The following is a 103,604-nucleotide window of genomic DNA, read 5'->3' on the forward strand; positions in this document are numbered from 1 at the left end:
CAGTCTACATCTGTCCATGTATAGCGATCGCTATTTTGGTTGAGCAGTTCTCGTTGAGACAATCCCCTTAATACTAATTCTTCCCCTTGCCAACGAGCTTCAATCAAACCAGTATCAGCAAATTGCCGCCAACGCGGATCAGCAGTAATCACATCAGCTAGGGTGATTGTGATTACTGTTCCCAACTCTGTCAGTTCCCCTTCGTAGTTAGTCTCTGGCGCTGCTGGTTGTAAAAACGTATCGCCGATCGGCAGTTCTACTAAAGTGTCAGCCGCCGGGGAATGTACATGGTAGCGGTTTTGCAACTCCTCTAAGCTAGTCAAGTCTGCCAAGTAAGCAGGCGAACCGTGGACAAAAATGACGTGCTGGGGACGCAAATTATGAATAAGCTGCGTAGTACCAGGTCCATCACTATGTTGAGCTAAGAGATAGCTTTCAACAGTAGTGGGTGCTAAATATTCTTTGTTAACTTTTATATCAATTTTTTCTGGTAGGAGAATCAGCCAAGGTCCAGTGTCTAATTGGCAATGTTCACCTAAATCAGATGTCGAGTCAGTGAGGACAATACAAGGTGACTTACCCACTGTGGGACGATGTTCTGATTGTAAACGACGCACGCGGGGACGCACCCGTTCATCCCAAAATAAGGGTTGATGGCGGGCGAAGTTCTGCACGGATGGAGGGAGATGGGGTAACAGTTCTAGATATGCATCACAGCCAGTGGCGACAGCACCATCTACCCAGATATCTAAATCTCGTCCGGTGAAGTGGTGATGCGATCGCAAAAGCATTAATAATTCTTGACCCAATCCTAAAGCCGGGGTGGGAAGGATTACAGAACAATGATCAGCGATGGCGCGATTAATTCGCTCGGCTAGTTGATTTTCTTGGTTGCGGCGGTGAGGATGACGGGATGTGCCATAACTACCTTCAATAATTAGCACATCCAAGTCTAAGCCCCGCAGTTCCTCTAAACGCAAACCTTCTACTAGCCGGGAGTTGGATAGAAAAAAGTCACCTGTATACAGTAGCTTGTAAGTACGCTGCTGGGTGGTGTAGGTAAGCAGAATTGCTACTGCCCCTGGTAGATGCCCTGCGGGAAATAATTCTGCCACTAGACCATCTTGCAATTCCACAGGCGATCGCAATGGCAAGGCATGGCAAAATTTAGAAATCTCCTCAGCGTCTTCGTCTAGCCAATTCAGAGGCAGTAACTTGCTAGTTACTTCACTACCATAAATAGGTAACTTGGGAAAAGCTTTATGCAGTGCCAGTAAACCTCTGGCGTGATCTGGGTGGGCGTGACTAATCAAAACTAAATCTGCTGGTAGCGACTTAGTAAGCCCCTTAGCCAGCGATGAAATATCCTCCAAACCACAATCTAACAGAATGCGGTGTGGTCCCATCTTCACCAATAAACACATGCCCTCATTGTCATGCTGGACACTATAGGGCAAACATTCTAATTCACTACTCGCTTCCGCAGCATCTACGCGAGAAGATGCCGACAGATTATTCCTCATGCTCTCCTCCCCTCAAACCTGATCATCATGGACATATCCCAAAAGCCAAAAGTTACAAAAATTTTGGTTTTGTGACTTAGGGGTAAGTTTTATCGTGCGCCCCTACACCCTGAGAATACAGATTTTTGACTGGGGAGGACGCCTCCACCGAACCCGCACTGGTTCGGAAAGGTGGGCTAATGAGAAGCAATCAAGCTAGGAGCCAAACTCCTTTAGCTCTTGTTTATTTTCCCTATGCAAGTTCTGAGCTATCTTAGCCAACTCACCCTACGGGAAGTCGCCCAAGTATCTACAGACTTATATCAATGTGCGGAACCATTACCGTGATAGTTATCTGAATCATAGAATCCATTTTTCGTGCCAAAAAATAAGCACGAAAGCGTAAAGATAACTGTTAATCCAGCTAGAATCAGCTTTACATCCATTTCTTTGCTGCCCTTACTTAAAGACTTTCTTATATTAATTTAGTGATTCTGCAATTAAGCGCAATCACTAGAAAATCTTTACTATGCTTATATGGATTGGGCAATAGGTAAATTTACCGCAATCAGTCAAATTGTAGAACCTTTCGGTTCACCTGTCCATATATCTAGACGAGGGAGGTGACTGATATGAGGGGGAAAGTTTTACCCACTTGACAAGATTCTATTTTTCTTAACTTGATACCAATGGTATCTTGCCCAACCTGATAAGGGACTGACAAGAAATAAATTATCCATTTTGTGGGGTGGACAACATGAGCGCTCTAAATCTGGGACAGGTGGGGACACCCATCCCACAAAAAATTTGGGATGTTTTTTTATTTGTCAGTCCCTAATGCAAGTTGTATACGTAACAGCTGAAATATGTAGCGGAAGTTTGTCTATCTTTAACAAGGGGCTTAAGCCCCTTGTCTAGTATCGCTTCAGATTAATTAGTGCGTGGCTGTGATGGAACAATCGGCTGCGTTGGCACAACCGGTTGCGTTGGAAATGGGGTAGTCTCGATACTTGGACTTGATCCCGCAGGAATTATAGTCGGCGGTGTAGAGGAAGATGAAGCACCGATTACGCTGTCACTAGCATCAATACAAGTATCCAAAACCTGGGTAGGAGGAAGGTCGATTTGACTACGCAAGCCAACCACACACTGACCAAAGCGCACAGGCAACAAACTACGACCACAATAATCTAAAGCTGCCGGATTAACTGCTTCCTTAGTACTTGAGCTAACGCCGACTACACAGGTGGCTAATTCTTCAGGGCGGCGGGCCTTGCCACAAGAAGAAAGCGCATCTGTGGCGGCAATTTGGGTCTGCTTCTCAATTTTAACCACGCAAGCAGCCAAATCTCTTGGATGCAGTGCCTTTGCACAACCTTGTGATGCCGCTTCTGCTGTGACACCCGCCTTCACAAGGCTACCCGCACAGACACTATAATCATTACTGTAGGACGCAGCAACTGCCACATTCGGGAAGATTGTTGTCAACCATCCAGCTACAGCCAAAATTGGTACTGTTAAAATCCTGGATGTCGAACTGCCTTGTTTGTTCTTACCTTTATTAACCACTTTTTTGCTCATTGACATTGCCATTCTCCAAACACCCAAAGTTATGCTAACTCAAATCTCTTAAAAATCCTCTGTAATCAAAGAATTTCGGCGGTAGTAAAGTGTAGATATAATTAGTTATGTCGAAAATTGTGTTAATATAACTGTTTGAAAGATAAGTAGGCAACGTAAAAAGTATTTCAGAGTAAGAATACTGCGTAAACCAATCTGATGATTGAGTAGCCTACGAAACTAAATAAACACAAAAAACTTATTGGCAGGAGTACGGCGGGGCACGTCGGAATTCAAGCTTGGAAGCCAGTGCGTCGGCTCTACCGACTTAAAACAACTGGCGCAGAAGTTGATGCCTCTACATTGGTATGATACGTCATACCAAGGTAAGCAGCCTCACAAAACCAAGAATCCTCTGATTGATCATCAGGTGAATGTCAAAATGGAATGTCTGTGTAAAGTTTAAACAGGATTAGATTAAGGAAACTCATGTCCCGATATAGAGGACCACGCCTCAGAATTGTCCGTCGCTTGGGCGACTTACCAGGATTGACTCGTAAAAGCGCTAGACGCGCTTACCCGCCTGGTATGCATGGTCAGAACCGCAAGAAGCGCTCTGAGTATGCTATCCGTCTAGAAGAAAAGCAAAAGCTCCGCTTCAACTACGGTTTGACTGAAAAGCAATTGCTCCGCTATGTGCGGAAAGCCAGACGTGTTACTGGTTCTACCGGACAAGTGCTGCTGCAATTGCTAGAAATGCGCTTGGATAATACGGTTTTCCGCTTGGGTATAGCCCCAACTATTCCATCCGCTCGTCAACTGGTAAATCACGGTCACGTAACTGTTAACGGTCGTGTGGTAAACATTGCCAGCTATCAATGCCGTCCTGGTGAAGTAATTGCGGTCAGAGATCGGGCACAATCCCGGAAGTTGGTGGAAGCTAACTTGCAATATCCCGGTTTGGCAAACCTCCCCAGTCATCTGGAGTTTGACAAAAATAAGTTGGTTGGCAAAGTCAACAGCGTTATTGAACGCGAATGGGTGGCACTACAAGTTAATGAACTGCTTGTGGTGGAATACTACTCACGACAAGCGTAATAGTCATTTGTCCTTAGTCATTTGTCCCTAGTTATTTGCCAAGGACAAATGACCAATGATTATCCGCCAATTTGCGACATGGTGCGGGTATATGCACCTGAAATCCCAGAATCGCGCCCTTTAAAGTTAATTTCTGGTTTGATTCCGAGTAAATGTCTGACCTGTTCTTGTAATTGAGCGGTGCTGACACCAGAACGTAGGGCAGTTTTTAAATCTATTTGACCAGTTTCATTCAATAAACAGGGACGCAGCCAGCCATCAGCACTCAGGCGCATCCGGTTACAACGATCGCAAAAACATTCCGACATTTGACTAATAAATCCTAGTGTCCCCTTCGCACCGGGAATTTGAAAAACATCAGCAGGACCAGCACCACAAACTTGAGATTCTGTCAAGCCCCAGCGATCGCGAATTTGTTGCCGTAAATCGGCTGAAGATACCCAACCGCGATCGCCAAACAAATGCACATTACCAATAGGCATAAATTCAATAAATCTAACGTGCCATTGTTTGTCAATTGTGAGGGCGGCTAAATCGAGAATTTCGTGGTCATTAACGCCAGGAATCACCACCACATTCAGCTTCAGAGGGTTGAATCCGACGTGATAGGCAGCTTGTATGCCATGCCAAACTTGTTGCCAACGAGAACGCCCTTGATTACCAATAATTTGATCAAAAATGTCAGGATCAAGAGAGTCCAGACTAATATTAATTCGTCGCAGCCCAGCATTGTAGAGGTTTTGTGCCATCGGAGCCAGCAAAAAACCGTTCGTGGTCATTGAGATATCTTGAGTTTGGGGGAGAGTTGCGATCGCGCCTACCAAATCTACTACATGGGGACGCAATAAGGGTTCACCCCCAGTCAAGCGAAATCGGGTAAAGCCGACTGGAATAAATACTTCTCGAATTAAAGTGAGTAGTTCCTGATCACTCAACAACATTTGCTTGAGAATATAGTCCAGTTCTACTCCCTCTGGCATACAGTACTGACAACGAAAATTGCAGCGATCGATTAAGCTAATGCGGAGGTAGTCTACCTGGTTCATCGTTTTATTTTTATTCTCTCTGATTAATTAAAGACTTTACAAAGGTGGTTTACCCCTCCCTACTATATTTGTTGTAACTCAAAATACCGTACTCCCCCTTAAGTGGGAGTCCACAGATTGTGGCATAATAAGCCGATCGCATCCACTCGTTAGTCATCAATCGTGCAAGACACCGACTCCATCAACGACCTTGCTGCTGCTCTACTACAGCCAGCAGATATCAGCTTTGAACTGCCCGATCCAGAAGATGAACAGATTCTAGAGTCAGATTTTCAACAGCAGCTAGAAATAGCTTGGCAGGTATGCGATCGCTTTGATTTGCAAACTGAAATCTGGCGGGGGCGAATCTTACGCGCTATCCGCGACAGAGAGAAAGTCGGTGGTGACGGACGTGGTACTGGCTTTTTGCGATGGCTAAAAGAGCGGGAAATCAGCAAAAGTCAAGCATACTCCTGGATTCAACTGGCCAATAGTGCCGATAGTCTGATTGAAGACGGTAAACTTGACCCCGGATCTGTGAACAACTTCAGCAAACGGGCATTTGTCGAAACCTCCAAAGCTTCTCCAGAAGTGCAACAGATGGTGAGTGAAGCCGCCCAAAAAGGCGATCGCATCACCAGGCGCGAAGTCCGTCAACTCAGTGATGAATGGACAGCCATGTCCTCAGATTTATTACCCGAAGCAGTTAAAGAAAAAGCCGCAGATAACACCCTTCCCCCACGCTACATCGCCCCATTGGTGAAGGAAATGGAAAAACTGCCAGAATCGCATCAAAAGTTTATCCAAAAGGAAATAGCTGCCAATCCTGATGTGGATACATTGAAACAGGTAACTACCGAAGCGCGTAACTTGGCGAAATATCTCAAAGGGGCGGCTCAAGTTCAGGCGCTAACGCAGGAAGATGTTGATATTGAAACAGCCTTAGAAGAAGCGCAAAGAGTCGGCTGTTTGAGCATTGCGGCTGATTTGGTCAATCAAGCATCGCAAATCGAACAAACCATCGCTAAATTGTACATGACTTGGAAACGGATCGGTAATTTAGCAGATCGATTATATGTGGATACTGGCGCAAGTACACCCAACTTGCGATCGCTCCTCACTTGCTTGGAACCTCTGGGTGGTGAAATTATGGAATTGAAACTTAGTGGTGCAACTGAACACACTATTCGTTTGCAAATTCAGGAGACGAGTTAGGAGGTGGGGAGTTTGGAGAGACGCGATTAATCGCGTCTGTTAGTCTACACAGGCAAAACCTATCTTTGTGGGTTTCAAACCTCAATTTTTCATGATTTCCGTGGAGGCGGACTTTGCTTGTGTAGCCGCGAATGGAATTCGCTGCTCAAATTCTAATGAGCAGCGCAAGATGTAGCGGTGAGCGAGGAGTTATGGGGCGAAGCAGTGGGTACTTGAGCAACCAGAACTACATTCCCATTGGCATCTATAACCCACCCTTGGGCTTCTACAATTTGAGTAGGTTCATTGACAGAATTAACTTTCTGTGATTTTTCTTCTGTGTTTCGCTGTGCCTGAGCAAGCGCTCTTTTCTGAATACCGCCAGCACGATTCTGACTCTCTGGAGAGAGTGTGATCCAATCTGCCAGCACCGCATCTTCAGCTATCAATGGCTGCGTGGGATCTGCTACTAGTCCTCCACGCCCAGTGGTAATAAATGAACTTCTTGCTATTTTTCCACCAGAACTACAACTAGCAACAATTTGCTGCGAAGCGTCAACCACATTTGCGGGCAATGCCACTAATCCTTTACTAGGGTCAGCATCTGGTGAGTTGATTCGTACAGTGCCATTTAATGAAGGGTTTTGCTGAGAAAATGCCGTGATGTCACTTGTTGGCAGGTTATTCGGATTGATTTCGCCTGTTAGATCAAGCTTTTCTACATCTGCACGAGTGCGAGGCACAAACCCAAAAATGTTCTTAGCGGTAATTGTGATTTTACCACCAGAGCCAAAGTTGGCGTTGGCAGTAATATCGTTATTTTCGAGGGGAGTGGCAACAAGGAAGCCATTAGGTGCATTGATGGTAATATTACCGCCAGTATTATCACCACCGGCATTAGTAGATACTTGACTGTTGTGGCGCATCATTAATAAGTCCCGCACCTGTAGCGTAATATCCCCGCCTTCACCTGACTGACTATTAGATGTGAGTGTTCCTTTGTCTAGAAGTATAGAGCCAGTGCTTATATTCAGTTCACCTGCTTTCCCTAAATTGGGTACACCCCCTTGATACTTGACATCCTTTTGAACTTCACTACTCACACTTATTGCAGCTCCATCTCGGACAATCAATTGCCCCGTTGTGATCTCCAAATTTCCAGCAGAACCAGAACCAGTAGTTAAAGCAGACAAGCTACTAAGGGTATTACCGTCTGGTGAAGTTCCAGTTAATTCTATGGACTTGGAGGCGTTCACAGTCAAATTCCCTCCTTGTCCCGTAGCGGGTTTAAATAGGTTCTCAACCATAAGTCCAGCAGACTGTGTTGATACCTGTGCCCCTTGCTGGATACTTAACCTCTGAGTATTAATCGTGATGTTACCAGCATTTCCCACATCATAAGTTGCGCTAAACAATCCGCTACTTATAAAACCACCATTGGGGAAAAAAGTGGAGACTGGAAAGGATAAACCACCGATTAGTTCCACAGAATCAGAGGCGTTCACGGTCAATTGTGCCAGCGAATCGGAGAGAGAGGTATCAAGCAATACTTGTGCCCCATTACTGACAATCAACTTGCTAGTGTTGATAGTTAAGTTTCCAGCACCTCCTTGACGATCAATCCCAACCCTCAAAGGAGTACCACCGATTAGTTCTACAGTATCTGAGGCAGTAACCGTCAAATTTGCTGCTAGTTCCGCGCTTAGGCTATTAGCAAAAAGCTGTGAATAACCAGTTAACAACACGCGCCTGCCTTCCACCAGAATATTAGCTCCACCCCCGCCACTGACATCTACATAAGAAGGGATTTCATCTCGCGAAATTATTTGGATATCCTGGAAATTTTTTACACTTTCGTATCCCAAGTCCCAACCTTGGTCTATTTGCTTCATGTTAACCAGACTATTCAGAGCAACACTTCCTAACTCTATTCGTCCTCCCTCTGCTGTTAAATTTCCTCCCTCCAGCACCAGATCGCCGCCTACAAGTGCTAAGGTTTTATCTGGCTTCACTTGTAAACCAACAGGCGCTTGCAAGGCATTGATTGCGCCAACTGGACTTGCTTGGGATTGATTGCGGATGGTTCCTGGTGTAGCTCCAAATTGTAAGCCAACGGGAACACTGACTGTCAGAAGGGGTGTGGTTTGGGGATCTGTGGCACTAAATTTAGTACCGTCGGCAAAGTTCAGACTACTCGCCGTACTTGCCACAAATGAACCGCCGATGTTTAAAGAAGCATTGGGACCAAAAACAATCCCGTTGGAATTAATTAGAAAGAGGTTGGCTGCATAGTTGGCTCGAAGTATGCCATTAATATTAGAAATAGACTTGCCCGTTACGCGGGCGACGATGTTATCAATATTTCCCCCATTGTTAAAGTAGGCTGTATTGCCAGCGAGAACAGAAAACTGTTCAAAACTGTGAAATAAGTTTCTACCATAAATTGCCCCACCATCAATTTGGTCAGTAGGTTGACCATTAATCAGCTTGCGTGTAACGATTGAACTGTTACTTCCGAGAGTGACATCCTCTTTAATCTCTTTAGTCTGTGCAAAGGCACAATACTCAGATAAGACCAATGTTCCAGTAATTGCTAAAGAACTCATTAGACTTAATTGCCAGCACCAAACTCTGCTGTTTTGAGACATAATAAAATTTGCACCTGAGAAAGAATGATTTAGTAGTGAAATACTGTTGATTAATTATAAGACTAGCCCTTTCAAGGTGACAAACGAAGATACGTTGTTTTAGTGTGATCATCATGAGTTATCCGCTCAGATTTTGGGCTTTTTGAAGATTGAAATAACCAATCTTGGTTCCAAATTTCACCACCTTGAAAGGGCTAATTATAAGACTTAGGCATTGACAGAAAATACGAAATATGTGCGGTGTAAAAGACCCTATCTGCGTTGTAGGGGTTTAGCAATGCTAAACCCCTACAACGCAGATATATTTACTATCAAAGTAATGATGAATCAAAGCCGGAAACGATCTACTTTGATCAAAGCAAACCATCATTAATTTGTCTAGTGCGTAAATCTAAATTATTAAAACCAATGATCGGGCAACGTGATCTCTATAGCCTAGCTAATAAGTGAATAATTAGCATTTTCTTACTCACTAGAGAAGCTCTGCTAGGAGGATGAGTGATACAAGTATTGAAGATAGTGAGGTAGCAGACAAGGGGTTCACTGTCACAATTTCACTAGCATTGTTGACTGTTGCAAAATTGTTTATGAAAATTATCTGCCTTGCTTACCCTCACCAGCATCACTAGATGGGAGTTAGTTATATCTAATTTACCCAGCAGCCACCAGGATGGCCAGGTACTGGGCAAGGGTTACAAAAAACACTTGCTGAAACTGTTATAAAGGTTGTTTTTTCTTCTTGAATTGCTTGCGAAAAATTATTGGCTTGCTGATTATCATCAGCATCACTAACTTGGATTTGAGTTGAATCGAGCAAGCACTGAACTTTTAAAATATTTTGTCCTGATATGCCGTGTTTTTTGAGTAGTTCGCCGAAATTAGAGTTATTGAGAATGTTAGTTAATTCGTTCTTAATTTCGTCTTCTAACTGTTGTAATGTTTGAGCATCTATAACTGTTGGCTGTAGTGTTTGAGATTCCATGAATTTTGCTCTCCTTGTAGACTGGTAAATGTGTGAACTTATCTTGTGATGTACTAATTTAAGCTAACTTCCATTAGTACAGTTTGGTAACTAAGGAATCAAGGATACAGAGTTGAGAGTGGCACGACAGCATTAGGTTTCTAAAGCTCTTGCGAACTCCCATAATTATGACTTCAGCTTGGCTAGTTATAATTACGCATTGTGTAACAAAACTTCATATATTTATGCTGGATTTGCTGAAAGCATTCATGAATCTAGCTTACTGATCGGTTCATACTCTGCTTACGGTTTGGATAAGCCAACAGGTTAAAACCTTACAGCAGATTGCGCTCTAATCGAATACACGTAGAGACGTAGCACTGCTACGTCTCTACAAGGTTTTGGGTTTTAGATATGTACTTGATTTATCTGAAATCTGCTGTAATATTACCTAGTTCATGTTTCTCATGCAGACAGAAAATCAAATCTGTCGTTATGACACAATTTGTTGTCGTTAATTCCTCGTACTTGATCAAAATCTCAAATTCGGACAGCTTCTCCACTAATTCTTAATTCCCGTCGCAGCAATACCCTGAATAAACTGACGCTGACCGATGAGAAATAATACCATCACTGGAACTGTTGTTATAGTCACCGCCGCCATCATCAAAGGCCAATTATTCGTAAATTGCTCTTGAAACTCAGCCAACGCCAGTTGTACTGTCCTTAATTCCGGTCGGGTGGTAAACACCAAAGGCTTAAACAAATCATTCCACTCGCCGATGAAGGTGAATAAAAACAGCGTCACCAACGCCGGACGGGCTAAAGGTAACATCACCCGCCACAAAATTTGCAGTCGGTTCGCCCCATCTATCGCTGCGGCTTCCTCTAACTCTACGGGAATTGTCTGGAAATACTGACGTAACAAGAAAATCCCAAATCCGTTAACCGCAGTGGGTAAAATGAGCGCCCAGTATGTATTTATCAGGTGTCCCCACTTCAAAACCAAAAAGATGGGAATCACCAATAACTGAAAGGGAATCACTAAGGTTGCTAAAACGACTAATAGCAGTGCTTGGCGTCCGCGAAACTTCAGCCGTGCGAGGGCGTAACCCGCCAAAGCCGAAGTGACAACCTGAAACGCCGTCACAGCGATCGCTACCAAGGTAGAATTAGCAAACGCTAGCAAAAACCTTCCCTGTTGCCATGCAACGCGGTAATTAGCTAAAGACCAGTTATTTTTGAACAAACTTTCTGGGCTGGCGGCGGTTGGTGCAAAGGAGGTAAGAAACACCACAAACAAGGGTAGTAGAACGATAAATGCCCCTAGCAGTAAGACTACTAGGCTCAAAAAATCGCCAGATTTCAGATTCGGGTTTGGTTTAGACATAACTTAAGCTGCAAAGCATTTGTTTCGCTAGGACTAGAGCATCGCCCCCACCAACAGTTAATCTATAAATATAATTACTTGTTAAGTTAAATTAAACCACAGTGATTGTTACCCTCAGTTCATAGGGTAAATTGAATCCTAGTGTCAAATAATTCCGGTTTAGAGGAGTAAACATACCATGCAGCAGCTTACAGACGAAGTTAAAGAATTAGATTTCCAGAGCGAAACGTACAAAGATGCTTATAGCCGGATTAATGCCATCGTGATTGAAGGGGAACAAGAAGCCTATGAGAATTACATCACACTAGGCCAACTGCTGCCAGAATCTCATGATGAATTAATTCGCCTCTCCAAGATGGAAAGCCGCCACAAGAAAGGATTTGAAGCTTGTGGGCGCAATCTGAAAGTCACCCCAGATTTGGAATTTGCCAAAGAGTTTTTCTCTGGACTACACCAAAATTTCCAAACAGCCGCCGCAGAAGGCAAGGTAGTTACTTGTCTGTTGATTCAGTCTTTGATTATTGAATGTTTTGCGATCGCAGCATATAACATTTACATCCCCGTCGCCGACGATTTCGCCCGCAAAATTACCGAAGGAGTAGTAAAAGAAGAATATAGCCACCTCAGCTTTGGAGAAGTGTGGTTGAAAGAACACTTTACAGAATCGAAAGCTGAACTTGAACTTGCAAACCGCCAGAACCTACCCATAGTCTGGAAAATGCTCAACAAAGTAGAGGGTGATGCCCACACAATGGCAATGGAAAAAGATGCTTTGGTAGAAGACTTTATGATTCAGTACGGTGAAGCATTGAGTAACATTGGTTTTACAACTCGCGATATTATGCGCTTATCAGCCTACGGACTCATAGCCGCTTAAAACAGTTAGGAGTGAGAAATTATGAGCCTTACTCTTAACTCCTAACTCCTAACTCCCAACTCCTAACTCTACAAAATTTCCACGCGCTCAAGACAGCATAAGCCTAATAATCACTACATGTTTGGTCTAATTGGACATCTGACTAGTTTAGAACACGCTCAAGCGGTAGCTCAAGAATTGGGATACCCAGAATATGCCGCTCAAGGGCTAGACTTTTGGTGCAGCGCCCCGCCGCTAATTGTTGAGACTTTTATGGTCACCAGTGTAACTGGGCAAAAAATTGAAGGACGGTATGTAGAATCTTGCTTTTTGCCAGAGATGTTGGCTACTAGGCGCATCAAAGCCGCAACACGCAAAGTCCTTAATGCCATGGCCGTTGCACAAAAGCAAGGTATTAACATCACAGCTTTAGGCGGATTTTCCTCAATTATTTTTGAAAACTTTAAGTTAGAGCAGTTTAGCCAAGTCCGCAACATTAAACTAGAGTTTGAGCGCTTCACCACCGGAAACACACATACTGCCTACATTATTTGTAAGCAGGTGGAAGAAGCATCAAAACAACTGGGAATTGAAATGTCAAAGGCGACTGTTGCTATATGTGGGGCAACTGGAGATATTGGTAGTGCAGTTACACGCTGGCTAGATGCGAAAACAGATGTCAAAGAACTACTGCTGATCGCCCGTAATCAAGAACGTCTGAAAGAATTGCAAGACGAAATAGGACGGGGAAAAATCATGGGTTTGACAGAAGCACTGCCCCAAGCTGATATTGTAGTTTGGGTTGCCAGTATGCCCAAAGGCGTGGAAATCGACCCTACCACTTTGAAACAACCCTGTTTGTTGATTGATGGTGGCTATCCGAAAAACTTAGCGACAAAAGTTCAGCATCCTGGTGTATACGTGTTAAATGGTGGGATTGTAGAGCATTCCCTGGATATTGACTGGAAAATTATGAAAATCGTCAATATGGACGTACCAGGCCGCCAGTTGTTTGCTTGTTTTGCCGAATCAATGCTGCTGGAATTTGAGAAGTTATACACGAACTTTTCGTGGGGACGGAATCAGATTACCGTAGACAAAATGGAGCAGATTGGTCGAGTATCAGTAAAACATGGATTTAGACCACTGCTGGTTTAAGAGTTAAGAGTTAAGAGTTAGGAGTTAAAAGTTAAGAGTTAAGAGTTAATAACTTTTATAAGTCCACCCCTCCTCACTCCTAACTCCTAACTCCTCACTCCTAACTCTCAAAAACCTATAACTCGTAACTTATAACCCCTACGATGGCAACTACTGAGCGTAAACCGCTACTGTTAGATTTTGAAAAACCCCTAGCAGAACTCGCAACCCGAATTGATCAAATTCGGCAACTTGCAGAAGAAAATGGCGTCGATGTTTCTGGTCAAATTCGTCAACTAGAAGCACGCGCTATGCAACTACGTGAGGAAATTTTCACTAGTCTATCCCCGTCTCAGCGATTGCAAGTCGCTCGTCATCCACGTCGCCCCAGTACTCTCGATTACATTCAGGCTATTAGTGATGAATGGATGGAATTGCATGGCGATCGCTGTGGCGGTGACGATCCGGCTTTAGTTGGTGGTGTTGGTCGTCTGAGTGGGCAACCTGTGGTGATGTTGGGTCATCAAAAAGGCCGCGATACTAAAGACAATATTGCCCGTAACTTTGGAATGCCTTACCCTGGTGGCTACCGCAAAGCAATGCGGTTAATGGAACACGCCAACAAGTTTAGTATGCCCATACTAACTTTTATCGACACACCAGGAGCTTGGTCTGGGGTAGAAGCAGAACACCAAGGTCAAGGAGAAGCGATCGCTTACAACTTGCGGGAAATGTTCTGTTTAGATGTGCCAATTATCTGCACAGTCATTGGTGAAGGTGGTTCCGGTGGCGCACTCGGTATTGGCGTGGGCGATCGCCTACTCATGTTTGAACACTCCGTTTATACTGTCGCCACTCCCGAAGCCTGTGCCGCCATTTTATGGAAAGATGCTGGTAAAGCTCCTCAAGCCGCCGTTGCTCTGAAAATTATTTCCCACGACCTGAAAAAATTGGGAATTATCGACCAAATACTGCCTGAACCCACTGGTGGCGCTCATTCCGACCCTTTAAAAGCCGCCACCACACTCAAGCAAGTGCTGCTAGAAAATTTGGACGAACTCAATCGTTTAACCGCTCCAGAACGCCGCCAACTGCGCTATGAAAAATTCCGCAAAATTGGTGTTTTTACAGAAGTTGCCCACTAACAGCACTTCAGAATGATTGATTAGCAAAGCAGCAATGCTATAATTGCCTATGTGCTTAAAGATTTTTAACAATCTAGCCATAGGCATTTGCGTATTTGGTAAATCTACTCAATTTGATTGAGTTGGTTTTGTATTTTCGAGTAATCCAACTTGAGGTAAGGCGTGGTTTTCCAGGCGATGATTTGTTGTCTTCACTGGCAAAACCCACAATATACCTAATATTGCATTGCATCATAGCATTTGCTTAATGAAAATCATCAGATTTTTAGATTCCTTTAATATATCGAAACCGAGAAGTGTGAATAATTAGATGCTAATAGGCTTTAGGAACTGCCAAAAAATTGGGAAACACCATGAGTGTTGAGCAAAAACGACGCGCCCTGATTACTGGGGCAAGTAGTGGAATTGGAAAAGCAACGGCTTTAGCTTTTGCAAAGGCGGGAATAGATGTCGCCTTAGTCAGCCGTTCTTTGGATAAATTGGAGGCCGTTGCAGAAGCTCTACAGCATACTGGGGTGGAAGCAAAAGCTTACGCTGTAGATTTAGCGCGGCTGTGTGAAGTCAAAGAAAAGATCCAAGCGATCGCTCTTGACTTTGGGGATATAGACATTCTGGTAAACAATGCTGGCATCGCCTATACAGCCACTTTGAGCGAAACTCCCCTAGAAGGCTGGCAGCAGGTAATTGATTTGAATCTTACCAGCGTGTTTCAGTGCATTGTGGGGATTTTACCTTCAATGCGCGATCGGGGCACAGGCACAATTATCAACGTCGCCTCAATTGCCGCCAAGCAACCCTTTCCTGGTTGGGGAGCATACAGCGTCAGCAAAGCTGGTTTGATAGCCCTCTCTCAAACCCTGGCACAAGAAGAACGCACCCACGGCATTCGTGTCACAGCTATCTGTCCCGGCGCAGTTAACACCGAACTTTGGGATACAGAAACAGTTCATGTCAACTTAGACCGTTCCAAAATGTTAACCCCGGAAATTGTGGCTCAGTCAATTCTTTACACAGTTCTGTTACCACAACAGGCAGTTATTGATGAATTGACCTTGATGCCTAGCGCTGGCGCACTCTAATTGCGAAGTTAGAAGTTAAGAGTTACGAGTTAGGAATTATAATTTTTAACTCCTAACTCTTAACTCATAACTCATAACTAAATTAAAACCATAACCAAGACTGAATCATGACTATTGCTAGTTCCAACGGTTCCAATAGCTCTCAATCGCCTCTGATTCCCGACTTAGCAGAAGCCATAATTCCTAGACCAGATCGCAATACTCATAACGGGCGACAAGCGGATGTGTTACCGCCAACAGAGGAACAGATGGAGGAAATGAAGGAGGCCGTGCGGACACTAATATTGGGCATTGGTGAAGATCCCGAACGCGAAGGACTCCTCAAAACACCCAAGCGAGTGGCCGAGTCCATGCGGTTTCTTACCAGTGGCTACAACCAATCCCTTGAAGAACTGGTTAACGATGCCATCTTTGATGAAGGGCATAACGAGATGGTACTAGTTAGAGATATTAATTTCTTTAGTATGTGCGAACACCATATACTGCCATTTATGGGTAGGGCACACGTTGCTTATATCCCCAACCAAAAAGTTGTAGGACTGAGTAAGCTAGCCCGCATTGTTGAGATGTATTCCCGACGTTTGCAAGTACAGGAGAGGTTAACCCGCCAAATTGCCGAAGCAATTCAGACCATTTTGGAACCTCAAGGTGTCGCCGTAGTTATGGAAGCTAGCCACATGTGTATGGTGATGCGGGGCGTGCAGAAACCAGGTTCTTGGACTGTCACTAGCGCAATGGTTGGTGCGTTCCAAGAAGATCACAAAACCCGCGAAGAATTTTTTAACTTGATTCGCCATCAAGGGGCGTTCTTTTAAGAAGTGGGGCGTGGGGCATTGGGCACTTGTACTGAGTTTCGACACTTCGGCTACGCTCAGTGCATCGCTACGCTCAACTACCGCGTTCGCGTAGCGTCTCGTAGAGAAGTCGTTGGCGCAGCTTCTCCAAGAGTTGTATTGGGCATTGGGCATTGTTTGTTATTCTTCTCCTGCTCCCCCTGCCCCCCTGCTCCTCCTGCCTCCCCTACTCCCTACTGCCTAATTTCTCAAACAACTTAGCTACTTTATCTAAATCCTTATCTCCAGGTGAGCGTTCTACGCCACTAGATAAATCAATGCCGCTAGGATTAACCTGATTCAGGGCTTCTACAATATTGTCTGCTGTTAATCCCCCAGCTAAAAACCAAGGGCAACTAGGGCTAAATTGTTCTAGCATCGTCCAATCTAAGGTTTTGCCTGTACCACCCAACTGTTGCGGATGGTAAGCGTCAAGTAGTAAAGTATCTACGTATTTTGTGTAATCATCTGCTGTGGCAAGATACTCAAGACTGCGAATTCTTAATGCTCTAATAATTTCGACATTGGGTAAAGCTTGACGTAATTGGTAGCAAAAATCTGGTGATTCATCTCCGTGTAACTGGACGCCAGTCAACCCAGAATCAGCAACTATCTGGCAGATTTCAGGGATGCTGGCGTTGGCAAAAACACCAATTGTGTCAATATTTGCCGGGAGTTCTGCCACCGCAGCGCGAATTTGCAATGCGGTAATGTAGCGATTTGAGTTTGGTACACAAATAAATCCTAGTGCCGTTGCGCCTAGAGAGGCGATCGCTATAGACTGCTGTGGTTGGGTGATGCCGCAAATCTTAACGCGCATAAATATTTAACAAATTTAAAATAATCATCAAAAAACTCTAAACTATCTAAAAAACTTTTGGGCCTAGTAATTTTATAATCTTGTAGGTCTACATTAACTTTTCCATTTAGGAGACAAAAGCTTGATTTCCTCTATTTTACTAGCAGCAGCTGCATCTGTTCCTGCAACCCCTGTATGGAATCCCACCGTAGCGATCATCATCAGCGTCAGCAGCTTAGTAGTGGTTTTACTAAGTACTAGGATCGAAAAACCCCTAGTTGGCCCCAAGTTACCTATTCTGCCGATTAGTATTCCAACATTCGTTGCGGCAATGGCTTTTGGTCATATTATCGGCATTGGCATCGTTTTAGGACTGACTAACATCGGTCGTTTGTAATTTTGTGATGACAGAGGTGTTAATGGTAACGCTGCTATCAATACAAAATTCCTAAAACCGATTTTGGGCAGGGGGAGTAGGGAAGAAATAACTTATGCCCCATGCCCAATTCTCAATGTCCAATACAACTCTTGGAGAGGCTGCGCCAACGACTTCTCTACGAGACGCTACGCGAACGCGGTAGTTGAGCGTAGCGATGCACTGAGCGTAGCCGAAGTGTCGAAACTCAGTACAAGTGCCCAATTCCCAATTCCAAAGTTTTGCTCACAGCCATTAATTGTCTATTGTAGAGATAAGAGCATTTCGTCACTCGACACTACCGAATTGATGCTCAATATAAATGTGTATAGGACTACGTGTAGTATCTCAATATAAAAACTACTGACGATATCTAGTTTTAGGACAATGTAATGCAAACAAATTGGAGAATTGGGTCATTATTTGGAATTCCCCTGTTTTTAGACCCGTTATGGTTTGTGATTTTAGGGTTGGCAACTCTTAATTTTGGGGTAGCTTATCAGGAATGGGGCACTGTTATAGCTTGGAGTGCTGGAATAGTTATGGCACTATTGCTATTTGCTTCGGTGTTGCTACATGAGTTAGGTCATAGCTTGGTAGCCCGATCGCAAGGCATTAAAGTTAATTCAATTACCCTATTTATGTTTGGCGGAGTTGCTGCCATTGAAGAAGAATCTAAAACTCCTTTCAAAGCTTTTCAAGTAGCGATCGCTGGCCCTTTGGTGAGTATTATATTATTTTTCCTCCTCAGTCTGGCAACTATTGTGATACCTGACACCAGTCCACTCAGTGTTATGGTTGGGGATTTAGCGAGAATTAACCTGGTGGTGGCTATATTTAACCTGATTCCTGGCTTACCTCTAGATGGAGGGCAAGTGTTAAAAGCAGCACTATGGCAAATTACAGGTAATCGTTTTCAAGCCGTACACTGGGCTGCAAAGGCGGGGCAAATATTGGGTTATGCTGCGATCGCCTTAGGATTTGTTGTAGATTTTGTTACCAGAGAGTTAGTAACTGGTTTGTGGATTGCGCTGTTAGGTTGGTTTGCTGTCCGCAATGCCAGTAACTATGACAATATCACTACATTGCAAGAAAGCTTACTCAAGGTGACAGCAACCGATGCCATGACTCGTGATTTTCGCGTCATTGATGCCGATCAGACATTGCGTTCCTTTGCCGATTTATACCTCTTGGAAACCTCTCCCTCACAGGTTTATTTTGCCGCCTCTGATGGACGTTACCGGGGTTTAGTTTCTATTGAGGATTTCCGTTTAACCCAAAGGGGTGAATGGGAAACCCAAACTTTACACAGCATTGTGCATCCGTTGACAGAAATACCTACCGTTACTGAAACAACAACCATCGCTGAGGTAATTAACAAGCTAGAAAATGAGCAGTTACCTAGAATTACCGTACTTTCTCCGGCGGGCGCTGTCGCTGGGGTAATTGATCGGGGAGATATTGTGCGATCGCTAGCACAAAAGTTAAATTTGCAGATCACCGATGCTGAAATTAAGCGGATCAAGGAAGAAGGTAGCTATCCACCTGGGTTGCAACTGGGAGTAATAGCGAAATCAACTACAAATTAAACGTCACACCCTCGTCATAGGTTTGCAATAGATCCGTCAAAAGCCTGTGCGATATTGAATTTGGTATTTGGTTACAAAATGCTTTTTTTGGGTAAAAGGTAGGACTTCCTACCTTTTTTATTTTTCAAAGTATGGCATCACTGAATAAATGGGCATTGGGCACTTGTACTGAGTTTCGACACTTCGGCTACGCTCAGTGCATCGCTATGCTCAACTACCGCGTTCGCGTAGCGTCTCGTAGAGAAGTCGTTGGCGCAGCCTCTCGAAGAGTTGTATTGGGCATTGGGCACTTGTACTGAGCGTAGCCGAAGTATTGGGCATTGAAACCCAAACAAATCTTACTCATCTTTTCTTTCCTAGTCCCCAGTCCCCAGTCGCCAATCCCCAGTCCCCAATCCCCAATCCCCAAAAATTAAATTAAAACTTCCAGTTTAAAGTGAGTAAAATGTAAGGACGTGATATACTACACCTCTCACTTACCCTGGTTTTATGGCACTGCCAATTGTTGCAATTATCGGACGCCCAAATGTGGGCAAATCCACCCTGGTTAATCGACTCGCCGGGGAACAAACGGCGATTGTCCATGATGAACCGGGAGTGACACGCGATCGCACTTATCTACCAGCTTTTTGGAATGGGCGCGAATTTTTAGTGGTAGACACTGGTGGGTTAGTTTTTAATGATGATACCGAATTTTTACCACTGATTCGCCAACAGGCAATGACAGCCCTTGCAGAAGCCTGTGGCGCTATTTTTGTCGTCGATGGTCAAACAGGCCCCACATCGGCAGATTTAGAAATCGCCGAATGGATGCGCCAACAACGCGTACCTGTGCTACTAGCTGTAAATAAATGTGAATCTCCAGAACAAGGCTTAATGCAAGCTGCCGAATTTTGGGAATTGGGATTGGGCGAACCTTACGCCATCTCCGCGATTCATGGGAGTGGCACAGGTGAGTTGCTCGACGACTTGATGAATCACATCCCTGCTGTTGAAGACATCCCAGACACGAATGAAATCAAAGTAGCAATTGTGGGGCGTCCGAATGTGGGCAAATCCAGCTTACTCAATTCTTTTGTCGGGGAAGAGAGGGCAATTGTCAGCCCCATTTCCGGCACCACCCGCGATGCTATTGATACCGTCATTGAACGCGAAGGACAAACCTATCGCTTGATTGACACCGCCGGCATTCGCAAAAAGAAACACATCGAATACGGCACGGAATTCTTTAGTATTAACCGCGCTTTTAAAGCGATTCGCCGCGCTGATGTGGTTTTATTAGTAATCGATGCCGTAGATGGAGTTACTGAGCAAGATCAAAAATTAGCTGGGCGAATTATTGAGGAAGGCAGAGCTTGTATCATCGTCGTTAATAAGTGGGATGCCGTCGAAAAAGACTCTTACACAATCTACGACTACGAAAAAACTCTGCAATCACGGTTACATTTTACCGAATGGGCAGAAACAATCTTTGTCAGTGCCTTATCAGGGCAACGGGTAGAAAAGATTCTCGAATTGGTGAAAACGGCAGCAGAATCACACAAACGTCGTGTCAGCACATCAGTAATTAACGAAGTCTTAACAGATGCCGTTAGTTGGCATTCACCGCCAGCATCTCGTGGTGGGCGTCAGGGCAAGATTTATTATGGTACACAAGTCAGTAGCCAACCACCAACGATCGCCCTATTTGTCAATGATTCCAAACGCTTCAACGACAACTACCGCCGCTACATTGAACGACAATTCCGGCAACAGCTAGGATTTCAAGGCACGCCAATAATTTTGCTGTGGCGGAGCAAAAAAGTCCGTGATGCTGAAAGTGGTAATGTGAATAGAGCAACTCGCGTCAAAATCAGTTAGGAGAGACGCGATTAATCGCGTCTGTACAGGAGTTATGAGTTAAAACCAAAATTGCTAATTAAAGAACCCTATCACCTTAAGTTTGATGGGGGTACAAGGTAAAAGTTATGAGTTAAAGTCAAAACTCCTAACTCCTCATTCCTCACTCCTAACTCTAAAATGGATTTATTGCGATCGCTACCACTTGGACTTTATTTAGAAGAACCCCAAACTTGGCTACATAAAATTGATCCGCGCGTCAAGTTCGCCTGGTTAATGAGCTTTTTAACAAGCTATGTTTTGGCGAACAACCTTTGGCGTATATTACTGGTAGTAGCATTGATTATTGCCACCTTAATTGCTAGAATACCCCGACGAGTATGGCAGCAGCAAATGGGTTGGCTATTAATGTTAGCGTTTTTTGTCTTAGCGATCGCAGCCATCAGTCCTGATGGATTGGGTATAGATAATCAGCCACGACTGCCAGCAAACGAACAAATATTAACTCAGCAAGCATTCTCCAAAAATCCTGCTCCAGTGCCAGCAGTTGAGAAAAAACAATACAGCTACGTGCTATTTCACCAAGGCCCAATCAAAGTGACTCGCTACTCCTTGAGTTTGGCAGTACGCCTGAGTACACTGATATTCACCGTGATTTATAGCACCAATCTCTATCTGTTGACAACCGCACCAGAAGAAATCACATCTGGTATAGAAAGCCTAATGCAACCCTTGCGACGCTTCAAATTGCCTGTCACAGAAATTGCTTTAACTTTAACCTTGTCCTTACGCTTTATTCCCCTGGTTTTAGAAGAAGTCCAAAACTTATTTCGCTCCGTGATGACAAGGGCAATTAATTGGAAAAAGCTGGGATTAAAAGGAGCATTCAAGCTTTGGATGACAGTCGCAGAGAGACTTTTGGAAAATCTCCTCTTACGAGCCGATCAAATGGCAAATGCAATGATGGTGCGAGGTTTTACCAGTCCCAACGAGCATCGAGTCCAGTGGCACGACTTACGATTAAAAGGGCATGACTGGCTTGCTATTGCAACTTTAATCTTATTTTGGGGAATACGACTAGCTATCGGAACTGAGGTTTAACAATTCAAAATTCAAAAGCTTTTAGAGATGATCTCGTTCTCTCGTTCCCAGTCAGAGACTGGGAATGCATTATGAGAGGGCTGCCGCCTCAAGAAAGAGCGGCAGAGCCGCAATGAGGTGCATTTCCAGCCAGAGGCTGGAAACGAGGTTTTAAAAGGGTTTTATCTGAAATTGACACCAATGAGCAATGCGCTTCAATATTGCGTAGGTTTTGAATATTTCTAGGTTGGGTTGAGGAACGAAACCCAACCTACACATTTTTCTTTCCTATCCCCAGTCCCCAATCCCCACTTAGAATTTCGTGCCATTGGGCGACATTTGTGGCAGTATGGAAAGAAGTTAAAAAATTCGCTGTTGCCGTTGGAAACTTCAAAGGGTGTGTTTCCTTGCCACGTCGAACTTTCAACAACAGGATCAGGATTATTTGGTGCCTTATTCCCACAGATTCGTAAATTGAAGTCACCAAAGCAGATGGTGATATCTGTCCAGCCTCTACTCTTTGAATCTACGCTTCGCGGCTTCTGTTGTACCATTGCGCTTCACTACCACTAGCTTCATCTGCCCATTAGGAACTAGATCAAGGTCTTCGTAACCGCAGTTTCGCATTTTAACCAAATATTCATGGCGAATCTTGGTATTATCGTCTGAATGTTTGGAATTCACTGCGAAAAGATATATATACTTCCACCTTGACTACACCTTGACTCTTAAATGAATTCAGAAAACCCAGAAACTTACATAAACCATCCAACTTGGGGTTTACTCTACAAAATCTGTATGGTTGATGATAACCAGGATTTGTTCACCACACTTTATGCCCAACGCTTATTTTTTTTGGTGGCAAATGACGTTAAAGGTGTTAAATTCCAGTCTCTAGGACGTACTGAGGCGAGAATGATGCTGGAAAATCGCTTACGTACCCTGCGGCGCAGTGGACAATCTCAGGAGTACGATCAGCTTCAGAGTGTTTTCCAACGCACCTTCCAATGAACAGTTCGATTTCCGAACGTATTGTTTCCATTCGTTCCTCACTACCAACTTCAGTCCGATTGATTGCTGTTAGTAAGCAAGTTTCTGCCCAGGCCATTCGGTCTGCATACAACGCCGGAATTCGTGATTTTGGGGAGAGTCGTATCCAAGAAGCCGCCAGCAAACAAGCCGAGTTGCAAGACTTACCGGATATTACCTGGCACTTTATTGGACATTTGCAAGGCAATAAAGCCAAAAAAGCCATCGAGCAATTCCCTTGGATTCACTCCGTGGATAATTTGAAGCTGGCACAGCGCTTAGATGAATTGGCGCAACAGCTAGGGGTGAGTCCCCAGGTTTGCCTGCAAGTGAAAATTCTCCCCGATCCTAACAAGTATGGTTGGAGTGTATCAGAACTTTTGGCTGATTTACCCACACTCAACCAATACAAAAGTTTACAAATTCAAGGTTTGATGACAATTCCGCCTTCAGGATTAAATGATTCGGAAATTTTAAGTGTGTTTAATCTCAATCGGGAGCTAGCAAAAGAAATCCAGGAGCAAAACTGGTCGCAGATTAAAATGCAGCACTTATCGATGGGGATGTCAGGCGACTACGAACTGGCAGTGCAAGCAGGGGCGACAATGGTACGATTAGGAACAATATTGTTTGGCGATCGCTCTTAGCCGATTAATCATCAACCTTACTCTTGGGTATTAATAGAAGCTAAGGATTTGTTGACAAGAATTTTGTCAGAGACTGGTGCAATCCGAAACAAAGGATATAGTATTGACAAGAGCAATCGTCAAGGGAAAATGGGGTATAAAGAAGTTTCCTTCGGATAAACCTTAGGATATAATTTTAACTCCTTATTATGTTTAGGCGATGCACAGACCTTTCCAATAAGTGTCAGTTCATCGCCAAAACTCGTAGTATGGGCTACAAATAGCAATACACTTGCTGAAGTATCGACCAATGTAGCGATTGCTCATAGCTCAATCAATCCTAAGTCAAGTCAATACAGACTATTCGCACCAGGAGAGTACACACACAATGAACAACATATTTTCCAAGCTCAGAGACTTTGTGGGTCTAAATGAGCAAGTGGAATACGAATATTACGAAGAAGAACCAGAAACAGATAAGAATTACCAAAATCTGTATCAGCAAGAAAATCCCCAACCAGTACCACAAGAGACCGTAGCAGCTCAAAATCGACGTTGGCGGGAACCAATGCCTACAATGGGAGATGAGATAACAGCAGGTCAAAAGCCAATGGGGAATGTGATTGGTATGCCAGGAGCAATTAACGGAATTTCGGAAGTTTTAGTACTCGAACCACGCACCTTTGAAGAAATGCCCCAGGCAATTCAAGCGTTGCGAGAACGCAAGTCAGTGGTATTAAATCTGACAATCATGGACCCAGATCAAGCTCAACGAGCAGTAGATTTTGTCGCAGGTGGTACTTACGCCCTAGATGGACATCAAGAGCGCATCGGTGAGAGCATCTTTTTGTTTACACCAAGCTGTGTGCAAGTTAGTACCCAAGGTGGCGTTCTTCATGAAGTACCACAACCCCCAGTACGCCCCTCTCGTCCTACAGGTTCTTCAAATCAAACCTGGGGCAACGAAACTAACCGCATGGCACAACAATAAAGTTAAATTAGTTGTTAGTCCTTTGTCCGGTGTCATCTGTCCTTTGTTGGTTTAATGACTAATGACCAATACTTCGACTACGCTCAGTACAAGTGACTAATGACTAATGACCAATGACTAATGACTAATGACTATAAAATTTGGCTTAATTGGTGGTGGGGTAATGGGAGAAGCGCTCTTATCCCGCCTTATCGCGTTGGGAATTTATCAATCATCAGAAGTCATCGTTAGCGAACCGCAATCTTCTCGGCTAGATTTATTAAAACAGCAATACGATGTTGCCGTGACGACAGATAATAGCCAGGTTTTCACCGAAGCAAAAGAAGTTGTCCTTTTGGCAGTAAAGCCACAGGTATTTAGCGCGATCGCTCAAGAATTAGCAGATATTGATATTCTTAATAGAGAACATTCACCCCTGATCATTTCCATCTTGGCGGGTGTGCCTTTAAGTCAGCTAGAAGCGGCATTTGTGCAAGTGCCAGTGATTAGAGCAATGCCCAACACCCCAGCAACGGTGGGAGCGGGAGTTACCGCCATTTGTGCAGGTGCATATACCAGCCCCAAGCACCACCAAATAGCACAGCAAGTTTTTTCTGCCGTGGGTGAAGTGGTGGAAGTGCCAGAAGCGCTGATGGATGCAGTCACAGGGCTATCTGGTAGCGGTCCCGCTTACGTGGCGCTCTTAGTAGAAGCACTTGCAGATGGCGGAGTAGCCGCAGGTTTACCTAGAGCCATTGCCAATCAACTAGCCTTGCAAACCGTACTGGGAACAGCGAAATTGTTGCAGGAAACCAAAATGCACCCCGCAGAACTTAAAGATCGTGTTACCAGTCCCGGCGGTACAACCATTGCGGGGATTGCCAAACTAGAACAGGCGGGATTTCGTTCCGCTTTAATTGAAGCAGTCAAAGCTGCCACCGAGCGATCGCAAGAGTTGGGAAAATGAGAGACTGGGGATTGGGGACTAGGGACTAGGCACTGGGGACTGGGGACTAGGCGCTGAAATTCTTCTTAAATACCTAATACCCAATCCCCAATCCCCAATACCCAATCCCTAACGAAGTTGACAAAAGACTCGTTAGTATAGTAAACAATCTGGTTGCAAATGTGATTGAGTGAATTATCCTGCACCGTCTCCAGAACTTGATTTAGGGACTATATTTCCCTTTGATCTGGATCAGTTTCAAAAAGAAGCGATCGCGTCCCTGAACGCCGGACGCTCCGTAGTCGTATGTGCGCCCACAGGTTCGGGCAAAACATTAGTCGGGGAATACGCCATTTATCGCGCTCTAGCACGAGGAAAACGTGTATTTTACACAACTCCCCTCAAGGCGTTGTCGAATCAAAAATTACGTGACTTTCGAGAAAAATTCGGGTTTGATCAAGTCGGTCTGTTAACTGGAGATGCCTCCATTCACAGGGATGCACCGATTTTGGTGATGACCACAGAAATTTTCCGAAATATGCTCTACGGTACACCCATTGGGCAAGTCGGCATCTCATTAGTAGACGTGGAAGCGGTGATACTTGATGAGTGCCACTACATGAACGATCGCCAGCGTGGTACAGTTTGGGAAGAATCAATCATCTATTGTCCCCGTGAAGTGCAACTGGCAGCCCTCTCAGCAACGGTTGCCAATAGCGATCAACTCACCGATTGGCTAAATCGTGTTCACGGACCAACAGACCTAATTTACTCCGATTTTCGCCCAGTTCCCTTAGAATTTCACTTTTGCAATCCTAAAGGGTTATTTCCCCTACTGAATGATAGCAAAACCAAAATCAACCCCCGCCTTCAAAAAAAGAAGGGGAAAGGGGGAGAAAGGGATAGGGGGAGAAATGGTAGACCTGAAGCTCCTGGTATAATCTTTACCCTCAGCCAGTTAGAGCAACGGGATATGTTACCGGCGATTTACTTTATCTTCAGCCGTCGGGGATGTGACAAAGCGGTGGCGGAAGTCGGTGATTTATGGCTGGTAAATAGTGAAGAATCCCAAATTTTACGGGAACAGATTGATGACTTTTTAGCCCGCAATCCCGATGCAGGGCGTTCTGGACAAATTGCACCTCTATATCGGGGAATTGCTGCCCACCACGCCGGAATTTTGCCCGCCTGGAAAGCACTGGTAGAAGAACTATTTCAGCAAGGGCTGATTAAAGTAGTATTCGCTACTGAGACACTAGCAGCCGGAATTAATATGCCCGCCCGGACAACGGTAATTTCTACCCTTTCCAAGCGGACTGACACCGGACACCGCCTATTGAATGCTTCCGAATTTCTCCAAATGGCAGGACGAGCCGGCCGTCGGGGGATGGATAAACAAGGTCATGTGGTGACAGTCCAAACTCCCTTTGAAGGAGCTAAAGAAGCCGCGTATTTGGGAACATCCAAGCCAGACCCTCTTGTTAGCCAGTTTACGCCCAGTTACGGCATGGTACTCAACTTGCTGCAAACTCACACCCTAGAGCAAACTAGGGAACTGATAGAGCGCAGTTTTGGGCAGTACATGGCTACTTTGCATTTAAGACCAGAATATGATGAGATTGCTGAACTACAAAGACAATTAGCTCAACTTCATGAGCAAATCGCCGCAGTTGATGAAAATGAACTGGCTCTTTATGAGAAATTGCGGCAACGTCTAAAAGTAGAACGCCAGATATTCAAAACCCTGCAAGAGCAAGCCCAATCAGATAGACAAGAAGAATTGGGGATGATGTTGGACTTTGCAGTGTCGGGAACTCTGTTAAGTCTCAAAGGCAAAAATATCATGGTGTCTTCACCCGTAACCGCAGTATTAGTTGGAAAATCGCCTGGTTCTGGTCAAGCTCCTTACTTGGTATGCTTGGGGCATGATAACCGTTGGTATGTGGCAACCACAGGGGATGTAGTGGATTTGTATGCGGAACTGCCGCGAATTGAAGTGCCACCTGATGTACTACCCCCGCCAGAGATGCCCTTGAAGCCAGGACAGTCGCGCCGTGGTAACGAAGGAAGCTTTGCGATCGCAGTGCGTATTCCCGATCCGATAGAATCTTTGCATCTAGCACCAGAAGTCGCCGAACAACTCAGTCGCCTTACCGCCGTCCAAGAGCAATTAGAAGCTCATCCCCTGCATCAATCAGGCAACGCTGCAACCCTTTTCAAGCGCCGGGCACGTTATGTGGAACTAGAAGCCGAACTCGAACAGTTGCAAGGGCAAGTAGAGCAACACTCACAACGTCATTGGGAAGAGTTTCTGAATTTAATCGCAATTCTACAACACTTTGGCGCTTTGGATAACTTAGTGCCCACAGTATTGGGGCGAATCGCTGCCGCCATTCGAGGCGAGAATGAATTGTGGCTCGGTTTAGTATTCGCTAGTGGTGAATTGGACAACTTAGATCCGCACCATTTAGCCGCCGCCGCCGCCGGTTTGGTGATGGAAACGCCTCGTCCAGATAGCAAGGTTAACTTTGAGCTTAGTAATGAAGTAGCAGAAGCTTTGGCAAAATTGCGGGGAATTCGCCGCCAAATGTTCCAACTACAACGACGGTATAACGTAGCGTTACCTATCTGGTTAGAATTTGAGTTAATTGCGATCGTGGAACAATGGGCGCTGGGAATGGAATGGACAGAACTCTGCGAAAACACCACCTTGGATGAAGGCGATGTGGTGAGAATTTTACGCCGGACGTTGGATTTATTATCGCAGATACCCCACGTTCCCCATTTACCAGACTCTTTCCAGCGTAATGCCCATCGCGCGATGCAGTTGATTGATAGATTCCCTGTGAATGAGGTAGTTGAATAAATAGGAGGCTCTTATACACAGAGAGTCTTTGATAATTTCTGTGGCTCTTCTTCTCTCAGGACTTACGCAAAACTACACGCTGTAGGGGCAATTCATGAATTGTCCCTACAAACCGCCCCAACAATGAATTTACATTTGACCAAATAATAGTAGTGGTACTTAGTTAAAAATGCTTTTTTTGTTTCGTATATCTTCTATACGTGATTAATCACCTGTATCTAACAGAAGTTATAGTCGCTACAAGCGCTATTCAATCTTAGTACACCAAGTTTCCAGCACCTTGCAACTGACGCAAAGAATTTATACATAATGGACAGTCACATCCAAATAACTGAATTGCACGATCGCTTTCCGCTTCGGTAAAGTTCAACATAGCAATATTCTTATCTGATACTGATGTGACAATGGTTGAGGAACGTGTAGAGGTATACGGTTGCTTTCTCTCTGAATCTCGAATGCACACAAAATCTTTTTGCCCATGTGGGTTAGTGATACAGGTACGACCATCTTGTGTGTGCATTAATCGCTGAGTAATACTACTATTAGCATGGGCAGGATGAAATACTCCCAGCGTAGACATCATCGACGCAAAAATTGAGGAAGTGGAAAGCAAATTCAGAAGAATTTTTTTGTTCATAGATTTCCTTGAGAAAATAGTCTACTAGCTTAGGGTATTCGATTAACTTTCAAACTTCAAGTGAATTTTCCCTGAGAATAGCTAGGTAGACACTTGTTACAGCAGAAAGTTCCATATCTACCCAGTTTGATCGCAAATTAGGTGCTACAGCATAATCCAGCAGTCAAACAGGCTTGATATCTGGCCTTGGGTGATGGTTACCTTGATGTAAGTATAAGAGCTTAATTAGATTAAAGCTCGTAGTTAGCGCGGTGTTCTTCCTTGAGCGACTAACTTTCCTGTTTAGTCAGCGACTCTAGCTATGTAAAATCTGATGCAGAGCAATAAATTGCTCACTACGAACAAAAATTATATCTTAGATTATTTCATAGAATTGAGAACTGCTATAGCTATCTTTACAAGATTAAAAATCTTAGTTTTAACCAAAATATCGGATGAATATTTAACAATAAGTCTGATATAGATTCTCATTCTTAAATTATCAACTTGTAAAAAATTCTTTTTTTTATTACATTTGAAAAAAGACTCATATATCAAGTAATTTACTAGCCTCAACAGAAAAAATGAAGCAGAAAGTACATTCAGAATCTTCAGGTTGTTGCAACTGTGAACATGACCATCACGAGAATCATAACCATGCTCATAATCACAATCATGATGAGAATCATAACCATGACCACAATCACGACCACGGTGGAGAATTCAATCTGAAAAATGAGATATTGCCTTTGGTAGCGATTTTAAGTTTATATGCGCCTGGTGTAATTTTTGAAAATCAATTACACAATACGCTCTATTCAATAGGTGAATATCTGCTTTTCATCCCTGCCTATTTATTAAGTGGATGGAGTGTCTTAAAAACTGCTGGGCGTAATATCCTCAGAGGTAGAGTATTTGATGAAACCTTTTTGATGACGGTAGCGACACTAGGCGCGATCGCAATTCATAAATTACCCGAAGCTGTCGGAGTCATGTTATTTTATAAAATCGGGGAATTGTTCCAAGATATTGCCGTCAGTCGTTCCCGTAATTCTATCAAAGCATTATTGGAAGTCCGCCCAGACTATGCCAATATCCAAATAGAGGGAGAACTCAAGAAGGTATCGCCAGAAACAGTAAATATTGGGGATATTATCATTGTTAAACCCGGAGAAAAGATTCCCTTAGATGGTGAAATTATAGAAGGTAATTCACAAGTTGATACATCTGCGTTAACTGGAGAATCTGTGCCACGAACGGTGAGGTTGGGAGAGACAGTTTTGGCTGGAATGATAAATAAAATGGGTGTGATCAGCATTAGAGTAACAAAACTCTTTGATGAATCTTCCATTGCCAAGATTGTAGACTTGGTGCAAAATGCCAAAAGTAAAAAAGCAGAAACGGAAAAGTTTATTACTAAGTTTGCCCGATATTATACGCCAATAGTAGTTTTTACATCTCTAGCAGTTGCAATATTACCTCCTTTATTCATTTCGGGTGCAACTTCTACCGAATGGATTTATCGCGCCCTAATTTTACTAGTTATCTCTTGCCCGTGTGGACTTGTTATCAGTATTCCATTAGGTTACTTTGGAGGTGTGGGAGGTGCAGCTAGGCGTGGCATTTTAGTTAAAGGCTCTACTTTTTTAGATACGTTAAATGCAATCAATACAGTTGTTTTTGATAAAACCGGAACGTTAACTCAAGGGGTATTTAAAGTAGCCAAAATAATGCCATTAAATGGCTATGACGAACAAGAATTGCTACAACTAGCTGCCAAAGTAGAATCACACTCCAATCATCCTATCGCTCAATCTATCCGCAATGCTTATGGTGAAAAAATAGATGCATCAGAAGTGAGAGATTATGAAGAAATAGCAGGTTATGGAATTAGAGCCAAGGTTGAAAATAGGGTAGTGATAGCGGGAAGCGATCGCCTATTACATAGAGAGAAAATTTCTCATGATAATTGCCAGCTAGAGGGAACAGTTATTCATCTAGCAGTGGATGATGTTTATGCTGGATATATTGTAATTTCGGATGAACTTAAAGAAGATGCAAGACTTGCTATTCAAACACTCAAACGAATGGGTGTAGAGAGAACAGTAATGTTGACAGGAGATAATCAAGCGATCGCTTCCCGGATTGCTCAACAGCTTGGCATAGATAGCTATGAGGCAGAGTTATTACCAGAAGAAAAAGTTAATGCCATTGAGAAATTAATCAGCACAGCCGGTAAGCATGGTAAAGTTGCCTTTATTGGAGATGGCATTAACGACGCGCCAGTGATTGCTAGAGCCGATGTTGGGATGGCAATGGGTGGCTTAGGCTCAGATGCGGCGATCGAAACTGCCGATATTGTGATCATGACAGATGCACCATTAAAAGTGGCAGAAGCAATACAAATTGCTAGAAAAACAAGGAAAATTGTTTGGCAAAATATTGGGTTCGCTTTAGCAATTAAAGCTGTATTTATTGCATTGGGTATTTTAGGTATAGCGACAATGTGGGAAGCTGTATTTGCTGATGTTGGAGTAGCAATACTTGCAATTTTAAACGCCACTAGAGCAATGAAATAAAATTTTGGACAATCGGGAATATGTAGTTGGAAAATTGTAGTAATTAAACTATGAATACTTTTCACTCATATTCTGCTACCCAAAATAGAATCTATGAATTCATCAATTAAAGGTATTGCTACAGCTACTTTAGCTTTACTGCTAAATTATTCAGCAAACCCAGCCTTTGCACTACCGCAAAAAATCGATCATCCAAGTACTGTTGCTACGCAAGCGTCAAAAGATATCTTGATTGTTCCTGGCGAACTAGTGGGGCCGATAACACGCACAACCACCAAGCAAGATTTAGTCAAACTATTTGGTGCATCCCATCTAGTTGATAAAACGATTTCTGGCCCTGAAGGAATGGGTAGTTTTGCAGCTACTCAGTTAAATCTAAATCAAGGACGTTCTCTGCTAGTAGTTTGGAGTGATAATACTCGTACTAAACCTCTAGATGTGCGTAACCTGGGTTCAGCTTGGAAAACCCGCGAAGGTATCGGAGTGGGAACCCCTTTGAGCGAATTACGCAAGAAGTTAGGTAACTTTAAACTTTATGGATTGGAGTGGGATTACGGCGGTACTATCTTGCTGGATAGTAGCAAATTATCCCGCTATCAAGGCAAACTCATTTTACGAGTAGATGCTGCTCCCAATGCTCCTGAAAAGTTCCCCAATGACTACCAATCAGTGTTAGGAGATAGTACTTTTTCCTCCAGTAATTCCCACTGGAAACCTCTGGGAATTAGGCTAACAGAAATTATCGTTGTATTGAATCCAAGTCAGTAGTGGTATGCTAAACATCAGTTTGCTTGCTAGGGCGTAGAGGAACTATGGAGACGACGTTCTTATACTAAGTCTGGAACTGGTAAATTACTGACAGAAGAAATTACATAAGTGACATCTCGTGTGGCAATGATGTTTCAGCCATTGAAACTAAACACAGTAAACCAGATTGGTAGATCGATAATCTGGCTAGTCGTCTTGAGTAAAGATTATTGACTGAAAAAGTACCTGGATGTCCTCTGAGAAGCATCTACAGCACAAACGCCATGCACTACAGGAACATTATGACCTGCTAGCCGAGAAGTTAAAAAGGTTGCGTCGTGATTATGCGATCGCAGCAGATACTCTTATTCGCTTCCAATTAGAAAAGCAAATTGAACAAACTGAAGCTGAACTAAACGAATTGGCTCAACAGTTTGATGATCTGGAACGAGCTTTATCTAGTGGAAGAGTGTATCGTGCTTTGTTGAAATTGGGTTATCGAGAGCAGACGCGAGCATTTCGGAGATTCATTGAGACTCATTCAGTAGGAGCCTTTCTAATCCACGGTTCACCTTATTATGGTCAACGCTGGCTGTTGAATCGGTTAGTGGTACAAAATGTCCCCAATATCATGACGGGAAAGGTTGTGCGAATTGAACTCAGTCGTATTGCTCGGAGAAGTGACAGTGGTGCATTGTGGCGTGAACTTGGTGGTAGAGTTGGTCTGGGTAGGCAAAGCTCAATTCCTGAAATTGCCGAACGAGTTTATCAATGGTGGCTAACTCAGAATGTCCTGTTAATTTTATACGATGTGGATTGTCTTTCGGAAAGTCTTTTACACGATCTGATCCGAGATTTCTGGTTACTATTAGCGACTAAAGTTAAAACGGCTAGCCCGCAAGCGAGTCAATTCAAATTATTAATGTTCCTGGTAGATTATGATGGCTGCGTAGGTAGTTGGAATCTTCCTTTTGTAGAACGGCTCGACCCTACCTGGAAGCCAGATAACCCTATAAAACTACCTGAGATTAATCAATTTTCTGACGATGAACTGACTAACTGGCTAGAGTATGCAGAGGACGAATTGCCGACTAAACTAATAGATCAGTTAGATGAAACAGTAAAAACAATACTGAAAAACAGTGATAATGGCATTCCAGAACACGCTTTGGGCGAAATTTGTCACCTGTCTGGCTGTAATTGGTATGACGAAGAGGAAAAATGGTTAAGGCTGTAGGTGGAAAACTCTTGGAATATACAGGTAAAGTGCAGCCCCAACTAGGAGAAAGGGGGGCGAACGGACAGCTTTTATATCCCTATTTGCCTAATCCTGAATTGCTAGAAGCAGTCAACTTAGCAATTTTTTTGGAACGTCCTTTACTGCTCAAAGGTGAACCGGGATGCGGTAAGACGCAACTTGCAAGTGCAGTTGCCTACGAGCTAGGTTTGAACTTGGAAGCCTGGTATGTCAAATCTACCAGTCGGGCAAGAGATGGCTTGTATAACTACGATGCCGTTGGACGGTTGCGAGATGCCCAGCTAGCTGCTTCTGGTCGGCTGACAGAAGAACAAATCCAGCGAATTGATGACCCAACAACCTATATACGCTGGGGGCCTCTGGGACGGGCATTTCAGCAAGAAAACCGCACTGTCGTACTGATTGATGAAATTGATAAAGCTGACATTGACTTTCCCAACGATCTGCTGCTGGAATTAGATGAGCAGCGATTTATTGTTGAGGAAACAGGTCAGGAAATTGAAGCCAAGGCAGCACCAATTGTTTTAATCACCAGCAATGATGAGAAAGATTTGCCAGATGCATTCTTGCGTCGGTGCTTGTTTCACTATGTTGAATTTCCTAGTCGTGAGCGGTTGATACAGATTGTTAACGCTCTATTTCCTACGTCACCCCAAGCTTTAGTGGATAAAGCTATAGTTCGTTTCATACTGCTACGGGAGGAAATGCGAAAAGATAAAGGGGAGGCTGGCAAGAAAGTCAGCACTAGTGAATTAATTGACTGGTTTCGCATCCTGCGTCGTTATCCTCAAGATGAGGCTCTGGCAAAACTGGATGGCAAGATACCTTATGCTGGCGTGTTGCTGAAAAGTTGGGATGACCATATACGCTACTTGAGACAGAGCCGTGGACGTGAATGATTTGCCTTTACTGGAACTGTTCACTAAGCTGCGCGAAGCTGGCTTACCACTAGGTATTGATGAGTATCAGTTAGTTTTACAGGCTATGCAAGCTGGCTTTGGAATTAATGACCAAGCTGCTTTGAAGCGTCTGTGTCAGACTTTGTGGGTCAAATCTACAGAGGAAATGCAGTTATTTGAGTATCACTTTGAGCAAGTGATGGGCAGTAAAGCTGTCTCGTCAATGTCGCAAATATTAGTTATCCAATCTCAGCAGTCAAAGATTTCTCAGATTGCTTACTATACAATGCTAGGGATTTTCGGAATTGCATTTGTCTTGGGTTTTGCATTTAGTTTACAAAAGCCAATTAATACACAAAACTCACCTTCACCACAGCCATCTGAAACACAAAAGCCATCTGCAACAGCACAGCCAAATAGTACACAAAGTATCAAGGAAATCCAACCAGATTTTATTGCTTGGAGTGTGCTATCAATTATGCGCTTGAGTTTTGTATATATATGTTTAAGAACAGCAGCTCAATTCAAAGTAGAAAAAAAGCTCACTGATCACCGTACTTCCCTGGCTAAAAGAACTACTAGCTCAATTACTTCATCTCTTCCTGCAAAATTGACACAAACAATAGAAGATGAGGTACAAGTTGCTCAAGTTGTACTGCAAGCTACCAGCAGAAGTGAAGAAATCGCTTACAGACGTTTCATCTTCAACACCGAGTATTTTCCTGTAACTGAGCGGCAAATGAAACAGATTTGGCGCTACTTACGCCGTCCAGTACGTGAGGGTCTACAGACAGAGTTAGATGTAGAAGCAACGGTCAACCAAATTGGACGCCAAGGTTTACTCCTGGAACCTGTATTGCTACCACGTCTAATAAATCGGGCGGAATTGCTGTTATTAATTGATCAGGATGGCTCAATGGTTCCTTTTCACGAGCTGTCGCGTCGTTTGGCAGAAACAGCTTGGCGTGGAGGTCGTTTAGGCAAAGCTGGCATTTACTACTTTCACAATTGCCCTGTTGAATACCTTTATCATGACCCCAATCATCAAGAAACAGAGTTAGTCAGTGATATCATTACTCATGTTTGCTCTAACCGGACGGCTGTATTAATTTTTAGCGATGGTGGTGCTGCCCGTGGCGGTTATAGCGAGGAACGTTACGAATTAACTAAAAAATTTCTTGCCCAACTGCAACAAAAAGTACGTTACATTGCTTGGCTAAATCCAATGCCAAAAAAGCGTTGGCTGGGTACAACATCTGAAGAAATTGCCCATCTTGTCCCAATGTTTGAAGTCAGCCGCCGGGGTTTACAGGATGCTATAGGTGTGTTGCATGGACGCCCAACAAACTTTGAGGGGCGGAGAATATGAGTAGAATCAGACCTGAAGTTGCCAACCGACACATAGAGTCTTTTGCAAAACGTTTTGGAATACCGCACCTGTATTTGGCGTATCATGCGGCTTTTCCCTTAGCACTTACACCTAATCTACTATACCGTCTGTGGGCTAACTTTCAACGGGATATTCATGCTGAAATACTAGGCATCCCCTGGATAGCTGTAGGGGATCTGCTGCTTTCTGGCCTATGCGATGAAGTTGGGTATGAACTCTATGAGATGAATGTGGTAGTGCGAAATCTGCTACTAAAACGATTACAGGAAGATGAAAAGTTTGGTCAACAGAGGATTAATGAACTGTCGGATTTTTTGCTGGATTATGTAAGGCAGGAACTTCATAGTGATGATCCTGATATTAAAGACTTTGCCCAAGCTCAACAGTGGACGGCTCTAGCATACACACGACCTAGTGAAGCAGCGCGTGAAATAGCATTAGCATTCTTGAAATTGGATCAAAAAGATACAGGGGAACTAATACGAATGGCATCATTGACGGAAACATTTACCGAGCCATTGGCTGAATTCCAGAAACTAGTGATTTACGCCCGTGGGATGGAAAAGTTTGCTCGTGGTAACTTGGAGGCTGCAAAAGCTGAACTTGCCAAGATATTGGAAGGAGGAAAACAGATACAAGTTGCCGGAGTCAGTTTACCTATTCCTATACAGATTAAGGTAAAACTTCAAAATAATCTGCCCCCATATCCTTATCTTATAAAGCTCAAGAATATCATATTGATACCTTGTCAACAACTTGCTTTTGTTTTTATTCAAGGCTTAACAATTTTAAGAGGGTGGCGATGGCAATCTAATCAGAAAGTTTTAGCTGGAACTGTAATCGGAATAGGAGTAGTGACAGTGGTTGGATTATCCTATTTTTCCAAACAGCAATCTCCCCAAATAACTGAAAATACTGAACAATTTACTTCACTACCTTGCAGTTCGGAACTAACTTCACTTCCTTCAACTAGAAAACCCGATATAAAGTATCCAGATGGTACTGAATATTATGGGGATAAAGATAAAAATAATAACCCCTTTGGTAAGGGAGTAATGAAATTTAAGGATGGTACTCGATACGATGGACTATTCGACAAGAGTAAGCGCAATGGTTGCGGCGTATTATTATATACCCCAAGCACCTATTTTCTCCGTAAAGATTATGTAGGTCAATTTGTCAATGATCAATTTGAGGGGCTAGGAAAACTTAGATGGAAAGATGGTCGTGAGTATCGAGGCAATTTTAAAGCTGGGAACTGTGAAGGGCAAGGAATATTTCAATCCGCAGATGGATCTTCTAAAAGTGGAATTTGGCAGAAGGGAGAACTGCCAGGAAGCAATTTATCATGTAATATATAATATTTTATTAATTTGCAGAGTTTAAAAAAATTTAGCTTATTTTGATGTTACTGAATTAGTCACATCTAATGACAAAACACTGCAATAAAATTTGAAGATAAGGCATGACAAACCAAACTTTTACCAACGGTTATGCATTACTTATTGGCGTAGGTGCTGATTTACCAGTCACAGTCAAAGATGCAACGGCTATAGGAGATATACTGATTGATAGCGATCGCGCTGCCTATCCACCAGAGCAAGTCACACTGCTAACCGAAACCTCTGCAACTCGGCAAAATATCCTCGCAGCTTTTGACCAAATCATCGCCCAGGTTAATCAAAATCCTGATGCAACTGTGATCATTTACTACTCTGGTCACGGTGGACGCATCCAGCGCACCAATGAATACTTCCTTGTACCATTCGGTTATGACCCCAGTCAACGCGCAGACACAGCCATCTCAGGTGGAGAATTTACCCAAAAGATTGAAGCAATTACAGCGCGTAAACTCGTAGTTTTATTAGATTGCTGTCATGCAAGTGGGGTTCCAGCTTTGAAGGAACCAGGGGAAACCTTTGTAAAATCACCCTTACCGCCGGAACTGTTAAATGTGCTAGGAACAGGAAGCGGTCGAGTTGTGGTTGCTTCTTCGCGAGAAGACGAATATTCTTACACGGGTCAACCCTATAGTGCTTTTACAGATTGCTTGGTGGAAGCCTTGCAAGGTAAAGCAGCCGTGAATAAGGATGGATATGCACGTATTCTTGATATTTTAGTTTACTTGTTTGACCAAGTGCCAAAAAGAGCATCAGGGCCGCAGCACCCGTTTGTAAATAAAGTGCTGGATTTGGGCGATAATTTTCCCCTTTGCTATTACGCTGGTGGAAGTAAATTTTTATCTGGTGAAGCAGCAACTATTGAAACTAGTCCGCCTGCTACTAGTTTAACTGCTGGACAACGACGGCGATCGCAACAAAAACTAGACGCACTTCAGGCAGAATTTGACATCCGTAGCGAGAAGTTTAAGCAGATGAAAAAAGCTGTAGCTATTGAGGCTGGTACGGCAGTCAAGTTTCAATTAGAACAGCAGCTTCTTGATGAAGAGGCAAAACTGGCATATCTCAGCGATGAACTGGATAAAATTGAGTCTGCATTGCAATCATAATATTTATCTAAATATACAGTTATTTGGCGTATGGAAATCAAGATTTTTCCACCCAGAAAACAATAAAAATAGAGATATTCAGTTAATTGGTGTTTGTTTATACTATTTCAAATTTTTGTAGTCGTTATACTCATGACTTAGGTTCTACCTGGGAATTAGGAAGTGGCTTTGCCACTTCTTTTTATTGATCTGGTAGCCTACTAAAAAATAAATAAAAAGTTAAAAGTAATTTCGTTGAACTTTTAACTTTTATTTAGTTATGACAGCAATTTGCAACTAAATGAAGTAAAATGCTTTATTCTGAAAGCCAGATATAAAGACTTTTTCTACTCGTGACTCCTGAATTCTGACTCCTGATATTAGTCATTACTCATTGTATCTTCCCATCTCTCGCGCTTGGGCTTGTTCTCTACATCGCGCGATCGCGCTTCTTGCCAAGTCCCCCACATTAGGGATTGCTGTTTTTCAAGATGGTTAATAAATTGGATTATTGACTGATCTGCTTTCATGGGAGTTTTCAAATCAAACTTAATTGTTTGGACAACCTTGATATCACCCATGAGAAAAAACTTACCTGCAATCTTAGTTAGCCATAGCACAATTCGATTACATAACCAACCAAAAAATCCTTTACGTTTTTTAGTTATCAACAGGATTTGACCCTCAGTTTTTCCCTCTTCATGGAGGCGAACTGCAAACATGATATGGACATGGAAGAAATCAAGTCCAACTGTCATAATCTCAAGGCTACCGTACCAATAGCAAATACTGTAAGTTATGGTATTTTTGTAGAAAAGACGGATGAGCTTAATGAAAAATGAATTTTCTTTGATGGGTGTAATGTTGTTGAAGATAATAGCATTTTCGTTCAGTTCCAGTCTTTCAAAAACAACTTCTATTGGGAGTTTGTGAACTGTATTGAGGTGTTGAGCATCAATCGCATTAATCATCACCACATTGGGGTGACAGTTCATCACAAAGTGAGAATGGATGGCCACATCGCACTCTTTTTGTTCCAACTCTGGAACAAAAGGTAGAGGTTGTTGTGGTATTTCTCCAGTCCAAACCCAAATCATCCCGTACTTTTCAGCAGTTGGCCAAGTTTGTAACTTCACAGAGAGGGTTGTATCTAAACATGGGATATCAATACACATCCCTTCAGCATCAAACTTCCAGTGATGGAAAAAACAACGTAGTGCATTACCCTCAACTTTGCCTTCAGCAAGATGAGCGCCCATGTGTGGACAGTAGGCATCAAAGGTAACTACTCTTTTGTCTTTACCACGGTAAATCACTAATTCTCTACCCAAAATCGTGACAGGTTTTACTTCACCCACCCGTAGATTTTGAGAGGGTATTACCCAATACCATCCCTCAATAAAACGCTCTGGATTATTAAAATTTTTAGGTTTACGGGTTGAGCTAAAAGTCTGCGAGTTGAGATTCATTTTTGTGGTTTCACTTGAAGTGAAGCAGTTGATCTAGAAGTAACATGGGAACTAAAAAAAAACAGTTACTTTCAGTACTATGAGAAACAGTTACCCAATAAATGGATGAAAAGTAGAAGGTAAAACATTGAAAAAATATTATTAAAAATGTCAAAATTATGCCAATTCAATATCTGCTAAATTGTCAAATATCCATTTGTAATAGATGTTTGACAATTTAAAACTTAGTAGAATCTCTAATTAGATAAAAATTTCAACTACTGATGCCAATATTTTGCTAAAGTCTCAAAGGAATTAATAATTAGTAAAATATGTAAGAATAATTACAATAGAAAAAGAGACGTAGCACTGCTACGTCTCTACAAGGGTTCTGGCTAAAGTCCCCCTTTTTAAGGGAGATTTAGGGGGATCTAAACGTTTTTTTACCGAGAAGAGGACTTTTCAAACAACCTCTTAGACGAGTTTTTCTTGAAGTCCAGCCTGGAAACTTTAGTGGTATCACGAGGTACAGACCAAAGTTTGATGGTTTCGTCACCACTGCCACTTACTAGGGTTTTCCCATTAGGACTGAAGGCCACAGACCATACAGATTTGGTATGTCCTGCAAAGTTGGCAAACTCTTTACCAGTAGCTAAATCCCAGAGTTTGATTGTTGTGTCATAACTACCACTGGCTAAGGTCTGTCCATTAGGACTAAAAGCAACAGACCAGACGGCATGAGAATGCCCTGCTAAAGTGTGCAACAATTTGCGATCGCTCACTCGCCACAGCTTGATGGTTTTATCCATACTACCACTGGCAAGAGTTTGCCCATCAGGACTGAAGGCAATAGAACATACTGCTTGGGAATGACCTGTGAGAGTCTGTATAAGTATCGGATTACCAGTGTTTAGCTGCCAAATTCTGATGGAGTTATCTCTACCACCGCTTGCTAACTTCTGACTATCGGGGCTAAAAGCAACAGACTTTACCCAGCCTACATCCGGGAGCGTCAAGAGTTCTTTGCCTGTTTCTAGATTCCAGAGTTTAATGGTATTATCAGCACTGCTACTAGCAAGCAATTTTCCATTGGGACTTATAGCGATCGCTTCTACATCGTCTTTATGTCCATCAAGGGTAGCTATAAGACTTCCTGTTTCCAGATTCCACAGTTTAATTCGATTATCCCAGCTGCCACTAACAAGTACACGCTGATCGGGGCTAATGGCTAAGGATACAACTGCATCAGCATGACCTTTAAAGCTGTGGAGTAATTTGCCAGTATGCAGATTCCAAATCTTGATCGTGCCATCATAGCTACCACTAGCTAAAGTATTACCATCTGGACTGATAGCGATCGCATAAATCCAGGTTGAATGTCCTTTGAGAGTTTGATCAGGTTGAATAATTGGCAAGGCCATAACCCCAGCTGTGACTGTCTGGGATGGTAATAGTAAACGATAAGAGCCAAACCCAGCCAAGGTTACTGTAGATGTAATTGCCAGTAATACTGTAATTTTATTAACAATTATCTTTGACACTATAGAGCGACTCTCAATTTACATAATTTGGGCGGCAAATAATATGAGAAGGCAGAAGAAAATAAAGCTTGTTTTAGCTTTTTTAACTAATTAGTTACTTCTGCTATGTTGTACTAATGAAACTATCTAACGCCTTTTCCGACTAAATCTGCTTTAGCTACGTTAGCTGCATTTTTTTGTTGCTTACTCTGGTATTCAATCCAAAGTCGGATCACAAATAAAACTGTGATGATGGTAATAGCAGCAAGGCTAATTGGTGTTAAATACGTCCAATGACCCGACATTTTATCCCAGATATGCCAAATCAAAACAACCATAGCTACATAAGTGAGCTTATGTAATTGCTTCCAGTTCTTTTTCAGCTTTTTTATACTCCAATTATTAGAAGTTATAGAGAGGAGTGTAAAAATAATGAAAGTGCTTACACCCTGGATATATATCCAAAATGTTTTGATGTCAAAAAAATCAAAATTTCTCTTTTGAACCATTAGGAAACCATGACCTAAAGCCAAAAAGAAAGCTATAAGACCAATAACCCGGCGGCGTTTTAGCAGCCATTGGGGAATACCAGTCTCTTTTGTCTGAGGAAAAACAATTCTGAGAATTGTGGGAAGTAATGTGGCTATATAACTAGCTAATGCTAGAAAACCAATAATATTAGGCAGGGGTGATTCATCCATTGAAATCATGATTAATTCCTACGAATAAGATTTTTGATGATAGAAACTACAGGTATAAATAATGAAATAACAAGTTCAACTCATCCTCATGTTAATAGCAGATGAGCTAGGCACTTTAGTCCGTAAAGTCAAGCCTATATATTTATCAGAGGCTGATTCACAATTTACGCAATTTTCACAAATTAATTTACAATTATCCCTAAAGCCACCTACCAGTAAATAAATAGATATCTGGTGAAAAAGAGACGTAGCACTGCTACGTCTCTACAAGGGTTCTGGATAACGCATATATAAATTTGGTCGATGTTTAATGGGACTGACAAGAAATAAATTATCCATTTTGTGGGGTGGGCATCCTGCCCGCCCTAAATCTGGGACGGGTGGGGACACCCATTCCACAAGAAAATTTGGGATGTTTTTTTATTTGTCAGTCCCAATATTTATAGCCGACCCTTCTCTTGAGGTCGAGGCTATTTACATTTATTCTTCACGTTGAAGGATTCATAAGATAGTTTGAGCATTTGTTGCAAAGGTTAAATATTTTCTTATAGATGCTGAAGCAATTGTTACTCGCGTTCAAGCATTTATAAGAAACGTTTAAGCATTTGTTGCAAAGGTTAAATATTTTCTTATGAATGTTGAAGCAGTTGTTACCCACGTTAAACCATGTATAAAAAACGTTTAAGCATTTGTTGCAAACATTAAATATTTTCTTATAAATGTTGAAGCAATTGTTACTCACGTTAAAACTTTGGTTAATAACATTAAAAGTTTTCGCTGACAGCGTAAACCTAACTTTCAGTTTTAGTGGTGTGGCAAGGCTAAAATAGTGCAATAGATTTTTGAGAAAATTGAGATAAATCAACGCTTTCTGCTTTTTTCTTAATGGACACATTTAGTCTTGTCACGCCAGTAGGGTGTGTTACGGCTTCCGTAACGCACCATTTCAGGTTTTCGGTGCATTACGCTACAGTGCTTCCGGCTATTATGCAATACGATTTTCGTCTTGCCCCTCTCCTATCATAGATTTCAGCTTTGAGGATGTACCTCATAGCCGCCGGAAGTGCTGTAAGGCGGTAACACCCTCTATACTTTTTCAACACCCAAAGAGCAGTCTGACATCAAAAATTACTTTTATCAATATAACTTTAGCAAAAAAGTTAAATAAGTTTCGATTTTGGGAACTATAGACCTATTAAATCTCAGGTAAGTAGGTCAAAAGCATTGATTAATGAATCTGCGGAACTTTTGTATCCCTCTGTGGAGAAATTGGTTAACGAGATTGTGGCAGTTAACCACGCTTGGAAAGTAGCTCGTGAATTATTTGGACAAGATTCACCGCTATCTACTTCTTCGCAGGATTTAAAAACCTGTTTGCAGGTGCGTTTATTGCGAAGCTATGCACCAAAACAGGTTTATTTAATTGAGGATAAAAAATCAGAAGGTGAGCCACTTTACAGCTTATGCCTCCGGGAACCTATAGGAAACCGCCTGTATGCAGAACATCTCCCAATACGGATAGCTGAAGAAGTTCTTACCGATAAAGAATTAAAGCAATTCAAAAACATATAACCAAGATAAACAAGAGGGGTGCAACGTGGAAATAGCAAAAGTTTGGAACATTGTTTGGCATAACGAACCTTTTCATTGGGCAGTTGCTTTTGTGTTGGTAGTCGCAATCATTGTCGAGTTTTGTACGTTATTGCAGTATTGGCTCTCAGAGTGTGGCACAACTGAAGCCGCGATTAAATTTTTGAATAATTTTAAAAAGGGGAAAAATGTCAAGCTTTCAAACAAAGTTCACCCCTGGTTAAAAGAGCATTTAGGAACTGATGACTCTAATAAATTCAGACAACAAGATAGTAATTTCATATTTATAAAGTATCCATCTGTCTTAGCTCACCCAATACCTCGTAGTTCCCTACGCTTCGTGACAACCTTGTGTACTGCCATTGGTCTTTTAGGAACCTTTTATGGTATACAACAGGGACTCCAAGGAATCAATTTATCTACAGAAGATACCAAAGAACTGATAACTGCTAGTAAAGAGCTACTGGTGGGAATGAAAACAGCTTTTTCTACTTCCATGATGGGGCTTGGTTCTGGTAGCTTGTTTACTCTAGTTTTGTTTGGGTGTGATTCGCTACGGCAGAAACGGCGTGATAGTTTGCGTCAGAAATTGAAGGCGATCGCAACTTTAAAAACAACAGACAATAACAATGGTGATCTAGTTGAGGCATTTATCCGTGTAGGAAATAGTTTGTCAGGGTTAAACCAACTGAGTGCTGAAGCCATTGGTAAATCTGTAGGTAAGAGTATAACAGAACAGTTCGCCGGGTTAAATCAACTGAGTGCTGAAGCCATTGGTAAATCTGTGGGTAACAGTATAGCAGAACAGTTCGACGGGTTAAATCAATTATCAGCCCAAGCTATTGGTCTAGCTGTGCGTCAGCAGATATTTCCAGCTTTAGAAGCCATTTTCAAAGAGCAGAAACACCTCCGGGAACTCCAAGAAAATCAGGGACAGAGAGTTTTAGAAGAACTCATTAAGGATATGCGAGTTCAAGTACTCGAACCGATTGCAGATCGACTAGATAAAAGTGCAGAGTTAACCCAACAAGCTTCTGAAGCTGTGCTGACTCTGCATAGAGAATTGGGTGGTATATCTCAAAGTTTGGCAAGTTCCATCCTGACAATTCAGAACTTTCAAAAAGAAACTTTGGTAGAACTCAAAGTATTCGCTAACCACCTGGGATACACTCTCAATCAATTCCAAACAGATACAAAAGGTGTTTTACAACAAACAGCCGACGAAATTAATCGAGCTGTAGATCAGAGTATCCAGGGAATGACAGCTCAGCGAAGTGCTTTTGAAGCAAGTGCAGTGCAAGCTGCTGCTACTTTCCGAGGCATTCGAGAGGAACTGCAAACAGCACTTCAAGAACGTGCAGCAGTAGAACAGCAGATGCTTCAAGGATTTGCTAACAATATGGGGCAAACTTTGAGTCAATTCCAAACTGAAACTACGGGAGTTATACAACAAACATCTCACGAAATTAATCGAGGTGTAGCTCAAAGTATCGAAGGAATGACAGCCCAACGAAGTGCTTTTGAAGCAAGTGCAGTGCAAGCTGCTGCTACCTTCCGAGGAATCCGAGAGGAACTGCAAACAGCACTACAAGAACGCGCAATAGTAGAACAGGAGACGCTTCAAGCTACTCGGACTGGAATTATTCATATTCTCACCGAAGCAAATAGAACTTTTCATCAGCAAACTAATACTCTAAAAACAGTGGGTGATCAAGCCTCTGGATTGATGAATGGTGCGAAGGATAATCTTCTGGCTACTTTAGGAAATATCGACACAACACTCACAGCTACCCGCCAAACAGTAGAGGAAGATTTGACAAGATTTAGGGAAGAATATCAAACGAATTTACAGATGTTTTTTCAAGAACAAAACAACTTACTTGAGGGGACACTAGGCAGACAACAAGAAGGATTATCTGGGGTTGTGAACAATCTTGATCAAGTCTTCAGAGAGGAATTTGAAAGACGTAGTATCTTGACTCAAGAAGTAGACGGAAGTATGACTACAATTCAGAGGTCTGTCGAACAAATTAACAGATTAGTTATTGCGGCTGGATTAAACGATTCACAACGACTAATACAACTAGCAAATCTTACTACTGATATTGCCAAGCAAGTGAACATAGTTGACAAGTCATACAGAAATTTGAATGAAAAATTTGACAATAGCCTTCAGTCTTGGCAGGGTCATCTTGAAGTTTCTATGCAAAGGACTGTTGACTCACAGTTAAACTTTTTCCAGCAAGCAGATACTTCTATGTCTAGAGTTTGCGGACGTTTACTACAGACAGCAGAAGTGCTGGCTGCTGCACATGATAACCGCCAATTTGTTAATGGTGGAAGCAATCATGGATAATTTTATCAGAGGTGAAATTGATGCAGAGATTATAGAGGATGATGACTCTAGTATCTATCTGTCTATTGCTGATATGATGTCTAGTTTACTCATGTTTTTTGCGTTGCTATTTATCACTACACTACTCCAGCTTGCACAAAAGGATGCACCAAAACGGGTAGTAATTGGTAATGTTGTGGGACAGATGAAAAGTAACAATATCAATGTTAAAGTCAACCCAGAAACTGGTGATATCAGTATCCAAGAATCAATTCTTTTTGCCAAGGGAAGTACAGAACTTAAACCAGAAGGGAAAGCCTTTCTACGCCGATTTGTTCCTGTTTACAGTGGTGTTATTTTCTCAAAACCAGAATTTGATAAGGAAATTAGCCGCGTAGTTATAGAAGGTCACACTAGCTCCGATGGAGACGAAAAAACCAATCTACAACTAAGTTTGTTGCGATCAGCATCAGTTTATAACTACATTTTTTATGATATGAATTTCCCTACCAAAGCACCTTTAAGCCAGAAAATATTAGCTGCTGGGCGTGGAGAAATCGAATCTGACAAGAAACGTGATAATCCAGGCGATCGCAAGGTAGTTTTCCGCTTTCAGTTTCGTAGTGATGAGTTAAAAAAAGATATCGTCAAAACCTCTCTTGAAAGGAGCTAAAACATTGAATTCTCAGTTTTCCATTCCTTCCCTACCTGAAACTCCCCAGTGTAGTCCTAATCAACTTATTAAAATTGCAAGTAACTTACCAGATGCAACAATATCAATACCAAGTGTTGATAAAGTATTGGAAGCTATTGAACAGGGTAAAGCCGATCAACTAAGTAAGTTGGACTGGATTTACTGCATCTATGCTAAAGCACAGTGGGATCAGCAAAATCTTGACCGATCCAGGAAAATATCAGCAGCCATTTGGAAGGTAGCAATTTCTAACTCATGGTTGCAACATCAGCTATTGTGGCGTTTAGCTCTTTATTATGGTGATTGGCAAGAACAGGTGTTAGCACAGTCTTTAGCTGAATCTTTTGATATCTTTGCTAATTCAGTTAGTCACCTGCTACCATTTCAAATTATTCGGGCATTTCGCAGTACACAAGCAGGTATAGAATTAGCAAAAATTGCTTGTGAACAGCGTGTTAATCGAACTGAATTACTAAACATAATCAAAGAAGATTTACCTATTTGGATTCCATTATTCAGCAAATTTATAGAAGAGATAATCCCCTATTTTACTACAATTCGCTCTCCAAATCAGCAGCAAGTTAGATGGCTGTTAAGTTGTTTGGATGAAATGTCAGAGAGTCAGCAAATAAAAGCTGTTAATTATTTGCTAACTAATGTTTCCAATGATATAGCAAGCAATCATCCTGTACTGATTGATTGGTTGAAACACAACTATAGAAATGGTGAAAATTGGTATAAACTTTCAGATCCAGCAAGGCAAAGACTTAGAGAGTGGATTGGAGGTATTAATTATGGTGATTTCCAAAAGTTAGTAAATCTAATATTGAACAAGCTCGATTTACCAGACTTCGAGGCAAATCGGCTATGTAGTCGCAGGGACTTTTGGGCTAGTTACAGTAACCGCTTTGAACGGCTTCGCATCTTGTTACCCAAGACATCACAAATTGCCATAGGGTATCAAATCCAAAATGATGTTGATCTGTTAGAGGATGATGGTAGCGACCCGACAGAAGTCTGTATATTTGATTTTGGTGAGTGGTTTGTAGTCGAATTCTTTCGTGGAAGAGGTGGTGAGACGCGTCTGTTTCCTAAAAATTCCAAAAATCAGCAAATCCTTTTTGGTGAATCAACACTTTCAGTCAAACGTATTCGCTGTCTAGGTGGCGATAAGCACGATCATGTCTTTCTTTGGCAGGTATTTTCCCGCATCTGGCTTGCAAATAATGGAATTTTGCCTAATCCACATACCCACCCTTCCAGAAACCCTACAACATCTCAATTACAAGACCGAGAAAACAGGCTTGAGCGGTGGAAAGGAGAAATTGAATATCTAGAACGGGAAGCTAAAGCCTACTGTAAGAAGATTTGTTTTTTAATAGAGTGAAAATTATTAACTTAAATCATCATCTAAAAACAGCGTCTCTAAATCACGATAGCCACTCACTATCCGTACAACTTCAATCCCCTCTGCAATTGGGCGATAAAATATCAAATAATCATCAACTGGAAAGCTACGCAACGCAGGTAAAAGCTCATCCCGTCTACGTCCCATACTGGCAAACTGTGCTAATATATCAAACTTTTGAGTGATGATTGTGAGAAATCTATCTGCGATATCTGGATTTCCAGCAAACAGGTAATCGTTAATTTCTTGTAAGTCTTGGGTAGCTTGAGGCGATAGAAAATATAAACTCATTATTGCCCCTGAGTCTTTCTCAAAGCTTGGTTTTTTTGACGCAGTTGCTCGATTACTTCTCTACCGTCGAGTCGTTCTCCGCGATCGAGTTGCTCAACCCCGATCGCAATTTCTCTTTGCAGTTCCTCAAACCGACCCTTGTAAATACGTTCCCGTTCCTCCAACAGCTTAATACCTGCAAGAATCACTTCCTCATTTGAGTTGTACTTCCCGCTTGCAACCTGACTTTGAATGAACTGCTCAAGCTCGGTCGTTAAGGAAATATTCATAAGCTATTACCATATTTTTGTTCTCATCTTCTAATTTTAGATGCGTATGGACAGCAGCCCATTGCGATCGCACTCACTAAATCTTAAAACCTTGGCTGTATTGACTTATACGCCAATTACCCCACTCGCACTGCGATCGCACCCATTGAACCTTCTTCAAAATGCACCACAAATTGTTAGAGTGAATTAGGACTTCCAACAAATAAGGTGATTTCCGAGAAAGAAAATACCTGTGTTGGCGAGTTTCGACTTCGCTCAACTCTCGATCTCTCAGTTGGTTGAGCGAAGTCGAAACCAACGGCGGCGGTATATTTATTCCTGTAAATCGCCTAAATACCCAATCTTGTGGGGTGGGCAACATGAGCGCCCATATACAAGGGCGGGCGAGACGCCCACCCCACAAGAAGTAGTTGAGTATTTTTTTATTTGTCAGTCCCTTGGAGTAGCAATTTATTGCGCTTTTTAACATGAAAATCTCTGTTTCTGTCAAATTTTAATTTTTTCTGCTTGAGAAACCCGGAATGCTAGACCAAATTTTTGATAACCTCAACTTTCATTTCAGCGTTGAAGCCCCGATAGTTCTGCTGATCCTGATATTTTTAGAGGCGGTGTTATCTGCCGACAACGCGATTGCTCTGGCTGCGATCGCTCAAGGGCTTGAAGACAAAGAACTTGAGCGTAAGGCCCTCAACTTTGGTTTGGTCGTTGCCTACGTGCTGCGAATCACCCTGATTTTAACTGCCACCTGGGTACAACAATTCTGGCAATTTGAATTATTGGGTGCTGCTTACCTGTTGTGGTTGGTATTCCAACACTTTACATCTCAACAAAGTGAAGACGATCGCCATCACGAGCCGCGTTTTAGTTCGTTGTTACAAGCTATACCCGTGATTGCATTTACAGATTTGGCATTTTCTTTGGATAGCGTGACAACTGCGATCGCAGTTTCTCAAGAAAAATGGCTGGTGCTGACGGGTGCAACAGTTGGTATTATTACGCTGCGATTCATGGCGGGATTGTTTATCCGTTGGCTAGACGAATTTGAAAACCTAGAAGATGCAGGTTATGTAACTGTAGCCTTGGTGGGCTTGCGGTTGTTGTTAAAAGTGGTGAACGATGATCTAGTTCCACCAGAATGGATCATGATTCCTGCCATCTTCCTAATTTTAGGCTGGGGATTTTCCAAACGTGTTAGCACTGAATTACCCCAAGTAGAACCGGAAAAGAGTGAAGTCTCGAAGTGAGAAGTGAGGAGTTATTAGTTAACGCAATGTGTAACTTAATATTCTGACCTCTCTCCAAACCTCTCTCCTAAAAGGAGAGAGGCTTTGATTTTTCCCCCTTCCCTCATAGGGAAGGGGACTAGGGGGTTAGGTTTGACTAAAAGTTGCAGACGACGTTAGTTATTAATTTTTAACTCCCCACTCCCCACTCCCTAATGTTTTACTCGTGCAACCAAGGCGTTAAGTGTGGTTGCCAACTTACCAATTCTTCATCCTTAAACCATAGGGCTATTTCCTGTTGCGCGGTTTCTGGAGCATCAGAACCGTGGATTAAGTTGCGACCAATATTCAGACCAAAATCGCCGCGAATCGTTCCTGGCTCTGCTGTTAAGGGGTTTGTTGCACCAATAATCTTTCTGGCAGATGCAATGACACCATCACCTTCCCATACCATCGCCACCACTGGGCTAGAAGTGATAAATTCTACTAGACCACCAAAAAATGGACGTTCCCGGTGAACCCCATAGTGTTGTTCGGCCAATTCCCGACTGACTTTCAAGAACTTTAAACCAACTAGGGTAAAACCTTTAGTTTCAAAGCGACGGATAATTTCCCCCACTAATCCCCGTTGTACTCCATCTGGCTTAATTGCTAAGAATGTACGTTCCAAAGCTATCTCCAAAAACTTAATGAATTTTTTATCTGGTCAATTGTCCTTTGTCCTTTGTCATTCTCTGTCTTGAGTCCAAGGGTTTTCCACTAAGGGACTGACAAGAAATAAATTATCCATCTTGTGGGGTGGGCAACATGAGCGCTCTAAATCTGGGACGGGTGGGGACACCCATCCCACAAGAAAATTTGGGATGTTTTTTTATTTGTCAGTCCCTAATGACCAATGACAAATGACTAATGACATCCGACTCTTGACCAATCAGAGTTTATCTCAGAAATTATCTTTAGGTGCATATACGTTGCCAAATGAATGCGCTAAATTGTTAACTCGTGGGTGAAAAACAGAGGTTAGGAACAAATGGGTGTTGAGTCAACTGCTACATCTGAAGAGGTGGTACTACCGTCCAATGGACAAAAATCTGAAGTGAAACATCATAAACAGAAAAAACTTCTACCACCTACTCCTACCACAGGAGATTTACCTCGCCCCTGGAAAATTGAGGATAGCGAAGCCTTATACCGCATTGAAGGATGGGGACAACCTTATTTTTCCATTAGCGCTGCTGGTCACGTTACCGTGGCACCCAAGGGCGATCGCGGGGGATCTCTTGACTTGTTTGAATTGGTCAACGCCATGAAACAGCGCAACTTGGGACTTCCCATGTTGATTCGCTTTTCGGATATTTTGGAAGACCGGATTGAGCGATTGAACGCTTGTTTTGCCAAAGCGATCGCTCGCTACAATTACCCTGGTGTCTACCGTGGTGTCTTCCCCGTCAAGTGCAATCAAGAGCGGCATTTGATTGAGGATTTAGTCAAATTTGGCAAACCCCATCAATTTGGTTTAGAAGCCGGTTCTAAACCAGAATTAATGATTGCTCTGGCTGTATTGGATACACCAGGAGCATTACTCGTTTGCAACGGCTACAAAGACCGAGAATACATCGAAACGGCAATGTTAGCCCAAAGACTAGGGCAAACACCAATCATCGTCTTAGAACAGATTGAAGAGGTTGATTTGGTGATTGATGCCAATCGCCAGTTAGGTATTAAGCCAATTTTAGGAGTTCGTGCTAAACTCAGTACCCAAGGTATGGGACGTTGGGGAGCCTCCAGTGGCGATCGCGCTAAATTTGGTTTGACAATGCCGGAAGTCATCGATGCTGTTGACAAGTTACGCGAAGCTAACCTCCTCGATTCTTTGCAGTTGATGCACTTCCACATCGGCTCACAGATATCTGCCATCAATGTGATTAAAGATGCCATCCAAGAAGCCAGCCGCATTTATGTAGAATTGTCGATGCTGGGGGCGGATATGAAATACCTTGATGTAGGTGGTGGCTTGGGCGTAGATTATGACGGTTCCCAAACCAACTTCTATGCATCTAAAAATTACAACATGCAGAACTATGCCAACGACATCGTAGCAGAGTTAAAAGATACCTGTGCAGAGCGGCAGATTCCCGTACCAACACTGATTAGTGAAAGTGGACGAGCGCTTGCTTCCCATCAGTCGCTGTTGATTTTCGACGTTCTTAGTACTAGCGATGTCCCCCTCGATCCACCAGAACCTCCGCAAGAGGGAGAATCCCCAATTATTAATTATCTTTGGGAAAGCTACCAATCCATCAACCAAGAGAATTATCAAGAATTGTTCCACGACGCTGCCCAATTCAAGGAAGAAGCCATCAGCCGTTTCAACTTAGGAATTTTACGCCTCAGAGAACGAGCCAAAGCCGAACGCCTCTACTGGGCTTGTTGTCAGAAAATTCTGACCATCACTAGACAGCAAGAATACGTACCCGATGAACTGGAAGACCTAGAAAAAATCATGGCTTCCATCTATTACGTGAATATGTCAGTGTTCCAATCGGCACCAGATTGCTGGGCGATCGATCAGCTATTTCCGATTATGCCAATTCACCGCTTGGATGAAGAACCAACCCGACGGGGAATTTTAGCAGACCTAACCTGTGATAGTGATGGTAAAATCGACCGCTTTATTGACCTGCGCGATGTCAAATCGGTTTTAGAGTTGCACACCTACAAGCCTGGAGAACCTTATTATTTGGGGATGTTCTTGAATGGAGCTTACCAAGAAATCATGGGCAATTTACACAACTTATTTGGCGACACTAATGCCGTTCACATCCAATTAACGCCCAAAGGCTACCAGATTGAACACGTTGTCAAAGGTGACACCATGAGCGAAGTAGTGAGCTATGTGCAGTATGACTCCGAAGACATGGTTGAAAACATTCGCCAGCGTTGCGAGAAAGCATTAGAAGAAAAGCGCATCACCCTAGCAGAATCTCAACGACTGCTGCAAACCTACGAGCAGAGTCTCAGAAGATATACGTACTTAAATAGTTAGGATTGGGGATTGGGGATTGGGGATTGGGAACTAGGGACTAGGACAGAGTATAAGAAGAATACTGGGGACTTGATAGGAAATTTCTTCCCAATACCAAATACCCAGTCCCCAATACCCATTCCCTAATTTACATTTGTCCCCAATAATTCCTCTATCGCTTGTTGCTCAACAGGGGTATGTAATGGCACTGTCTGACGGGCATCCGTAATTAGCCAGTCTAAAGCTGCGGCTTGAACATCGATCGCAGCGCCAGTTTTATCTACGCAATAACGACCAAATACTAGCTTATCGACTAACCGGACTCCTGGACCCAGGCGCGACCATTCAAAAATTACGCTGTTATCTACTGTTGCACCACTACATATCCAACAATTTGGGCCAATCATCGCCGGACCGACAATTTTAGCTCCGTCTTCGATTCTCGTCATACCACCAATGTAAACTGGGCCTGTGATATCAACTTTGTCCCAATTTACGGCGACATTTAAGCCAGTGTAGATGCCGGGGGCGACTTCATGACCGGGGATTTGCACATTTTTGATTTCACCTAGCAGCACACCGCGAATCGCCCGCCAGTAGTCTGGGACTTTACCAATATCTACCCATTCAAAGTCCATCGGAATGGCGTAAAAGGGAGCTTGGATTTCTACCAATTTGGGAAACAATTGGCTCCCAATGTCATATTCCACATCAGAGGGGATATAGTTAAAAACTTCTGGCTCAAAGATGTAAATACCTGTGTTGATATTGGTGCTGAGGGCTTCTTCAGTTGAAGGTTTTTCTTGGAAAGCTTTGACACGCCCCTCTTCGTCAGTGACAACTACACCGTAGCTAGAAACTTCTTCCTTGGGGACAGATTTTGTAATAATAGTCGCGATCGCTCCTTTGGATTTATGCCATTTAACCGCCGCAGTTAAATCTAGGTCAATTAAAGCATCACCGCACAAAACCACAAAGGTATCATCAAAAAACGGTGAGAAGTCTTGGATGCGCCGCATCCCTCCAGCTGAACCAATTGCTTCTCCCTCTAGTTTACCGTTGTCATCAATTTTCCCTTCAAAGGAATAAGCAATCTGTACCCCAAACCGTTGACCGTCACGGAAATAGTTTTCTATTTCCTCAGCCAAATGACTAACGTTGACCATAATTTGGTCAAATCCATGTCGGCGTAACAGTTCCAGCAAAAACTCCATCACTGGCTTTTGCAGGATGGGAATCATCGGTTTGGGAATTGTATAAGTAATTGGACGCACGCGAGTACCCTTACCAGCCGCGAGAATCATCGCTTTCATAAAAATTTATTCCTCAACCACAAGCCAGTTTACTTTCATCGAGTGATACTTAATCATCAGTTTTATTTCTGCTCTAAGTTATCCCCAAACAGGGGTAACAGGAATTTAGTGGTTATTGCAACCATAACTATACTTAGATGACAAGCGATCGCTTATCTTTTCAATTTACTCGGATTTTGGGGCTGAATCAAAAATCTGTAAATTATTTGTCGGGCTACTTTTGCCTTTCTTAGTTCATCGGTTGCTCAAGGGGTTTACAAGAGTTAGCTGAATCTCTAAGTAACCGAATTTTAATTTCATGGTAAAACTCTTCTTGAAATAGCTCTACTTTCGATTGAGCCGAGAGTAGTAGTAACGCCCAGAAAACGCTAACTAGTTGACTCTGTTTAGACTCATGTCCAGACCCATTTGGCTTGATAAGCTTTGTTTTAGTCCACAACTCTACAAGTTGTTCTAAATTCAACCAAGTTTGCTCTAAACTTAGCTCTCTTGTGGACAAATTCAACACCTGCTCCAGTTCCCTAGCAACTTCTGTCAGATTTTCCTGGTGAGCTAACTCCAGCGCCTCCCGCATACTTTGGACGCTAGGTTGACGCCTGGGACGTATGGGTTTACTGGCTTTTTCTACCTGTTTTAGTTGGTTTGCCATAATCTGCAATTGCTTGATTAACTCTTGCAGAGTCACCCGGCGCTTTGGTGGCGGCATTGCCGATGGACGACGACGCAATTGCCGTTCTAATGGTAGACGATGACCCTGATGTGATACACCATCTTCACCTTCTAGTAGGGCATCATCTTCTACACCATCCTGTGCATCTCCTACTGTTGACAATTGCATCAAGGTATTGGCCTTGAATAATACCAGCATTGATGCTGACAAAAATGCCTGTCCAGATTGAGACAAGTCCGCTTCATAGCCTCTTGTTATTGCCCCCGGTGCCATCAGTTCTAAATAACGGTCAATCACCTGAATCACTTGGACATCCCAAGGATCAATTTCTCCCTGCTGGGCTTGATAAATCAAGAGTGTGATTGTTTCTAATAGCTCGGAAGCTTCCATCAACGGGTTCTAAGTTAATTAATCAGAATCAAAGATCGTAAATTCAATTGTGAATTGTGAGATTAGATTGTGCAACGGGAGCATCCACTTTTGGAAGAAACATAATTCTGATACTCCGAAAAGCCTACTATATGGTTCATCTAAAAAAGTAGATCCGCCGAAAGTGGATGCTCCCTTGTGCAACTTTTTACTTGGAGATTGGGCATTGTTTATCAATTAAAGGGTTTAAGAACCTGCAATCTACATATAGCACCCATTTCAGTCCTTCTCTACGAGAGGCTGCGCCAACGGCTACGCTCAGGAACCATCGGTGATTTAAACCCCGACTGAAATGTCTTTAATTTTGAATTTTGAATTTTGAATTGTTAATCTGCTCTCCCTGCCTCCTCAATCGGGGGGTGAGTCATGGGCAATAGTGACAGTTGAGACAAAATCACTCGGCTTGCCGCTCTTGATCGCATCGAAAGTGCCTTTGATAGTACCAGCGATGGGAACAGCAACAAGCGTCCCCAATAACCCAGCAATTTCAAATCCCATGAGAATCGACACAAAAATCCAGATGGGATTCAGTCCGATAAAGTTGCCGAGTAACCTGGGAGCTAACAGGTTATCTTTAAGCTGTTGCATAAGAACCGCCGCGATCGCCACTTGAACTGCCAACCACCAATTTTGCAACAGGACTAAAATCGTCACCACACCAATGCCGAGAGATGCCCCAATAAAGGGAATGAGTTCTGAAATACCGATTAATATGGCAAACAACAGGGCAAAGGGCACCTTCATCACTAAGAAAATTGGCGTTAGGGTTAGCACCATAAATAGTCCTAACAACAACTGACTGAGGAAGAAGTTCTGAAAATTTAGGCGTAAGGATGCAGTCAGGGGATCTCCAATATTAGAGGGCAAAAGATTGATCAGACCATACCAGACGCGATCGCCATATAAAAGCATATAAAACGCCAGCACAATGACTAACACTAAGTCAAGCAATCCTGAAAGCAGTGTTCCAGCAAATCCCACTACACCAGAAGCTAGCTGTTGCACCAAATTCTGAATGTTGGCATTGATTTGGCTGCTCACAACCCTGAGATCAATTGGCAAACGTCGTTGCTTTGCCAGCGTTTCAAACTGCTCTAGGTTTGCTTGACTGGCACCTAACCAATCAGGGATATTCTTTAACAGTTGGATTGTTTGGTCAATGATCAACGGCACTAGGGTAACGCCCAGAATCCCAAACAGGGTTAATGTTGCCAGTAAAACGATGATCACCGCCTGAGTCCGCGTGATCCGAGCACGTTCAAAGAACTTAACCGGGTAATTTAGCAGAAAAGCCAGAATCGCCGCAATGCTCAAGACGGTAATGGGATGCTGGAAATAGCGAAAAAGCACAGACAGTAGCCAGACATTGAGAGCGATAATCGGACCGCTCAGACCATAAATTAACAGGCGTCGAAGGGAGGCTGAACGGCGCATCTTATGCAACCTATTTTAGATATTCGTTGAGAGAACTTGTAAAATTCTTGATGGCGGTGATCACCATCATAGATATTTTCAACAAAGATTATGTATAAGCTTACCTGATAGCAAGTAAACAAATCACAATGGATAAAACCGTAGCTGACCTTCGCAAAGACTACACCTTGGAAGGTTTGAGTGAACTCGAAGTAGACCTCAATCCTTTTATCCAATTTAAAAAATGGTTCGATCAGGCTCTAGCGGCACAACTCCCCGAACCAAATGCCATGACCATTGCCACTACTACACCAGACGGTAAGCCCTCTGCCAGAATGGTGCTACTCAAGGATTTTGATCAACGGGGCTTTGCCTTTTTTACCAACTACAACAGTCATAAAGGACAAGAACTGGCAGAAAATCCCCAGGCGGCTTTAGTCTTCTGGTGGGCAGAACTAGAACGTCAAGTGAGAATTTCGGGGTATGTAGAGAAAGTTTCTGAAACTGAGTCTGACCAGTATTTTGAAAGTCGCCCTGCAAAAAGTCGCTTGGGTGCGTGGGTATCTAATCAAAGTGAGGTGATAGAAAGCCGAGAAGTCCTGGAGCGACGCTTGCAGGACTTCCACAACAAATATGAAAATCAGGAGATTCCTCGACCGCCTCATTGGGGAGGCTTACGAGTAATCCCCAGAGAAATTGAGTTTTGGCAAGGACGCTCTAGCCGCTTACACGATCGCTTGCTTTATAGCCGTTTAGATAATGGCACTTGGAAAATTGAGCGGTTGTCACCATAAGAAGATGTGGGCATGGGGCAATTCAATTTTGGATTTTAGATTTTGAATTAAATTTCAATCTAAAATCCAAAATCTAAAATCTAAAATTCTTACTGCCCCTCTCTCTTACCACTGGGCGATCGCATCTTGAATTGCTGCCTGTGCTTCTGATATAGATTGGGTACGGGCTGCATCTCCCCCATTCAAGCTATTAGCGTTAATAAATTGAATGTCTGTAAGCCCAATAAAGCCGAAAATCGTCCGCAGGTATGGTTCTTGGAAGTCATAAGGAGCGGCAGGAGATGTGGGACTAAAGTCACCGCCGCGTGCTGTGATGATAACCGCCTTTTTACCATCGACTAACCCTCTAAAGCCTTGAGCATCTATAGCAAAAGTCCGGTTGGCGCGAACGATTTGGTCGATGTAAGCCTTGAAAGTGGAAGGTATATTAAAGTTATACATTGGCACTCCAAAAACGTAGCGATCGGCTGCCAAAAATTCATCTACTAACTCGTCAGAAATCCTCAGCGCCTCAGTTAATTCTGGGGTATGGGCTTCTGGTGGTGAAAATGCCGCCGCAATCCAAGCTTCATTAACGTGAGGAACTGGGTGATGCCCTAAATCTCGATAGGCGATCGCATCTTCAGGATGTGCAGCTTTCCAACCACTGACGAATTCCTTAGATAGTTCTCGTGAGTGCGATCGTTCACCACGGGGGCTGGAATCAATATGTAGAATGTTTACCACCAATTATCTCCTGATTAACTAGGATTTCTGCTTTGACTTTTTTTGTCAAAGCATTACATTAGATACTAAAAGTAACTAGTTACTAAAGTAAAGTAGTTACCATAAAGTAACTATTGGATAATTTTGGCTAACTTATCGATGTCGGGTTCTAAAAATCCTGATGCTTGTCCAGTCAGTATTCTGATGTCCTTGCTATCAGGCCCCTGGACAATGTATATACTGTGGGTGTTGTGTAATAGTGGGCCGACTCGCTTTGGTGCTTTGAAGCGCCAAGTAGAGGGCATCTCCACCAAAGTTCTAACAGAAAGACTGAGGATGCTGGAGGCGGCAGAGATTATTTATCGTTACTATGAAGCAACTGTTCCACCACAAGTAACTTATGGTTTTACAGAACGTGGTGAGGAATTAGTTGATGTGCTTCATAAACTCAATGCACTTGCCGAACGCTGGTATGGCAGCGAACAAAAGCTATAGCGTTAACGGCTTTCGCGTAAGTATTTGATGAAGTAAAAAGCCGATGTATTTTCCATCGGCTGATATAGTCTACTGTTCCTGGATCGCTGCTGCTTTGGCAGGAAACTGAACTCTAGGATCGGGCATGAAGTTGTATCTCAAGTACAATCCTCCCCAGACAAACGCGATAATTAACAACCCACCAATACCAAGGGGACTGGGAAGCCAGAAAACTGCTTCTATGTGGTTTAACTCACCAGGCTGGAGTTTCCACACTAGTTGATTGCCATTTTTTTCAGGCTCAATGGCAGTTTCAGTTAGTTGAATGTTTTTGGCTCCCCAAGGAGTCTTCAAGCTAAATTCCAAGTCGAGAATTGAACCAGCATTGGACAGGACATTACCTTTGCTGGCAATTAGAGATAGCGATCGCAAATCCAAATCATAAATTAACCGATTTCGGACTAAAAGTAAAAAATTGTTTTCCTCCAAGAGGACGTTTGATTCAATTTTCGGTAGTTTTGAGTCAGATTCGCTCTGCACAGACTCAGAAGGTTGATTAGCATGGGAGTTAAAAAAATCGTTGAACTTCTCTTGTAATTCCCTACCACTACTAAAAGGAATTGTGACGATAATTTCTTCTTGGGAAACTCGCTGTGTTTTACCCTCAAGTTGACGGGCGCGGCGTTCTATGCTGTTTAACCATTCATACACAGAATCGCCGCTAAAACTGGTTAGGCGTTCTCCCAACTTAATATGCTGTACTAGTTCACCACTATTTGAATTGTCAAAGTTAAGCCCCACATCGTACTTAACACAACCGGATAGTAGCAGGGATGTTAACAGCACTACCCACAGAATGGGATTTCGGATGGGAAAGACGCGGTTCATTCGATTTCGACCATTCAGTGGTGAGAGAAATTTCATATTTGCGAACACAAAATTAAATGGTCTGATTAACCACAAGAAAATCTTTCCGAAAATTGAAGAAGTTGAAACCATAATTTTCCCCAAAAGTCAAACTTTTTAACCAATCTTGACTTCTACTACTGGGCGGCGTAATGCAGGGCAAAGGCACATAATTTTTTTAACCCTTGTTGGATAAGGATCTTGATCAAAAATAGTCTAAATTATAAAACGCCCAAACCCTTGCTATTTATTAAAGGATTATTATACTTTAGATGCGTTTGCCCTGCGATCGCTCTACTTCCAAAAGTTTTAATGGTAGTACATCTAATTTAGTACTGGTAAGTTGTATTAAATTCAATAAGTGAAAATAGTAGTATTAATATTTACCAAAACTTACTTAATATTTGCGTTTCTTAAAAAGTTGTCTTGACTTAACTTGCATAAACTTGCATAATAGTTAAGCTAATACAATTTATAAAACTAATTAGAAAGCTTAAAAAGCTTACCTAGTTAGGTTTCTGGGGTTATAGCGCAGTTGGTAGCGCACCTCAATGGCATTGAGGGGGTCAGCGGTTCGAATCCGCTTAGCTCCATTGTTAAAACTTAACAAGAAGAGGGAAAGGACAAAAATAAAGAACTTTTCCCCACAAGGTATAAGAGGATGTTTTAAAAGTCCTCTGGTCGGTAGCAAAAAGTTTTAGATCCCCCTAAATCCCCCGATAAATTGGGGGACTTTGATTCCGGTTCCCCCCTTTTTAAGGGGGGTTAGGGGGGATCTATAAGTTGCTAAAATCACAGCTAAGGGATCTGCGGGTTAATATAGCGGTTCTCAGTTGAGTGCAATACAGACCTAACCCCCAGCCCCTTCCCTATAAGGGAAGGGGAGTAAGATTCAAAGCCTCTCTCCTAAAAGGAGAGAGGAATGGAAGTGAGGTCAAACTGTATTGCATCCAAGTGAGAACCGCTATAGTGTCCCAACCAACCGGGTTTCGACTGCGCTCAACCCTCAGCCGTCGAGAGTTGAGCGCAGTCGAAACTCGGTTTACTGGTACTTTATTTTCACGCAAGTCCCTAAATACTTTTCAAACAACCTCTAAAGCCTCTGTTTTTAAATCAGATAATAGTTGAACCTGGTAGTTCTGTAACTGCTGGTTCTCCCCAAGTTTCGATTTGGTTAAATGTATGTCTGCTTAAAGGATAAAACCGCACGCTATCTTCTGGAGATTTCACTTGTTTATGGAGTCTTTTTTTGAGTTCCTTATATTTATTTTGGTCTAGAATACATTCAAATACTGAATATTGTACTCGTTGTCCATATCCTTCTAATAAATCAGATACTTTTTTGCGTCTTTTATCACAGGGTATATCATATACTATTACATAAAATAGCATTCAACGAATTTGATAAGGTTTATATAGTTGGCTAGGTTGATAAATAAATTCTTTAAAAATTTTAATTTGCTGTGTCATTAAATCCCAACGAGGTTGTTTTTCACCCTTGGTATTTTGTACTTCTTCTTCTAGACGCTGTAAGAAATATTTTATATATTTTGGGCGACCGTAATTATTTAGATAGCAACCGCCACTGTGATACTCAAAGTCTGTTTGGACATCCATAACTTTGGTATTAATTAACCAGAGTACCAGAGAATCAATAATTGGGGAACGAAATTCTTCAATTAAATCGGAAGCTAAAGCAGCATGGCGTTCTGTGCCTTGATGTAAGCAAGCGTGATAAGGGTCTAATCCCTGAAGTTCAATTATTGTTAATAGGTGATTCCAAAGAATTTGGTACCCAAAACTCAGCATGGCGTTGACTGGATTTCCTGGTGGACGGCGGCTACGCGCTAAAAATATAAAATTGGGATTATTTAAACACTCACCAAAGGCTGAAAAATATTGTGCCGCGCCAGCACCTTCTAATCCCATCAATCGTTCTATTGTTTCAGCTTCTCCTGATTTTTGACCCAGAACTTCTAAACTTTTGATGGCAATTTCAGCAGTTTCGGAAGGATTGCGCCGTTGCTGTCGCAGTAAAAATGTCCGGCTATTTTTGAGTTTTGCTTGAACGATTTGTCTGGCTACTAACAACCGTTCAATTGCTGTTAATTGTTGTTGATAACGAGATAATTGACGGTATCCTCTGGCAATTGGCATCAGTCTACCGTAACAGTATCCCATGCGGGACAAATAGGCAATGGGAATGTCTCGCCATAAGCAAGTACGAATTGCTTGGGTGGTGATTTGAGATTTACCAAATATTAGTATTTGTTCTAGCAATGGTAATTGTACTTCACCGTGAATAGTTTCTCCTTGTTTGATAATTAGGGCTTCGGCCTTGAGGGTGATATAACAACCTTGTCGGGAAACGTAGAGTGTACGCATAAAAATATTGTTAGTTACTTTTTACTTTCTTTGGTCAGTTGTGACTGTTGGGAAATGATTTCGGCTAGCAACGTTTTAATTTGGGATGGTTGCAAAAAATTCACTACAGCATCACCTGCTGTAGCGTTGACAAAGCTGGCTATTGTAACCAAAATTGTGTTGATAATTACTGCTGCTAGTCCTAGTGGTGCAATTAACAGGATAATTAGTGTAATAGTGCCGTTGAGTAAGGCGACACCAAGGTTGCGAACTAATGCTGCACGAGAAGATATATACATAGATAGATGTAATGGTGTTGGTGAATTTGTTCTATGTCTTAAGGTAGAGGCTGATCTGGAATCATGCTAGGGCTTTCATGCGAATGACGAATTTTTTATATTTTTCTATTTTCTCTGCGGCGGGGTCGGCAAAAGCTGTAAATGCTTATTCTCTCGTTGACCCCGCCGATGTCCTTTCCAGTAAGGGTTACAGCATTTTGATGCCTATGTATTATGGTTGAATTTGTCTGTAGGTGGATACCCCGTCGCAAATGGCATCTGGACATCAGGCACAGTCAGAGGTTTAATAAGAGGGGACGCTTCTCTTTGTAGAAGTGGAATTAATGGAAACGGAATCAGCAGTGATTTCCTGAGTTTTAATGCTTTGACGCTTCTCTTTGTAGAAGTGGAATTAATGGAAACTGTATATAAGTGTAAGCCCCGATAGCCGCGAAGAAGCTGGACGCTTCTCTTTGTAGAAGTGGAATTAATGGAAACTTAAAAATTTTGAACGCATCAGTTTACGTTCCTGCGACGACGCTTCTCTTTGTAGAAGTGGAATTAATGGAAACTCCATTGAAGCGCATGCGTAAAGGTGACTTTATCATTTATTATTCGACGCTTCTCTTTGTAGAAGTGGAATTAATGGAAACTTTCTACTGAAATTGCCGCCATGAGCGGTTTCGATGACGCTTCTCTTTGTAGAAGTGGAATTAATGGAAACCAGGCGTTGGGCACGGCGGTGTTCTTCGGGATGATCGGCGTCACCGGGACGCTTCTCTTTGTAGAAGTGGAATTAATGGAAACCGGGAAGTGAATTCATCGGGGAGAAGGTGAACTAATGACGCTTCTCTTTGTAGAAGTGGAATTAATGGAAACTGAAGGTTGTCATCCGAAACGCCGTGGCCCTGTGACGCTTCTCTTTGTAGAAGTGGAATTAATGGAAACCGCGATGTGGGTGGCATCGGACTGGGCCAGCGCGGCTCGGACGCTTCTCTTTGTAGAAGTGGAATTAATGGAAACAACGGTATTTCTTTCCAGTTATCATCTTTAATGTGCCCGTGTTTAAGACGCTTCTCTTTGTAGAAGTGGAATTAATGGAAACGCGAGAGACGTTAGAAGAGTTATAGCATCAATTGAGAGGACGCTTCTCTTTGTAGAAGTGGAATTAATGGAAACCTGAATTGGTCTTGCGCGTCTTGCAATGTCTTAGCCTTGAAAAGCTCAAGACGCTTCTCTTTGTAGAAGTGGAATTAATGGAAACAATTCAGGCTCGCCCTTTGAGCGAATATATATAATGGACGCTTCTCTTTGTAGAAGTGGAATTAATGGAAACTAGCGAACGTAGTCTTACCAACACCAGTGTCACCGACGCTTCTCTTTGTAGAAGTGGAATTAATGGAAACTCAAGTAGTCATACACCCAATCATCGTGTGTTAGTGACGCTTCTCTTTGTAGAAGTGGAATTAATGGAAACTGATAATTCCCAGGTCGGATGTCTTTCTCCCTCCGAAAATTAGACGCTTCTCTTTGTAGAAGTGGAATTAATGGAAACAAAAAAGACTCTAGAGTATGACCAATTAACTTACCTTGACGCTTCTCTTTGTAGAAGTGGAATTAATGGAAACCTTGGTAAGCAGAACACAATAAGTATGAGTGCTCTTTCTTAGGACGCTTCTCTTTGTAGAAGTGGAATTAATGGAAACACAAAAGGTCGGAATGTTTATACTCCGACCTTTTGAAAGATTCTGAAAAATATTTGATTATTTGTTGTTATTTATAAACCGCTAAAATCGCTTCACCAATTTCCTTAACCTTAGCTACCAATTCCTCTGGTTGTACGACCTTCACATTACCGCCAAAACCAACAATCCATCTCAGAAACTCTACATCGCCCAAATACCATTTAGGTAATACAACTTGAAAGCGATTGGAAAAGTGTTTATCTGTGGTTTTTTTCAGGCAGAAAATTGACTTTGGCAACGCCAATCTTCCGTTGTTTACAGGTGAAGACATTTTCATTTGCTGTGATGAAAATCTTTTAGTACCTTCAGTGATAAATCTAAATATAGCATCATTAAACCACAACTCTATTGTCACACAAACCTGAGAAATTTCTTGTTTACTATGACCGAGAAACTTCTGCTGGTCACTTGCACTATACCCAATAAAAATACCAGGGCTAGCAGCATAAAGTTTTTGTAAATTCTGTAATGACTTTTCTTGTTCTTGTCTGGAACGTACTATGATTTGAAGTTGACCTATAAACAATCTATCCAAACGTTCAAAACGTAAAAGTCCAGCATACTTTCCTCCTTCGCATTCGTAACCCAAATACCATGCTTGGTTACAGAAGACGATTTGCAAGGGAAATGCTAGAAAAAAACCTTCTTCGTCTAGTGCAAACTTGCCCCCACCCGGAAAGCGATTCAATTCCAGTAGTTCTCCCTTAACTATTGCCTCCTCAACTCGCTGTAAATTCTTAGATAAGGCATCTAACGGTAAAAACTCTGGATCAACCATATTGCGGTTTGCGATCGCCCGTACCGGATATACCTTACTCACGCCCAATTTACTTTGTACCATTCGCATAGCAAAAGTTTCATAAATCTCCAACGCTACGGGGTCATTCAGACTTTTAGCTTGAGACTGGAGAACGTCAAACACTTTGATTAACTCGTATGTTGATAAAATCGCCGTCCCCGCGAAGTAGCCGTCTCTCAGGGGAAATTCTGGCAATATTTTATAAGGCTTAAGAACTTTTTCAATGTCCTTGCGAACAGTATCTAAGCTATCACCATCAATAATTTCATGTTGTTGAAGTGCAGATACAAGAGTTGGCAAACTTCCCTTGCTTGTATCTGCTAAGAATGGATGATGAAGAATAAAACGAATTATTTGTACTAACCTCTGGAATGTGTAGAAGTCAGAATAGCCATGAGTCACAAAGTCAGATGGTGTAACGGAGTGATGAAGTGGTGGGGTAATGGGAGAACACCAAGCAATAGTATTAGCCCCAATGAGTGAATTTTGCTGTAACCAGTCTAAGTCAGATGCGATCGCCCCAGCATCAGCATAGATTGTGCCGCACAATTTACCTATTAAAGCGGTAACTTCTTCTATGGAACTAGGAAATTGAGGAACATAACCAAAAATGCTTTCTAGCAGACTGGGGTTAGTGATTTGCAAATTGCCAATACCCGGATAGCGTATTATCAAGGAAATTAGATACATGAGGCGTTCAAAGTCCAGCAGCTTACTGTATGAATGTAGGGTTACGTGGCGATTGCGGTTAGCACGATTGGTAAGAGTACGCCCAAGCTGTTGAATTTGGTTTTGAATTTGTTGAATATCAAAGTTGCAAGAAGTGACATCAATTACTTTGACTACTGCAAAACCTTCTGCTGCTACTGGCAAAAACTCTTGCAGAGATTTGTGCATACTCTCAATTACAATCTCTGGAACTTGGCGATCGCGCTTTTGATTCCATAACTTGCAAGTTGCAATCGGGGTTTGCAAATACCACCCCATCCACAGCACTGGGGAGGTAAGAGATGAATTGAGCTTTCTTAGCAAATCTATCCGCCACGCACGTTTGGCATTGGTAGCATCATAGATTATGGAGTTACCTTGAATAATTGCATCAACAATCTCAGAAATTACTTTTTCTTCTATCTGACTCCACTCACCTTGGATACTTGCATCGCCATAGAGTTGTTGACGAATTGCATCAGTGGAGACAAGGCGATAATTCCCCAATTTTGCTAACTCGACTGCGAAAGTGGTTTTCCCGCTACCGGGGATACCGATGAGAAAGTGACAAATCATCAGCAGTTCCAGGCTAAAAGTTTTTCAATAGCGGTTCCAAATCAAAATGGTTGTAGATCCCCCTAAATCCCCCGATAAATTGGGAGACTTTGAGAGGTTCTTGCCCCCCTTTTTAAGGGGGTTGGGGGGATCAAAAGCCTGTGGGACAACTTTAAAATACTTGTGTGTACACCATAGCTCCTTTTAGGAGAGAGATCAAAGTGTATTGCTTTGATTCGAGAACCGCTATAGTTTAACTTTTAGCTGTTATTTGTTCGTTGTCTAGGGTTTTCAAGCGAATGAGAAAATAATTTTGAGAAAGCCCTGATAATTTCTATTGCCAAGGCGGTATTTAAAAAAGTCAAAGCTGATTTTACTTGCGGAAAACACCGAAATGAGAAAACAAACTGGGGTTTGAGTAAGTCAAATGGCATTTTGAGAAAGTCAAAGCTGATTTTACTTGCGGAAAACACCAAAATGAGAAAGCAAACTGGGGTTTGAGAAATTCAAAGCTGATTTTACTTGTGGAAAACACCAAAATGAGAAAACAAACTGGGGTTTGAGAAAGTCAAATGGCATTTTGAGTAAGTAATCGCGGATTTTGCTTATTGAATCTAGTCTAAATATGAAGTTTAGATAAAATTATTGAAAAAATTGCTGATAAAAGCACTGAAGATTGGAGTCCATTACTACCAACCGCCAAACCTGGCGAGGTGATGAGTATTTTAATCCGTCAGATTTTAATGCAATAAGCGATTAAATCCTTCGTGAAAAAAAAGATCCCCGACTTCTCTAAGAAGTCGGGGATCTTTCCTTGGTGCAATACCATTAAATCGGATTTCAGGCGATGTTTTCATTAATTCCGATTTCAGGCGATCGGTAGGGTTTTTTATGGGGATATATTTTGGCATTTCTGAACTTTATGTTTCCATTAATTCCGATTTAACCCAATCGGTAGGGATAGGAAACATCTGGAGCTATGAACCGTTAATGTTACGTTTCCATTAATTCCGATTTAACCCAATCGGTAAGGCCTGCTCCTGTTGGAAACTACACGTGCCAATTGACAACGTTTCCATTAATTCCGATTTAACCCAATCGGTAGGGTAGCAACTGAGCAGATTGAGCAGGGGAGGCAAACGTTTCCATTAATTCCGATTTAACCCAATCGGTAGGGTTCATTGATGAAAATCTAACACTTGTGTCTGGTAAAGTTTCCATTAATTCCGATTTAACCCAATCGGTAGGGCTTTACCTAAGTTCACACTTGGAGCGACAACATTTACGTTTCCATTAATTCCGATTTAACCCAATCGGTAGGGGGTTTTGGCTTCTTGGGACACGCCGCTTTCCAGTTGGTCGTTTCCATTAATTCCGATTTAACCCAATCGGTAGGGTTCAGGCTGGCAGATTTAGACAATAATTTCATCGTTTCCATTAATTCCGATTTAACCCAATCGGTAGGGCTTATTGTAGAAGCCAAGACGGAATGGAAACGTGTTTCCATTAATTCCGATTTAACCCAATCGGTAGGGTTTGCTGAATAATCTGGATAATTACACTGTTTCAAGTTTCCATTAATTCCGATTTAACCCAATCGGTAGGGACTGCCGAATTAGAAATTAAACGGTGCCCAAATGTTGAGTTTCCATTAATTCCGATTTAACCCAATCGGTAGGGCCAGTTGGAACAAATACTCTAGGTCAGCCTGCTTTGTGTTTCCATTAATTCCGATTTAACCCAATCGGTAGGGAGTTCGTCTAGGAGCCTTAGCCCCGTAAGGTTTTCAGCCGGCAAATCGACACCACTCTAAAAAACATTATATATCTTATGTAAAATTGAACAACACGCATACCTCAAATCCTTACCCAGTAAACAATCGACACCACTCGACGAAAAATATAGGGTTTCGGCGATTTGGCGAGTGGTGTCGATGAACCTCTAAAAGGGTGTTTTAAAAGTCTTCTTGTTAGGTGATTTCCGAGAAAGAAAATACTTGTGTTGGCGAGTTTCGACACTTCGACTCCTTTCGACTGCGCTCAAGGCAAGCCGCTCAGTGCATCACTTAGCTCAACTCTCGATCTTTCAGTTGGTTGAGCGAAGTCGAAACCAACGGCGGCGGTATATTTATTCCTGTAAATCGCCTTAGTAGCAAAACAAGATCCCCCTAAATCCCCCTTAAAAAGGGGGACTTTGATTCCGGTTCCTCCCTTAAAAAGGGGGGCTAGGGGGGATCTAAAACTACTTAAAATCACAGCCAAACACTTTACAACCTCTAAAACTCCTCATCCTCTCTGCGCCTCTGCGTGAGATAAATCATCTCACAAACACTCAACACAATTAAAAAAATTTCGTCATTCGCATCAAAAGGTATTTACATCCTCAAATTTTCTAGCAAGATATAAAAGTCACACTAATTCCCCCAGTGCCACATCACTCCCAATTACCAAAATCGATAATTATTACAAAGTATAACTACTGAGTACAAGTTCAAATTTTTACTGTAACTTAAACAAGACCGCATCCACTAACTATGGTAAACGTGGCCAAATATACAGCAATCACCTTTGCTCCCGTGCAGGGGTTTATCGAGAAATCCCGTAAACTTCGAGACTTGTATGGTGCATCTCTGATTCTCTCCTATCTCAGCCAGCAACTAGTAAAAGAAGCTGAAAAAACCACAACAGTAATTTCCCCAGCCATCCCTAACCTCCAAAAAGGAATGCCAAATCGCATTCTGATTAAAGGAGAATTTTCCAAATCACAGGTAGAAAAAACTGTGTTATCTGCATGGAAAAGGATGTTGCAGGAATGTCGATGGTGGATAGAAGCAAAATTACCTGACTATACATACCACTGGGAAAGAGAGTGGACAAACTGGGGAAACCACGCCTGGGAAATTTTTTGGGGAGAAGGCGACAGTATTCAAGCAGCAATGGATAATTTAGAAACCCGCAAACTTTCCCGTGGGTGGACTGCTGTCAACTGGATTGGAGAGAGTTCTAGTTTAACAGGTACAGATGGAATTGCATTTCCGGGATTAGGTGCGACAACTCGCAATCCTAAATTTCTCATTTATCATTCAGAACAAGAAGAAATTAAAGAATTTTATACAAAACTTGCTAGAAAATTAGATAATTGTCCACCTGACAAAGAACCAGAAGGTAAATATATTGCACCTAACGAAAAGTTAAGTATTCCTGAACTAGTAAAACGTCTAATTACCTTACCTGAAATAGTAGATTTAATTAACAAAGCAAGTCCAAACAATCAACCCCTAGAAAAACTAAAGAGATTTCACGAAATTGAACGCAAGCAAACTGACACCACACCAGGACAATGGACAGGTTGGTTCATGGCTGATGGTGATAAAGTTGGCGACTATCTAAAAAAATTAGCAGATGGAAATAATACAGATCAAGAAATTCAAAAATTTAGTGATGCAATTCGTCATTGGGGAGAACAATTTAGTGAAAACTTCCCGAAAAACTTAGGTAGAGTAGTTTACGCCGGTGGTGATGACTTCTTGGGCATAATTTACAGTGAAAATTCTGTTGAGCCTATCAAGCCATTAGAAGCCTTTGAATGGTTAATGACATTAAATAATCAATGGAAAGAACACCAACAGCCGATTAATTTAAGTGTTGGCTTTGTTTGGGTTGCTGGTAGCGTACCCCAACGAGATGTATTGCAACATTGTCGAGAAGCCGAGAAAGTAGCTAAGTCGTTAGGACGTAACCGAGTCACAATTAGAGTAGTTTTTAATAGTGGTCAATATGTGCAGTGGACTTGTCCTTGGGATTATTTGCATATATTAAATAAATATCAAGATCGAGAAAAACAATCTAACTGGAGTCATATTTATCAAGACCTAGCACATTTAGAATCTCGACGGACATTTAAGATTGAAAATAAAAACGAAGCCTATACAGTCCAAAAATCAGCAATTGAATTTTTTGATATTTACTTTCCAGGAGAAGGGAAGAAATTACTAGAAGATAAAAATAATAAATTAGCGCAACATCTTGTTGGTTTTAACGAAAAGGACGACGAAATAGACAGAGCAAAAGCCACAATTGATTGGATTACAGACTTAATTGAAGTAGGCTGGCATTTATGTTCAAATACTTAATTACCATTAATCCTTTAGGATTTATGTATGGAAGTGCTGGCGCATTTCTCTCACCGGAAAACTTAGTTGGTCGTTCGGGTGCTAAATTTCCTCCTGAAGCTTCTACACTATCCGGTTTAATATTTAGCATTAACAAAACCACTGAGCAAATTCCTCAAATAGAATTGAGAGAAAATCTCTATGTTACAGGTCCATTTTGGGCAAATATTAACAACAAGCAAAACTTTTATATTCCCATTCCCTGGCATAAAATCATCTCTAAAAAAGGCACAGGAGAATGGAAAATAGAAAATGGTGAATGGCGGTTAGAAAAAGACATAGATAAACCAGAACCTGATTATCGCTGGCAAACTATAGATTCTTGGAAAACATCATCAAAAGGACTCAAAACAAGTAAATCAATTGCTGATAATCCTTGGAAATTCGTTTCTTTCCTCCATCCTAAAATTCAAAAATCAGAACGTTGTGTAGAAAAAAGCGACGGACTATTTCTAGAAAATTCCGTACAGATTCCCGATGATATCAGCTTAGTTTATTTATCAACCTATCCGATTGATAACGGTTGGTATCGCTTTGGTGGTGAAAATCACATTGTTGAAATATCTTGTGACAAACTTAACCAAAAAACAGTAGATATTTTAAATCAACCCATTGGTAAATCCTTCGCATTAATTACACCAGCAATTTGGGGTTCTAACCGGATATCTTACCGTCAACCTCAACATGATACTTTCCCTGAAACTACCCAAATGTTAACTGATAAGCCAGTTCCTTATCGTTATCGTTCCCAAGGAACATTAGGAAGAGGACGTTATGCCGTTCCGGCTGGAAGTGTTTACGTTCTCAAAGAACCCATAAATAAACCTTGGTGGAAATGGGACGAAGCATGGTTTCCCAAAGAAGGTTACAGCCTGAAAAAAGTTGGCTGTGGTTTGTGTTTACCAGTAGAAATTAAAGGAGTGGCATAAAATGTACAAAAAAGCTTATGGCATCATTGAGACTTTAGCACCACTTCATGTAGGTGCAACAGCCGGAGAAGAAAGCGGTAATTTAAACTTGATTTTCCGAGACCAATTTACCCAAACTGGTATCATTCCCGGTAGTTCTATTCGTGGTCGTCTGCGTTCAGAAATGCGTCTGATAGCTGGAGAAGACGCGACAAAATATTGGTACGGTAATGAAGCAGGTTCAGAACAATCAGATAATAATAACGAATCCATCGTTAAATTTGAGTACGCTTCTATTCTTTGGCTTCCTGTCTTTTGTCCTGGACAACCGATAGTTTGGGTAACTAGTCGCCGTTTACTTCAACGCTATAAAAGAATTGCTGGTGATGTAGTTCAAGTTCAAGTTGATGGTAAAACTAAATTCCTCAAAGATATAGATATCCCTGACCCTTATACAGGTTCAAAAAACTTAAGAGCAAAACAATTACCCGGTGGGACAAAAACCTTATTCTTTAACTTAGGTTTTGTCACTGTCAGTAAAACAGTAGACTTATCCCCTTGGTTCCCTGACAAAAAAGAGCAACCTGCAATCATAGTAGACGATAGTGATATTGGCATGATTCATGACATGGCTTTATACCGTCAAAGTCGTGTGCGTTTAAAACTAGACCAAAAAGTAGTAGATGGTGCTAGTTTTTTCAACACTGAAGCCTTACCAGAAGGAACAATTTTAGTTTTTCCTCTTGCTATTAGAGATGATAAATCTGGCAAAAATTGGCAGCCTTTCAATGGTAATCAAAGCGCAGATATTTATCTTGGTGGCTTAGAATCTATCGGTTTAGGTCATTGTGAATTAACTTTAAATGGATTGTAAATATATGACTTGGAACTCTTATAACTTAGACCAAGAAGCCCAAAAACTAGTCCTCAAACATCGTGACAAAAAAGGGGTAATTGGTCAATCACACAAAATGCGAACTACTGTAGCTTATGGTTTAGAGCGCTTTTGGGGTGAACAATTAAGATTATTAGGTAAAAATGACGTTAAAGAACGTACAAAAGGTGAATATTGGCGCGATACTTGGAAAACTTTTGTGACAATCATGAATAATGCAGGAATTAAACTTCCTAAAGAAGATGTTAATGGCAAGAACACCCAAGAAATACAAACCTATGCTGCTAAATTATGGGAATTTCCCATTGAAGACCAAAGAATATGTTTAGCCGTACTTACACAATTTTGTGACAGCTTAGTTTGGTGGACTCAACGTTATAAGAAATCAGGAGATAGTGATGCCGAATAGCAATGAAGTTCCCTTAATGTTTCAAGCACCAGTCACCGGGCGGGGACAAATTCAATATATTCAGCAGCCCGAAAAATCTGCCAGATGGGTTGATGAATGGGTAGAAGCTGCTGCAACTAAATCTCCTCAATTTAGCGCTAATGTAAAAACCAAAGAATATAAAATTACCTGGCGGTTTGTTTCTAACAGTGGACAAGATGACGATATAATTCGGCCAGTTATCGCTGCTAAGGGATTTCCCTATTATCCCGGTGCAAGTATGAAAGGTGCTTTTTTACGTGCTTGTACTTCCCAAGAAGCACAAAGATACTGCGGTAGTCAAGTTTCTAGTAATGAAACCCAACCGGGAATCCTTCGCTTTCATGGTGCATATCCCAAAGATGATAGTTGGTGTGAACAACCATTAATTGATGTAGTTCATCCTCAGCAAGATTGGCAAGTTAAAAATAGTGAATCTCATTCAGCATTTCTGCAAATATCTCTTTACAAGCCTACTTTAGTTTTTGGTATTTCTAGCACTATTAAAATAACCGAAAGTGAATGGGAAACTATCTGGACTATTTGGGATAAAGCTATAGAAAGGGGTATTGGTTCTAGAGTTAGTGCTGGTTATGGTCAACCTATTAACCACCGAGAAACTAAACTAATTACTGTTAATTTAGAAGGACAAGGATTAGCATCACAATTAATCGATAAAAGTGGTGAATTTCGTCCTAATATATTTAAAGCTGCTTTACGTGGTCATACACTGCGTTTATTTAGCGCTATAACTGATGAGAATACAGCAGAGGAATTAACTAAAGAACTCTGGGGAGGATTTGCAGGTGCTAATGGTGCAATAGTTGGGCATTTAGGAATTGCATTTAATCCCGTTGATTTAGAACTGGATGAATTTAGATATAACAGAAGCGTTATCATGCCTGTTTATCAATTAAATGCAGGAACTTTGCATATTCTATGCATGGGTAATTTTGCAGATGAATATAAAAAGGAATTAAAAACATTAGTAACACAAATTCTCAAATTTTCTATGCTTTTAGGAGGTTTTGGGAAATCATGGCGAAGAATTGATCATCGAATATTCTTCCCAGAATATTTAAAAAATGGCAATAAACCAATGATAGGTTGTCATTGGGAATTTAAAAAACCATCAAATAACTACTATTTTCCTGTCAATAATCTTAAACATATAACTAATATTCTTGATGGTGTTCAGAAAACAGTTAATAATTGGCTGATATTCAAAGGCAAAACCCCAAGTAATCAAGTAAATTCATGGCGTGAATCTTTTCATCCTCAGAAGGTGCAGGTTTGGGGACGCATTGCCCAAGATGAAGATGATAGTTTAGCTGTGAGATGGTTTCATGGTAATTATCAAGGAAGTCAGTCAATTAAAGATTCTAGACTGACAGGTAAAATGGGTAATATTGGTAGAATTTACCATCGAATGTACCCACACTATATGAAAAACACAAATAATGAGATGAACCGCAAAGGTAGAGAATATATAGAGTTAATAACAATCTTTCCAGATAAAAATGATGAGAAAACACAAGGTTTTTTAACCTTTTTAGCCACGACTGAATCGGAATTTACTAAACTTTGGGGAGAATAAACATGAGTATTTGGATTGTGACTACTGGTAATAGTGATATTATCCTCAAGCATGATAAAACTTGGGGAAGGTTACACAACGAAGCAAGCGATCATCTAGAATGTTCAGATTTTGCCTCTGCTTCACGAGTAAATTCTGATGATAAAGAAGCTGGATATACAGTACCAGCTAGGGTATTAGGTATAGTTTATGCAAAACAATTACAAGAATGCTATGAAGATGATTTAAACTTTCCTCTTCTTGATACATATTGTAAATATTTTACAGATAAAAATATCATAATTGAAAAAATAATTATTCTTCTGACAGACCAATCTCAAATATTTAGTAGTGAAGAACAAAGACTTCACCAAAAATCTCCCTATTGGAAAGACACTTCCACACTTAAACCTCTATTTGAATGGTATTTTCAACATCAACAATTTACGTGTAAACCAGAATTTAAAGATTTAATTCCCCATCAAAATTCTCCAGGTGTTGATAATTGGGATACTACTTTATCACTGGTAGAATCGAAATTACAAGAGTTAGAAGTTGATGCAAGTCAGGAAGTTTATGTTAGTCATCAAGCAGGAACACCAGCAATATCTTCTGCTGTCCAGTTTGTAACTTTAGGGAAATTTAAAAAAGTTCAGTTTTTAGTTAGCAATGAATACTTTGATGAAGAAGATTATCAACTAAAATCTAAATATGATAGTATTCAAAGCTCTCGCTATCAGCGTGGTATGCAGATTCAAAAAGCAAAGCAGCTAATTATTAAAGGACTACCTGCTGCGGCTAAGGAAGTATTGATAGGAATCGCTAATGAACAAACAATAGAAAAAATAAATCAAATAGTTGATTTGTTTAATATCAAAAGTTCTCTAGTCTCAGGTCAAGAGTTTGAAGTTAAAGCGTCTATTGATAGAATAGTTACTGCTCTTGATTTAGTTGAAATCTTTTTTAAACAAGAAAATTATATTCAGGGAGTAGCTATTCTAAATGCTACTCAAGAGACATTTTTAAAAGCTGCTATTATTTCTCAAACCAAAAAGATTTATGAACGTCCTATAGCATTGTCAAATATTGTAGGTTGGGACAAGTATGGTTTATTTATTAAACCTCAAAACACTATCAAAAACTTACTCAATCTGCAAAATCCATTGGAAATTTTAAACCAATTAAAATTTCCTAATCCTATTCCTGGTGATTTTAATTCTAAATTCTGGGAAAAATACCAGAATCAAAAAGATAGTACTTTAAAATTAAATAATAGTACGCAGTTCCAATGGCTATGTGAACTCAGACAGGATTTTAAAGCATGGGGACTTTTGGAATGGTCATGTCGATACAGAAGAGAAGAAGATGACCTTCGCAACCAATTATTACATAATTTACTAGGTGTAAATCAGCAAGAAGTACGTGATTATTTATTAGGATATAATCAGGATTCCATTAAACGTTTTTTAGGAAACATAAAGCAGGTAAAGAATGGTTCTGAAGAAATAACTAATGAAGCTTATCAAGCTTATTCTCAAGATGTCAAATTACCTTTTCTCAAAGCTTTAAAACTCTTTGGACTGTGGAGACAAGAAGTAAACCAGAATAAATTAGAGATGAAACTTCAAGAAATAGCTGATTCTCTTATTTGATTGCTGAGAGGTTGTTTGAAAAGTAGTTGGTTGTGATTTTAGGCACTTGTTGATCCCCCCTAACCCCCCTTAAAAAAGGGGGGAACTGGAATTAGATTCCTCTTTTTTAAGGGGAGCAACTGCGTTGGGCGGCCCTGCTGTAGGTCTTGATACCAATTCTGTATGAAGATGCGCCAAACTACATGAAGAACGAACCGCAAAGGACACAAAGAAAGAAAGAAAGAAAGAAAGAAAATTTGGCGCAGCCTCACAAAGAAATGGTACGAGGCGGAGCTTTACAGGTTGACTTTTATCTTAAGTTTAGACCAATGGCATCTTGCCCATCCCACAAGAGCCATTCTTTTAGTTAATTAATTGTGAGCGATACCTTCTTCACGAGCTGCACGTTGCACAGCCGCAGCAACCGCAGTGACGACGCGCTCATCAAAGACTGAAGGAATAATATGCTCTCGATCCAAGTCTGAAGGTTTCACTAAGGAAGCGATCGCACTTGCAGCTTCGAGGTACATTTTGATGGTAATTGTCTGTGCCCGACAATCTAAAGCACCACGGAATACCCCAGGAAAAGCGAGGACGTTATTAATTTGATTTGGGTAGTCACTGCGACCGGTGGCGATGACAGCAACATCTTTGCTGATTAATTCTGGCTGAATCTCTGGAATGGGATTTGCCATTGCAAACACAATTGGATCTTTGGCCATCGATTGCACCATTTCTGGTGTCAAAACTCCCGGTGCGCTGACTCCAATAAACACATCTGCCCCTTGCATCGCACCCGCTAAGGTACCTTGACCTTTGACGGCAAATTCGAGTTTTTCTGCGGTCAAATCGGTGCGACTGTTAGAGATAATCCCTTTAGAGTCGCACATCCAGATTTTTTCTGCTCCAGCTTTACGGAGTAACCGAGCGATCGCTACTCCCGCCGCCCCAGCACCATTAATCACGATCTTGATTTCTGCTAAGGACTTATGTACCAGCTTGAGGGAATTAAACAAGGCGGCTAAGGTGACAATTGCTGTACCGTGCTGATCATCGTGAAAAACGGGGATATCTAACTCTTCGCGCAATCTCTTTTCAATTTCAAAGCAGCGAGGTGCAGCAATATCCTCTAAATTCACACCCCCAAATACGGGAGCAATATTCTTAACTGTTCGGATAATCTCTTCTGTATCTTGGGTGGCGAGACAGATGGGAAAAGCATCCAGCCCCGCAAATTCCTTGAACAGCATTGCTTTGCCTTCCATGACTGGTAGGGCGGCGGCTGGTCCAAGATTTCCCAAACCCAAAATGGCACTACCATCGGTAACAATGGCAACAGTGTTTTGTTTGATGGTTAAGTTATAAACTTCCTCTGGATCTTGAGCGATCGCTGTACAAATTCGACCGACTCCGGGCGTGTAAGCCATTGCCAAATCGGAAACACTCTTTAGGGGTATTCTGCTGACAATGCTGATTTTGCCACCACGATGCAAATTAAAGGTGCGATCGTAGACACTGAGTAATTTGATGTCTGGCAATGCTTTGACTGCTTGCACAATGGTTTCAGCGTGTTCGGTACTAGCAGCATCTACAGTCAGATCGCGGGTAGACTCTTTGCGGGTTTGCTCGATTAAATCAATTTGACCGAGATTACCACCAGTGGTGGCGATCGCTTGGGTTATCGATGCCAACATCCCTATACGATTGGGAATCTGCAAGCGCAGTGTCAAACTAAAACTAGAATTAGGAGTTAGGTTTGTCATGTTGATTTTAGATTTTAAGTTTTAGATTTTATATTGAATTGAGACAAAAACTAAAATTTGAGATTTGTAGTCAATAGAAACATTTTTTATTTATACCAATGGGTTGCCAATATAAATGAGTAACAATTTAGTAATTGTACCCAAATACACCAGATATTTTTTAAAAATTTTATCTATGTAAATATTTGTATTTTTCAAATTACTTGTATTAAGCCTTACTAAGTTTAACCCTGAATAAACTCCGTGTGTTCTTTTGAATTTAACCCTTGTTGCAGCACCGCTAAAACTGTCGTCATGTCTCTTGTAATGAGTGAGGTGACAGCTAACCACAAACCTGGAAATATTCTACTTTTAATTACACCATCTACATCTGCGACGAGTGGCAAATATTCACCATTTTGCAAACAAAACCAGTCGAGTTTATTCTCTAAAGTTTGCCAGACGATGTATTCCTGTACTCCGTTGCGACGGTAGGCACGTTTTTTGTCGTACAAATCAATCGATGCACTACTGGCTGCTACTTCTGCTACTAATTCCGGTGCGCCTTCTATGTAATCATCTTCACTGATTTGTGCCTGTCCCCTGGCTGGTTTTTCTATCAACAGCAAAACATCAGGCTGTGGTTCATTGTCTAAATCTAAGCGCACGGTAGCATTGTCGCCTAGTTCTACGCTTGGAGTCGAAACTTTGTAATTCCCTAACCAGATAATTAAGTTTCCATGAGGTAAACCATGACTTCTAAAACGCAGAGGTGATGCCACGTAGACTACTCCTTCAATTAATTCTGCTTTTTTATTGGGCATTGCTGTATAACGACGCTCGAATTCGTGGCGGGTTAAGCGATCGCCACTTTCTAAAGGAGGGATGGAAGCGCTATTATTTAAGCCATGTTCCACAGAAGCCGCCATTACCTGATTCCTCATCCGCAGGAGTTGTAATTTGAATTTAACATATCGCGGAAGTCCCACCCTCAACTCTTAGTAGGGTAAGGATTGCATCTGGTATTGATTTTTTGCACCACTCAAAAATAAATATCAAGTCCTGGAGGCTATTCCCGATGAATAGGGAAGCCCCGTCCGTCTTAGGTTGGGGTAGTTCACCATAAGCGATCAACACGCTCACATACTGAAAATTCTCACGAAAAAACGCCCCCCATTTCTGGAGGGCGCTTTTTATTTAGCTAAACTTCAGTATTAACCGTTGATAGCAGGAGCAGTCATTGCTACAGGTGTAACTTCACCAGCAGCCAAATCGAGGGGGAAGTTGTGAGCGTTACGCTCGTGCATTACTTCCATACCCAAGTTAGCGCGGTTGATTACGTCTGCCCAGGTGCTGATGACGCGACCTTGGGAGTCAATGATTGATTGGTTGAAGTTGAAACCGTTCAAGTTGAACGCCATTGTGCTGATACCCAAAGCGGTGAACCAGATACCGACGACAGGCCAAGCTGCGAGCAAGAAGTGCAATTGACGGCTGTTTTGAAAGGATGCGTATTGGAAAATTAAACGACCAAAGTAGCCGTGGGCTGCAACGATGTTGTAGGTTTCTTCTTCTTGTCCGAACTTGTAACCGTAGTTTAATGATTCGGTTTCGGTGGTTTCACGCACCAAGGAAGAAGTTACTAGAGAACCGTGCATTGCTGAGAACAATGAACCCCCGAATACACCAGCCACACCTAACATGTGGAAGGGGTGCATCAAGATATTATGTTCGGCTTGGAACACAATCATGAAGTTGAAGGTTCCAGAGATACCCAAAGGCATACCATCAGAGAAAGAACCTTGACCGATTGGGTAGATCAAGAATACTGCACAAGCAGAAGCCAAAGGTGCGCTATAAGCTACGCAGATCCAAGGACGCATACCTAAGCGGTAAGAAAGTTCCCACTGACGACCCAGGTAGCAAGCGCAACCAATCAAGAAGTGGAAAACTACTAACTGGTAAGGACCGCCATTGTACAACCACTCATCAAGAGAAGCAGCTTCCCAGATTGGGTAGAAGTGCAAGCCGATAGCGTTTGAAGAAGGAACAACTGCACCAGAGATGATGTTGTTTCCGTAGATCAAAGAACCTGCAACTGGTTCGCGGATACCATCGATGTCCACAGGAGGAGCAGCGATGAAGGCAATTACGAAGCAGGTGGTTGCAGCTAGCAGGGTAGGAATCATCAAAACGCCGAACCAACCGATGTATATCCGGTTTTCGGTGCTGGTGATCCACTCGCAAAAGCGATCCCATACGTTAGCGCCAGAGCGCCGTTGTAAGGTTGTGGTCATGGTTTTATAAGTGCTATATGGTGTGTTGTTAAAAATGGAACAAGCGGATTAATTTTGCCTGTTGAAATATAGTCTAGATGACATTTACTTGGATGCGATGTGTGACTTAATATTCTGTAACAGAATTTTTTAACAAGCTGATAGAACTATAAAGTTTTCCTACTAGGAAATAATAATAAAAGTAGTAAATTGAAGCTTTATAAGCCACTTCAACACCAAGCTAGCTATTACTTTCAATGATGCGATCGCCTACTATGTAGTATGTCAAGTTTAAATTTATAGGTAAGCAAGTTCGTAGTCAGGACTTTAGCCCTTATTTACTAAGCACTTTAGTGCTTACTACAAACCCTCAAAACTAACTTGATAAAGCACTACACTGTGGCGGAAGTTTGCCTAGCTTTCAGAAGGGGCTTAATCAATTGTCTGGCTAATTGAGATGGTAAGTAGATTTCTGCCGTACTGTAATAGTTCCCTTCACACTTCTTTACAATCAGCCCGGGGGAAAAATTTTAAGTCTTGATCAAATCTTAAAATGCCCCCCTAGAGGATTGCAGTTTTTATCTTAATAGGTTTTATTAAAAAGTTACATCTCTTAAATAATCTTTACGAGTCTACAGGAAATAGTTAGGCTCAGTTTTTCGCTGCTAATACAGTCCGATTCGTTTTCACCAAACAAAAATCTATCTTTAAAGAGGGAATCCATGTTATCAGGTTTTTCGCGTGTTTTCAACGATAGTTCCAGAAACGTTAGACGTAAAGTTATCAATATTTATGCATTCCTGATTAGCGTGAATATTTTGGTTTGGGTAGTTGCGCTCATTGCATTCCACAGCTACCCTCTTCTACTTGGCACTGCCGTATTAGCTTATAGCTTTGGTCTACGTCATGCTGTGGATGCCGATCATATTGCAGCCATTGACAATGTTACTCGTAAATTGATGCAGGAGAACAAACGACCTGTTGCTGTTGGGTTCTTTTTCTCACTGGGTCATTCCACCATTGTAGTTTTAGCCTCTATTGCGATCGCTTTGACCGCCGCAACCATCCAAAAGGACTTTCCTAACTTTCAAAAGGTTGGTGGGTTAATTGGTACTAGTGTTTCTGCACTTTTCCTACTGGCAATTGCAGCAATTAATATGGTGGTTCTCTGGGATGTCTATAAAACCTTCCAAAGCGTCAAGCGGGGAGGAACCTACGATGATCAGTCCTTAGATGAATTTTTAAACCAACGTGGGCTATTAGGTCGCTTCTTCCGTCCCTTGTTTCGGCTGATCGATAGTAGCTGGAAAATGTACCCTTTGGGGTTTCTTTTCGGTTTAGGCTTCGACACCGCGACTGAGGTAGGATTGCTTGGGATCTCTGCAAGTCAGGCGGCTAAAGGTCTACCGATTTGGTCGATCTTATTGTTCCCAGCTTTGTTCACAGCAGGTATGTCTCTAGTTGACACTACTGACGGGATTTTAATGCTTGGTGCTTATGGCTGGGCTTACGTCAAACCAATCCGCAAGCTCTACTACAATATGACCATTACCTTTGTTTCTGTACTGGTCGCTGTAATCATTGGCGGGATTGAAGCTCTGAGCATCATTGGCGATCAGTTAGAACTGAAAGGTTCGTTTTGGGATTTTATTAGTGAACTAAGTGATAATTTTGGCACAATTGGCTACTTGATCATTGGCATCTTTGTATTAAGTTGGTTACTCTCGACTTTGATCTACAAAGTTAAAAAGTACGATGAGTTGGAGGTAACTACCACTACAACCCCTAAGCAGATAAGGGATAAGGGAATAGATACAAATCAAAGAAAATGATCAATATTACGCGTGGACAAGGGCTAGAGCAAGTATCCGACTTTGATTTGCAAATTCAAGTTGACTTTAAAAATCAAAGTAGATGTAGGGCAAACTACCTTCAGGAGCTAATAACCAAACAGCGTAGAAACAGATGGGGACGAAGACTAGCTTCAGAGGCCAGTTAAACTCTAACTTCAGGATTCGGTTGAAAGCATAGACTACAGCCATAAGTGCAGCGATCGCTAGAAGTACCCAAGTTAGTTGGGATTGGCTCATATTTAAGGCTTCCACATAGACCTTTTGGGCAAACTGGGCGTCAGCCGGATAACCCCAAAGATGCCGAAATACCAAAGAAGAGTCTTGGAGATTAGGTAGACGAAACCAAATCCAAGAGGTAAAAACCATCAGTTGGGTTAAGAACCAAGCGACAAAGATACCCAGAGGATTTTGCCAGAATTGTTCTAGATTTTCAACGCGATCGCTAAAAGCATCTGTAAGTCGATGAACCACCAAAGCTAATCCGTGAAATATACCCCAAACTACATAACCCAAAGCAGCACCGTGCCAGATACCAGCGATTAACATGATAAAAAATAAATTCCAGCAGGTACGGACTAAACCCCGACGGGAACCACCCAAAGGAAAGTAGACATAGTTACGCAGCCAATCTCCTAGAGTGATATGCCAGCGCCGCCAAAATTCTCCAATATTGGTGCTGAAATAAGGAAAGTCGAAATTCTCAGGTAGAACCAAGCCGAAAAGCAAAGCACTACCACGGGCAATGTCTACATAGCCGTTGAAATCTAGATATAACTGCAAGCCGTAGGCAAATGTAGCTAACCAGAGATCGGTACTACCCGCCCGTTGCAAATTACCAAAACATAAATCGACAAAAATTCCCAGGTGATCTGCAAAAATACCTTTTTTGACTGCGCCCCTAGCAATCAACCACAGCGCCTCAGCTACTCGATCGCTACTGGGTAATTCTAGTGTATTGAATTGATTTGCTAAGTTGTGGTAGCGCGTAATCGGGCCTGAAATAAGTTTGGGGAAGAATAATTTGTATGTGGCAAACTTGAGAAACTGATCGGTAGCAGGGGCACCACGATAGACATCTATTAAATAAGCAATGCATTCAAAGGTGAAAAAGGAAATTCCCAAGGGTGCAATCAACTTAAAAGAGCTATCTGGTGAGTTTGTTTGTACATGAAAAACAAACTTAAATAAAGGGGTAAAATACTTAAAAACTAATAACAGTAAAACATTTAGAGTTATGCCCAGCCACAAAAGTTTTAGACGACGACGATTCCAATCACCTTGGGCAAATTGCCACTCTTCATTAGAAATTTGCCAGTCAAGAGAATGTTTTCCTGGTGATGTGTTTTTTCCAATCTCCAGTCCCACACGGAAATTAATAAACGTCAATGCTAATACTAATGGTATGTACTGGGTTTGCAAAGATGCGTAGAAAACCAAACTAGCAATTAGCAGCGTCCATAATCGCAATTTCTGTTGTGCTAAAGACCAGTAAATTCCTAAAACACTCAATAAGAACAGCCCATAGAAAATTGATATAAAGTTCATTTTTTAATCATTTGTTATTAGTCATTAGTTATTGGGCATTGAGCACTTGTACTGAGCGGAGTCGAAGTATTGGGCATTGGTTATTCTCCTCATCTCCCCAGTCCCCAGTCCCCAGTCCCCAGTCCCCAGTCCCTACTTCACTGGCCAAGGAATCATCGGATCGATAGCCAGCTTTTTCGAGACTTCGTATGCGCCAAAGCGGTTGAGGTGACTAGGATCAGAAAAGAAGTCATTTGTTTTTATCCACTGTTGGCTCAAATCACGATAAATAAAGTTGGGATTAGTAGCCAAATGCAACATATATTGCTGAAATTGTTGCTCATATTGTCTACGCACTGGATCTAAATAATCTGCCGTCAGAGGCATATTGACAAACACTAAGGAAATTTTTTGAGACTGAGTAAACTGAAGCACTTCAAGAAGTGCAGCATCTTGCTGTCCTTCTACTTGGAAAGATTTATAATCATTGTCGTAATTTCCCGGAACTCTAGAATGTTTTTGATAGTATCTGGTGGGATTGAAGCGAATAGACAAAGGTAGAAAGCCATCAAAGTCAACTGCTTGCTGGGAAGTACTCTCATCTGAAGCACCGTCTGTTAGCTGTTTTTCTGATGCAACTGTCTGATTGTGTCCAAGTTTCAAAAGTTGTTTTTGCAGTAAACTTTTAATTTGATCGCGGTTTTGATAGCTAGCAGAAACAGATGCTAGAGCCTGATTTAACGACTGGTTGATAGCTTCATAAGTACTGATCTCCGGTTTTTCTTCGGTTGTCTTTTTTGCTCCTGAATTCACCGGATTTTCTGGCAAATCATTGCTACTTGTAGTTGTTGGTGTTTTTTGGAATGCTTGTTTATAACCAGCTGATGCAGCGATGGATTTAAAGGTAATATCCTCGCGTCCACCGTTGAAAGCACGGGCCCCATCTCCCCAGATAATTATTTTGGGTAGTTCTGATGGTTCGAGTACGTGGCGAATCACAAAGTCTACAACTTGTGCGGTAGCACCGTTGATCCCAAAGTTAAACACGTCTAGATTTGGATAGCCCTGAGTCGCTAAAGCTTTAGAAAGGGCTGCTGGATCTACTCCTCTGAGAGCGCGGGAGGAGCCGATAATTAACACATCTGGCGGACTACCAGTTCTAGCTAAACGCTGTTTATACAGTGCTAGTTGCTCGTCTAACTGCCTGACATTGAAACTTGGTATCTGCGATCGCGCTGCTAAAAGAATAGCTGTTGCGGTGGCTTTTTCCTTCAGTGGTGCGGCTGCTAAATTATCTGTGGGAGTATTATCACTTTGGGTAAATTCCGAAGCGTTAAATACAGAACTCTGATTTGGAGGCGATTTTGTCTTAGAAGTGCTGGGAAAAAATGTCGTTTTCTCACTCTGATTTTTCCCAGATGTCAAAGATGCCTTGTGCCCAGAAGATGATGGGATGGTGACACTAGCAACTTTTAGTGAACTTGGCGTATTAAGTGCAATAATTCGACCCAATACCCAATCAGTTTGGAGGGTAAGCAATAATCCTAGTGTTCCCCAAACTAGGGCAATCTTAATTCCTTGAACATCTTGGTTATGTTCTGCTGGCTGGTTGCTTTCAGTAAATAGCTGGCTTTTCAACAGGAATTTTTTCGCTGTTGAACTCGCCGTTGCCATCCAATCTCGCGCTACTTCGGTTACAAAATTTTGAACTTCTTCTGTGGTTAAGTCTGGGCGCAAAATTGGCTCACTAGTCTCAGGGGTTACTAAATCGTTAATGTATATAGAAGTAGCAGCAAATTCTGGGGTTGCTTGTGGCACTAAACGTTGGCGCTGCTCAATATCAAGGCCATAATGCCAAAAAGGTTCTTTATTCCCAGCGCGGCGACCGTAGACACGTACTCCCATAATACCGGGAATTTTTAACTGGCGGATAAACTGCGTAATTTTACTTGCTACTTGTTGACGCGCTGGACAAACAGGTGCATCACACATAATGTGCAATAAATCATTTTTGAGGAGGAGCAGTACGCGAATTCCCCCTGTTAATAGCCGCCAATCCAAGTCAGGATTGAGTAAGCGTTCCAGTAAAAATACGATCGCTGGTTCATCGCCAGTATTGGCCAAATCTAGGGGTGAAGTGGCAAAAGCGGGATGCTTGGCTGCGGGTAAAGCTACCCAATCAATCCAAGTTGGTTGTTTATCACCTGCTTTTTGTCCGTAGACGGTGGCGGCGAGAATGCCTTGAGGTGCGATCGCTTCTAGCTGGGGTAAAATTGCCTCTAAACACACTCCCTTATCTGGAATTGGGGCAGTTCCTAAGTGATCAAAAGCTGGGGTGCAAAAGATATGTAGCGTTGATTCTTTCAGAGAAACTTGGACAGCAACTTTTAACCCTAACAATACCTCAGTTAATAATCGCGCGATCGCTTGGACATCTCCCCAACGCGCCCACTCCTTCAGCATTACCTCTGGTGGTGTCAAATCCACCCGCAGCAACCAATCAGGGGCAGTTTCTCCCCTCACCTGAGAAACAATTACGGCATCTTGGTAGCCAGCAAGCTTGAGATAACGCAACTTTTGGGCTATGGGTTCAGCAAGCAATGATGCATCAGGACTATAGCTCGATTGGCAAAATATCCACAGGCGATTTTCTTCTGGCTCAGAATTCTTTGGCTGATGTAGCTTAATCTTTGCTTGTACCGATACACCTAATGTACTCAGAGTTTCGCTGAGATATCTAGCGATCGCCTCTGGGTTGCCTTGGCGTGCCAAACTTTCGTTAGAGACAATTAGCGCCCCACCCGGTTGGTTTGATTTTTCTGAGTCTGCTAGCAGCGCTTGCTGCACCTGATCCAGATGCTGATCTATTTGATTCAAGTGAACCCGATGACACCAATTGGGGCGCTGTTCCCCTTTTCTTCGGCCATAGACAAATACTTGATATATTGAGGTTTGTTCGCTGTTTGTGAGGACATCTAAGTTTGTTTGCTGTAGTGCTTGCAGCAAGTCAGACAAAGTACGCCAACGCTGCGGACATTCCGTACCTTCACAAAGAATATGAAGATCATTTCCCCGCAACTGGACTTTCACCCCGAAACTGTTGATCCCTGTTGCTTGGCTTACCCATTGCACTAAGGATTGCTGGCGATCTGGTAATACTGTTTTCATGGGAAGTTAAATTTACAGGAAGCGATTGTTGGGGGATAGTGCCTGCACTTGTAAACTAGAACCATCTGTCTATCACACTCTGACGGTTTTTTTTAACAATTTTGTTACCTTCGTAGCTCACAAAATCGGCCAAGATAGTCTTGTACAGGTTGCAAGTCTGACTAATGTTGAGTTTTGCGTTTATTTTACTAATAGGGAGTCAAAATTCAGAAGTTAGGAGTTAGGAGTTAGAAGTTAAGAGTCAGGAATCAGAATAATTCTATATCACTGGCTGATGACTTGTTTTTTAAGACCAGACTCGCTTTCCCATGTGCTAACGCCCCTGATGAGCGAAACAGACAATATGTTTATCTCATTTAAACCCCATGCCTTGATCGTTGGAGTCATCTTAACTCCTAACTCTTGACTTCTAACTCCTAACTCCTTTTTACTCATAATTCCCATAACCAAAAATTAGCAATGCCTCCTACCAACCAACAGTCTTCACCTAAACCCGCATCCAATCTGGATTTATTTACCATTCCCCCGTCGTTCCTTTTACAAATAGGTACAGCGTCTATATTACTGCTGCTGATTAGCGGAAAAACTACAGCAAGAGCGCTAGAAGCCATAGGAGAAGCCAGTGAAGAATTATTTCGAGGCGATCGCCTACCCAACCTAGATTTCCCAGATGAACACGAAATCAATCAAGATGAGAAGATATACACCAAATAATTATTTGCTCAGGAACAACCCAGTGAGCATTAAGTGCAAAACCTAGAACCGTAAACAGTAATTAGCTTTACAAGAATAGAGAATATGGGTTCCCTTTTATACTCTTCGTCTCAAACTGCGGATATATACCCGGTGTCGGAATTATTTTTGCGCCATCGTCTCCAGGTAGTGGAAGAATTGTGGGAGTCAGTTCTCCGGCAAGAATGTGGTCAAAATATGGTAGATTTGTTGCGGCAGTTGCGCGATTTATGTTCCCCAGAAGGACAAGCAACAAATGACCAAGCATCCTCAGCCGTCAAATTAATTGAACAACTAAATATCAACGAAGCAATTCGCGCGGCTCGGGCTTTCGCTCTGTATTTTCAGTTGATTAACATCATAGAGCAGGAATACGAACAACGGCAGCAGTTGAGCCGCTATGAAGCAGAAACAGAGGAAGTAGAGCCGCAAACACCAGCCAATGTCAACTATTCCTCCAATCAAAGAGAAGATGACGCACCTGTTAGCAAGGGAATCGCAGCAGACTTCCTCAGAAAGAATTATGTAGAAAAAGCGCCAGTCAAACCAAAAGGTACTTTCGCTGCCTTGTTTCCCTATTTATTCAAACTGAATGTACCACCCCAGCAAATTCAACGTCTAATTGCACATCTGGATGTGCGTCTAGTTTTCACAGCGCACCCGACGGAAATTGTTCGTCATACCATCCGGGATAAGCAGCGACAGGTGGTGCAGCTTTTGCAAAAGCTAGATGCTTTGGAAAACCATTCTGGGGCGACACCAGGGGCATATCCTTGGGAAGCAGCAGATGTGCGGGAACAATTGCTCGAAGAAATTCGCCTGTGGTGGCGCACAGACGAACTTCACCAGTTCAAACCCACGGTGCTAGATGAAGTAGATTATGCCCTGCACTACTTCCAAGAAGTTTTATTTGATGGCATTCCCCAACTTTATAAGCGTTTCAAACACACTCTATCCAATACCTTTCCTTGGCTAGAGCCACCAAGTAAAAACTTTTGCTCTTTTGGCTCCTGGGTAGGCTCAGATAGAGATGGGAACCCATCAGTCACACCGGAAATCACCTGGAAAACGGCTTGCTATCAGCGCAAAATGGTGCTAGGGAGATATATTCAGTCAGTGAAAAATCTGATTGAATTGTTGAGTGTGTCGATGCACTGGAGCGATGTCTTACCAGATTTACTGGAATCTCTAGAATTGGATCAATCCCAGTTGAGTGAGGTATATGACGCATTGGCACTGCGTTATCGACAAGAACCCTATCGACTGAAACTGGCTTATGTGCTGAAACGGCTGGAAAATACTCGCGATCGCAATCTAGCTTTGTACAATCGAGAAACGCCAACAAATCAAGATAGTCCCCTGTATCTTTCGGGAGACGATTTTTTAGCAGAACTGCGGATGATTCAGCGCAACTTGACAGAAACAGGTTTAAGCTGTCGAGAATTAGAAAATCTGATCTGTCAGGTAGAAATTTTTGGCTTTAACTTGACACAGCTAGATATTCGTCAAGAATCATCGCGCCACGCCGATGCACTCAACGAGATCCTGGAATACCTGCAAATATTACCTCAACCTTACAACGAACTCTCTGAAGAGCAAAGAGTCGCTTGGCTCACCGGAGAACTACAAACCCGGCGGCCATTAATTCCGGGAGAATTGCCATTTTCCGAAAAAACCAACGATGTCATTGAGACTTTTCGCATCGTGCGATCGCTGCAACAAGAATTTGGTCTCAACATCTGCCAAACTTACATTATCAGCATGTGCCGCGACGTCAGCGACGTGCTAGAAGTATTGCTGTTAGCTAAAGAAGCCAGACTTTTTGACCCCGCCATAGCTGTGGGAACCATTCAAGTAGTCCCCCTATTTGAGACAGTAGAAGACTTACAACGCTCCCGAAGCGTCATGCGGAAACTATTTGAACTCCCGTTATATCGCGCTTTGTTAGCAGGTGGCTACCAACAAACAAAAGCAGAGGATACCAATGAAAATTCATCCTCCCCTGCCTCCCCTGCCTCCCCTGCCCCTCGGTCACTGAGCGTAGCCGAAGTGCTACTCCCCTGCTCCCCTGACTCCTCCCCCCTCCCCCCGAACTTACAAGAAGTAATGCTGGGGTATTCTGACAGCAACAAAGACTCTGGTTTTTTAAGTAGCAACTGGGAAATTCATAAAGCCCAAAAATCACTGCAACAAATAGCCGAAAACTATGATATAAGTTTGCGGATTTTCCACGGACGCGGCGGTTCTGTGGGGCGGGGTGGTGGTCCTGCTTACGAAGCGATTTTGGCTCAACCGGGTCATAGTATCAATGGGCGAATCAAGATTACCGAACAAGGAGAAGTTTTGGCTTCCAAATACTCCTTGTTGGACTTGGCATTATACCACATGGAAACCATCACCACTGCTGTAATTCAAGCTAGTTTGCTGCGAACAGGGTTTGATGATATTGAACCCTGGAATGAGATTATGGAAGAATTAGCCGCGCGATCGCGTCAACATTATCGTGCCCTAATCTATGAACAGCCTGATTTTGTTGACTTCTTCCACGAAGTAACTCCCATTGAAGAAATTAGCCAGTTGCAAATTAGTTCCCGTCCCGCCCGCCGTCCATCTGGTAAGAAAGATTTAAGCAGTTTGCGAGCTATTCCTTGGGTATTTAGCTGGACACAAACCCGGATTTTGCTTCCTTCCTGGTATGGCGTTGGCACAGCTCTACAAGAATTCTTAAACGAAGAACCAGAAGAACATTTGAAATTACTGCGCTACTTTTACGTTAAGTGGCCATTTTTCAAGATGGTGATTTCTAAGGCCGAAATGACCTTGGCAAAAGTCGATATGCAAATGGCACAGCACTATGTGCAGGAATTGTCAAAACCAGAAGATAAACTTCGTTTTGCCAAAGTTTTTGACCAAATTGCCAGCGAGTTCTATCTCACAAGGGATTTGGTGTTAAAAATCACCGATCACAATCGACTATTAGATGGTGATCCTGTATTGCAACGATCTGTGCAGTTACGCAATGGCACAATTGTCCCCTTGGGATTTATCCAAGTTTCACTACTCAAGCGCCTACGGCAATCCCAAAATATTAGTGCTACATCTGGCGTAATTCATTCTCGTTACAGCAAAGGCGAGTTACTGCGAGGAGCATTGTTAACTATTAATGGGATTGCTGCTGGGATGAGAAATACAGGTTGATTGGGCATTGGGCATGGGGCATGGGGTATGGGAATGAGGAGAAATGACTAATAACTAATGACTAATGACAAAAAATAGAATTTTAATTTGTACTTTTTTGGCGTTGTCATCAGGTTTTTTTGGTGCTTACACCAGTGGGCAAATTACCATAATGCTCCATAGCCAAAAGTGCCAAAGCCAACCTTGGGGTTTAAAGGAGATGTGCAACGCTTGGATGACACCAGGAGCAATATGGCAAGGTAGCACCACAGGACTATGGACAGGTACTATCTTAGGGGCTTTTGTTGGGGGTTTGGTGACGCGCCAAGCTCGTGATTAGGGGACTGACAAATAAAAAGAGTAATAAGTAATAAGTAATGAGTAATGAGTAATACCCATTACTTATTACTTATTACTCATTACTTCAAAATCAAGACAGACACTTCGGGGTGGGGTTTTTACCTACCTTCAGATACAAGGACTGTTTCGCCCACAAGGGGCGAGGTTTTGAACCTTCACTTTCCCAATAAAAAAATATCCAATTAACTCTTGTGGAGTGGGCGACACGAGAGCCCTATGGACTGGGCGGGCAGGATGCCCACCCCACAATATTAGATAATTTATTTCTTGGAGTTCCCTAGTCTAACGTTCGACAAACCTCTCCCTGCCTTGAACTTTAGTTAAAGTTTATCTCCGAGTCAGAGAGGGACGGTTTTAACTTTGGTGTCAGCAAGGCTGGTAAAATCTACACCATAGCGAAGAAGAGAAAATTACCATGCCTACCGAAACTAATCCAGGGAATCAAACTACCACCGGTGCTGATGCGATTGATGAAGCGATCGCACAGGGAATTGATTTTGATGGTTCTCCCATTCCCCCTGCCAAGCTTGATCTTTATGGTAAAGTCATGGCGCTAGAAGGCAATAGACAGCGCAGTGGCGTATCTAATACCATGCGATCGCGCATTGTCCGAATTGGCGCAAAGCACATTCCCCAGGCAGAACTCGACCAATTACTTGTAGATGCTGATTTCGCACCCCTAAAAGAGAAAGAAATTGCCTTTTTCTATAGTGGCAAATAAATTTTGATGTTTGACAGCAGTTTTGATTTATTTGAAAGATGTTGTCTGAACACAGCCTTGCTCATTGGTGTCAACTTAACGTGAAAGTTGGTAAGCAGATTGCGCTCTAATCGAATACAGGTAGAGACGTAGCACTGCTACGTCTCTACAAGGTTTTGGGTTTTATATATGTACTTCATTTACCTGAAATCTGCTATAAGCAACAATGCTTTGAGACATTAGGGATTTCCAAGAAATAAATTATTCAATTTTGTGGGGTGGGCAACATCAGCGCCCCTAATCATGGGCGGGCGAGACGCCCACCCCACAAGAAATAGTTGGATATTTTTTATTTGGAAGTCCCTTACCTCTACGCCAAAATGTAAAAAGGTGTGTGGAAATAAGTCCAAAATGTATCATTGTTGAGATTTAGATTGATATTTAACAACTCCCAAATCTCGATTTTTGGGAGAAGTGTTAACAAATAAAATGTGTGGAAAAACAGTTTCCGACTCTTGAATTTGTCTTGGTTTTTGTACTTGATGTACCTGTTGACAAACTTACCTTTTTCTGAATTTGTCACCAATAGTTGGAGACTGGGAATAAGATAAAGTTATTGATAAACTGACCCATCAGGCATAATTGCCCCTGCTAAGTTAGTACCAACTAGTTTAACCAGAAGGCGCTCACCAGAGCGAATCCGCGCTCCCGTTAAGTCGGCTCCTCGCAAGTCAGCCCCACTGAGATCGGCTCCAATCAAATTAGCCGCGCGTAAATTCGCCTCCCTGAGATCCGCTAAAAGTAGGTTTGCCCGAAATAAATTTGCTTCAGATAAATTTGCCCCTCTGAGGTTGACTTTGTGCATAAAAGTATCGCTGAGATTAGCACCACTCAAATTGGCATAACTCAAATTTCTGCCAGATAAGTCTTTATTGCTCAAATTCGCCCGACTGTAGTCTTTGCCGCTCAAGTCTGAGTTTTGCCTTGGTTGTTGGTGGGTTGTTTGAGATGGTTTTTCTTGTTGAGGTGGCGGTGAGTTGTGTGTGGTTTGAGATTTGGTTTTTAGAGAGCGCAATTTTTCACGAGCTTCATTTATGGCTTTCAGCTTGTCTTGTGCTTTCTGCTGTAAACGGAGATTGTCTTTAGGAATGCGATCGGGATGCCAAACAAAGACTAAATCTTTGTAAGCCTGGTTCACTTCCTCAAGTGTTGCCCCAGGCTCTAATTCTAAAACTCTATAGTACCGCTCCAGATCGCTCATACGATATTTTGGTGGACAATCAACTTAATTATCAGTGATGAAGCCATCTATTCGCTGCATCTTTTGTCACTCCCCTGCTCATCTTCCCATTTCTCCATTTCTCCATCGAGCGATCGCTCTCAAATATGCTGCAACTGGAATCTGATAAACTTCAATAAAAATCCAAACAATAATTGATAAATGTGATAATAAGGTTAATATCGTCCAAATATAAGGCATCCAGGTAATGGGTTCCTTGAGATTAGCAGGAAAATAGTAAGCTACTATGCCAATTAGAGTCGTGGGAAGAATTACAAAAACAGCTGCTGCTAGTCCATAGCCCCAACCCAATTCCACTCCTTCCAATTGCCCTTCTGTCCAACTAAACCCATTCCAGCGCCAAGTTAAGGGTGGTTGTCTAGAAGGCATCTTGATTTGCTGTAGTTCTAAGTTGACTGTAAAAATCTCTTGGCAAAAGTCACAAGCCATAGCTTCCATCAATGGCATGTGAGAAATCTTGCCTATTCGACAGACTGGGCAGGGGTAAGCTCCATAATAGTCGAAAGATTGGGCTAAGATTTTGGAACTGGGCATAATGAACTGATGATCCTAAAAAGTTAATCTGGTCTATGAGGACTACGGAAGCCACCGCTTAGAGTTCTTTCTGATTACCCTGATTTCAAGAATGGCCATATTCGGAATTTTGATCATTTACACTACCTATTAGTCATGACACAACAATATCTGTAAACTTTTCTAACTTAAGAACCGGGCATGATTTTGAATTTCGCAAAGCTTTACTATTCTTGATCCCCACAGTTTTACTGAGTCTATCGCTTTTTTATGGTTTGTGGGGTCTTGACACCGCCTAATCTTCCTGTTAGTGTTACCTTACTTAGATATAGGTTTTGATTTTTCCAGCAAAAGCCGCACAAATGCTTAACACAAATTCCTACTTTTATTTTTGGTTTAGGGTAGTTCACCGGGAGTGAATTGGGTTTTCTAATGGAAACCGCCCGGTGAACCGCAGAGTCAACTCTGCGGTTTTTGTTGTTTTAAGGAGAATTTCATCGTCATGACTTATTTCATTAACTGGTTTTATCGCTTTTACTTTTGGCTCAGAGTAAGTTCCGGGTAAATAGCGTCATGCCGATGAATCAGAACGCGCCCGGAACTCTTCAAAGGTTCCGGGCTTTTTTTTACTGTAAGGAAAATGAAACCATGATTAATGCCAAACTTGCTGCACAATTTCATCCAAATCACCAGACAATTGTTAAACTTTCAGAAAAAGTCGCTTTCGGGGGCGAAGAACTGGTAATTATCGGCGGTCCCTGCACCGTTGAAAGCTTAGAACAAATGGAGATAGTCGCCCAAAAGCTATGCACTGCATCGGTGCAGGGCTTGCGTGGCGGTGTCTACAAACCCCGCACATCTCCCTACGCCTTCCAAGGTCTGGGAGAGTCAGGATTAGAGATTTTGGCAAGAGTGCGATCGCATTACAATATGCCAGTTGTGACTGAGGTGATGTCAATTTCCCAAATTGAAGTAGTCGCCGCCCACGCTGACATGCTTCAAGTTGGTAGCCGCAATATGCAGAATTTTGATTTGCTCAAAGCTTTAGGACAAGCTGGTAAACCAATACTGCTCAAACGTGGTTTGGCAGCGACAATTGAAGAATTCGTCATGGCTGCTGAATATATCCTCAGCCACGGCAATCCTGATGTGGTGTTGTGCGAACGCGGTATCCGCAGTTTCGATGATTACACCCGCAATGTCTTAGATTTAGCAGCAGTGGCAGCACTTAAGCAAATAACTCACCTGCCTGTGATTGTAGATCCTTCCCATGCTGTAGGTAAACGGGAGTTGGTAGCACCCGTAGCTAGGGCTGCGATCGCTTGCGGTGCAGATGGATTAATTATTGAATGTCACCCAGAACCAGAAAAATCTGTTTCTGATGCCCGTCAAGCACTCTCTTTAGAAGATATGGTGCATTTAGTTGATAGTTTAAAGCCTGTAGCAACAGCCGTTGGGCGCAGTATATCAGATGTCGGGGCGGGTTTAGAACCTGCCCCGATTTTTTGTGCAGCTTAAATTCCAGTTGAGGGCGTAGTTTACCAACCTAGGCATCGCTTGAATGTCTGAGTCAAAAGATTTATTTTGACTTAACCACAAACAGCGATCGCCTTCGTCAAATCAACTTGTTACTTAGGCTATGCCATTTGTTCTCAAACAATTTTTGCACTATACACACAAATAAAGTCAGAAGAGTTTATTACATGATGCATAATCCCCCATTCCCCATTTTGATTTTAATTGCCTTAGATTCGACCTTAGCGCACCTTTATCATGAAGAATGATTAAGAAAAACGAGTATAGACAAACATGATAAAAATGTTAGCTGAAAACATGATGGGAATTGAGGCAGGATTACAAATTAATTGGGTTTGGCTAAATGCCGGTTTACAGTTTGCTAGTTGGGCACTCTTCTCACTTTTACTCGCCGAGGTGTTGAGAGACAGTTACCATGCTTTGTGTCACCAAGTCAATTGGCTTGCAAAATGGCACAACAAGCACCACATAGCCTATCGCCGCGATTTATCGATAGTCTCCCTGAAAACTTATCAAGAATCCCAACTCTATCACGACATTTTAGAGTCGAGTCTACTGCTGGTGGTATTGGTAGTCGTTGCTTTAATTGTCCCACAAATGGGATTATGGTTGGGAGTAGCTTATGCTTGCACCTTCTTGTATGGTGCATCTGTGCGGTATTTCCAGGGAAAAATTGATACAGATTACAACCACCTACCCGGACCTTTAGAGACAATACCATCCATTTGGTGGGTGAATCGGTCTTACCATTGGCGGCATCATTTTGATGATGTCAACGCTTACTACAGTGGTGTCTTTCCCCTCGTGGATAAAATTCTGGGTACAGGACTGTCTCTCAAGGGGAAAACCATCGCTTTAACTGGAGCATCAGGAGCGTTGGGACAAGCATTAGCGGCTGAACTTGTCAAGAATAATGCTAAAGTTGTGGCATTAACCACTAATCCAGAAAAATTAGTAGAGCAAGTTGGGGTGAAGGTGGTTCCCTGGCAGTTGGGTAATGAAGCTGAACTGAGAAATAGTTTAGAGAAAGTAGATATTTTAATTATCAACCACGGAATCAATGTGTACGCCAGCCGCACATCGGAGGCTATCAACTCTTCTTATGAAGTGAATACCTTTTCAGCATTGCGGTTGATGGATATATTTTTGACAACTGTAACAGGCCCACAAGCAAAAGCAACCAAGGAAATCTGGGTAAACACTTCTGAGGCTGAGGTTTCTCCAGCACTGAGTCCGCTTTATGAACTCAGCAAAAGAGCGCTAGGAGATATTGTTACCCTCAAGCGTTTGGATGGGGATTGTGTAATTCGCAAATTAATTCTTGGCCCCTTTAAGAGTCAACTGAATCCCTATGGTGTGATGTCTGCACAGCAAGTTGCTCGTGTTATCTTATTTTGGGCACGGCGCGACTTCCGAAATATTATTGTGGCAATAAATCCTCTCACCTATCTGCTGTTTCCCTTAAAAGAAACTAGTACGTCACTATACTATCGAGTCTTCAGCCGGACAGCGAAAAGCGAACAGGACTTAAGCAAACAATAGCCGAAACCCTTGTTTTCAGGTAGGGGCAATTCATGAATTGCCCTTGCGTAGGCGTAGTCCGCCGCAGGTATCGCTCCGAGCGAATGCTGATTATTTAATGTTGAAAAAAGCATACTCTTATGCACTTTTAAAATGGAAAGGTTATTCTATTCCAGATTTTGAGCAATTATTACCTTAATATAAAACACTGACCGAGTAGGAACGAATTGCCGGGTCTACAGTTAAAATTGTTAAATTATGTTGTAAAGCTTGACAAATTAACATCCTATCAAAGGGATCACGATGTAATAATGGTAAATTCAAGAGTTGAGCAACACTTTCTTCATCTAGGTTGAGACTACTGATTAGATGCTGCTGACGGTGCTTGGGAAGATAGATTTCAGGTGATTCCGGTAATGGTAATTTACCTAACTGATATTTAACAGTTGCTTCCCAAACTGAAACGCAACTTAAATATACGTCGTTGTTTAAATCACGAATGCTATTTTGTAAATTAATTGGTAATTTTGGATCACCACTAATAAACCATAAGAAAATATGGGTATCTAACAATAGTTTCATTTTCCTTCAAAACTATTCAAAATCTCTTCAGGTAAGGGACTATCAAAATCATCTGGAACAATGAACTCCCCAACACATAAGCCATAAGGTCTAATTTGTTGAGAGGTGGCTGAAACTGGTTTAATTTCTGCAATAGGTTTACCTGCTTGCATGATAATAATACTTTCCCCTGCTGCTACTTGTTGAAGATAGCTAGTTAGATTTCGCTGGATTTCATCAATTGTTACGGTTAACATAAGATGTGTATGTAGGAATATTTATAGTATATCAATTTGAGAGTTTTAAATTAGAGCAATTACTCTTCTAGATTTAATAGCAGCTTTTAATGTTCAGGCTCATTAAATACCGTTAACGACATAGATCCTTCGGAACGATATGCAAACTTGGGCTAATAAAACAAGATTTTGAAACCCGCGCAGGCGGCTTTTACCTGTGTAGGCAGAAATTATATGAGACTGGTGCTATTATTGACATACAAGCATAATCTATAAAACAATATCTGATATTAAGGATACATACAACAATGAATATAAATTTTGAAGATTTAAATTTAATGTTTAAAATGCTAATACCTGATACATTAACTAAAAAAGAAAAGGGTGATTTTTTTGAAGCTGTCGCCGCTCGTTTGTTTACAAACCGAGGATTGAAAGTCACTACCAATGTAAGGTTGCCAGGAGTACAAATTGATATCGCATTAGAAGATGAAGACACTAATGAAAAATACTTGGTCGAATGTAAATTTCATAAAGATAAAATTGGTTCTGATGAAGTAGGAAAGATAATATCAATACTGTCAACTTATGATTTTAGTCGTGGATTTCTATTATCTGCGTCTGAATTAGAAGGTGAAAGTCAAACCTTCGCAACGAATTTCAATAATAAACATAATAATAAATTAACTGTATGGGCTGGTAAAGACCTTATTAAAAAATTTGAAAGTGCGTATAATATCCAAAAGCCTGACTTAGGTATATTAGGAAATATAGGAGTTAGTAGGATTACGTTTTTAGTAACATACGAAGAAGAGTTTATTTGGGTTGTAGAACAAATAGATACAGATATAGAGAATAGCCATGCTTTTATTTTCCCAACTAAATTAACTCGGAATTATTCTGAAGATTATTGGAAGAGTTATTTTGATAAATTTAATATATATCAAAAATATAATTTAAAATTCGTTAATGAGAATAATCAAAACTCGATCATTTATCAAGCATTAAATATTCCAAGAGAACATGAATTGAAGAAAGTCGTTATACCAAGAATATGCAAAGCAGATAAGTTTGTTGATTATCATTTACCTTGTAGTCCAGAAGATTTTTTTGGGCGTGTAAAACCAAAAGAGATATTTTGGGAATTTATAAAAGATGTAGGAGATAAAAAAACTGATTCAAGAATAGTGTGTTTAACTGGTAATACAGGTCTAGGTAAATCCTCGTTATTAGTTAAATTAATAGAGGAATCTAGTCAAGAAGAATATAAATATGAATTTTATATCCGTGACGTTGATGTTACCAGTGTTAGAGATGATAAAGCAAAGTTTTTTCTAGCGAATGTTATTCAAACAACATTACAAGAAGCTATAGATCATGAATTTATTAAGATTACGAATTATAAAATAAAGCTAGATAGTTTAGAATATCCTTTTTTTGAAAGTGATTCTATTCAATTATTAACACGTAAGTTAAGAGAAGAAAGAAAAGTAATAATTATATTTTTTGACCAATTTGAAGAGATTTTAACTAAGAATTCATGGATATCCATTTATGATGACTTTCTGGAAGTTGCCAATGAAATTAATTATATTCAAGAAAATATCGTTTTTGGTTTTTCTTGGCGTGCAGATATTTATCTACCAGCTAAAAGCCCTCAATCTGAATTTTGGTATCAAATAAAACGTATTAGTACAACAATAGACTTAAATAATTTTATTTTTTCAGAAAAAGATACAGCAGAAGCATTAAATAAATTTGAGAATTTTTTGATCAATAATACTCATATTAAAAAATTAGATTCTGGTATTAAAAGGTGGCTATTAGATAATTGTCAAAATATGCCTTGGTTATTAAAGAAAATTTGTGGTGAAATACATAAAGAGACTTTGAAATCTGTAGATTTTAAATCTAAGCAAATAATTAATAACATTGATATCAAAAAAATATTTGAGAGAGATATAGATGAGATAAAAAAGCTTGGCAATATCTATTATGATTGTTTAAAATATATTGCTGAATCCTCTCCTGTTTCACAACAAGAAGTGATAGATAAATATGGTTCTGATGTAATTCATAAGTTGTTAGAAGATCATCCAATTATTGCTACAGGAAGTAATTATAAAATTTACGCTGATATATTTCGTGAATATATTGTAAACAATAAACTACCGTTATTAATTATAAGTTTTACCCCTAGAACAAGCATAGTAACAACATTAAAAATCTTTAAACTACTGAATAGTAATTTAACTAAACTAGAAGCTGCTAAAAACTTAAATTTGAAATATAAAGATGGTAAAAGTACAATTGAGAATGCTATTCAGGATTTACAAAAATTTTTCCCTCTGGAAACTCAGCAAAACTCAGGTTTAGTAAAAATACCTAATAATATTAATAAGTTGAATGATTATGAAATTGCTGAAATTTTTGCTGATTATTTAGAATCTCATGTATTAATTCAAGAAATTTATAGAGAATATCAGCCTGATCAATGTTTTCATTATGATGATTTTGATAAAATTTTATTAAAGAATAGTTATGTAAGTACTACTAGAGATCCAAAGGACTACCGTAGTAGATTTTTATCATGGTTTTGTTTTGCTGGGTTACTAGAAATAAGACAAGATGAGTGGATATATAGACCTATTAATTCTAGGAAAGGAAAGCACAAAGGAAACGTTTCGGACTGCGAGTTTAGAAATAAACGAAGAAAAGATAAATCTAAAGGAAAATATCGGCAGTTAAACGCATTAGATTTACTGGAACAAAGCTTAAATAAATCACACTTATAGGATTTTTACTTTGCACTCTTTGCGTCTCTGCGCGTAAACATAAAAAAAGGGATAAGCCTAAAAGCCTATCCCCTCAAAAAATTAACTAATCAATGTATCAAGTTCCACTTGTCCAAGAATTGATGTACTCAATTTGATCGGCAGTCAAGCTATCAATCTTAATACCAATAGCCTCCAACTTCAACCGAGCAATTTCTTGATCAACTTCAACAGGAATTGAGTGCAAACCTGGTTGCAACTTACCTTTATTCTTCACCAGGTATTCACAAGCCAAAGCTTGGTTCGCAAAACTCATATCCATAACTGCGCTAGGGTGTCCTTCAGCCGCAGCTAGGTTAATCAAGCGTCCTTGTCCGAGAACGACAACTGATTTACCATTCTTCAACTTATACTCTTCGGTGAAAGGACGAACTTCTTTGATTTCCTTAGCTTGTGCAGCCAAGTATTTCAAATCAAGTTCCAAGTCAAAGTGACCAGAGTTACAAACGATCGCACCATCTTTCATCACATCGAAGTGTTCACCACGAACGACATGCTTGTTACCAGTCACAGTGATAAATATATCACCTTGGGATGCAGCTTCAGCCATTGGCAGGACACGGAAGCCATCCATTACGGCTTCAATTGCCTTGATGGGGTCGATTTCGGTAACGATGACATTAGCACCCATGCCACGGGCGCGGAGGGCTGTACCTTTACCACACCAGCCATAACCGACGACGACAATGTTTTTACCAGCCAACAAAATATTTGTGGCGCGAATAATGCCATCTAGGGTTGATTGCCCAGTACCATAGCGATTATCAAAGAAGTGCTTGGTGTCGGCGTCGTTGACGTTGACTGCGGGGAAGGTGAGAACGCCATCTCTAAACATGGCGCGTAGCCGCACGATACCAGTGGTGGTTTCTTCGGTGCTACCAATCAAATCAGCGATTTGGTGTTGGCGTTCTTGTATCAAAGTTGCAACCACATCGCTACCATCATCAACAATGATGTTGGGGCGATGATCTAAAGCTATTTGGACGTGGCGGTTATAAGTTGCGTTATCTTCGCCTTTTTGAGCAAAGACGGGAATTTCATGATCGAGGACGAGGCTAGCGGCTACGTCATCTTGGGTTGATAAGGGATTACTAGCAATTAAAAGCGCATCTGCACCACCAGCTTTCAAAGCGATCGCCAAATGTGCTGTTTCTGTCGTAATATGGGCGCAAGCTACAAGGCGTAAACCAGCAAAGGGTTTCTCGATAGCAAAGCGATCGCGGATCTGCCGCAAAACTGGCATTTCGCGTCCAGCCCATTCAATACGCTGTCTTCCCAAGGCTGCTAGGCCGAGGTCTTTAACCTCGTGCTTTAATCGGGGAGAAGTTGCGGTCATCAAAAGTTACCTCAAAAAGTTAAAAAAGCTACGTAAAATTTACGCACCATACTAGGTTATTCTACTACTGGCAATTTTTGCTTGAAAGAAAGCAAATTACTAGTTAATAGCCCTCAAAACTAGCTTGACGTTTGATCGGCGGAATGTCAACTTCATCCCCAGGTTCTGATTTTTTGTTTTACCTTTAGTAAGAGTAAGACTCTGATAAACCTTACCTTCATATTTTAAGTATATTGTCATCTCTCTAAAGATAGAAGATAACCAAAAAAACATCGGCTTTTTATCATCTAAAGGGAAAACCTCAACTTTAGATAGGTACATCTACCCAAACTAATTGTGGAGGATGGTTAGAGAAGTAGTCATTAGTTGATTTTAATCAAGGAGGTGTTTGAGTGCGCTTTCAATTTTTGGCGTTGGCTTTGCCCGCCGTAGGCATCGCTAGTTCAATGGCCATAGCCGTTGTATCTGTGCCAAAAGCCACAGCCCAGATTCCTTTTTTACCGCAACTGCAAGCTCCCAGCAGTGTGAGTAATGATTCAAATAATCGAGTTGTTTCGGGCTGGATTTATTTAGATGGTCGTCGGTTATTTCAGATCGCGGCATCAAAAGCCAACTTTCCTGAGCGTTCAGAAGATATTCAAAAGAAGTTGCAGAAAATCGGTCAAAATTACTTTCAGTCACCAGCAAAAACAGCAGTCAAGGTAGAAGTTCGGAAAGTAAACGAATTACCAGTAATTTATGTCAACGGTCAATATCTGATGACCGTCACTTCTGAAGATGCTGGACTGCGACAGGTAGATATATCCACATCGGCCAATCAAGTGGCTGAATCCTTAGAAGAAGACTTGCAACAAGCAAAGCAAGAAAGACAAACTCAATTTTTAATCGCCCAAGGTAAAATTGCTGTCGGCATCGGACTTGCAATAATTGTTATAAGTTGGGGGGTATATGGCTGGGAGCAGCGTTCCAAAAATGATTTACTATACCCCATTGCCTCCCAACCCCCAATAAGTCCCCTAAACTCCCCAATTTCAACAGCAGTAGCAGCAGCTCAACCAATTGCAACACAACTGAATCAACAGCAAAAGCAGCATCTCCAAGAAGTCAAAAGACGATTATTTCAGCTAACTCAAGCCGGAATTTGGGGAGGTGGAAGTTTCTTTATTTTGGGTCTATTTCCCTATACACGAGGGTTTCAGGTAGGAATTATCACTGCTGCCCAATTTCCTTTGCGATTAGGGGTCGTGTTATTGGGAACCTATGTAGCGATCCGTTTGACCTACGCCCTAATTGAGCGCTTCACCAGCACCCTGATCAGCAGTGGTGCTTTCCTAACCCCAGAAAGTTCTGAACGGCTGCAACTGCGAGTTTCCACATTTTCTGGTGTGACTAAAAGTATTGCTACTGGTATCTGGGTAGGAGTAGGCTTCTTACTAGCGTTGGTATCCTTGGGGATAGATATCGTTCCCTTGCTAGCGGGTGCCAGTTTAGTTGGTGTTGCATTATCTCTGGCCTCGCAAAACTTAATTAAAGATGCAATTAACGGTTTTTTGATCATTCTAGAAGACCAGTACGCTTTAGGCGATGTGATTACCGTGGGAGACGTGGGAGGCTTAGTAGAAAATCTGAATCTGCGGATGACCCAAGTGCGCGATTCCGAAGGGCGCTTGATCACGATTCCCAATGGTGAAATTAAAGTTGTTGCCAATCTTTCTAGTCGTTGGTCACGAGCCGATTTAACAATCCCCATCGCCTACCAAGCCGATACAGAACAGGCTTTGAAGTTGATTGAAACTGTTGCCGAGAAGATGAATCAAGAAATGCAATGGCAGCCTCAAATTTTGGAAGCGCCGCAAGTTTTAGGAATAGATCAATTTGGCGATCGCGGTTTGATAATTCGTGTTTGGATTAAAACTCAGCCCCTCAAACAATGGGACGTAGCACGAGAACTTCGCCGCCGCCTGAAAGTTGCTCTAGACGAAGCAGGAATTTCTATTTCTGTCCCTCAACAAGCAATTTGGGTCAATGACGATCACTTGTTAAATTTTCACGATAATGGTAATGGCAAAGCTAATTAAACTATCTAAAGTGAAATTTGGATTCATTACCGCCTTTTTTAGTTGATTAGACCAAACCCTGGCTTCTCTTTTTTGCTTCTTACAGCTATTTTCAGGTAAATAGACCACGCACGCTGTAGGGGCACACCATTGCTGTGCCCCTACCATAGATGTGGTTGAAATAAATGAAAACTGCTGTAAAAATGCCCAATTGTCAATTTTGGGCGATCGCCAACACTAAACCTTAATAAATTCTTATAGAAACACTCGGTAAGCGTAAAACTCAGTCCCTTTAGGACTGAGATATAAGCGACTCGAGTGACTTAAGTCACTCGAGTTTCTTCTTTAA

At 41.8% G+C, this 103,604-nt stretch carries 83 protein-coding genes, 1 tRNA gene and 2 CRISPR repeat arrays (1 of these 86 only partly in view); of the genes, 50 read left to right on the forward strand and 34 right to left on the reverse strand.

Annotated elements, in window-relative coordinates:
- Both V7K50_RS06285 and V7K50_RS06290 read right to left on the reverse strand, forming a co-directional pair.
- Window positions 1–1,523, reverse strand: partial view of an MBL fold metallo-hydrolase gene (locus V7K50_RS06285; protein WP_334958219.1) — the 5' portion only. 124 nt of this gene lie to the left of the window's left edge; the window shows 1,523 of its 1,647 coding nt (coding positions 1–1,523); the start codon lies at window positions 1,521–1,523; its stop codon lies off the left edge, out of view.
- 909 nt (window positions 1,524–2,432) lie between these two features.
- Complete coding sequence (locus tag V7K50_RS06290; protein WP_334958221.1) at window positions 2,433–3,089, reverse strand: hypothetical protein; 657 nt, start codon at window positions 3,087–3,089, stop codon at window positions 2,433–2,435.
- Between the two features lie 462 nt (window positions 3,090–3,551).
- Between V7K50_RS06290 and rpsD the strand changes: the two genes are divergently transcribed.
- On the forward strand, window positions 3,552–4,160 hold the full coding sequence (gene rpsD / locus V7K50_RS06295; RefSeq protein WP_334958223.1) for a 30S ribosomal protein S4: 609 nt from the start codon (window positions 3,552–3,554) through the stop codon (window positions 4,158–4,160).
- Between the two features lie 59 nt (window positions 4,161–4,219).
- Here rpsD and moaA read toward each other — a convergent pair whose 3' ends face one another.
- Window positions 4,220–5,206 (reverse strand): GTP 3',8-cyclase MoaA, encoded by a 987-nt coding sequence (moaA, locus tag V7K50_RS06300; protein WP_334958225.1) that lies wholly within the window; start codon window positions 5,204–5,206, stop codon window positions 4,220–4,222.
- Between the two features lie 162 nt (window positions 5,207–5,368).
- On the opposite strand from moaA, the gene V7K50_RS06305 reads away from it, so the two are divergent.
- Complete coding sequence (locus tag V7K50_RS06305; protein WP_334804773.1) at window positions 5,369–6,400, forward strand: hypothetical protein; 1,032 nt, start codon at window positions 5,369–5,371, stop codon at window positions 6,398–6,400.
- Window positions 6,401–6,552: 152 nt separating this feature from the next.
- Here the strand turns inward: V7K50_RS06305 and V7K50_RS06310 are convergent, their stop codons facing one another.
- From V7K50_RS06310 to V7K50_RS06320, 3 genes are all read right to left on the reverse strand, one after another.
- Window positions 6,553–9,027, reverse strand: coding sequence for a two-partner secretion domain-containing protein (locus V7K50_RS06310; protein WP_334958227.1), 2,475 nt, complete (start codon window positions 9,025–9,027; stop codon window positions 6,553–6,555).
- 646 nt (window positions 9,028–9,673) lie between these two features.
- On the reverse strand, window positions 9,674–10,009 hold the full coding sequence (locus V7K50_RS06315; RefSeq protein ID WP_334958229.1) for a hypothetical protein: 336 nt from the start codon (window positions 10,007–10,009) through the stop codon (window positions 9,674–9,676).
- Between the two features lie 541 nt (window positions 10,010–10,550).
- Complete coding sequence (locus V7K50_RS06320) at window positions 10,551–11,378, reverse strand: carbohydrate ABC transporter permease (protein ID WP_334958231.1); 828 nt, start codon at window positions 11,376–11,378, stop codon at window positions 10,551–10,553.
- Window positions 11,379–11,556: 178 nt separating this feature from the next.
- Between V7K50_RS06320 and V7K50_RS06325 the strand changes: the two genes are divergently transcribed.
- The 5 genes from V7K50_RS06325 to folE all read left to right on the forward strand — a co-directional run bounded on the left by V7K50_RS06325 (window position 11,557) and on the right by folE (window position 16,410).
- A complete protein-coding gene (locus V7K50_RS06325; protein WP_334958233.1) occupies window positions 11,557–12,255 on the forward strand; it encodes an aldehyde oxygenase (deformylating) in 699 nt (232 codons plus the stop codon).
- Window positions 12,256–12,372: 117 nt separating this feature from the next.
- A complete protein-coding gene (locus V7K50_RS06330; RefSeq protein WP_334958235.1) occupies window positions 12,373–13,392 on the forward strand; it encodes a long-chain acyl-[acyl-carrier-protein] reductase in 1,020 nt (339 codons plus the stop codon).
- 143 nt (window positions 13,393–13,535) lie between these two features.
- Entirely contained in the window at window positions 13,536–14,516 is a 981-nt protein-coding gene (locus tag V7K50_RS06335) for an acetyl-CoA carboxylase carboxyltransferase subunit alpha (protein WP_185586002.1), read from the forward strand.
- A 353-nt stretch (window positions 14,517–14,869) separates the two neighbouring features.
- Window positions 14,870–15,595: an SDR family oxidoreductase gene (locus V7K50_RS06340; protein WP_334958237.1), complete on the forward strand. Its 726-nt coding sequence runs from the start codon at window positions 14,870–14,872 to the stop codon at window positions 15,593–15,595.
- A gap of 107 nt (window positions 15,596–15,702) precedes the next feature.
- The gene (folE, locus tag V7K50_RS06345) at window positions 15,703–16,410 is read left to right on the forward strand and encodes a GTP cyclohydrolase I FolE (protein ID WP_334958239.1); all 708 of its coding nucleotides are present in this window, start codon (window positions 15,703–15,705) and stop codon (window positions 16,408–16,410) included.
- 205 nt (window positions 16,411–16,615) lie between these two features.
- Here the strand turns inward: folE and V7K50_RS06350 are convergent, their stop codons facing one another.
- Complete coding sequence (locus V7K50_RS06350; RefSeq protein WP_334958240.1) at window positions 16,616–17,248, reverse strand: phosphoribosylanthranilate isomerase; 633 nt, start codon at window positions 17,246–17,248, stop codon at window positions 16,616–16,618.
- A gap of 121 nt (window positions 17,249–17,369) precedes the next feature.
- Between V7K50_RS06350 and psaK the strand changes: the two genes are divergently transcribed.
- The 5 genes from psaK (at window position 17,370) to V7K50_RS06375 (ending at window position 22,171) form a co-directional block, all read left to right on the forward strand.
- On the forward strand, window positions 17,370–17,624 hold the full coding sequence (psaK, locus tag V7K50_RS06355) for a photosystem I reaction center subunit PsaK (RefSeq protein WP_334958242.1): 255 nt from the start codon (window positions 17,370–17,372) through the stop codon (window positions 17,622–17,624).
- 410 nt (window positions 17,625–18,034) lie between these two features.
- Complete coding sequence (locus V7K50_RS06360) at window positions 18,035–19,231, forward strand: site-2 protease family protein (RefSeq protein ID WP_334958244.1); 1,197 nt, start codon at window positions 18,035–18,037, stop codon at window positions 19,229–19,231.
- A 131-nt stretch (window positions 19,232–19,362) separates the two neighbouring features.
- A complete protein-coding gene (locus V7K50_RS06365) occupies window positions 19,363–19,530 on the forward strand; it encodes a hypothetical protein (protein ID WP_334958246.1) in 168 nt (55 codons plus the stop codon).
- A 190-nt stretch (window positions 19,531–19,720) separates the two neighbouring features.
- Entirely contained in the window at window positions 19,721–21,091 is a 1,371-nt protein-coding gene (der, locus tag V7K50_RS06370; RefSeq protein ID WP_334958248.1) for a ribosome biogenesis GTPase Der, read from the forward strand.
- Window positions 21,092–21,250: 159 nt separating this feature from the next.
- Window positions 21,251–22,171, forward strand: coding sequence for an energy-coupling factor transporter transmembrane component T family protein (locus tag V7K50_RS06375; RefSeq protein WP_334958250.1), 921 nt, complete (start codon window positions 21,251–21,253; stop codon window positions 22,169–22,171).
- A 492-nt stretch (window positions 22,172–22,663) separates the two neighbouring features.
- On the opposite strand, the gene V7K50_RS06380 is transcribed toward V7K50_RS06375, so the two are convergent.
- Complete coding sequence (locus V7K50_RS06380; RefSeq protein ID WP_334958252.1) at window positions 22,664–22,834, reverse strand: hypothetical protein; 171 nt, start codon at window positions 22,832–22,834, stop codon at window positions 22,664–22,666.
- 48 nt (window positions 22,835–22,882) lie between these two features.
- Here V7K50_RS06380 and pipX point away from each other — a divergent pair, with 48 nt between their 5' ends.
- The 5 genes from pipX to V7K50_RS06405 all read left to right on the forward strand — a co-directional run bounded on the left by pipX (window position 22,883) and on the right by V7K50_RS06405 (window position 28,587).
- The gene (gene pipX, locus V7K50_RS06385; protein WP_334958254.1) at window positions 22,883–23,161 is read left to right on the forward strand and encodes a transcriptional coactivator PipX; all 279 of its coding nucleotides are present in this window, start codon (window positions 22,883–22,885) and stop codon (window positions 23,159–23,161) included.
- Complete coding sequence (locus V7K50_RS06390) at window positions 23,158–23,826, forward strand: YggS family pyridoxal phosphate-dependent enzyme (RefSeq protein WP_334958256.1); 669 nt, start codon at window positions 23,158–23,160, stop codon at window positions 23,824–23,826. Before pipX ends, V7K50_RS06390 begins: the two co-directional genes overlap by 4 nt.
- A gap of 367 nt (window positions 23,827–24,193) precedes the next feature.
- Window positions 24,194–24,796: a cell division protein SepF gene (locus tag V7K50_RS06395; protein WP_334958258.1), complete on the forward strand. Its 603-nt coding sequence runs from the start codon at window positions 24,194–24,196 to the stop codon at window positions 24,794–24,796.
- A gap of 127 nt (window positions 24,797–24,923) precedes the next feature.
- Window positions 24,924–25,742: a pyrroline-5-carboxylate reductase gene (proC, locus tag V7K50_RS06400; RefSeq protein WP_334958260.1), complete on the forward strand. Its 819-nt coding sequence runs from the start codon at window positions 24,924–24,926 to the stop codon at window positions 25,740–25,742.
- A 169-nt stretch (window positions 25,743–25,911) separates the two neighbouring features.
- Window positions 25,912–28,587: a DEAD/DEAH box helicase gene (locus V7K50_RS06405; RefSeq protein WP_334958262.1), complete on the forward strand. Its 2,676-nt coding sequence runs from the start codon at window positions 25,912–25,914 to the stop codon at window positions 28,585–28,587.
- Window positions 28,588–28,843: 256 nt separating this feature from the next.
- On the opposite strand, the gene V7K50_RS06410 is transcribed toward V7K50_RS06405, so the two are convergent.
- Complete coding sequence (locus V7K50_RS06410) at window positions 28,844–29,224, reverse strand: hypothetical protein (RefSeq protein ID WP_334958264.1); 381 nt, start codon at window positions 29,222–29,224, stop codon at window positions 28,844–28,846.
- 563 nt (window positions 29,225–29,787) lie between these two features.
- Here V7K50_RS06410 and V7K50_RS06415 point away from each other — a divergent pair.
- From V7K50_RS06415 to V7K50_RS06445, 7 genes are all read left to right on the forward strand, one after another.
- Window positions 29,788–31,782 (forward strand): heavy metal translocating P-type ATPase, encoded by a 1,995-nt coding sequence (locus tag V7K50_RS06415; RefSeq protein WP_334958266.1) that lies wholly within the window; start codon window positions 29,788–29,790, stop codon window positions 31,780–31,782.
- Between the two features lie 93 nt (window positions 31,783–31,875).
- Window positions 31,876–32,550 (forward strand): hypothetical protein, encoded by a 675-nt coding sequence (locus V7K50_RS06420; RefSeq protein WP_334958268.1) that lies wholly within the window; start codon window positions 31,876–31,878, stop codon window positions 32,548–32,550.
- A gap of 229 nt (window positions 32,551–32,779) precedes the next feature.
- The gene (locus tag V7K50_RS06425) at window positions 32,780–33,766 is read left to right on the forward strand and encodes a hypothetical protein (RefSeq protein ID WP_334958270.1); all 987 of its coding nucleotides are present in this window, start codon (window positions 32,780–32,782) and stop codon (window positions 33,764–33,766) included.
- Window positions 33,751–34,686 carry an AAA family ATPase gene (locus tag V7K50_RS06430; RefSeq protein WP_334958272.1) on the forward strand — a complete coding sequence of 312 codons (936 nt, stop codon included), beginning with the start codon at window positions 33,751–33,753 and terminating at the stop codon, window positions 34,684–34,686. The genes V7K50_RS06425 and V7K50_RS06430 overlap by 16 nt, the downstream gene beginning before the upstream one ends.
- Complete coding sequence (locus V7K50_RS06435; protein WP_334958274.1) at window positions 34,673–36,055, forward strand: hypothetical protein; 1,383 nt, start codon at window positions 34,673–34,675, stop codon at window positions 36,053–36,055. The genes V7K50_RS06430 and V7K50_RS06435 overlap by 14 nt, the downstream gene beginning before the upstream one ends.
- On the forward strand, window positions 36,052–37,437 hold the full coding sequence (locus V7K50_RS06440; RefSeq protein ID WP_334958275.1) for an MORN repeat-containing protein: 1,386 nt from the start codon (window positions 36,052–36,054) through the stop codon (window positions 37,435–37,437). Before V7K50_RS06435 ends, V7K50_RS06440 begins: the two co-directional genes overlap by 4 nt.
- 104 nt (window positions 37,438–37,541) lie before the next feature.
- Window positions 37,542–38,585: a caspase family protein gene (locus tag V7K50_RS06445; RefSeq protein ID WP_334958277.1), complete on the forward strand. Its 1,044-nt coding sequence runs from the start codon at window positions 37,542–37,544 to the stop codon at window positions 38,583–38,585.
- A 359-nt stretch (window positions 38,586–38,944) separates the two neighbouring features.
- Here V7K50_RS06445 and V7K50_RS06450 read toward each other — a convergent pair whose 3' ends face one another.
- From V7K50_RS06450 to V7K50_RS06460, 3 genes are all read right to left on the reverse strand, one after another.
- Window positions 38,945–40,033 carry an aromatic ring-hydroxylating dioxygenase subunit alpha gene (locus tag V7K50_RS06450; RefSeq protein WP_334958279.1) on the reverse strand — a complete coding sequence of 363 codons (1,089 nt, stop codon included), beginning with the start codon at window positions 40,031–40,033 and terminating at the stop codon, window positions 38,945–38,947.
- 422 nt (window positions 40,034–40,455) lie between these two features.
- Window positions 40,456–41,553 carry a WD40 repeat domain-containing protein gene (locus V7K50_RS06455; RefSeq protein WP_334958281.1) on the reverse strand — a complete coding sequence of 366 codons (1,098 nt, stop codon included), beginning with the start codon at window positions 41,551–41,553 and terminating at the stop codon, window positions 40,456–40,458.
- A 122-nt stretch (window positions 41,554–41,675) separates the two neighbouring features.
- Window positions 41,676–42,242 carry a ferric reductase-like transmembrane domain-containing protein gene (locus V7K50_RS06460; RefSeq protein WP_334958283.1) on the reverse strand — a complete coding sequence of 189 codons (567 nt, stop codon included), beginning with the start codon at window positions 42,240–42,242 and terminating at the stop codon, window positions 41,676–41,678.
- A gap of 1,215 nt (window positions 42,243–43,457) precedes the next feature.
- Between V7K50_RS06460 and V7K50_RS06465 the strand changes: the two genes are divergently transcribed.
- Genes V7K50_RS06465 through V7K50_RS06480 form a run of 4 tightly spaced genes read left to right on the forward strand, consistent with a single transcriptional unit; the run spans window position 43,458 to window position 48,239 of the window.
- Window positions 43,458–43,805, forward strand: a complete 348-nt coding sequence (locus tag V7K50_RS06465) for a hypothetical protein (protein WP_334958285.1) — start codon at window positions 43,458–43,460, stop codon at window positions 43,803–43,805.
- A 25-nt stretch (window positions 43,806–43,830) separates the two neighbouring features.
- The gene (locus V7K50_RS06470) at window positions 43,831–46,179 is read left to right on the forward strand and encodes a hypothetical protein (RefSeq protein ID WP_334958287.1); all 2,349 of its coding nucleotides are present in this window, start codon (window positions 43,831–43,833) and stop codon (window positions 46,177–46,179) included.
- On the forward strand, window positions 46,172–46,831 hold the full coding sequence (locus V7K50_RS06475; protein WP_334958289.1) for an OmpA/MotB family protein: 660 nt from the start codon (window positions 46,172–46,174) through the stop codon (window positions 46,829–46,831). Before V7K50_RS06470 ends, V7K50_RS06475 begins: the two co-directional genes overlap by 8 nt.
- Window positions 46,832–46,835: 4 nt before the next feature.
- Complete coding sequence (locus V7K50_RS06480) at window positions 46,836–48,239, forward strand: EH signature domain-containing protein (RefSeq protein ID WP_334958290.1); 1,404 nt, start codon at window positions 46,836–46,838, stop codon at window positions 48,237–48,239.
- 6 nt (window positions 48,240–48,245) lie between these two features.
- Here the strand turns inward: V7K50_RS06480 and V7K50_RS06485 are convergent, their stop codons facing one another.
- Window positions 48,246–48,551, reverse strand: a complete 306-nt coding sequence (locus tag V7K50_RS06485; RefSeq protein ID WP_334958292.1) for a type II toxin-antitoxin system RelE/ParE family toxin — start codon at window positions 48,549–48,551, stop codon at window positions 48,246–48,248.
- The gene (locus V7K50_RS06490) at window positions 48,551–48,820 is read right to left on the reverse strand and encodes a type II toxin-antitoxin system ParD family antitoxin (RefSeq protein WP_334958294.1); all 270 of its coding nucleotides are present in this window, start codon (window positions 48,818–48,820) and stop codon (window positions 48,551–48,553) included. Before V7K50_RS06490 ends, V7K50_RS06485 begins: the two co-directional genes overlap by 1 nt.
- 46 nt (window positions 48,821–48,866) lie before the next feature.
- Between V7K50_RS06490 and V7K50_RS06495 the strand changes: the two genes are divergently transcribed.
- Both V7K50_RS06495 and V7K50_RS06500 read left to right on the forward strand, forming a co-directional pair.
- On the forward strand, window positions 48,867–49,010 hold the full coding sequence (locus V7K50_RS06495) for a hypothetical protein (protein WP_334958296.1): 144 nt from the start codon (window positions 48,867–48,869) through the stop codon (window positions 49,008–49,010).
- 331 nt (window positions 49,011–49,341) lie between these two features.
- The gene (locus tag V7K50_RS06500) at window positions 49,342–50,064 is read left to right on the forward strand and encodes a TerC family protein (protein ID WP_334958298.1); all 723 of its coding nucleotides are present in this window, start codon (window positions 49,342–49,344) and stop codon (window positions 50,062–50,064) included.
- Between the two features lie 199 nt (window positions 50,065–50,263).
- Here the strand turns inward: V7K50_RS06500 and ndk are convergent, their stop codons facing one another.
- The gene (gene ndk, locus V7K50_RS06505) at window positions 50,264–50,713 is read right to left on the reverse strand and encodes a nucleoside-diphosphate kinase (RefSeq protein ID WP_179064967.1); all 450 of its coding nucleotides are present in this window, start codon (window positions 50,711–50,713) and stop codon (window positions 50,264–50,266) included.
- A 360-nt stretch (window positions 50,714–51,073) separates the two neighbouring features.
- Here ndk and speA point away from each other — a divergent pair, with 360 nt between their 5' ends.
- Window positions 51,074–53,089: a biosynthetic arginine decarboxylase gene (gene speA / locus V7K50_RS06510; protein WP_334958300.1), complete on the forward strand. Its 2,016-nt coding sequence runs from the start codon at window positions 51,074–51,076 to the stop codon at window positions 53,087–53,089.
- A gap of 122 nt (window positions 53,090–53,211) precedes the next feature.
- Here speA and V7K50_RS06515 read toward each other — a convergent pair whose 3' ends face one another.
- From V7K50_RS06515 to V7K50_RS06525, 3 genes are all read right to left on the reverse strand, one after another.
- Window positions 53,212–54,381: an NDP-sugar synthase gene (locus V7K50_RS06515; protein ID WP_334958302.1), complete on the reverse strand. Its 1,170-nt coding sequence runs from the start codon at window positions 54,379–54,381 to the stop codon at window positions 53,212–53,214.
- Between the two features lie 229 nt (window positions 54,382–54,610).
- Window positions 54,611–55,441: a ScpA family protein gene (locus V7K50_RS06520; protein ID WP_334958304.1), complete on the reverse strand. Its 831-nt coding sequence runs from the start codon at window positions 55,439–55,441 to the stop codon at window positions 54,611–54,613.
- A gap of 387 nt (window positions 55,442–55,828) precedes the next feature.
- Entirely contained in the window at window positions 55,829–56,914 is a 1,086-nt protein-coding gene (locus tag V7K50_RS06525; protein ID WP_334958306.1) for an AI-2E family transporter, read from the reverse strand.
- Window positions 56,915–57,042: 128 nt separating this feature from the next.
- On the opposite strand from V7K50_RS06525, the gene pdxH reads away from it, so the two are divergent.
- Window positions 57,043–57,687, forward strand: a complete 645-nt coding sequence (gene pdxH / locus V7K50_RS06530) for a pyridoxamine 5'-phosphate oxidase (RefSeq protein WP_334958307.1) — start codon at window positions 57,043–57,045, stop codon at window positions 57,685–57,687.
- 105 nt (window positions 57,688–57,792) lie between these two features.
- Here pdxH and V7K50_RS06535 read toward each other — a convergent pair whose 3' ends face one another.
- A complete protein-coding gene (locus V7K50_RS06535) occupies window positions 57,793–58,413 on the reverse strand; it encodes an FMN-dependent NADH-azoreductase (protein ID WP_334958309.1) in 621 nt (206 codons plus the stop codon).
- Between the two features lie 123 nt (window positions 58,414–58,536).
- On the opposite strand from V7K50_RS06535, the gene V7K50_RS06540 reads away from it, so the two are divergent.
- Complete coding sequence (locus V7K50_RS06540) at window positions 58,537–58,887, forward strand: winged helix-turn-helix transcriptional regulator (protein WP_334958311.1); 351 nt, start codon at window positions 58,537–58,539, stop codon at window positions 58,885–58,887.
- 69 nt (window positions 58,888–58,956) lie between these two features.
- On the opposite strand, the gene V7K50_RS06545 is transcribed toward V7K50_RS06540, so the two are convergent.
- Entirely contained in the window at window positions 58,957–59,865 is a 909-nt protein-coding gene (locus V7K50_RS06545) for a DUF3153 domain-containing protein (RefSeq protein ID WP_334958313.1), read from the reverse strand.
- 427 nt (window positions 59,866–60,292) lie between these two features.
- On the opposite strand from V7K50_RS06545, the gene V7K50_RS06550 reads away from it, so the two are divergent.
- A tRNA-Ala gene (locus tag V7K50_RS06550) sits at window positions 60,293–60,365 on the forward strand.
- 520 nt (window positions 60,366–60,885) lie between these two features.
- On the opposite strand, the gene cas2 is transcribed toward V7K50_RS06550, so the two are convergent.
- The 3 genes from cas2 to csx18 are packed head-to-tail and all read right to left on the reverse strand — an operon-like array spanning window position 60,886 to window position 62,435.
- The gene (cas2, locus tag V7K50_RS06555; RefSeq protein WP_334958314.1) at window positions 60,886–61,164 is read right to left on the reverse strand and encodes a CRISPR-associated endonuclease Cas2; all 279 of its coding nucleotides are present in this window, start codon (window positions 61,162–61,164) and stop codon (window positions 60,886–60,888) included.
- Complete coding sequence (gene cas1, locus V7K50_RS06560; RefSeq protein WP_334958316.1) at window positions 61,165–62,157, reverse strand: CRISPR-associated endonuclease Cas1; 993 nt, start codon at window positions 62,155–62,157, stop codon at window positions 61,165–61,167.
- Between the two features lie 14 nt (window positions 62,158–62,171).
- Window positions 62,172–62,435, reverse strand: coding sequence for a CRISPR-associated protein Csx18 (gene csx18, locus V7K50_RS06565; RefSeq protein ID WP_292793474.1), 264 nt, complete (start codon window positions 62,433–62,435; stop codon window positions 62,172–62,174).
- An 83-nt stretch (window positions 62,436–62,518) separates the two neighbouring features.
- On the opposite strand from csx18, the gene V7K50_RS06570 reads away from it, so the two are divergent.
- Complete coding sequence (locus V7K50_RS06570) at window positions 62,519–62,656, forward strand: hypothetical protein (protein WP_334958317.1); 138 nt, start codon at window positions 62,519–62,521, stop codon at window positions 62,654–62,656.
- 74 nt (window positions 62,657–62,730) lie between these two features.
- Window positions 62,731–64,120: a CRISPR direct-repeat array (repeat unit 36 nt; unit sequence GACGCTTCTCTTTGTAGAAGTGGAATTAATGGAAAC).
- 67 nt (window positions 64,121–64,187) lie between these two features.
- On the opposite strand, the gene V7K50_RS06575 is transcribed toward V7K50_RS06570, so the two are convergent.
- Entirely contained in the window at window positions 64,188–66,242 is a 2,055-nt protein-coding gene (locus V7K50_RS06575) for a WYL domain-containing protein (protein WP_334958319.1), read from the reverse strand.
- An 828-nt stretch (window positions 66,243–67,070) separates the two neighbouring features.
- A CRISPR array of direct repeats spans window positions 67,071–67,974; the repeat unit is 36 nt; unit sequence GTTTCCATTAATTCCGATTTAACCCAATCGGTAGGG.
- Window positions 67,975–68,754: 780 nt separating this feature from the next.
- Between V7K50_RS06575 and V7K50_RS06580 the strand changes: the two genes are divergently transcribed.
- Genes V7K50_RS06580 through V7K50_RS06605 form a run of 6 tightly spaced genes read left to right on the forward strand, consistent with a single transcriptional unit; the run spans window position 68,755 to window position 75,850 of the window.
- On the forward strand, window positions 68,755–70,353 hold the full coding sequence (locus V7K50_RS06580) for a Cas10/Cmr2 second palm domain-containing protein (RefSeq protein WP_334958321.1): 1,599 nt from the start codon (window positions 68,755–68,757) through the stop codon (window positions 70,351–70,353).
- Entirely contained in the window at window positions 70,338–71,321 is a 984-nt protein-coding gene (locus V7K50_RS06585; RefSeq protein WP_334958323.1) for a type III-B CRISPR module-associated Cmr3 family protein, read from the forward strand. The genes V7K50_RS06580 and V7K50_RS06585 overlap by 16 nt, the downstream gene beginning before the upstream one ends.
- Window position 71,322: 1 nt before the next feature.
- Window positions 71,323–72,174: an RAMP superfamily CRISPR-associated protein gene (locus tag V7K50_RS06590; RefSeq protein WP_334958325.1), complete on the forward strand. Its 852-nt coding sequence runs from the start codon at window positions 71,323–71,325 to the stop codon at window positions 72,172–72,174.
- Between the two features lie 4 nt (window positions 72,175–72,178).
- Window positions 72,179–72,604 (forward strand): hypothetical protein, encoded by a 426-nt coding sequence (locus tag V7K50_RS06595; RefSeq protein WP_334958327.1) that lies wholly within the window; start codon window positions 72,179–72,181, stop codon window positions 72,602–72,604.
- On the forward strand, window positions 72,594–74,219 hold the full coding sequence (locus tag V7K50_RS06600; protein ID WP_334958328.1) for a hypothetical protein: 1,626 nt from the start codon (window positions 72,594–72,596) through the stop codon (window positions 74,217–74,219). The genes V7K50_RS06595 and V7K50_RS06600 overlap by 11 nt, the downstream gene beginning before the upstream one ends.
- Window positions 74,220–74,221: 2 nt before the next feature.
- Entirely contained in the window at window positions 74,222–75,850 is a 1,629-nt protein-coding gene (locus V7K50_RS06605; RefSeq protein ID WP_334958330.1) for a hypothetical protein, read from the forward strand.
- Window positions 75,851–76,200: 350 nt separating this feature from the next.
- Here V7K50_RS06605 and V7K50_RS06610 read toward each other — a convergent pair whose 3' ends face one another.
- From V7K50_RS06610 to psbA, 3 genes are all read right to left on the reverse strand, one after another.
- Entirely contained in the window at window positions 76,201–77,592 is a 1,392-nt protein-coding gene (locus V7K50_RS06610) for a malic enzyme-like NAD(P)-binding protein (RefSeq protein WP_334958332.1), read from the reverse strand.
- A 224-nt stretch (window positions 77,593–77,816) separates the two neighbouring features.
- On the reverse strand, window positions 77,817–78,500 hold the full coding sequence (locus tag V7K50_RS06615) for a Uma2 family endonuclease (protein WP_334958388.1): 684 nt from the start codon (window positions 78,498–78,500) through the stop codon (window positions 77,817–77,819).
- 285 nt (window positions 78,501–78,785) lie between these two features.
- Window positions 78,786–79,868 carry a photosystem II q(b) protein gene (gene psbA, locus V7K50_RS06620; protein ID WP_334958334.1) on the reverse strand — a complete coding sequence of 361 codons (1,083 nt, stop codon included), beginning with the start codon at window positions 79,866–79,868 and terminating at the stop codon, window positions 78,786–78,788.
- Window positions 79,869–80,569: 701 nt separating this feature from the next.
- Between psbA and V7K50_RS06625 the strand changes: the two genes are divergently transcribed.
- Window positions 80,570–81,679, forward strand: coding sequence for a HoxN/HupN/NixA family nickel/cobalt transporter (locus tag V7K50_RS06625; RefSeq protein WP_334958336.1), 1,110 nt, complete (start codon window positions 80,570–80,572; stop codon window positions 81,677–81,679).
- Window positions 81,680–81,745: 66 nt separating this feature from the next.
- Here V7K50_RS06625 and V7K50_RS06630 read toward each other — a convergent pair whose 3' ends face one another.
- Window positions 81,746–83,245, reverse strand: a complete 1,500-nt coding sequence (locus tag V7K50_RS06630; protein WP_334958338.1) for an MBOAT family O-acyltransferase — start codon at window positions 83,243–83,245, stop codon at window positions 81,746–81,748.
- Window positions 83,246–83,377: 132 nt separating this feature from the next.
- Window positions 83,378–86,392 carry a DUF1574 domain-containing protein gene (locus V7K50_RS06635; RefSeq protein WP_334958340.1) on the reverse strand — a complete coding sequence of 1,005 codons (3,015 nt, stop codon included), beginning with the start codon at window positions 86,390–86,392 and terminating at the stop codon, window positions 83,378–83,380.
- Window positions 86,393–86,851: 459 nt separating this feature from the next.
- Between V7K50_RS06635 and V7K50_RS06640 the strand changes: the two genes are divergently transcribed.
- From V7K50_RS06640 to V7K50_RS06655, 4 genes are all read left to right on the forward strand, one after another.
- A complete protein-coding gene (locus tag V7K50_RS06640) occupies window positions 86,852–87,106 on the forward strand; it encodes a hypothetical protein (RefSeq protein WP_334958342.1) in 255 nt (84 codons plus the stop codon).
- 84 nt (window positions 87,107–87,190) lie between these two features.
- Window positions 87,191–90,322 (forward strand): phosphoenolpyruvate carboxylase, encoded by a 3,132-nt coding sequence (locus V7K50_RS06645; RefSeq protein ID WP_334958343.1) that lies wholly within the window; start codon window positions 87,191–87,193, stop codon window positions 90,320–90,322.
- 64 nt (window positions 90,323–90,386) lie between these two features.
- Entirely contained in the window at window positions 90,387–90,641 is a 255-nt protein-coding gene (locus V7K50_RS06650) for a hypothetical protein (protein WP_334958345.1), read from the forward strand.
- A gap of 435 nt (window positions 90,642–91,076) precedes the next feature.
- On the forward strand, window positions 91,077–91,382 hold the full coding sequence (locus V7K50_RS06655; RefSeq protein ID WP_334801395.1) for a small RNA NsiR4-regulated ssr1528 family protein: 306 nt from the start codon (window positions 91,077–91,079) through the stop codon (window positions 91,380–91,382).
- Between the two features lie 592 nt (window positions 91,383–91,974).
- On the opposite strand, the gene V7K50_RS06660 is transcribed toward V7K50_RS06655, so the two are convergent.
- The gene (locus V7K50_RS06660; RefSeq protein WP_334958347.1) at window positions 91,975–92,622 is read right to left on the reverse strand and encodes a pentapeptide repeat-containing protein; all 648 of its coding nucleotides are present in this window, start codon (window positions 92,620–92,622) and stop codon (window positions 91,975–91,977) included.
- A 78-nt stretch (window positions 92,623–92,700) separates the two neighbouring features.
- Entirely contained in the window at window positions 92,701–93,195 is a 495-nt protein-coding gene (locus V7K50_RS06665; protein WP_334801393.1) for a hypothetical protein, read from the reverse strand.
- 627 nt (window positions 93,196–93,822) lie between these two features.
- On the opposite strand from V7K50_RS06665, the gene aroF reads away from it, so the two are divergent.
- Together aroF and V7K50_RS06675 are read left to right on the forward strand one after the other, a co-directional pair.
- Entirely contained in the window at window positions 93,823–94,692 is an 870-nt protein-coding gene (aroF, locus tag V7K50_RS06670; RefSeq protein ID WP_334958349.1) for a 3-deoxy-7-phosphoheptulonate synthase, read from the forward strand.
- A gap of 291 nt (window positions 94,693–94,983) precedes the next feature.
- The gene (locus V7K50_RS06675) at window positions 94,984–96,252 is read left to right on the forward strand and encodes a bifunctional sterol desaturase/short chain dehydrogenase (protein ID WP_334958351.1); all 1,269 of its coding nucleotides are present in this window, start codon (window positions 94,984–94,986) and stop codon (window positions 96,250–96,252) included.
- Window positions 96,253–96,426: 174 nt separating this feature from the next.
- Here V7K50_RS06675 and V7K50_RS06680 read toward each other — a convergent pair whose 3' ends face one another.
- Together V7K50_RS06680 and V7K50_RS06685 are read right to left on the reverse strand one after the other, a co-directional pair.
- A complete protein-coding gene (locus tag V7K50_RS06680) occupies window positions 96,427–96,813 on the reverse strand; it encodes a type II toxin-antitoxin system VapC family toxin (RefSeq protein ID WP_334958353.1) in 387 nt (128 codons plus the stop codon).
- Complete coding sequence (locus V7K50_RS06685) at window positions 96,810–97,049, reverse strand: type II toxin-antitoxin system Phd/YefM family antitoxin (protein ID WP_334958355.1); 240 nt, start codon at window positions 97,047–97,049, stop codon at window positions 96,810–96,812. The genes V7K50_RS06680 and V7K50_RS06685 overlap by 4 nt, the downstream gene beginning before the upstream one ends.
- A gap of 287 nt (window positions 97,050–97,336) precedes the next feature.
- Here V7K50_RS06685 and V7K50_RS06690 point away from each other — a divergent pair, with 287 nt between their 5' ends.
- Window positions 97,337–99,823, forward strand: a complete 2,487-nt coding sequence (locus V7K50_RS06690) for a restriction endonuclease (RefSeq protein WP_334958357.1) — start codon at window positions 97,337–97,339, stop codon at window positions 99,821–99,823.
- 97 nt (window positions 99,824–99,920) lie between these two features.
- Here the strand turns inward: V7K50_RS06690 and ahcY are convergent, their stop codons facing one another.
- Window positions 99,921–101,198 (reverse strand): adenosylhomocysteinase, encoded by a 1,278-nt coding sequence (ahcY, locus tag V7K50_RS06695; RefSeq protein ID WP_334958359.1) that lies wholly within the window; start codon window positions 101,196–101,198, stop codon window positions 99,921–99,923.
- A gap of 392 nt (window positions 101,199–101,590) precedes the next feature.
- Between ahcY and V7K50_RS06700 the strand changes: the two genes are divergently transcribed.
- Window positions 101,591–103,276, forward strand: a complete 1,686-nt coding sequence (locus V7K50_RS06700) for a mechanosensitive ion channel family protein (RefSeq protein WP_442944554.1) — start codon at window positions 101,591–101,593, stop codon at window positions 103,274–103,276.
- The last annotated feature ends 328 nt before the right edge of the window (window positions 103,277–103,604 follow it).

Source organism: Nostoc sp., assembly GCF_036917135.1.
Classification (GTDB): Bacteria; Cyanobacteriota; Cyanobacteriia; order Cyanobacteriales; family Nostocaceae; genus Nostoc.

Coding starts and splice junctions, on each gene's coding strand:
- V7K50_RS06605 (WP_334958330.1), top strand. CDS start 74,222: ATGAGTATTTGGATTGTGACTACTGGTAATAGTGATATTATCCTCAAG.
- V7K50_RS06595 (WP_334958327.1), top strand. CDS start 72,179: ATGACTTGGAACTCTTATAACTTAGACCAAGAAGCCCAAAAACTAGTC.
- V7K50_RS06635 (WP_334958340.1), bottom strand. CDS start 86,392: ATGAAAACAGTATTACCAGATCGCCAGCAATCCTTAGTGCAATGGGTA.
- csx18 (WP_292793474.1), bottom strand. CDS start 62,435: ATGTATATATCTTCTCGTGCAGCATTAGTTCGCAACCTTGGTGTCGCC.
- V7K50_RS06460 (WP_334958283.1), bottom strand. CDS start 42,242: ATGATTTCAATGGATGAATCACCCCTGCCTAATATTATTGGTTTTCTA.
- V7K50_RS06680 (WP_334958353.1), bottom strand. CDS start 96,813: ATGAAACTATTGTTAGATACCCATATTTTCTTATGGTTTATTAGTGGT.
- folE (WP_334958239.1), top strand. CDS start 15,703: ATGACTATTGCTAGTTCCAACGGTTCCAATAGCTCTCAATCGCCTCTG.
- proC (WP_334958260.1), top strand. CDS start 24,924: ATGACTATAAAATTTGGCTTAATTGGTGGTGGGGTAATGGGAGAAGCG.
- V7K50_RS06430 (WP_334958272.1), top strand. CDS start 33,751: ATGGTTAAGGCTGTAGGTGGAAAACTCTTGGAATATACAGGTAAAGTG.
- V7K50_RS06630 (WP_334958338.1), bottom strand. CDS start 83,245: ATGAACTTTATATCAATTTTCTATGGGCTGTTCTTATTGAGTGTTTTA.
- V7K50_RS06520 (WP_334958304.1), bottom strand. CDS start 55,441: ATGGAAGCTTCCGAGCTATTAGAAACAATCACACTCTTGATTTATCAA.
- V7K50_RS06675 (WP_334958351.1), top strand. CDS start 94,984: ATGATAAAAATGTTAGCTGAAAACATGATGGGAATTGAGGCAGGATTA.
- V7K50_RS06320 (WP_334958231.1), bottom strand. CDS start 11,378: ATGTCTAAACCAAACCCGAATCTGAAATCTGGCGATTTTTTGAGCCTA.
- V7K50_RS06415 (WP_334958266.1), top strand. CDS start 29,788: ATGAAGCAGAAAGTACATTCAGAATCTTCAGGTTGTTGCAACTGTGAA.
- V7K50_RS06485 (WP_334958292.1), bottom strand. CDS start 48,551: ATGAGTTTATATTTTCTATCGCCTCAAGCTACCCAAGACTTACAAGAA.
- V7K50_RS06570 (WP_334958317.1), top strand. CDS start 62,519: ATGACGAATTTTTTATATTTTTCTATTTTCTCTGCGGCGGGGTCGGCA.
- V7K50_RS06420 (WP_334958268.1), top strand. CDS start 31,876: ATGAATTCATCAATTAAAGGTATTGCTACAGCTACTTTAGCTTTACTG.
- rpsD (WP_334958223.1), top strand. CDS start 3,552: ATGTCCCGATATAGAGGACCACGCCTCAGAATTGTCCGTCGCTTGGGC.
- V7K50_RS06665 (WP_334801393.1), bottom strand. CDS start 93,195: ATGCCCAGTTCCAAAATCTTAGCCCAATCTTTCGACTATTATGGAGCT.
- V7K50_RS06330 (WP_334958235.1), top strand. CDS start 12,373: ATGTTTGGTCTAATTGGACATCTGACTAGTTTAGAACACGCTCAAGCG.
- V7K50_RS06440 (WP_334958275.1), top strand. CDS start 36,052: ATGAGTAGAATCAGACCTGAAGTTGCCAACCGACACATAGAGTCTTTT.
- V7K50_RS06500 (WP_334958298.1), top strand. CDS start 49,342: ATGCTAGACCAAATTTTTGATAACCTCAACTTTCATTTCAGCGTTGAA.
- V7K50_RS06340 (WP_334958237.1), top strand. CDS start 14,870: ATGAGTGTTGAGCAAAAACGACGCGCCCTGATTACTGGGGCAAGTAGT.
- V7K50_RS06615 (WP_334958388.1), bottom strand. CDS start 78,500: ATGGCGGCTTCTGTGGAACATGGCTTAAATAATAGCGCTTCCATCCCT.
- cas1 (WP_334958316.1), bottom strand. CDS start 62,157: ATGCGTACACTCTACGTTTCCCGACAAGGTTGTTATATCACCCTCAAG.
- V7K50_RS06590 (WP_334958325.1), top strand. CDS start 71,323: ATGTACAAAAAAGCTTATGGCATCATTGAGACTTTAGCACCACTTCAT.
- V7K50_RS06390 (WP_334958256.1), top strand. CDS start 23,158: ATGAACAGTTCGATTTCCGAACGTATTGTTTCCATTCGTTCCTCACTA.
- V7K50_RS06640 (WP_334958342.1), top strand. CDS start 86,852: ATGCCTCCTACCAACCAACAGTCTTCACCTAAACCCGCATCCAATCTG.
- V7K50_RS06450 (WP_334958279.1), bottom strand. CDS start 40,033: ATGAATCTCAACTCGCAGACTTTTAGCTCAACCCGTAAACCTAAAAAT.
- psbA (WP_334958334.1), bottom strand. CDS start 79,868: ATGACCACAACCTTACAACGGCGCTCTGGCGCTAACGTATGGGATCGC.
- V7K50_RS06360 (WP_334958244.1), top strand. CDS start 18,035: ATGCAAACAAATTGGAGAATTGGGTCATTATTTGGAATTCCCCTGTTT.
- V7K50_RS06310 (WP_334958227.1), bottom strand. CDS start 9,027: ATGTCTCAAAACAGCAGAGTTTGGTGCTGGCAATTAAGTCTAATGAGT.
- V7K50_RS06395 (WP_334958258.1), top strand. CDS start 24,194: ATGAACAACATATTTTCCAAGCTCAGAGACTTTGTGGGTCTAAATGAG.
- V7K50_RS06660 (WP_334958347.1), bottom strand. CDS start 92,622: ATGAGCGATCTGGAGCGGTACTATAGAGTTTTAGAATTAGAGCCTGGG.
- V7K50_RS06610 (WP_334958332.1), bottom strand. CDS start 77,592: ATGACAAACCTAACTCCTAATTCTAGTTTTAGTTTGACACTGCGCTTG.
- V7K50_RS06575 (WP_334958319.1), bottom strand. CDS start 66,242: ATGATTTGTCACTTTCTCATCGGTATCCCCGGTAGCGGGAAAACCACT.
- cas2 (WP_334958314.1), bottom strand. CDS start 61,164: ATGCTATTTTATGTAATAGTATATGATATACCCTGTGATAAAAGACGC.
- ahcY (WP_334958359.1), bottom strand. CDS start 101,198: ATGACCGCAACTTCTCCCCGATTAAAGCACGAGGTTAAAGACCTCGGC.
- V7K50_RS06515 (WP_334958302.1), bottom strand. CDS start 54,381: ATGAAAGCGATGATTCTCGCGGCTGGTAAGGGTACTCGCGTGCGTCCA.
- V7K50_RS06690 (WP_334958357.1), top strand. CDS start 97,337: ATGAATATAAATTTTGAAGATTTAAATTTAATGTTTAAAATGCTAATA.
- V7K50_RS06600 (WP_334958328.1), top strand. CDS start 72,594: ATGCCGAATAGCAATGAAGTTCCCTTAATGTTTCAAGCACCAGTCACC.
- V7K50_RS06335 (WP_185586002.1), top strand. CDS start 13,536: ATGGCAACTACTGAGCGTAAACCGCTACTGTTAGATTTTGAAAAACCC.
- V7K50_RS06495 (WP_334958296.1), top strand. CDS start 48,867: ATGGACAGCAGCCCATTGCGATCGCACTCACTAAATCTTAAAACCTTG.
- V7K50_RS06685 (WP_334958355.1), bottom strand. CDS start 97,049: ATGTTAACCGTAACAATTGATGAAATCCAGCGAAATCTAACTAGCTAT.
- V7K50_RS06325 (WP_334958233.1), top strand. CDS start 11,557: ATGCAGCAGCTTACAGACGAAGTTAAAGAATTAGATTTCCAGAGCGAA.
- V7K50_RS06425 (WP_334958270.1), top strand. CDS start 32,780: ATGTCCTCTGAGAAGCATCTACAGCACAAACGCCATGCACTACAGGAA.
- V7K50_RS06545 (WP_334958313.1), bottom strand. CDS start 59,865: ATGGTTTCAACTTCTTCAATTTTCGGAAAGATTTTCTTGTGGTTAATC.
- aroF (WP_334958349.1), top strand. CDS start 93,823: ATGATTAATGCCAAACTTGCTGCACAATTTCATCCAAATCACCAGACA.
- V7K50_RS06350 (WP_334958240.1), bottom strand. CDS start 17,248: ATGCGCGTTAAGATTTGCGGCATCACCCAACCACAGCAGTCTATAGCG.
- V7K50_RS06650 (WP_334958345.1), top strand. CDS start 90,387: ATGACAAAAAATAGAATTTTAATTTGTACTTTTTTGGCGTTGTCATCA.
- V7K50_RS06365 (WP_334958246.1), top strand. CDS start 19,363: ATGGCATCACTGAATAAATGGGCATTGGGCACTTGTACTGAGTTTCGA.
- V7K50_RS06585 (WP_334958323.1), top strand. CDS start 70,338: ATGTTCAAATACTTAATTACCATTAATCCTTTAGGATTTATGTATGGA.
- V7K50_RS06645 (WP_334958343.1), top strand. CDS start 87,191: ATGGGTTCCCTTTTATACTCTTCGTCTCAAACTGCGGATATATACCCG.
- moaA (WP_334958225.1), bottom strand. CDS start 5,206: ATGAACCAGGTAGACTACCTCCGCATTAGCTTAATCGATCGCTGCAAT.
- V7K50_RS06525 (WP_334958306.1), bottom strand. CDS start 56,914: ATGCGCCGTTCAGCCTCCCTTCGACGCCTGTTAATTTATGGTCTGAGC.
- V7K50_RS06580 (WP_334958321.1), top strand. CDS start 68,755: ATGGTAAACGTGGCCAAATATACAGCAATCACCTTTGCTCCCGTGCAG.
- V7K50_RS06655 (WP_334801395.1), top strand. CDS start 91,077: ATGCCTACCGAAACTAATCCAGGGAATCAAACTACCACCGGTGCTGAT.
- V7K50_RS06445 (WP_334958277.1), top strand. CDS start 37,542: ATGACAAACCAAACTTTTACCAACGGTTATGCATTACTTATTGGCGTA.
- pdxH (WP_334958307.1), top strand. CDS start 57,043: ATGGATAAAACCGTAGCTGACCTTCGCAAAGACTACACCTTGGAAGGT.
- speA (WP_334958300.1), top strand. CDS start 51,074: ATGGGTGTTGAGTCAACTGCTACATCTGAAGAGGTGGTACTACCGTCC.
- pipX (WP_334958254.1), top strand. CDS start 22,883: ATGAATTCAGAAAACCCAGAAACTTACATAAACCATCCAACTTGGGGT.
- V7K50_RS06475 (WP_334958289.1), top strand. CDS start 46,172: ATGGATAATTTTATCAGAGGTGAAATTGATGCAGAGATTATAGAGGAT.
- der (WP_334958248.1), top strand. CDS start 19,721: ATGGCACTGCCAATTGTTGCAATTATCGGACGCCCAAATGTGGGCAAA.
- V7K50_RS06315 (WP_334958229.1), bottom strand. CDS start 10,009: ATGGAATCTCAAACACTACAGCCAACAGTTATAGATGCTCAAACATTA.
- V7K50_RS06625 (WP_334958336.1), top strand. CDS start 80,570: ATGTTATCAGGTTTTTCGCGTGTTTTCAACGATAGTTCCAGAAACGTT.
- V7K50_RS06490 (WP_334958294.1), bottom strand. CDS start 48,820: ATGAATATTTCCTTAACGACCGAGCTTGAGCAGTTCATTCAAAGTCAG.
- V7K50_RS06410 (WP_334958264.1), bottom strand. CDS start 29,224: ATGAACAAAAAAATTCTTCTGAATTTGCTTTCCACTTCCTCAATTTTT.
- V7K50_RS06290 (WP_334958221.1), bottom strand. CDS start 3,089: ATGTCAATGAGCAAAAAAGTGGTTAATAAAGGTAAGAACAAACAAGGC.
- V7K50_RS06375 (WP_334958250.1), top strand. CDS start 21,251: ATGGATTTATTGCGATCGCTACCACTTGGACTTTATTTAGAAGAACCC.